The sequence below is a fragment of the Arthrobacter ulcerisalmonis genome, assembly GCF_900609065.1.
Taxonomy (GTDB): domain Bacteria; phylum Actinomycetota; class Actinomycetes; order Actinomycetales; family Micrococcaceae; genus Arthrobacter; species Arthrobacter ulcerisalmonis.
Genome location: NZ_UXAU01000013.1, coordinates 1 through 112,778, shown reverse-complemented (window position 1 = coordinate 112,778; position 112,778 = coordinate 1). Strand labels below are relative to the sequence as shown.

General features: G+C 64.8%; 111 protein-coding genes (1 of these 111 running past the window's edge). 53 read left to right on the top strand and 58 right to left on the bottom strand.

The window, feature by feature from the left end; all coding sequences use genetic code 11:
• The 3 genes from PSET11_RS03925 to PSET11_RS03915 all read left to right on the top strand — a co-directional run.
• Window positions 1-23, top strand: partial view of an aspartate ammonia-lyase gene (locus PSET11_RS03925; protein ID WP_124090808.1) — the end only. Its footprint begins 1,420 nt before the window's first position; 23 of the gene's 1,443 nt are visible here — the last part of the coding sequence; the start codon falls outside the window, past its left edge; its stop codon occupies window positions 21-23.
• 26 nt (window positions 24-49) lie between these two features.
• Complete coding sequence (locus PSET11_RS03920; protein ID WP_124090807.1) at window positions 50-1,567, top strand: amino acid permease; 1,518 nt, start codon at window positions 50-52, stop codon at window positions 1,565-1,567.
• Between the two features lie 109 nt (window positions 1,568-1,676).
• Window positions 1,677-3,041 (top strand): ATP-binding protein, encoded by a 1,365-nt coding sequence (locus PSET11_RS03915; RefSeq protein ID WP_124090806.1) that lies wholly within the window; start codon window positions 1,677-1,679, stop codon window positions 3,039-3,041.
• Here the strand turns inward: PSET11_RS03915 and PSET11_RS03910 are convergent.
• Window positions 3,038-3,772: an HD domain-containing protein gene (locus PSET11_RS03910; RefSeq protein ID WP_124090805.1), complete on the bottom strand. Its 735-nt coding sequence runs from the start codon at window positions 3,770-3,772 to the stop codon at window positions 3,038-3,040. The genes PSET11_RS03915 and PSET11_RS03910 overlap by 4 nt on opposite strands.
• A 15-nt stretch (window positions 3,773-3,787) precedes the next feature.
• Entirely contained in the window at window positions 3,788-4,678 is an 891-nt protein-coding gene (gluQRS, locus tag PSET11_RS03905) for a tRNA glutamyl-Q(34) synthetase GluQRS (RefSeq protein WP_124090804.1), read from the bottom strand.
• Between the two features lie 325 nt (window positions 4,679-5,003).
• Here gluQRS and PSET11_RS03900 point away from each other — a divergent pair, with 325 nt between their 5' ends.
• The 3 genes from PSET11_RS03900 (at window position 5,004) to PSET11_RS03890 (ending at window position 7,717) form a co-directional block, all read left to right on the top strand.
• Entirely contained in the window at window positions 5,004-5,471 is a 468-nt protein-coding gene (locus PSET11_RS03900) for an Lrp/AsnC family transcriptional regulator (protein ID WP_124090803.1), read from the top strand.
• Window positions 5,472-5,558: 87 nt separating this feature from the next.
• Window positions 5,559-7,055 (top strand): WXG100 family type VII secretion target, encoded by a 1,497-nt coding sequence (locus tag PSET11_RS03895; RefSeq protein WP_124090802.1) that lies wholly within the window; start codon window positions 5,559-5,561, stop codon window positions 7,053-7,055.
• A gap of 149 nt (window positions 7,056-7,204) precedes the next feature.
• On the top strand, window positions 7,205-7,717 hold the full coding sequence (locus PSET11_RS03890; RefSeq protein WP_345788808.1) for a hypothetical protein: 513 nt from the start codon (window positions 7,205-7,207) through the stop codon (window positions 7,715-7,717).
• A 36-nt stretch (window positions 7,718-7,753) separates the two neighbouring features.
• On the opposite strand, the gene PSET11_RS03885 is transcribed toward PSET11_RS03890, so the two are convergent.
• Window positions 7,754-8,209, bottom strand: a complete 456-nt coding sequence (locus PSET11_RS03885) for an Lrp/AsnC family transcriptional regulator (protein ID WP_124090801.1) — start codon at window positions 8,207-8,209, stop codon at window positions 7,754-7,756.
• Window positions 8,210-8,314: 105 nt separating this feature from the next.
• Here PSET11_RS03885 and PSET11_RS03880 point away from each other — a divergent pair, with 105 nt between their 5' ends.
• The gene (locus PSET11_RS03880) at window positions 8,315-8,962 is read left to right on the top strand and encodes a LysE family translocator (protein WP_124090800.1); all 648 of its coding nucleotides are present in this window, start codon (window positions 8,315-8,317) and stop codon (window positions 8,960-8,962) included.
• Here the strand turns inward: PSET11_RS03880 and PSET11_RS03875 are convergent.
• The 4 genes from PSET11_RS03875 to PSET11_RS03860 all read right to left on the bottom strand — a co-directional run bounded on the left by PSET11_RS03875 (window position 8,936) and on the right by PSET11_RS03860 (window position 12,682).
• Window positions 8,936-9,925: a hypothetical protein gene (locus PSET11_RS03875; protein ID WP_124090799.1), complete on the bottom strand. Its 990-nt coding sequence runs from the start codon at window positions 9,923-9,925 to the stop codon at window positions 8,936-8,938. The two genes, PSET11_RS03880 and PSET11_RS03875, sit on opposite strands and share 27 nt — an antisense overlap.
• A gap of 51 nt (window positions 9,926-9,976) precedes the next feature.
• Entirely contained in the window at window positions 9,977-10,480 is a 504-nt protein-coding gene (locus tag PSET11_RS03870; RefSeq protein ID WP_124090798.1) for a DUF456 domain-containing protein, read from the bottom strand.
• A gap of 150 nt (window positions 10,481-10,630) precedes the next feature.
• Window positions 10,631-11,239: a TetR/AcrR family transcriptional regulator gene (locus PSET11_RS03865; RefSeq protein ID WP_124090797.1), complete on the bottom strand. Its 609-nt coding sequence runs from the start codon at window positions 11,237-11,239 to the stop codon at window positions 10,631-10,633.
• A 159-nt stretch (window positions 11,240-11,398) separates the two neighbouring features.
• The gene (locus tag PSET11_RS03860) at window positions 11,399-12,682 is read right to left on the bottom strand and encodes an MFS transporter (RefSeq protein ID WP_124090796.1); all 1,284 of its coding nucleotides are present in this window, start codon (window positions 12,680-12,682) and stop codon (window positions 11,399-11,401) included.
• Between the two features lie 131 nt (window positions 12,683-12,813).
• On the opposite strand from PSET11_RS03860, the gene rraA reads away from it, so the two are divergent.
• The 5 genes from rraA (at window position 12,814) to PSET11_RS03835 (ending at window position 19,012) form a co-directional block, all read left to right on the top strand.
• Window positions 12,814-13,308, top strand: coding sequence for a ribonuclease E activity regulator RraA (gene rraA, locus PSET11_RS03855; RefSeq protein WP_124090795.1), 495 nt, complete (start codon window positions 12,814-12,816; stop codon window positions 13,306-13,308).
• A gap of 110 nt (window positions 13,309-13,418) precedes the next feature.
• A complete protein-coding gene (locus tag PSET11_RS03850; protein WP_124090794.1) occupies window positions 13,419-15,068 on the top strand; it encodes an MDR family MFS transporter in 1,650 nt (549 codons plus the stop codon).
• Window positions 15,069-15,241: 173 nt separating this feature from the next.
• The gene (locus tag PSET11_RS03845) at window positions 15,242-16,675 is read left to right on the top strand and encodes a sugar porter family MFS transporter (protein WP_124090846.1); all 1,434 of its coding nucleotides are present in this window, start codon (window positions 15,242-15,244) and stop codon (window positions 16,673-16,675) included.
• 38 nt (window positions 16,676-16,713) lie between these two features.
• Window positions 16,714-17,400: an ABC transporter ATP-binding protein gene (locus PSET11_RS03840; protein ID WP_124090793.1), complete on the top strand. Its 687-nt coding sequence runs from the start codon at window positions 16,714-16,716 to the stop codon at window positions 17,398-17,400.
• Window positions 17,387-19,012: a DUF6297 family protein gene (locus PSET11_RS03835; protein WP_238989011.1), complete on the top strand. Its 1,626-nt coding sequence runs from the start codon at window positions 17,387-17,389 to the stop codon at window positions 19,010-19,012. The genes PSET11_RS03840 and PSET11_RS03835 overlap by 14 nt, the downstream gene beginning before the upstream one ends.
• Before the next feature lie 6 nt (window positions 19,013-19,018).
• Here the strand turns inward: PSET11_RS03835 and PSET11_RS03830 are convergent, their stop codons facing one another.
• Window positions 19,019-20,257: an MFS transporter gene (locus PSET11_RS03830; RefSeq protein WP_203415900.1), complete on the bottom strand. Its 1,239-nt coding sequence runs from the start codon at window positions 20,255-20,257 to the stop codon at window positions 19,019-19,021.
• Window positions 20,258-20,328: 71 nt separating this feature from the next.
• Window positions 20,329-20,772 (bottom strand): MarR family winged helix-turn-helix transcriptional regulator, encoded by a 444-nt coding sequence (locus PSET11_RS03825; protein ID WP_124090792.1) that lies wholly within the window; start codon window positions 20,770-20,772, stop codon window positions 20,329-20,331.
• Window positions 20,773-20,963: 191 nt separating this feature from the next.
• Here PSET11_RS03825 and PSET11_RS03820 point away from each other — a divergent pair, with 191 nt between their 5' ends.
• Window positions 20,964-21,209 carry a hypothetical protein gene (locus tag PSET11_RS03820; protein ID WP_124090791.1) on the top strand — a complete coding sequence of 82 codons (246 nt, stop codon included), beginning with the start codon at window positions 20,964-20,966 and terminating at the stop codon, window positions 21,207-21,209.
• A 45-nt stretch (window positions 21,210-21,254) separates the two neighbouring features.
• Here PSET11_RS03820 and PSET11_RS03815 read toward each other — a convergent pair whose 3' ends face one another.
• The 4 genes from PSET11_RS03815 to PSET11_RS03800 all read right to left on the bottom strand — a co-directional run bounded on the left by PSET11_RS03815 (window position 21,255) and on the right by PSET11_RS03800 (window position 25,936).
• A complete protein-coding gene (locus PSET11_RS03815; RefSeq protein ID WP_238989010.1) occupies window positions 21,255-21,764 on the bottom strand; it encodes a GNAT family N-acetyltransferase in 510 nt (169 codons plus the stop codon).
• Between the two features lie 110 nt (window positions 21,765-21,874).
• Window positions 21,875-23,038 carry a mannitol-1-phosphate 5-dehydrogenase gene (locus tag PSET11_RS03810; protein WP_124090790.1) on the bottom strand — a complete coding sequence of 388 codons (1,164 nt, stop codon included), beginning with the start codon at window positions 23,036-23,038 and terminating at the stop codon, window positions 21,875-21,877.
• On the bottom strand, window positions 23,038-25,119 hold the full coding sequence (locus PSET11_RS03805; protein WP_124090789.1) for a PTS mannitol transporter subunit IICBA: 2,082 nt from the start codon (window positions 25,117-25,119) through the stop codon (window positions 23,038-23,040). The genes PSET11_RS03810 and PSET11_RS03805 overlap by 1 nt, the downstream gene beginning before the upstream one ends.
• 88 nt (window positions 25,120-25,207) lie before the next feature.
• Window positions 25,208-25,936, bottom strand: a complete 729-nt coding sequence (locus PSET11_RS03800; RefSeq protein WP_124090788.1) for a TetR/AcrR family transcriptional regulator — start codon at window positions 25,934-25,936, stop codon at window positions 25,208-25,210.
• Window positions 25,937-26,064: 128 nt separating this feature from the next.
• On the opposite strand from PSET11_RS03800, the gene ptsP reads away from it, so the two are divergent.
• Both ptsP and PSET11_RS03790 read left to right on the top strand, forming a co-directional pair.
• A complete protein-coding gene (ptsP, locus tag PSET11_RS03795; protein WP_124090787.1) occupies window positions 26,065-27,750 on the top strand; it encodes a phosphoenolpyruvate--protein phosphotransferase in 1,686 nt (561 codons plus the stop codon).
• Between the two features lie 66 nt (window positions 27,751-27,816).
• Window positions 27,817-28,182 carry a helix-turn-helix domain-containing protein gene (locus PSET11_RS03790; RefSeq protein ID WP_124090786.1) on the top strand — a complete coding sequence of 122 codons (366 nt, stop codon included), beginning with the start codon at window positions 27,817-27,819 and terminating at the stop codon, window positions 28,180-28,182.
• A 21-nt stretch (window positions 28,183-28,203) separates the two neighbouring features.
• On the opposite strand, the gene PSET11_RS03785 is transcribed toward PSET11_RS03790, so the two are convergent.
• Window positions 28,204-29,421, bottom strand: coding sequence for a PucR family transcriptional regulator (locus PSET11_RS03785; RefSeq protein ID WP_124090785.1), 1,218 nt, complete (start codon window positions 29,419-29,421; stop codon window positions 28,204-28,206).
• 230 nt (window positions 29,422-29,651) lie between these two features.
• Between PSET11_RS03785 and ald the strand changes: the two genes are divergently transcribed.
• Window positions 29,652-30,770, top strand: a complete 1,119-nt coding sequence (gene ald / locus PSET11_RS03780) for an alanine dehydrogenase (RefSeq protein WP_124090842.1) — start codon at window positions 29,652-29,654, stop codon at window positions 30,768-30,770.
• A gap of 118 nt (window positions 30,771-30,888) precedes the next feature.
• On the opposite strand, the gene PSET11_RS03775 is transcribed toward ald, so the two are convergent.
• The 6 genes from PSET11_RS03775 to PSET11_RS03750 all read right to left on the bottom strand — a co-directional run bounded on the left by PSET11_RS03775 (window position 30,889) and on the right by PSET11_RS03750 (window position 39,163).
• Window positions 30,889-32,004 carry a Gfo/Idh/MocA family protein gene (locus PSET11_RS03775; protein WP_124090784.1) on the bottom strand — a complete coding sequence of 372 codons (1,116 nt, stop codon included), beginning with the start codon at window positions 32,002-32,004 and terminating at the stop codon, window positions 30,889-30,891.
• A gap of 230 nt (window positions 32,005-32,234) precedes the next feature.
• Window positions 32,235-33,950, bottom strand: a complete 1,716-nt coding sequence (locus PSET11_RS03770; protein WP_124090783.1) for an ABC transporter family substrate-binding protein — start codon at window positions 33,948-33,950, stop codon at window positions 32,235-32,237.
• A 51-nt stretch (window positions 33,951-34,001) separates the two neighbouring features.
• On the bottom strand, window positions 34,002-36,236 hold the full coding sequence (locus tag PSET11_RS03765; RefSeq protein ID WP_124090782.1) for an ABC transporter ATP-binding protein: 2,235 nt from the start codon (window positions 36,234-36,236) through the stop codon (window positions 34,002-34,004).
• Window positions 36,233-37,213: an ABC transporter permease gene (locus PSET11_RS03760; protein ID WP_124090781.1), complete on the bottom strand. Its 981-nt coding sequence runs from the start codon at window positions 37,211-37,213 to the stop codon at window positions 36,233-36,235. The genes PSET11_RS03765 and PSET11_RS03760 overlap by 4 nt, the downstream gene beginning before the upstream one ends.
• 2 nt (window positions 37,214-37,215) lie before the next feature.
• Entirely contained in the window at window positions 37,216-38,199 is a 984-nt protein-coding gene (locus tag PSET11_RS03755) for an ABC transporter permease (protein WP_124090780.1), read from the bottom strand.
• 355 nt (window positions 38,200-38,554) lie between these two features.
• Entirely contained in the window at window positions 38,555-39,163 is a 609-nt protein-coding gene (locus PSET11_RS03750) for a TetR/AcrR family transcriptional regulator (RefSeq protein WP_124090779.1), read from the bottom strand.
• Between the two features lie 120 nt (window positions 39,164-39,283).
• Between PSET11_RS03750 and PSET11_RS03745 the strand changes: the two genes are divergently transcribed.
• The 4 genes from PSET11_RS03745 (at window position 39,284) to PSET11_RS03730 (ending at window position 42,270) form a co-directional block, all read left to right on the top strand.
• Window positions 39,284-39,853: an NAD(P)H-dependent oxidoreductase gene (locus PSET11_RS03745; protein WP_124090778.1), complete on the top strand. Its 570-nt coding sequence runs from the start codon at window positions 39,284-39,286 to the stop codon at window positions 39,851-39,853.
• A gap of 147 nt (window positions 39,854-40,000) precedes the next feature.
• On the top strand, window positions 40,001-41,293 hold the full coding sequence (locus PSET11_RS03740) for an aminotransferase-like domain-containing protein (RefSeq protein WP_124090777.1): 1,293 nt from the start codon (window positions 40,001-40,003) through the stop codon (window positions 41,291-41,293).
• Between the two features lie 44 nt (window positions 41,294-41,337).
• Window positions 41,338-41,766, top strand: coding sequence for a universal stress protein (locus PSET11_RS03735; RefSeq protein WP_124090776.1), 429 nt, complete (start codon window positions 41,338-41,340; stop codon window positions 41,764-41,766).
• Window positions 41,767-41,922: 156 nt separating this feature from the next.
• Window positions 41,923-42,270: a hypothetical protein gene (locus PSET11_RS03730; RefSeq protein ID WP_124090775.1), complete on the top strand. Its 348-nt coding sequence runs from the start codon at window positions 41,923-41,925 to the stop codon at window positions 42,268-42,270.
• A gap of 26 nt (window positions 42,271-42,296) precedes the next feature.
• On the opposite strand, the gene PSET11_RS03725 is transcribed toward PSET11_RS03730, so the two are convergent.
• The 5 genes from PSET11_RS03725 to PSET11_RS03705 all read right to left on the bottom strand — a co-directional run bounded on the left by PSET11_RS03725 (window position 42,297) and on the right by PSET11_RS03705 (window position 47,973).
• Window positions 42,297-42,929, bottom strand: coding sequence for a phosphatase PAP2 family protein (locus PSET11_RS03725; RefSeq protein WP_238989009.1), 633 nt, complete (start codon window positions 42,927-42,929; stop codon window positions 42,297-42,299).
• Window positions 42,930-42,933: 4 nt separating this feature from the next.
• Entirely contained in the window at window positions 42,934-44,460 is a 1,527-nt protein-coding gene (locus tag PSET11_RS03720) for a dihydrolipoamide acetyltransferase family protein (protein ID WP_124090774.1), read from the bottom strand.
• Window positions 44,461-44,467: 7 nt separating this feature from the next.
• On the bottom strand, window positions 44,468-45,448 hold the full coding sequence (locus tag PSET11_RS03715) for an alpha-ketoacid dehydrogenase subunit beta (RefSeq protein ID WP_124090773.1): 981 nt from the start codon (window positions 45,446-45,448) through the stop codon (window positions 44,468-44,470).
• Entirely contained in the window at window positions 45,448-46,704 is a 1,257-nt protein-coding gene (gene pdhA, locus PSET11_RS03710; protein WP_124090772.1) for a pyruvate dehydrogenase (acetyl-transferring) E1 component subunit alpha, read from the bottom strand. The genes PSET11_RS03715 and pdhA overlap by 1 nt, the downstream gene beginning before the upstream one ends.
• Window positions 46,705-46,854: 150 nt before the next feature.
• Entirely contained in the window at window positions 46,855-47,973 is a 1,119-nt protein-coding gene (locus PSET11_RS03705) for a histidinol-phosphate transaminase (RefSeq protein WP_124090771.1), read from the bottom strand.
• Between the two features lie 84 nt (window positions 47,974-48,057).
• Here PSET11_RS03705 and PSET11_RS03700 point away from each other — a divergent pair, with 84 nt between their 5' ends.
• Complete coding sequence (locus PSET11_RS03700; RefSeq protein ID WP_124090770.1) at window positions 48,058-48,486, top strand: phage holin family protein; 429 nt, start codon at window positions 48,058-48,060, stop codon at window positions 48,484-48,486.
• Here PSET11_RS03700 and PSET11_RS03695 read toward each other — a convergent pair.
• A complete protein-coding gene (locus PSET11_RS03695) occupies window positions 48,483-49,847 on the bottom strand; it encodes an alpha/beta hydrolase family protein (protein WP_124090769.1) in 1,365 nt (454 codons plus the stop codon). The genes PSET11_RS03700 and PSET11_RS03695 overlap by 4 nt on opposite strands.
• Complete coding sequence (locus tag PSET11_RS03690) at window positions 49,847-50,263, bottom strand: hypothetical protein (protein WP_124090768.1); 417 nt, start codon at window positions 50,261-50,263, stop codon at window positions 49,847-49,849. The genes PSET11_RS03695 and PSET11_RS03690 overlap by 1 nt, the downstream gene beginning before the upstream one ends.
• A 135-nt stretch (window positions 50,264-50,398) precedes the next feature.
• On the opposite strand from PSET11_RS03690, the gene purB reads away from it, so the two are divergent.
• The 4 genes from purB to PSET11_RS03670 all read left to right on the top strand — a co-directional run bounded on the left by purB (window position 50,399) and on the right by PSET11_RS03670 (window position 54,004).
• Window positions 50,399-51,838 carry an adenylosuccinate lyase gene (purB, locus tag PSET11_RS03685; RefSeq protein ID WP_124090767.1) on the top strand — a complete coding sequence of 480 codons (1,440 nt, stop codon included), beginning with the start codon at window positions 50,399-50,401 and terminating at the stop codon, window positions 51,836-51,838.
• A 100-nt stretch (window positions 51,839-51,938) separates the two neighbouring features.
• A complete protein-coding gene (locus PSET11_RS03680; RefSeq protein ID WP_124090766.1) occupies window positions 51,939-52,616 on the top strand; it encodes a histidine phosphatase family protein in 678 nt (225 codons plus the stop codon).
• A 377-nt stretch (window positions 52,617-52,993) separates the two neighbouring features.
• Window positions 52,994-53,497: a GNAT family N-acetyltransferase gene (locus PSET11_RS03675; RefSeq protein ID WP_124090765.1), complete on the top strand. Its 504-nt coding sequence runs from the start codon at window positions 52,994-52,996 to the stop codon at window positions 53,495-53,497.
• A gap of 72 nt (window positions 53,498-53,569) precedes the next feature.
• Window positions 53,570-54,004 carry an acyl-CoA thioesterase gene (locus PSET11_RS03670; RefSeq protein WP_124090764.1) on the top strand — a complete coding sequence of 145 codons (435 nt, stop codon included), beginning with the start codon at window positions 53,570-53,572 and terminating at the stop codon, window positions 54,002-54,004.
• Between the two features lie 113 nt (window positions 54,005-54,117).
• Here PSET11_RS03670 and PSET11_RS03665 read toward each other — a convergent pair whose 3' ends face one another.
• From PSET11_RS03665 to PSET11_RS03655, 3 genes are all read right to left on the bottom strand, one after another.
• Window positions 54,118-55,308, bottom strand: a complete 1,191-nt coding sequence (locus PSET11_RS03665) for a 4-hydroxybenzoate 3-monooxygenase (protein ID WP_124090763.1) — start codon at window positions 55,306-55,308, stop codon at window positions 54,118-54,120.
• 97 nt (window positions 55,309-55,405) lie between these two features.
• Entirely contained in the window at window positions 55,406-56,218 is an 813-nt protein-coding gene (locus tag PSET11_RS03660; protein ID WP_124090762.1) for an IclR family transcriptional regulator, read from the bottom strand.
• Between the two features lie 49 nt (window positions 56,219-56,267).
• Window positions 56,268-57,341 (bottom strand): FUSC family protein, encoded by a 1,074-nt coding sequence (locus PSET11_RS03655; protein ID WP_124090761.1) that lies wholly within the window; start codon window positions 57,339-57,341, stop codon window positions 56,268-56,270.
• Window positions 57,342-57,529: 188 nt separating this feature from the next.
• On the opposite strand from PSET11_RS03655, the gene PSET11_RS03650 reads away from it, so the two are divergent.
• The gene (locus tag PSET11_RS03650) at window positions 57,530-58,372 is read left to right on the top strand and encodes an ACT domain-containing protein (protein WP_124090760.1); all 843 of its coding nucleotides are present in this window, start codon (window positions 57,530-57,532) and stop codon (window positions 58,370-58,372) included.
• Between the two features lie 6 nt (window positions 58,373-58,378).
• Here the strand turns inward: PSET11_RS03650 and PSET11_RS03645 are convergent, their stop codons facing one another.
• From PSET11_RS03645 to PSET11_RS03580, 14 genes are all read right to left on the bottom strand, one after another.
• Window positions 58,379-59,290, bottom strand: a complete 912-nt coding sequence (locus PSET11_RS03645; RefSeq protein WP_124090759.1) for a diacylglycerol/lipid kinase family protein — start codon at window positions 59,288-59,290, stop codon at window positions 58,379-58,381.
• Between the two features lie 57 nt (window positions 59,291-59,347).
• Window positions 59,348-59,662: an MmcQ/YjbR family DNA-binding protein gene (locus PSET11_RS03640; protein WP_124090758.1), complete on the bottom strand. Its 315-nt coding sequence runs from the start codon at window positions 59,660-59,662 to the stop codon at window positions 59,348-59,350.
• 96 nt (window positions 59,663-59,758) lie between these two features.
• Entirely contained in the window at window positions 59,759-60,559 is an 801-nt protein-coding gene (locus PSET11_RS03635; RefSeq protein WP_124090757.1) for an IclR family transcriptional regulator domain-containing protein, read from the bottom strand.
• A gap of 140 nt (window positions 60,560-60,699) precedes the next feature.
• Window positions 60,700-61,368: a 3-oxoacid CoA-transferase subunit B gene (locus PSET11_RS03630; protein WP_124090756.1), complete on the bottom strand. Its 669-nt coding sequence runs from the start codon at window positions 61,366-61,368 to the stop codon at window positions 60,700-60,702.
• On the bottom strand, window positions 61,365-62,030 hold the full coding sequence (locus tag PSET11_RS03625) for a 3-oxoacid CoA-transferase subunit A (RefSeq protein WP_124090755.1): 666 nt from the start codon (window positions 62,028-62,030) through the stop codon (window positions 61,365-61,367). Before PSET11_RS03625 ends, PSET11_RS03630 begins: the two co-directional genes overlap by 4 nt.
• A 2-nt stretch (window positions 62,031-62,032) precedes the next feature.
• Complete coding sequence (locus PSET11_RS03620; protein ID WP_124090754.1) at window positions 62,033-63,244, bottom strand: thiolase family protein; 1,212 nt, start codon at window positions 63,242-63,244, stop codon at window positions 62,033-62,035.
• Window positions 63,245-63,327: 83 nt separating this feature from the next.
• Window positions 63,328-63,768 carry a 4-carboxymuconolactone decarboxylase gene (gene pcaC, locus PSET11_RS03615; protein ID WP_124090753.1) on the bottom strand — a complete coding sequence of 147 codons (441 nt, stop codon included), beginning with the start codon at window positions 63,766-63,768 and terminating at the stop codon, window positions 63,328-63,330.
• The gene (locus PSET11_RS03610) at window positions 63,765-64,586 is read right to left on the bottom strand and encodes an alpha/beta fold hydrolase (RefSeq protein ID WP_124090752.1); all 822 of its coding nucleotides are present in this window, start codon (window positions 64,584-64,586) and stop codon (window positions 63,765-63,767) included. Before PSET11_RS03610 ends, pcaC begins: the two co-directional genes overlap by 4 nt.
• A complete protein-coding gene (locus PSET11_RS03605; protein ID WP_124090751.1) occupies window positions 64,579-66,027 on the bottom strand; it encodes a lyase family protein in 1,449 nt (482 codons plus the stop codon). Before PSET11_RS03605 ends, PSET11_RS03610 begins: the two co-directional genes overlap by 8 nt.
• The gene (pcaG, locus tag PSET11_RS03600) at window positions 66,024-66,584 is read right to left on the bottom strand and encodes a protocatechuate 3,4-dioxygenase subunit alpha (RefSeq protein WP_124090750.1); all 561 of its coding nucleotides are present in this window, start codon (window positions 66,582-66,584) and stop codon (window positions 66,024-66,026) included. The genes PSET11_RS03605 and pcaG overlap by 4 nt, the downstream gene beginning before the upstream one ends.
• Window position 66,585: 1 nt before the next feature.
• Window positions 66,586-67,452, bottom strand: coding sequence for a protocatechuate 3,4-dioxygenase subunit beta (gene pcaH / locus PSET11_RS03595; RefSeq protein ID WP_124090749.1), 867 nt, complete (start codon window positions 67,450-67,452; stop codon window positions 66,586-66,588).
• Window positions 67,453-67,471: 19 nt separating this feature from the next.
• Window positions 67,472-69,331, bottom strand: a complete 1,860-nt coding sequence (locus PSET11_RS03590) for a bifunctional sugar phosphate isomerase/epimerase/4-hydroxyphenylpyruvate dioxygenase family protein (RefSeq protein ID WP_124090748.1) — start codon at window positions 69,329-69,331, stop codon at window positions 67,472-67,474.
• Entirely contained in the window at window positions 69,331-70,212 is an 882-nt protein-coding gene (locus PSET11_RS03585; protein WP_124090747.1) for a shikimate dehydrogenase, read from the bottom strand. Before PSET11_RS03585 ends, PSET11_RS03590 begins: the two co-directional genes overlap by 1 nt.
• A 129-nt stretch (window positions 70,213-70,341) precedes the next feature.
• Window positions 70,342-71,166, bottom strand: coding sequence for an IclR family transcriptional regulator (locus tag PSET11_RS03580; RefSeq protein ID WP_124090746.1), 825 nt, complete (start codon window positions 71,164-71,166; stop codon window positions 70,342-70,344).
• A gap of 226 nt (window positions 71,167-71,392) precedes the next feature.
• On the opposite strand from PSET11_RS03580, the gene PSET11_RS03575 reads away from it, so the two are divergent.
• Window positions 71,393-72,712 (top strand): MFS transporter, encoded by a 1,320-nt coding sequence (locus tag PSET11_RS03575; protein WP_124090745.1) that lies wholly within the window; start codon window positions 71,393-71,395, stop codon window positions 72,710-72,712.
• A 75-nt stretch (window positions 72,713-72,787) separates the two neighbouring features.
• On the opposite strand, the gene PSET11_RS03570 is transcribed toward PSET11_RS03575, so the two are convergent.
• Window positions 72,788-73,867 (bottom strand): ATP-dependent DNA ligase, encoded by a 1,080-nt coding sequence (locus PSET11_RS03570; RefSeq protein WP_124090744.1) that lies wholly within the window; start codon window positions 73,865-73,867, stop codon window positions 72,788-72,790.
• Between the two features lie 166 nt (window positions 73,868-74,033).
• Here PSET11_RS03570 and PSET11_RS03565 point away from each other — a divergent pair, with 166 nt between their 5' ends.
• Window positions 74,034-75,260, top strand: a complete 1,227-nt coding sequence (locus tag PSET11_RS03565; protein WP_124090743.1) for a pyridoxal phosphate-dependent aminotransferase — start codon at window positions 74,034-74,036, stop codon at window positions 75,258-75,260.
• 195 nt (window positions 75,261-75,455) lie between these two features.
• The gene (locus tag PSET11_RS03560; protein WP_124090742.1) at window positions 75,456-75,692 is read left to right on the top strand and encodes a hypothetical protein; all 237 of its coding nucleotides are present in this window, start codon (window positions 75,456-75,458) and stop codon (window positions 75,690-75,692) included.
• Between the two features lie 70 nt (window positions 75,693-75,762).
• Here PSET11_RS03560 and PSET11_RS03555 read toward each other — a convergent pair whose 3' ends face one another.
• Together PSET11_RS03555 and PSET11_RS03550 are read right to left on the bottom strand one after the other, a co-directional pair.
• Window positions 75,763-76,083, bottom strand: a complete 321-nt coding sequence (locus PSET11_RS03555; RefSeq protein ID WP_377947083.1) for a MoaD/ThiS family protein — start codon at window positions 76,081-76,083, stop codon at window positions 75,763-75,765.
• A complete protein-coding gene (locus PSET11_RS03550) occupies window positions 76,043-77,149 on the bottom strand; it encodes a WD40/YVTN/BNR-like repeat-containing protein (RefSeq protein WP_124090740.1) in 1,107 nt (368 codons plus the stop codon). Before PSET11_RS03550 ends, PSET11_RS03555 begins: the two co-directional genes overlap by 41 nt.
• A 269-nt stretch (window positions 77,150-77,418) precedes the next feature.
• Between PSET11_RS03550 and PSET11_RS03545 the strand changes: the two genes are divergently transcribed.
• The 3 genes from PSET11_RS03545 to PSET11_RS03535 are packed head-to-tail and all read left to right on the top strand — an operon-like array spanning window position 77,419 to window position 80,378.
• On the top strand, window positions 77,419-77,754 hold the full coding sequence (locus tag PSET11_RS03545) for a metal-sensitive transcriptional regulator (protein WP_124090739.1): 336 nt from the start codon (window positions 77,419-77,421) through the stop codon (window positions 77,752-77,754).
• A 60-nt stretch (window positions 77,755-77,814) separates the two neighbouring features.
• Entirely contained in the window at window positions 77,815-78,054 is a 240-nt protein-coding gene (locus tag PSET11_RS03540; RefSeq protein WP_124090738.1) for a heavy-metal-associated domain-containing protein, read from the top strand.
• Between the two features lie 26 nt (window positions 78,055-78,080).
• The gene (locus PSET11_RS03535) at window positions 78,081-80,378 is read left to right on the top strand and encodes a heavy metal translocating P-type ATPase (RefSeq protein ID WP_124090737.1); all 2,298 of its coding nucleotides are present in this window, start codon (window positions 78,081-78,083) and stop codon (window positions 80,376-80,378) included.
• 41 nt (window positions 80,379-80,419) lie between these two features.
• Here PSET11_RS03535 and PSET11_RS03530 read toward each other — a convergent pair whose 3' ends face one another.
• On the bottom strand, window positions 80,420-80,692 hold the full coding sequence (locus PSET11_RS03530) for a DUF2277 domain-containing protein (RefSeq protein ID WP_124090736.1): 273 nt from the start codon (window positions 80,690-80,692) through the stop codon (window positions 80,420-80,422).
• Window positions 80,693-80,951: 259 nt separating this feature from the next.
• Here PSET11_RS03530 and PSET11_RS03525 point away from each other — a divergent pair, with 259 nt between their 5' ends.
• Complete coding sequence (locus PSET11_RS03525) at window positions 80,952-81,215, top strand: WXG100 family type VII secretion target (protein WP_124090735.1); 264 nt, start codon at window positions 80,952-80,954, stop codon at window positions 81,213-81,215.
• Window positions 81,216-81,321: 106 nt separating this feature from the next.
• Here the strand turns inward: PSET11_RS03525 and PSET11_RS03520 are convergent, their stop codons facing one another.
• The gene (locus tag PSET11_RS03520; RefSeq protein ID WP_124090734.1) at window positions 81,322-82,338 is read right to left on the bottom strand and encodes an EamA family transporter; all 1,017 of its coding nucleotides are present in this window, start codon (window positions 82,336-82,338) and stop codon (window positions 81,322-81,324) included.
• A gap of 71 nt (window positions 82,339-82,409) precedes the next feature.
• On the opposite strand from PSET11_RS03520, the gene PSET11_RS03515 reads away from it, so the two are divergent.
• A complete protein-coding gene (locus PSET11_RS03515; RefSeq protein ID WP_124090733.1) occupies window positions 82,410-82,958 on the top strand; it encodes a CGNR zinc finger domain-containing protein in 549 nt (182 codons plus the stop codon).
• A gap of 44 nt (window positions 82,959-83,002) precedes the next feature.
• Here PSET11_RS03515 and PSET11_RS03510 read toward each other — a convergent pair whose 3' ends face one another.
• The 3 genes from PSET11_RS03510 to PSET11_RS03500 form a co-directional block, all read right to left on the bottom strand.
• Window positions 83,003-83,392, bottom strand: a complete 390-nt coding sequence (locus tag PSET11_RS03510; protein ID WP_124090732.1) for a hypothetical protein — start codon at window positions 83,390-83,392, stop codon at window positions 83,003-83,005.
• A gap of 97 nt (window positions 83,393-83,489) precedes the next feature.
• Window positions 83,490-84,080, bottom strand: a complete 591-nt coding sequence (locus PSET11_RS03505) for a hypothetical protein (protein WP_203415898.1) — start codon at window positions 84,078-84,080, stop codon at window positions 83,490-83,492.
• Window positions 84,081-84,106: 26 nt separating this feature from the next.
• On the bottom strand, window positions 84,107-85,459 hold the full coding sequence (locus PSET11_RS03500; RefSeq protein WP_124090731.1) for an MATE family efflux transporter: 1,353 nt from the start codon (window positions 85,457-85,459) through the stop codon (window positions 84,107-84,109).
• Window positions 85,460-85,634: 175 nt separating this feature from the next.
• On the opposite strand from PSET11_RS03500, the gene PSET11_RS03495 reads away from it, so the two are divergent.
• Entirely contained in the window at window positions 85,635-86,069 is a 435-nt protein-coding gene (locus PSET11_RS03495; protein ID WP_124090730.1) for a DoxX family protein, read from the top strand.
• A 207-nt stretch (window positions 86,070-86,276) separates the two neighbouring features.
• On the top strand, window positions 86,277-87,266 hold the full coding sequence (locus tag PSET11_RS03490; protein ID WP_124090729.1) for an acyl-CoA thioesterase: 990 nt from the start codon (window positions 86,277-86,279) through the stop codon (window positions 87,264-87,266).
• On the opposite strand, the gene dnaB is transcribed toward PSET11_RS03490, so the two are convergent.
• Window positions 87,263-88,645, bottom strand: coding sequence for a replicative DNA helicase (gene dnaB / locus PSET11_RS03485; RefSeq protein WP_124090728.1), 1,383 nt, complete (start codon window positions 88,643-88,645; stop codon window positions 87,263-87,265). The genes PSET11_RS03490 and dnaB overlap by 4 nt on opposite strands.
• A gap of 724 nt (window positions 88,646-89,369) precedes the next feature.
• Here dnaB and PSET11_RS03480 point away from each other — a divergent pair.
• On the top strand, window positions 89,370-89,951 hold the full coding sequence (locus PSET11_RS03480; RefSeq protein ID WP_124090727.1) for a hypothetical protein: 582 nt from the start codon (window positions 89,370-89,372) through the stop codon (window positions 89,949-89,951).
• A 32-nt stretch (window positions 89,952-89,983) separates the two neighbouring features.
• Here the strand turns inward: PSET11_RS03480 and PSET11_RS03475 are convergent, their stop codons facing one another.
• Entirely contained in the window at window positions 89,984-90,610 is a 627-nt protein-coding gene (locus PSET11_RS03475) for an FMN reductase (RefSeq protein WP_124090726.1), read from the bottom strand.
• A 119-nt stretch (window positions 90,611-90,729) separates the two neighbouring features.
• Here PSET11_RS03475 and PSET11_RS03470 point away from each other — a divergent pair, with 119 nt between their 5' ends.
• Window positions 90,730-91,152 carry a DUF1801 domain-containing protein gene (locus PSET11_RS03470; RefSeq protein WP_124090725.1) on the top strand — a complete coding sequence of 141 codons (423 nt, stop codon included), beginning with the start codon at window positions 90,730-90,732 and terminating at the stop codon, window positions 91,150-91,152.
• 74 nt (window positions 91,153-91,226) lie between these two features.
• Here PSET11_RS03470 and rplI read toward each other — a convergent pair whose 3' ends face one another.
• The 4 genes from rplI to rpsF all read right to left on the bottom strand — a co-directional run bounded on the left by rplI (window position 91,227) and on the right by rpsF (window position 93,022).
• Window positions 91,227-91,679: a 50S ribosomal protein L9 gene (gene rplI, locus PSET11_RS03465; protein WP_124090724.1), complete on the bottom strand. Its 453-nt coding sequence runs from the start codon at window positions 91,677-91,679 to the stop codon at window positions 91,227-91,229.
• A gap of 14 nt (window positions 91,680-91,693) precedes the next feature.
• On the bottom strand, window positions 91,694-91,933 hold the full coding sequence (rpsR, locus tag PSET11_RS03460) for a 30S ribosomal protein S18 (RefSeq protein WP_003800144.1): 240 nt from the start codon (window positions 91,931-91,933) through the stop codon (window positions 91,694-91,696).
• A 126-nt stretch (window positions 91,934-92,059) separates the two neighbouring features.
• Window positions 92,060-92,644 carry a single-stranded DNA-binding protein gene (locus PSET11_RS03455; protein ID WP_124090723.1) on the bottom strand — a complete coding sequence of 195 codons (585 nt, stop codon included), beginning with the start codon at window positions 92,642-92,644 and terminating at the stop codon, window positions 92,060-92,062.
• Between the two features lie 72 nt (window positions 92,645-92,716).
• Complete coding sequence (gene rpsF, locus PSET11_RS03450) at window positions 92,717-93,022, bottom strand: 30S ribosomal protein S6 (RefSeq protein WP_124090722.1); 306 nt, start codon at window positions 93,020-93,022, stop codon at window positions 92,717-92,719.
• Window positions 93,023-93,511: 489 nt separating this feature from the next.
• On the opposite strand from rpsF, the gene PSET11_RS03445 reads away from it, so the two are divergent.
• The 15 genes from PSET11_RS03445 (at window position 93,512) to PSET11_RS03375 (ending at window position 112,189) form a co-directional block, all read left to right on the top strand.
• Complete coding sequence (locus PSET11_RS03445; RefSeq protein WP_124090721.1) at window positions 93,512-96,208, top strand: LuxR family transcriptional regulator; 2,697 nt, start codon at window positions 93,512-93,514, stop codon at window positions 96,206-96,208.
• Window positions 96,209-96,518: 310 nt separating this feature from the next.
• Window positions 96,519-98,114: a sugar transferase gene (locus PSET11_RS03440; protein WP_124090720.1), complete on the top strand. Its 1,596-nt coding sequence runs from the start codon at window positions 96,519-96,521 to the stop codon at window positions 98,112-98,114.
• 31 nt (window positions 98,115-98,145) lie between these two features.
• Window positions 98,146-99,270, top strand: a complete 1,125-nt coding sequence (locus PSET11_RS03435) for a Gfo/Idh/MocA family protein (protein ID WP_124090719.1) — start codon at window positions 98,146-98,148, stop codon at window positions 99,268-99,270.
• Window positions 99,267-100,262: an NAD-dependent epimerase/dehydratase family protein gene (locus tag PSET11_RS03430; RefSeq protein ID WP_124090718.1), complete on the top strand. Its 996-nt coding sequence runs from the start codon at window positions 99,267-99,269 to the stop codon at window positions 100,260-100,262. Before PSET11_RS03435 ends, PSET11_RS03430 begins: the two co-directional genes overlap by 4 nt.
• The gene (locus tag PSET11_RS03425; RefSeq protein WP_124090717.1) at window positions 100,259-101,425 is read left to right on the top strand and encodes a DegT/DnrJ/EryC1/StrS family aminotransferase; all 1,167 of its coding nucleotides are present in this window, start codon (window positions 100,259-100,261) and stop codon (window positions 101,423-101,425) included. The genes PSET11_RS03430 and PSET11_RS03425 overlap by 4 nt, the downstream gene beginning before the upstream one ends.
• A complete protein-coding gene (locus PSET11_RS03420) occupies window positions 101,422-102,081 on the top strand; it encodes an acetyltransferase (protein WP_124090716.1) in 660 nt (219 codons plus the stop codon). Before PSET11_RS03425 ends, PSET11_RS03420 begins: the two co-directional genes overlap by 4 nt.
• A complete protein-coding gene (locus PSET11_RS03415) occupies window positions 102,078-103,211 on the top strand; it encodes a DegT/DnrJ/EryC1/StrS family aminotransferase (RefSeq protein WP_124090715.1) in 1,134 nt (377 codons plus the stop codon). The genes PSET11_RS03420 and PSET11_RS03415 overlap by 4 nt, the downstream gene beginning before the upstream one ends.
• Window positions 103,208-104,665, top strand: a complete 1,458-nt coding sequence (locus tag PSET11_RS03410; RefSeq protein WP_124090714.1) for an oligosaccharide flippase family protein — start codon at window positions 103,208-103,210, stop codon at window positions 104,663-104,665. The genes PSET11_RS03415 and PSET11_RS03410 overlap by 4 nt, the downstream gene beginning before the upstream one ends.
• On the top strand, window positions 104,662-105,930 hold the full coding sequence (locus PSET11_RS03405; protein WP_124090713.1) for a glycosyltransferase: 1,269 nt from the start codon (window positions 104,662-104,664) through the stop codon (window positions 105,928-105,930). The genes PSET11_RS03410 and PSET11_RS03405 overlap by 4 nt, the downstream gene beginning before the upstream one ends.
• Entirely contained in the window at window positions 105,927-107,066 is a 1,140-nt protein-coding gene (locus tag PSET11_RS03400) for a glycosyltransferase (RefSeq protein WP_124090712.1), read from the top strand. Before PSET11_RS03405 ends, PSET11_RS03400 begins: the two co-directional genes overlap by 4 nt.
• A complete protein-coding gene (locus tag PSET11_RS03395) occupies window positions 107,047-108,327 on the top strand; it encodes a hypothetical protein (protein WP_124090711.1) in 1,281 nt (426 codons plus the stop codon). The genes PSET11_RS03400 and PSET11_RS03395 overlap by 20 nt, the downstream gene beginning before the upstream one ends.
• Window positions 108,324-109,202, top strand: a complete 879-nt coding sequence (locus PSET11_RS03390) for a glycosyltransferase (protein ID WP_124090710.1) — start codon at window positions 108,324-108,326, stop codon at window positions 109,200-109,202. The genes PSET11_RS03395 and PSET11_RS03390 overlap by 4 nt, the downstream gene beginning before the upstream one ends.
• An 18-nt stretch (window positions 109,203-109,220) precedes the next feature.
• Window positions 109,221-110,129, top strand: coding sequence for a YveK family protein (locus PSET11_RS03385; protein WP_124090709.1), 909 nt, complete (start codon window positions 109,221-109,223; stop codon window positions 110,127-110,129).
• Window positions 110,113-111,489: an O-antigen ligase family protein gene (locus PSET11_RS03380; RefSeq protein WP_124090708.1), complete on the top strand. Its 1,377-nt coding sequence runs from the start codon at window positions 110,113-110,115 to the stop codon at window positions 111,487-111,489. The genes PSET11_RS03385 and PSET11_RS03380 overlap by 17 nt, the downstream gene beginning before the upstream one ends.
• The gene (locus PSET11_RS03375; protein WP_124090707.1) at window positions 111,479-112,189 is read left to right on the top strand and encodes a hypothetical protein; all 711 of its coding nucleotides are present in this window, start codon (window positions 111,479-111,481) and stop codon (window positions 112,187-112,189) included. The genes PSET11_RS03380 and PSET11_RS03375 overlap by 11 nt, the downstream gene beginning before the upstream one ends.
• The last annotated feature ends 589 nt before the right edge of the window (window positions 112,190-112,778 follow it).

The window sequence follows — 112,778 nt, the reverse complement described above, 5'->3', positions numbered from 1 at the left end:
TCAGCAACCAGCAGCTGGCCTGAGCCCGGCACCTCGGAAGGAAACTCCCATGACTAATCCCCCCATTCCTGACCACATCATTGATGGTGGCCATGCGCACGCCAGTGAAAACTCCCTCCACGCCGAGGACCAGGGGTATCACAAAAACCTGAAGCCGCGGCAGATCCAGATGATCGCGATCGGCGGTGCTATTGGTACCGGGTTGTTCCTCGGTGCTGGTGGCCGTTTGGCTGAGGCCGGCCCGTCGCTGGTCATTGCTTACGCGGTGTGTGGTTTCTTCGCGTTCCTGATCCTCCGAGCCCTCGGCGAGCTTGTCTTGCACCGGCCTTCGTCTGGTTCGTTCGTGTCCTATGCCCGCGAGTTCTTCGGCGAGAAGGCCGCGTTCGTCTCCGGTTGGTTCTACTGGATCAACTGGGCCACCACCACCATCGTGGACATTACTGCCGCCGCCATTTACATGAACTTCTTCGGCAACTACGTCCCCTGGATGGCTGCCGTCCCGCAGTGGGCGTGGGCGCTGATCGCCCTAGTCGTAGTCCTCTGTCTGAACCTGGTGTCCGTGAAAGTCTTCGGCGAGATGGAATTCTGGTTCGCCCTGATCAAGGTCGCCGCCCTCGTGGCATTCCTCCTGGTGGGCACCTACTTCGTCATCTTCGGGACCCCCGTGGACGGCCAAGAAGTGGGCCTGACCCTCATCACCGACAACGGCGGGATCTTCCCCAACGGCCTGTTGCCCATGATCATCCTCATGCAAGGTGTCTTGTTCGCCTACGCCTCCATTGAACTGGTGGGCACCGCAGCCGGCGAGACGGAAAACCCACACAAGATCATGCCCAAGGCCATCAACTCGGTAGTTTTCCGGATTGCCGTGTTCTACGTTGGCTCCATCATCCTGCTGGCCCTCCTGCTGCCGTACACGTCCTACCAGGCTGGCGTCAGCCCGTTCGTGACGTTCTTTGGCTCCATCGGGGTTGAAGGCGTGGACGTCATCATGAACCTGGTGGTCCTCACGGCAGCACTGTCCTCGCTGAATGCCGGCCTGTACTCCACCGGGCGTATCCTGCGTTCCATGTCCGTGAACGGCTCGGCCCCCAAGTTCGCCTCCCGGATGAACAAGGCCGGCGTCCCGTACGGCGGCATTGCCATCACCGCCGCAGTGTCCCTCCTCGGCGTCCCACTGAACTACCTAGTCCCCGCCGACGCGTTCGAAATCGTCCTCAACGTCGCCTCCGTGGGCATCATCATGACGTGGGCCACCATCGTCCTGTGCCAACTCCAACTCAAGCGCTGGGCCGACAAGGGCTGGTTGGAGCGGCCCAGCTTCCGACTGTTCGGCGCCCCCTACACCGGATACCTCTCGCTGCTGTTCTTGGTAGGTGTGCTGATCATGGTGTTCATCGATTCACCCCTGACCATGCTCGTCACCGGCATCGCCTCGGCCCTGATGGTGGTGGGCTGGTTTGCCTGCCGGAAACGGATCAGGGAAATCGCCAGCACCCGGCAGGGATTCACCGGCACAGCTCCCGTCATCGCCAATCCACCGGCAGACACATTCAAGAACAAGTAACGCAGCATGTGGCAGGGTTGCTCCAGAGGAGTGACCCTGCCCTTGCCTTACGCGGGCAGACCTCCCACGACCTCGCATGTTCAACGACGAACCTCCCGGGAGGGAAGCCATGACCAACTGGCGCATCAGGGATTTCCATTCGGCTGACCTGGACGGCATCCTGCACCTCTGGGAATCGCTCAAGGCCACCAACGTGGAACCGGTCTACGCCCTGTCCGAGGTCCTTGCGTCCTGCGAGAAGGACCATGCCGTGGTGGCGGTGCAGGGCGATCAGGTGGTGGGTGCCGCAGTAGGTCGCGCCGCCCACGACCAGGGTTGGATCGTTTTCCTGGCCACCCTGCCCGAGTTCCGCGGCCGGGGCATCGGCACGTCCCTGTTGGCCGCTGTGGAACATCGGATGGCACCGCATGGACTCAACAAGCTCTCGGCCCTCATGCCGGAGTCCGAAACCCGGGTGGAAGCCTTCCTTGGTCGCGGTTTTGCGCTGAAAAAGAACCTACGCTATTTCGAACGGACCATTCCTGTCCAGCGCCAGGAGCTCGGCGCGCTCGGTCAGCTGGGCGGCAGGGTCCTGGCCCGTGACCTCTGGGAAAACGTTGCCGGTATGCGCAAGGAAAAGGAGCTCCTGGAACGTCGGCTTGTCCTTCCGCTGGCCGAGGCCGACCTCGCCGACGAATTTGGCGTGGTGCCGCCGCGGGCGGTGGTGCTCTTCGGCCCGCCCGGTACGGGCAAGACCACCTTCGCCAAGGCCATCGCCTCCCGGTTGGAATGGCCATTCGTCGAGGTCTTCCCCAGCCGGCTCGCGGCCGATCCGCAAGGCCTGGCTGGCGCCCTCCGCGAGACTTTTCTGGAGATCGCGGAACTCGAGCATGCCGTGGTGTTCATCGACGAGGTGGAGGAAATTGCCTCCCAACGATCCGGTGAGCCACCGTCTCCCTTGCAAGGCGTCACGAACGAGCTGCTGAAAATCATTCCTACGTTCCGCGAGCAACCCGGCCGGCTGCTTGTCTGCGCCACCAACTTCATCCGCGCGCTAGACACTGCGTTCTTGCGGCACGGCCGCTTCGACTACGTCATTCCGATCGGCCTCCCGGACCGGCAGGCGCGCGGAGCCATGTGGCAGCGCTTCATCCCCGAGGCCGTCGTCGACTCCGTTGACGTGCAACTCCTAGTGGAACGTACTGAGGGGTTCTCGCCCGCTGATATCGAGTACGCAGCCCGCAGCGCTTCCCAGCGCGCGCTGGAAAAAGCGGTGTACGACGACGGCGGTTCCGACTTCGAGGGCACCGACAGGTCCGGGGGTACTGGCACCGCCCACCACACTGGCGCCCGCACCTCTCGAACGGGAGCAACCACCCGGCGCGGCCCCGTCACCCAGGACTACCTAGACGCCATCAGCGAGACCCGAACCACCGTCAGCGCAGAGGTCCACGAGGACTTCCTGGTGGATATCGACGCGCTGGGGCGAGTCTAGGAACCGCTGACAGCGTCGGCGTCACTGTCAGCATCAGCAACGTCGTCGGCAGCGCTGTCGGCTGTGTTGTCATCATCAGCGTGTGAGCTAGTGGCGTCCCTGCCAGTATCGGCCGCGTTGGCGCCGTCGGCAGCGGCGCCGGCGTCCGCGTAGTTATTGTCGTCGTCGCCATCATCGACGGCGGACAACTTGTCGAGCACCGGCAGCAGCCACGGGTTGATGCGTTCCAGAATCATGCGGACGTCCTCTGCAGGCACGGCAGCGTAAAGGACCGGGCGGGCGTCGCGGTATTTTGTGACTGGCGGCTTGCCTGGCCACTTCGCGGCGAGGGCTTTGACGCGTTCGGGCAACGAATTGTGCGCGTTGTCTGCGATCTTGACGAGCGTGGCATCGCGGTCATCGGCGATCTCACGGATGATGGCGGCGTAGTCGTCCGGGTTCTCATGCAGGCGATTGGTGAGCCGTTCAATGGTTTCCACGGCGCGCTCGGAGACGCCCATCTCCAGCAGCGCCTGCCTGGTCATGGGGGTGTCTTCGGCGATGTCGTGCAGGTAGCCCGCGATCTGGATGTCGTCGTCGAAATCCGCCAATGCGTCCCCTACTGCCAGCACGTGCTCACGGTAAGGGCGTTTGAGCTTGTCCTTTTGCCGGTCGTGGGCCACCTCGGCCAACACGCGGGCGGTGGCTACGGTGAATCTGGGCATGGACTCGTCTGGCTGATCTGCTGGCATACTCCAAGCCTAGGCTCATTGGCCGGTCGGTTGCTGCCATATCCACGGTTCACGGGGCAGGCGAGCCGGGTGGAAGTCTGCGAGCGCGCCCGCCAGGGACGGAGCGGCCAGTCCCAGTGAGGCAAGGATCAGCTCCCGGACCGTTTCGGCTGGCATCCCCAAAGCCGCCAGATCGGTCAGCGTCACGGCCCCGTCCCGCTTAGCCAACCGTGCCCCGGCAGCATTGAGCACCAGCGGAACGTGGAAGTATTCCGGTGTTGGAATACCCAGGAGAGAGCCGAGGTACGCCTGCCGGGGAGTGGACGGCAACAGGTCGTCGCCCCGGACCACCTGGTCAATTCCTTGTGCGTCGTCGTCCACCACCACCGCCAAGTTGTAGGCGGTCACACCATCGTTACGCCGGAGCACAAAATCGTCCACCACCCCCCGGTACGTGCCGCGCAGGCCATCCTGGACAGTGACGCTTTGTACTGCTGCGCGGAGCCGGATTGCCGCGGGCCTGCTGGCGCTTTTAACGGCGCGATCGGCGCGGCTGAGCTCCCTGCAGGTGCCCGGGTAGGCGCCCAGCGGCGCGTGCGGGGCCGACGGCGCCTCCTGGATTTCGCGCCGAGTGCAGAAGCATTCGTAGGTGAGTCCGCTGGCTGCCAGCTGTTGGATGGCATTCTCATACAGCCCAGAGCGGTCCGTCTGACGGACGATGCCACCGTCCCAATCAAGGCCAAGAGCGGCCAGATCACGGAGTTGCGTCGCTTCAGAACCTGCCCGCGCCCGGTCCAGGTCCTCTACCCGCATCAGGAAGCGCCGGCCGGTAGACCTGGCGAAGAGCCATGCCAGGACAGCCGTCCGGAGATTGCCTACATGGAGGTCCCCGGAAGGGCTCGGCGCGAATCGGCCAGCAGAAGTCATGGCCCAAGCCTAGGCTGAACAGCGCAAGGGCCCCTCAGCGACCGAGGACTCTGGTGGATGTCCTCGATGGCTCAGGGGCCCTTGGCGTTGGCTGGAACAGGAGCGGAATGACACAGCGTGAACAAGAGTCAATCAGCGGGCAACCTCCTGGCGGGGAGGCGGATACAGCGTCCGGGTGGTGTGCCGGTGGAGCCGGTAGCCGTAGGATCGGGGCGGTAGCCCGTGACCTGTTGCCAATATTTCACCATCACACCAGCAGACCGCGCAACAGGCTAGTGTTTATCTAGTCAGACTGATCAGTGGATCATCCAATACCAGGCAGGAAATGATCAGATTGCCCCAACTCGACAGCACGGACAAGCGAATCCTTGGCGCACTCGACCAGGACCCGCGGATGCCCATCATGGTCCTAGCCCAAAAGTTGGGGCTGGCCCGCGGAACGGTGCAGACCAGGCTGGAACGAATGAGCGAGTCCGGCGCGCTCCGGCCCAACAGCAGCCGGGTCACCCCGGCCGCCCTGGGCCGTGGCGTGGCGGCCGCCGTCAGCGCCGAACTGGACCAGAGCCACCTCAATGAGGCCATCGCTGCCTTGCGGAACATTCCCGAGGTCCTCGAATGCCACGCCCCAGCCGGAGACACTGACCTGCTCATCCGCGTGGTAGCCACCAGCCCCGATGACCTGTACCGGGTCTCCGAGGAGATCCGGCTCTGCCCGGGAATTGTCCGCACCTCCACCAGCATGTTCCTGCGCGAGGTCATTCCGTACCGCACCACCGGCTTACTGACCGGCTAGCCGAAACCAGCCGGCCGGGGAGATCTACCCATCGCGGCACCGCGCCTTCCCGGTTAGGCTGGCGGAGGATCCAACTCGGAGGGACACATGGCGGGGACTTTCTATGGCAGCGATGTTGCCCAACTCCGGCAACTCGCCAAAGAACTTACTGGCGGCGCCACCCGCCTCACTACGCTCAGCCAGCAGTTGGGCGGGACCATCGGTGCAAGCCCTTGGAAGGGGCGCGACGCCGATCGGTTTCGGAGCGATTGGACCGGCAGTCATGTGAAATTCTTGAAGTCCGCTACCGCCGGACTGGAAGCTGCGGCCAAGGCGCTGCTAGCCAACGCCGACGAGCAGGAGAAGGCCAGCAGCAGTTCGGCTGGACAGGGTTCAGGCGGCCCGGGATCTAGCGGACCCGGCCCGGGTGACACCGACGCAGCGGCGCAGGCACTGACGGACAAGCTCACCGCGATGACGCCCGATGAGCGGGCCGCCTACCTGCAGAGCCAGGAGTTCAGCGAGTGGGCGCTGGCTCATCCTGACGCCGCCAAGGCCGCCATGGACGCGGCCGCCGACTCCGGCCTGATCGAGAAGAACTCGCGGGAGTACGCCACCTTCCTCAGTTCCTACTGGAACAACCAGGCCCTGCTGGACATGGGCATCGACCTGGCCGCTTGGGACACCGCGAAGGGAACCGAGGCCAACTGGGACACCATTCGCAGCGTCTACGACTACTACGGCCAGGCGTACCTCGCGAACCCTGACCTCCAGTGGGCAGGCATGGCCAACATGATCGGCCCGTCCTTTGCGGGCGGCTTCCGAGACATGGCAATGCTCAGGGACATCGCCCAGCAGATCGCCAACAATCCGGTCTCAGACGTGCCACTGCCCATCCTGGACCAGATCGAAGACCTCGCCACCATGACGGATGAGGAAATCCGGTTCTACGAAACCAGCATGCTGGACATGAACAAGGAAATCTTCCTCGACCAGGCCCGGCAGCACCAGGCCTACCAAACCGGCGGAATCGAGGAGATCAACCGGCTCCGCGATTCAGGAGCCATCGACGCCGGCACCGCCGATGCGTGGGCCGACATCGCCTCCGGCGACCCGGACCGCGTCCAAGAAGGCAACACCTCACTGTTGTACCGCGAGCAAAACGAGATCATCGCCGATGATTACGACGCGATGCGCAGCCATCCCGGTGGCGAAGCCGTTACGTACCTGGTCACGTTGGCGGGCGAACCGTCCATCCCGGGGGCCAAGAGCTACCCGGAAGTGTTCCCCTATACGTTCAGCGTCGAAAGCCCCGGCCCGCAGAACGTTCCCTTTACCAACTGGGACAACCCCACCCAGTTCCGCACCGACTTCACCACTGGCTTCCCTGACGGCAACATTGCCAATGCGGACCAGCGCTGGGAACTCATCCGCCAGGACACCCTGCCCGCCTACCAAAACCTACTGGCCACCGACCCGGACCGGGCAGCCGCCATCATCGGCTCGAGCTTCGATGACCGGGTGGAGCAGTACCGGCCCACCAACAACATTCCGGGCATCATGGATCGGTTCGTTGACGGCTTCGGCGCGGAGGTGCACCAGTGACCTGGCCGCACCCTCCCGACACTCAATCATCAAAGCGGCGGGCCGCCGTCGTCCGCCTGATCCTTCCGGTCGTTGCAGCCGGGCTGGCCTTGAGTGGCTGCCAATCCGTCCCAGATCCCACCACCAGCCCCACCTCGCAGGAGAGCACCGTGAAAACTTCCGAATTCTCCACCCTGGACGCCGCCGGCGTGGACAGCATCCGCGCGTCCGGCGCAGCGAAACTCGACATGAGCTCGGGCAAATTGGAAAAGTCCGCCGTCCAGGTCACCCCGGACAGCTTTGGCCCGGAGATCAACACCCGCGACGCCGGCAAGATCGCCTTGAGCATCACGGCGCCCGATGGGGAGATCACCGCGCAGACCGACCGGATCCGGTTCAACACCACTGCAAGCCGGTCCGACTTCAGCGAAGTCACGTTCTTCCTGACCGCTGCGTCAGACCAAGAGTATTTCGGCCTGATCCGTGATGCCGTGACACGCTATGGCATCGATGCCGGCTCCGCCGAACGCTGGATTTCCGGCACCGAGGCGGATCCCAGCGGGAAGAGCGACTTTGCCATCACCGCGGGGACCAGCACGGGCCTTGAGGTCACCTACGACCTGCGCTTCAACGGCGAAACAGGCTCACGCGTCATCATGGTCCACGTCCGGCCCCTCGACTAGCGCCGGTCAAGATCCAAGCCCGGCTGTGGCGCCTGCCTAGACTGGCGGACCAGCGTTGGACTTGAGGTTCTTCATCACCAGGGTTGAGGTGAGCCGCTCGACGCCGGGCAGAGACGTCAGCTCGGCGTCGTAGAACCGCTGGTAGGCGGGCAGGTCCGCGGCAATCACCTTCAGCAGGTAGTCCGGCGAGCCGAATAACCGCTGCGCCTCCACCACCTGCGGGCTTTCAGCCACGCGACTTTCGAAAATTTCCATGGTGGCCCTGTCCACCTGCCGGAGGGTCACGAAGACGCTGGCCTCAAACCCGAGTCCGACGGCGGCCGGGTCGATATCTGCCCGATAGCCGCGGATCACCCCCGAACGCTCCAGATCGCGCAGCCTTCGATGGCAGGGCGCCACCGTCAATCCGACCTTGGCCGCAAGCGCCGTGGCCGTCATCCGGCCATCCTCGCGAAGGTGGCGCAAGATATTCCTGTCAATATGGTCAATCACGCAATAATAATATTGCTTCGGCCGCTCAGAGCGCTAAATTTGGACAGCACTTTTGGCCTGAACCTTCCTAAAGTTTTCCTGTAGCCAACCGCCGACAGGAGACCCATGAATCCCGAACTGTTCCTCGCCTTCATGCTGGTTGCCGTGGCGTTGGCCTGCACGCCCGGCGTGGACTGGGCTTACTCCATCACGGCAGGGCTGCGGCAGCGGAGTTTCGTGCCGGCGGTGGCGGGTCTCTGCAGCGGCTACGTCCTGCATACCGTCCTGCTCGTGGCTGGCTTGGCCGCGTTGCTCACCGGAGTGCCGGGGGTCTTGGGCTGGCTCACTCTTGCAGGTGCCGCTTACCTGATGTGGCTTGGCGCCAGCACGCTCCGCTCTTGGCGTGGCGCCAGCTTTGAAGCAGGAGCTGCCAGCGCCGGCGCAACCCAGCTGCGGACTTTTTTCCAGGGGATGGGCACCAGCGGGATCAATCCCAAGGGGCTGCTGTTCTATGTGGCGTTGATTCCGCAGTTCGTCAGCGCCGAGGCCACCTTCCCAGTGCCGGTGCAGTCAGGGTTGTTGGGCTTGACCTTCGTGGCCTTGACCGCCTTGGTCTACACAGCCGTGGCCATGCTGGCCCGGTCCATTCTGCAGAGCCGGCCAGGCGCCGCGCGGGTGGTGACGCTCAGCAGCGGGGTGATCATGCTGGGCCTGGGCGGTGTGCTCCTGGCCGAACAGGTGGTACCCCTATTGGTTCCCTTGGTCCCCGCCTAGCCGCTCCCACTCCTGCTTCCAGATCCTGCGCTGATCGTGGTCGCGCCGGATCCGCTCCACCTCGTCAATGTCCCGGCGCGATTTGGCCGGGTCTTGGCGTCTGGCCCATTCCTTGGGAGACAGGTTCCTTTTGCTGGCATCCAAGAGCAACGCCGCCCGGTCAGAGATGGCATCGTTGCGGAGCAGCAGGGCCGTTCCGCGGCGCCGAAGGATCTCGTTGATGGCCTCTTGCGCTTCCTCGAGCCAGCCCTCCTGGCGAAGGGCGCGGGCCCTCACCAACAGCAGGGCGGCGGAAAGATCGTCCTCGTTGAGCAGGCCCTCGGTCCACGCGATGACGGCCCCACTGCGGCCCAGGCCCAAAGCGAGTGAACTGCGCGCCAACGCGGTGGGTAACGACGGCGGCAGGCCGGCCAACGTGTTCAGCGCATCGTCGGCGCGGCCTATTTCGCGCAGCGCGTGGGAGAGCGCCAACAGCACCGACTCCTCGCTGAACAGCACCGGAACCTCAACTTTTTCGGCGACCTCCACCCGAGTGACCACCCGCGAAAGGTAGGTCTGCGCGTAGTGGTTCGCGTCGTCGTCGTTCCTTACCGAGAGCCCCCGGCGCAACAGTTCCGAAGCCTGCCGGAAACCCTTGTTGCGGTAGGCCTGCAAGCCTGCCAGCAGATGCCCCACGCCCGCCCAGCCCGGGTAGGTGCGGGTCAACGCGAGCAGCTTCTCCGGCTGTCCGGAGGAGTAGACCGCATGGTGGAAGGCCTTGGCCGTCCTCGATTCCCGGCGCTGTAGCCGCGGCACCTCGCCATCGACGGACAGCGGTGTCGATTCCCGGCCGCCCAGCATGCCGGAGAGCAGTCCACCCACGGTGTCCGTGAGGCCCCGGACCGGGGTCCACAACTGGGGCTGGCCAAAGGGGGTGAGGTCGCGGGTGTCCTGATAGATCGGCCCGGAATCCCCAACACTCATGCCTCCATGCTATCCAAGGGCGCGGCCTCCGCCGCCGTCCCCCAGGATGATTCAGGTGTTCGCGGCAGCCACCCACACGCCGATCACCCAGGTGCTGGCAGCCAAAGTGGCCAGGCCGCACTCCACCAGCATGCCCACTCCGGTGGCCTTCAGTGCCGCCCAACTGCCGGTAAGTGCTTTGCGGGGTGCATGCGTCCGGATGAGTTCACTGATCAGGAGACCAAGCGCGAATCCGATGAAGAGGCCCACCACTGGAATCACGAACATGCCCACGAGGCCGAGGGCCAGTCCAACCAGGACACTTCGGCCTGGGATCGCGTGCTGCTTGAGTTTCCGGCCCGTGAGCACCGCGCTGGCCGTCATTCCGGCGACAACAAAGGCCATACCGATCGCGAAGACCACCCAACCGGCGGTGCCGGCGCCACCCCAGATGGCCCAGGCCAAAAGGCTGGCGCCGATCAAAATACTGCCGGGAAGCACCGGAATGATGGTGCCGGCAACGCCCACGGCGATGGCGATGCCACACAGGATGGTCACCACAGTGTCAGAGCTCATCCGCCCAGTCTAGGGGCGGCTGGTGGTCAATCCGCCGTGGCGGCAGCCGCCACGGGTGCACTGGCGGCCGGTGGCAACGACCGCCGCATACTTGTACGCTACCTCCGGCAGGACTTCGCGGTTGCTTATTGCAGGATTGGTTTAGGCCAGCTAGGCAGTCCTGTCCACATCAAGTGCAGTCTGATCTGCCGGCTTCAGTAACGCGCAGGCCTTTTTGAGGTCCTTGTCCGCCTGCTGCTGGGTCAGGCGTCCGTTCCGGACCGACTGGACCAGGCCGCTGACGGCAAGCAGCAGCACGGTGGCCGCACCACCGTCCCCGCAGGTCTCGGCAACTGTTGCGTGTGCCATCGCGTCCAGTTCGCGTCGCAGTTCGGTAATTTCGGTCCCCGGCACGTAGGCGGCGTTCGCCAGACACTCATCCACCGCCGGCTGCATGACCCGCAGATGGAAGATCTCCGTGACCAGGCCAGCCGGCGCCCTGCCCGATAACCTCCCCGCGGAGGCAGTCCGAGCGGCCTGCAGTTCCACGAGCTGGTGCCTGAACAGTGCCAACATCAGGTGCGCGCTCGTGGGGAAGTAACGGTAGACGGTACCGAGGGATACGTCCGCAGCTTCAGCAATATGGCTGAGGTCAACGTCGTCGAGCCCGCCACGGGCAGCCAGGGACGCAGCTTCCAAGACGCGTTGGTAGCGCAGCCGTTGGCGAGGGGCAACGGGCATGGCGGCACTTCGCGGATGATCTGGAGTCGTCTCAGGCATCTACATTTCCGAGGTTGGGAGTCTTGGAGCGGCAGCCAGGGCACCCCCGCCCGGACGGCCTGCAGTCGGCCCTAACTATACCGCAGGGTAACATTCGAGCTCCCGGCGAACTCACAGCCAGCGGAGCTACACGGCGGTCCAACCCAGCCGGGCTGGGCGTCAGGAGACGCCTTTGATCTTCACCACAAACACGGCGCCCAGCAGCCCAATGACAGCAGCAGCCATGAAGAGTGTCACGTAGCCGCCGAAGAATTGAACAGCCAGGAACGCCAGCGCGGGGGCGATCACTTGCGGCAGCGAATTGGCCACGTTGATGACCCCCATGTCCTTGCCGCGGTCCGCAGCGGTGGGCAGCACCTGGGTCAGCAGGGCGAAATCTACCGCCAGGTACGCGCCAAAGCCGACCCCCAGCACCGCCGCCCCAGCCAGCGCCCCTGGCCAGACTGGGAAGAACGCCATAATGGCTCCCGCCATCGCAATGGTGGCGGAGGAACCGATCACGAACGGCTTCCGCCGGCCCACCCTGTCACTCCACGGACCCACCAGGACGGCGGTGATCATCACCATCACCGCGTAGATCCCCGTCAGGATCAGCACACCGGTCGCCGGATCTGGATAGCCAATGACGTCCCGGAGGAAGAACAGCAGATACACAATGGTGGCTTGGTTGCCCACGTTGACCAGCAGCCGCGTGAGCCATGCCCAGCCGAAGTCCGGGTGCTCCCGGGGGCTGATATAGAAACTCTTGGCGAAGCTGCCGAGCCGGAATTTCGACCGGCCGTCCTTGGGCAAGGCGGGATCATTCCTGTGGAAGAGATAGGGCACGACAGAAAGCAGCATGGCGGCGGCGCACAGCCAGTACCCCACCATGTAGTTTCCGGTCACCACCGCACCGAACACCGCACCGGTGAGGATACCGAGGGTCTGCCCCATGGCTGCTAGGCCACCCACTCCCCCGCGCTGCGCGACAGGCACCCGGTCCGGGACCGCGGCCGTGATCGCGGCGTAGGCGGCGTTCGCCCCGAGCTGGACGAAGCACCAGAACAACACCATCAGCGCCACCGACGTTGCACCGGACATCGCCAAAAGAGCGGCCGTGGCCAAGACGGCTCCGGCAAGGATCCAAGGCGCCCGCCGGCCAAGGGGGGAAGTGGTGCGATCGGACAGGGCACCACAGAGCGGATTCGCCACCAAGGACACGGCCGCGCCACAGGCGGTAACCAGCGAGAGGATGGCCTCCTTGCTGGGGGCATCAATATCAATGGCTTGCTGGCCGATGAAAACGTTGATGGGTCCGAAGAACGCTGCGTTGATGCCAACGTTGACCAGGACCAGGCCGGTGACCCAGCGGGCCGTCACCTTGTGAGTAGGCTCGGCGAGCGCTGCCGACGAAGAATGCGCCGGGCCGGGTTCGGAAGGCAGGGAAGGCTGGGGCAGGCTCATTGACGTGCGCTCCTGAAAGGACTGGCGAGGTAGAAATCAGACTATCGTGGGCGGTACCGGACCGCCCCTAGTGGTTGGAACCAAACATCGCATCAGCTGACCCGTCAGCCCCCACTCAAAGGAGAGCCGCTATGAGCGCCGCGTCCCCATCGTCAGTACCCACCGTCAGCACTGCAGATCTTTACGACCAGCGCGGTGACGAGTTACTCTCCTTGGCTCTTCAGTTCCAGTCCCTGGGTGGCCGCTCACACTTCAGCGGCCCCGTCCGCACCATCCGCTGCTTCCAGGACAACGCCCTGGTGAAGTCCACCTTGGCTACCCCGGGCAACGGTGCCGTGCTAGTGGTGGACGGCGCCGGCTCGTTGGGCACGGCGTTAATGGGGGACATGATCGCCGAGAGCGCCGTGCTAAACGGCTGGGCCGGCGTCGTGATCAACGGCGCCATCCGTGACCGGGTTGCGTTGGCCGCGTTGGATTTGGGCGTCAAGGCCTTGGGCAGCAACCCGAAGAAAAGCGCCAAGGCCGGCGCTGGCGAGGTGGACGTGGACGTAGTGCTCGACGGCGTCCGGTTCCGTCCCGGCGCGATGGTCTGGTGCGACCCGGACGGCATCCTGGTGGAGCCCTGAGCTACGGGGTCACAGAGAAGTATTTTTTCCTTCACGGGAAGAAATGCGGGAGTAAGATAGTTACTGAAAGCAACTATTAACGCTTCCGGCCTGTACTTCTTGGAGATCCCATGCCCAAAACACCAACGGCACGCCCCGCTGGCGAGGCGCTGACCCAGCGCCAGATTGTCACCGTGATGGTGGGGTTGATGCTGGGTATGTTCCTGGCCTCGCTCGACCAGACCATCGTGTCAACCTCTATTTACACCATTGCCAACGACCTCGACGGGCTGTCCCTCCAGGCGTGGGCCACCACCGCATACCTCATCACCTCCACGGTCAGCACGCCGCTCTACGGCAAGCTGAGCGACATCTTTGGCCGCCGGCCCCTCTACCTGACGGCGATCGCCATCTTCCTCGTGGGTTCGCTGTACGCCGGATCCGTTCACTCCATGACGGAACTCGCTATTGCCCGTGGCATCCAGGGCCTGGGCGCCGGTGGCCTGCTGGCCCTGGCGTTGACCATCATTGGCGACATTGTCTCGCTTAAGGACCGCGCCAAGTACCAGGGCTACTTCATGTCGGTCTTCGGCATCTCGTCGGTGCTGGGCCCCGTGGTGGGTGGGGCTTTTGCCGGTTCCGCCAACATCTTGGGCTTTGACGGCTGGCGGTGGGTGTTCTTCATCAACATCCCCATCGGCCTAGCCGCGCTGACTGTGGTGTTCCTTTACCTGCACCTGCCAGCCAAGCACATGAAGCAGAAGATCGACTACTGGGGTGCTGCCGCTATCACCCTGGCGATCGTACCCCTCCTCCTCGTCGCCGAACAGGGACGTAGCTGGGGCTGGGCCTCCGTGAACTCGTTCCTTTGCTACGGCCTTGGTGTGGTGGGCATTGTCTGGTTCATCCTGGCGGAGCGGCGGGCCGGCGACTACGCGCTGATCCCGCTCCGGCTCTTCCGCAACACCACCTTCGGCCTGTCCTCGCTGCTGAACTTCATCATTGGCATCGGCATGTTTGGCGCGATCGCCATGCTGCCCATGTACCTGCAGCTGGTGAAGGGGCTCACCCCCACGGAAGCTGGCCTGATGATGATCACCTTCACGGTGGGTATCCTGACCGGTTCCATCACGGCTGGCCGGACCATCTCGGCGTCGGGCACCTACCGGATCTTCCCCATCGTGGGCACGGCTATCCTCACCGCGTCCGCGCTGGTGATGGGCCTGGTCCTGGGTGTGGACACCGGCCTCTGGGTACCGGGCCTCATCGCCGTGTTCTTCGGCATGGGGTTGGGCTTCTGCATGCAACCGTTGACCTTGGCCATGCAGGTCTCCGTACCGGCAAAGGACATGGGCGTGGGAACGTCCTCCGCGGCATTCTTCCGCTCTATGGGCGGCGCGGTGGGCACCGCCGTGTTCATCTCGATGCTTTTCAGCCTCGCAGCCAGCAAGATCGCTGATGGGATGAAGTCGGCCCTGACCAGCGCCGACTACCAAGCCGTCCTCAAAGACCCGGCCGTGGCGGCCGATCCTGCCAATGCCAAGCTGTACGAGTTCTTCCAGAACGGCGCTTCCAACGATTCCCTCAATGACACCAGCTGGCTGCATACCGCCAACAGCACCTTGACGCGGCCCATCACCGAGGGCTTTGCCGGGGCAATCGACACCGTCATGCTGACCGCGGCCATCCTCACGGGTGTGGCGTTCCTCATCAGCTTTGCGCTTCCCAACAAGAAGTTGACAGACCCGAAAGCGGCCCGGGAGCCTGCTGCGGCGCACTGACCGCCCAGTTCTCCGGCAATCCGAAACGGGAGGCACCACCATTGGTGCCTCCCGTTTCGTTTCTCCCCCGGACAAACCCGTGGAACACTGACAGAGGTGCGCCGGACTGGAACGCCGACCCTGAGGCCGACGTTGCGTGCACCGTTCCTAATCGCACCACACCCCCAGGGGGCATCTTGAGCATCGAGCCAGACACTAAAATCCCACGGCGAGTCATCTGGCTGGCGCTTGCAGGCGCTGTTGGGGGCTTCCTCTTTGGCTTCGACTCCTCAGTGGTCAACGGCGCCGTCGACGCCATGCAGGACGAGTTTGCGCTTTCCGAGGCTGTGACTGGCTTCTCGGTGGCCATCGCGCTGCTGGGCTGTGCCGTGGGCGCCTACGTGGCCGGGAAGATCGCGGACCGCTACGGCCGCATCCCCGCGATGAAGCTGGGTGCACTGTTATTTCTGGTGAGCGCGATCGGTACCGGTTTCTGCTTCAGCGTCTGGGACCTGATCTTCTGGCGCTTGGTGGGTGGACTGGGTATCGGCCTTGCCTCGGTCATTGCCCCCGCTTACATCTCTGAAATCTCACCGCGGAAGGTACGCGGTCGGCTGGCCTCACTGCAGCAGCTGGCCATCACCACCGGTATCTTTGCCGCCCTGCTTTCCGATGCGGTGTTCGCCACCACAGCCGGCGGCGCTGATCAGCCGTTCTGGCTGGGCATTGAGGCGTGGCGGTGGATGTTCCTGGCAGCTGCCGTTCCCGCGGTTGTCTACGGCTGGGTGGCCTTCACCTTGCCAGAGTCCCCACGGTTCCTGGTGTTCCAGGGCAAGGAAGACCAGGCCCGGGTGGTCTTCGACTCCATTGCCCCGGCTGATGACACCGACCGGCACATCCGCGAGATCAAGGACGCGATCGCCGAAGACAAATTGGCCGGCCAAAAAGGTTCGTTGCGAGGCAAGACCTTCGGCCTGCAGGCAGTGGTGTGGGTGGGCATCACCTTGTCGGTATTGCAGCAGTTCGTGGGTATCAACGTGATCTTCTACTACTCCACTACCCTGTGGAAGGCTGTGGGTTTCCGCGAAGAGGACTCGCTGACCATCTCGGTGGCAACGGCCGTGACCAACATCTTGGTGACCCTGGTCGCCATTGCCCTGGTGGACCGGATCGGCCGCCGGCCTATCCTGCTGACCGGCTCGGTGGGAATGGCAGTATCCCTGGGCACCATGGCGCTGGCCTTCGCTTCCGCTACTGGATCTGGAGACAACATCACCCTCCCGGGTGCGTGGGGACCAATTGCCTTGGTGGCTGCCAACGTGTTCGTCATCAGCTTTGGCGCCTCGTGGGGACCCCTGGTGTGGGTCCTGCTGGGTGAAATCTTCCCGTCCCGGATCCGCGCTCGCGCCTTGGGTGTTGCAGCAGCTGCCCAATGGGTGGCCAACTTTGCCATTACCCTCAGCTTCCCGGTCATGGCTGCCGGTTCGCTTCCGCTGACGTACCTCATGTACACGGCCTTCGCGGCGGCGTCGTTCTTCTTCGTCCTGTTCAAGGTCCCCGAAACCAACGGAATGTCCCTGGAACAGGCCGAGACACTCTTCGTGCCGAAGGGCTCCAAGAAGGCGTAAGCCCCGTCCAGCCGTTCTCCTGCAGATAGGTTGGGGGAATGACTGATGCACAGGCGGTCCTTGAGGCCGGCAAGCTGGTGGTGGGCTACGGCGGTTCCCCAGTCTGCGGTGAACTGACACTCACCGTCAGGGCCGGCGAGGTCCTGGGCGTCGTGGGAATCAACGGGGCGGGGAAATCCACCGTGGCCCAGACTCTCGCAGGACGGCAGCCGCCGTTGTCCGGTGACGTCCGAATCCACGGCCTGCTGGTGGACCGTGACGCCGTGAACTTCCGCCGGCAGGTGGCGGCTGTCTTTGACGACGACCTCTTCTTCCCGTCCCTCAGCGTCGCCGAACACCTGCTGCTGGTGGCACGCGGCCATTCCTTGGCCGACCCGGAATTGCGCGTAACCGAGGAGTTGGCGTTTTTCGGGTTGGAAGACCGGGCCGCAGCAGTCCCGGACGCGCTGTCATCAGGTCAACGGCGCCGACTGCTCCTGGCGGCCGGGTTCATCAGGCCCTCCTCGCTGCTGATTCTTGACGAACCGGAGCAGCGGTTGGATCCCGTGATGCGGGACGCTCTGGCTGGCCGGATCAAGGGGCATGCTGCGGCCGGCGGCGCGACCCTGCTGGTGACGCACGACCCCGGGCTCCTTGTCCGAACCGCCTCCTCATGCCTGGTGATCAAGGAAGATGTTCTGACCGTTCCCGCGGAAGATGGGGCTGCCTTCATTGCGGGCATCTGATCCGGGGCAGCAGGTGGCTGCTGGGGCGGAGTCCGCCCTGGCGCAGGACGTGGTGGCATTTACCAGGGCACAATCACGCACCTATAACCGTTCCCTGACTTCCCTGGGGGACGCGTTTGCTGACATCTACACCTCCATTTTGGCCCTGGGCTGCGCCGCAGCGATGGCCGTGTCTCTTGTTTTCGCCCTTCGCGGGGAAATCGACGGGCGCGTCCCTGGAGCGGGCGGACTGGTCCCCAGGAGTCCGTTGGAACTGCCGTCAACCGTGCTGTGGTTCCTGATGACGTACGCGGCCCTCCTCGGCATCCTCACGGTGGCGCGCAGGCTCGGACCCATCGCCGTCACCGGCGCGCAAGGATCCTGGTGGCTGCCGTTGCCTGTGGATCGGGGCCCGATGGTGCTTCCCACTTTTCGCCGGCGGACGGTTGGGGTGGGGCTGGGGAGCGCCCTGGGGTACCTCCCCTTCAGCCTGCTCACCGGGCTTGACCTGACAGGCATCGCGCACGCCTTGGCCGCGGGTACCTTCGGGGCTGCCAGCCTGGTGGTTCTGGGGATGGCTGCACTTCTCCAGCACCGGCCGACCCTTGGGGCTCCTGCCGGTCGCCGCTACTTGGACCGACCGGCACTGGCCCAACCAAAACGGGACCCAATGGTTCATGTCCGATTAATCCTGGTTCCGGTGGCCCTGCTGCCCCGGCTTCCGGGATTCGGCTGGGAGCCGGGGGTTGCTGTCCTGGCACTGGCCGCGCTGGCCGCTGCCCTGATTCTGCGGGTTGCACTCCGCCGCGCCGGAACCATCAGCAGCGCAGAACTGATCCGTGGCGGCGCCGTGTCCGGCCATGCCGGAGCGTCGGTGTTTTTCCTCGATGCGAACGAGCTCCTCCGGGCCATGGCCGGCGAACCCCGCCCGCTGGCGGCCAGGCGTGCCGCTGGGTTGTACTGGAGGCCAGCCAGAACCCCGTGGGGAGCCCTGTTGCGGGCTGATGTGGCAGCGTTCCTTCGGCTGCAGCCGGCCGCGACAGTGCCTCTGGTGTGGCTGGCGGCCTGCGTGGCCCTGGCAATTTCCGACGCGGGCCTCCCCGCCCCTCTGCAGCTGGCTTTTGTGCTGGTTGCCGGGTGTGCGGTGGCCAGCGGGATGGGTACGGTGGCCCGCCGAACTGCGCTGCTGCCGGAGCTGGACGCCCTGCTGCCGTTGTCTCCCGCCCGGGTCCGTGCCAGCAGGATGCTGATGCCCGCGGCGGCACTGGCGTTGTGGATGGCAGCGCTGACAAGTGTGCTGGCCCTGCTGGGCGCTGGCGGGCCGCTGCTGCCGGTGCTTGGCGCCCTAGCCGGAGTGGGGATGGGCGCAGGCACTCTGCGGGGCGCCACCCGTCCGGCTGCGGACTGGACCCTGCCGCCGGTGGATACACCGATGGGCCCGGTTCCCCGGACCCAGCTGGCCTCCTTGATGCGCGGTCTCGACGCCACTGTCCTCTCGCTGCTGCCGACCGGCCTGGCCCTGTACCTGGGCCAGGCCTTGCCCGTGTTGCTGCTGGCACAGGCGGTGGTGAGCGGTGCTGCGGTGCTGCTGGTTCTGCTGTCGAACCCCGCAACGACCCCAAGCGGGCGCTAGCCGTACTCAGACCAGGTGCGGCTCGTGGCTGGTGAGGTACTTGCGGCCGCTGAATGCCACGGCGATGGCGACGGCCATGGCCACTGCGGCCGCGAAGAACGGTACCTGCGGACCGAAGTGCTCGCCGAGCTGGGCGGCAAGGAAGGGCGCTAAGGCCCCGCCCATCCAGCGGACGAAGTTGTAGCCTGCCGACGCCACCGGCCGCGGTGAGTCCGAGACGCCCATGGCCAGTTCCGTGTAGACGGTGTTGTTGACGCCCAGGAGCGCACCGGCCACGATGACCAGGACGACGACGGTACTCACCGAGGTGCCAGCCGCCAGGCCGATTCCCACCAGGTCCAGGAGGAGCAGCGTGAGGGTTCCGGTGAGGACCTTGACCGCACCGAACCGGTTTTGCAGGACGGGGGCAACGAAGACGCTGAACACCGCTACTGCAACGCCCCAGCCGAAGAACACGGAACCGATTCCGTAGGCGTCCATGCCCAAGATGAACGGCGTGAACGCGAGGATGGTGAAGAAGCCGTAGTTGTAGAACAGCCCGCTGGCAGCTGTGGTGCGCAGGCCCTTGTGGCCGAGCGCCAGAATCGGATCACGAAGACGCGTCTTCGCTGCCGGTTTGGGCGTCTTGGGTAGCAGCGCCAGGAGGGCGATGAAGGCTACTGCCATCAGCACGCCGGTGCCGAAGAACGGGGCGCGCCACTGCCAGCCACCCAGGAGTGCACCAAGGAGTGGGCCGAGGGAGATGCCGAGGCCCAGGGCAGCCTCGTACAAGATGATGGCAGTTCCGGCCCCGCCGGTAGCAACTCCCACGATGACTGCTAGCGCCGTTGCCACGAACAGGGCGTTACCCAGTCCCCAACCGGCCCGGAAGCCCACGAGTTCGTCAACACTGGTGGCCGTGCCGCTGAGCGAGGCGAAGACCACAATGATGCCTAGTCCGATCAGGAGGGTTTTCTTCCCGCCAATCCGGGATGACACCCAGCCGGTGACCAACATGGCCACCGCCGTGACCAGGAAGTAGCTGGTGAAAAGGAGCGAGACCTCACTGGGGGTGGCGTCCAGGTTCTTGGCGATCGCTGGCAGGATCGGATCCACAAGCCCGATGCCCATAAACGCGAAGACCGCCGCGATGGCGGTGGCCCAGACCGCCTTGGGCTGTTTGAGGAACGAGGCCTTCTCGGCTTGCAGGACGTCTTCTGCCGGCGCTGTTACTGCCGGCGTCGCTCCGTTGAGCGTGCCTTTCATGGGTACATCTCCTAGTACTACTTTTGTTGCTGCACCGGACGGATGGGCGGCGCAGGGTTGTTCAACCGGCTTCAGCCGGCGGCGTTGATCTTGGCCATGACGGGCAACGCCGCGGCGAGCGCGGCCCGTTCTGCCGCACTGAAGGTGCGCAAAATATCAGCGATCGCCTCGTTTCGTGCCTGGCTGGCCATGTCGACGGCGGCCAGACCGGCGGCGGTGATCGCCACCAGGACGGCCCGCGAATCGTGGGGGTCGGGATTTCGGCTGGCCAGCCCGGCTTTCTCCAGCTTGATGATCTGCTCGGTGGCACTGGGGACTTTAACCCCGAGGTTCCGGGCGATTTCACCAACGCGCACACCGCCGTCGGGCAGCATTTTGAGCAGGCTGACCTGGACCGAGCTAAGCTCACCGTCAGCGTCCAACCGGCGCACCATATAGACGCTTTGGCGCAGGTTTTCGCGGAAATCCTGGGCAAGGGCCAGAAGTTGCGGGTCGGTGGGCACGAGGGTGTTCATATTTAGGTAGCCTAATAGTTAGGGTACCTAATGGTCAAATCGAGGGCGAGACGTAAGCAGGCGGTTAGGGAGGTGCGGCTCCAGTCGGACCTATCCTGGGAAGCAAGGCGACGCTGCGCCAGCAGTTCGACTGCCACGCAACTGGACAACGGCGAACCAATATTGAGCCGAGATGAATGGAGTTTTGCAGCATGAGCCAACAGCGCAAGGGGCTGAAAATACTTATTTATGGCTCGATCGCCAGCGGAGCATTGGCGCTACTAACGGCAGTGCTGACTTCGGTTCTGTTCCAGGAAATTGAGAGCAAGGGAGACGTCACCAACGCGCAGGATTTCGGCTGGCGCGCGGTTGCGCTTGCCGTGTTGTCCGTCGTGCTATTTACTGTTTACCTGATTCGTCGCAATACTCTGAGTGAGAGGTTCAGGCAAACCCCGTGATGGGATGCCGGCGTCGCTGTAACCGGGCCCGAGGGGCCAGCGGCCTTACAGCGTCAGCTTCATTCCCTCGTGGCTGGCCGCGAATCCCAGCCGGGCGTAGAACCGGTGAGCAGCCGTGCGGGACTTGTCGGTGGTCAGCTGAACCATGGCAGCACCTCGACGCCGCGATTCGGCAAGAGCCCACTCGATCATCAGGCGCCCCAGCCCGTTCCCGCGCATGGAGCCCGCCACCCGCACCGCTTCGATCTGCGCCCGCCAGGAGCCCCGCCGAGACAATCCCGGCAGCATGCTCAACTGGAAGGTCGCCACGACCTGGGGTGACCCCTCGGGCTGGCAGATCTCCCCCACCACCAACAGGTGGGCTGGGTCGGCGTCGATGGCGGCAAAGGCTGCGAGATAGGGCTCCAGCTGGGCCGTATCTTCCCGGCCTGCAGCCAAAGAATCTTCCGCCAGCAATCCCAAAATAGCCGGGACATCCCGCACTTCGGCAGTGCGCAGCACAAACGTACCGGCAGGCGTTTCGGTGGACATCAAGTTCTGGGCAGTCGCATCCATGGCCTTCACGCTACCCCTGCCGAGGTTGTCCAGAACAAAGGAACGACGTCGGCACCCCACCGGGTGCCGACGTCGTGATTCCTGATATATAGGCCGCGCGCGGGGCGGGGTCAGGCGGGAGCGTCCGCCATTTCCGTCTGTCGCTCAGCTACCAGCGTGGAGATGGCAGCAAACAACGGGTGCTCAGGCGCCAACCCGGTGACCTTGGTGGTGGCTTCCTCCGCCGTAGACGAGGCGAGGATCGACGCCAGTTCCGTGGCTTCGGCGTCAGCCGGATCGCTGAAGCGCAAGGCCGCGGCCATGGCACCCAGCAGCGCTTCGGGCACAATGCCCTGCTCGGCAAGCTGCGCAGCTGGGCCCACGAACCGCTCGTTCCGGCCGAGCTTGCGCAGTGGCGCCCGCCCCACCCGATTCACCGTGTCCGGCAGGTGCGGGTTGGAGAACCGGACCAGGATCTTCTGGACGTACGCCTCCTGCTCATCGGCGGCGAACCCGTGCCGCGACACCAGCAACTGCTTGGTCTCGGCCAGCACCGCGCGGACGTCTTCCGCCACATCCGGATCGGCCATGGCATCGGAAATCTTCTCCACCCCTGCCGCAGCACCAAAGTAGGCTGCAGCGGCGTGGCCCGTGTTGACGGTGAAGAGCTTCCGCTCGATGTACGGCGCCAGGTCCGCCACGAAGGTGGCACCCGGGATGGTCGGCACATTGCCCGCGAAGGCAGTGGTGTCGATAACCCACTCGTAGAACGTCTCCACCGTGACATCGAGCCCCTGGCCGGGAGCCTGATTGGGGACAATCCGGTCCACGGCGGTGTTGGCGAAGACCGCCCGCCCCGCCAGCGCACCGTCCGCGGCCTCGGGCCTGGCCGCAACCTCTGCGGCCAGGATATCCGTGGCGTTGATGGCGTTCTCGCAGGCCATCAACTGCAACGGTGCCAGGTCCGCGGACCGCGCGGCGAGCCCCTTGGCGATGGCAGGTGCCACGAACTTCAGGATGGAAGGCCCGACGGCGGTTGTCACCACGTCCGCGGAGGCAATCTCCGCGATCAGCTCGGCCTCTTGGCTGCCGGAGTTCACGGCGCGGAAGTTGTCCACCGTGTACACGGCCGGATTCTCGCCCACAGCGTGAACCTGGTAGCTGCTTGCCGCCGATAGCTGGTCGATCAAGGCGTCGGCAACGTCAGCAAACACCACCTCATAGCCGGCGTCGTGCAGCAGCAGCCCCACGAACCCGCGGCCGATGTTCCCGGCGCCAAAATGTACTGCCTTCACTATGAATTGACCTTTCCGAAGAGTTCCAGGACTTCCTCCACCGTGCCGGCAGCCTCAAGCTGTGCCACCTGCGCCTTGTCGGTGAAGACCTTGGCGATCGAGGACAGGATGTGCAGGTGTTCGTTGTTCACGCCGGCGACGCCCACCACGAACTTAACCTGCTTGCCGTTCCAGTCGATGCCTTCCGGGTAGCGGATCACCGAGACGGCGGACTTGATGATGTGGTCCTTGGCGGCGTTGGTGCCGTGCGGGATGGCGAGGAGGCTGCCCATGTACGTGGACACCGATTCTTCGCGCTCGTGCATGGCATCGATGTAGCCCTGGTCCACGGCGCCGCGAGCCAGCAAAAGCCTGCCCGCTTCGTCGATCGCTGCGTCCCGGGTGGTGGCCGTTCCGGTCAGGATCACACTCTCGGCAGCCAGGATGGTGCCAGCTCCTGCGGGTGTGGCATCCAGCGGAGCCGCGGCCGCGTGCGCACCGTGGCTGGTGGTCGCCGCCGGTTCGCTGACTGGCGTCGTACTCGCAGAGCCTACACCGGCAGCGCCTGCACCACCGGCGGCGAGGCTGCCGCCGTCGTTGGCATCGCCGTCGGCCGAATTGCTTGACCGGACCAGCTCCACGATCTCGTCGTAGCTGGGGCTGGACATGAAGTTATCCACGGAGAAGTGCCGTGCGCTGGCCGTAGCCGGCATGGCGCGTTCGGTCAGGTCCTGGTGGGTCACCACAATGTCGTAGGTGTCCTTAAGGTTGGCAATGGCCGAATTGGTGACCTTCACGTCCGGGAAGCCGGCCGCCTTGATCTTGTTCCGCAACACAGAGGCGCCCATGGCACTCGAGCCCATTCCGGCGTCGCACGCGAAGACCACGTTCCGGACCGGACCGGCGAGAACTGCCACGCCGCCGCCCGCTGAACCGCCCAAGTGACCGGAAATGGAGCTCTTCTTGCCCTTCATTTCCTCCATCTTGGAGGTGGCGGCGCTGAGGTCGCCGTCAGCCTCGCCCTTGTTCTTGGAGGTGCGCAGGATCAGCGCGGCCACCAGGAAGGAGACCACAGTTGCCAGCAGGACCGAGAGCGTGACGCCCACGTAGCTGTCGCTGGCCGCCTGGGCGTAGACGGCGATGATGGATCCTGGTGCCACCGGAGCCCGGAAGCCTGCGCCTGTCAGGGAGAGGGTGGCAATGCCCGTCATGCCGCCGGCGATCGCGGCGAGGATCAGGGCCGGCTTCATCAGGACGTACGGGAAGTAGATCTCGTGGATGCCACCGAAGAAGTGGATGATGGCTGCGCCGGGAGCCGATGCCTTGGCTGCACCGCGGCCAAACAGCATGAAGGCCAGCAAGATGCCCAGGCCCGGGCCGGGGTTGGCTTCAAGCAGGAAGAGGATGGACTTGCCATCCACCTGGGCCTGCTGGATGCCCAAGGGCGTCAGCACGCCGTGGTTGATGGCGTTGTTGAGGAAGAGAACCTTTGCGGGCTCGATGAAGATGCTGGTCAGGGGCAACAGGCCGTTGTTGACCAGGAACTCCACCACCTTGCCAGCGGCGTCGGTGAACGCTGCCACCAGCGGGGACACGGCGAAGAAGCCGATGAGCGCAAGGATGGCGCCCCAGATGCCAGCTGAGAAGTTATTGACCAACATCTCGAAGCCGGGGCGGATCTTGCCGTCCCACAGCGTGTCCAGCTTCTTCATGGTCCAGCCACCAAGAGGGCCCATGATCATGGCACCGATGAACATGGGGATGCCGGCACCAACAATCACACCCATGGTGCCGATGGCGCCCACCACGCCGCCGCGGACGTCGTGGACCATCTTGCCGCCGGTGTAACCGATCAGCAGCGGCAACAGATAGGTGATCATGGGGCCAACGATGCCCCCGTTGGGATCGCCATCAGCGTTGGTGCCGAAGCCGCCCAGTTCCGGAATAGGGATGTAACCCTTTTCGATGAACAGGGCGGTGATCAGGCCCCACGCGATGAACGCGCCAATGTTGGGCATGATCATGCCTGACAGGAACGTCCCGAACTTCTGGACGTGAACCCGCGCGCTGGTGCGGGGTTTTGCAACTGTCTCTGTTGCCATGTGATTTCCTAACCGTCGATCCTGCGACTTCGCAGGATGGTCCGTTTTTGCGAGGAGTACTGCTGGACGAGTGAACTAAATCCGCTGCTCAGGTGGCCGAACTGGCCGAAATCCGATGAAGCCATTCGAGGAAAAGTTTGAGTTCCGAGCTTGATAGTTGGTCTGAGTGCGAGGCCTGGAGTGCGGCATTCAAGGCGATCGCGGCCACCACTACCGAGGATTTCCCGGACTCCCCCGGTGCCGAATCTCCCGCAGGCTCGGCGGACACCGCAAAGATCATGGCGTCCCGGGTCATGATGGACAGTTCAAGGCTGCGCTCTTCGGCGGGGTCCGAGATCAACATCAACGTCACACCCACATTGGCCGCCAGGATGGACCTGGCCGCTTCCCGGGGCTGGACGTTGAGCTGACCGGCAACCGCCGCCTTATTCAACATCTCCTCCATCAACGCCTCGGCATCAGCAACGATGACGGGACGGTTCTCCGGACGGATGTTGCCAAACATCACCAAATACAGTTCCGGCTGCTGCAAACCGAACTGCACGTGGTTATCCCACATTCTCCGGATGTCCTCGAGAGGCTGCCCGGACGGCGCGAAATCCCTCTCCCGCGCCACATACTCTTCAAACCCTGCGGCCACCACGGCGTCAAAGAGGCCTTCCTTGTCGCCAAAGTGGTGATAAAGCGTAGGCGCCGTCACTCCTGCCAGCTGCGTGATCTGACGGGTAGAGACCGGAGCGCCCGCAGAGCTGGCCAGCAGCTCAGCAGCAGCACGAAGCAGCCGCAATTTGGGGGGAAGCTGGCCATTCAAACTCATAGCCGCTACCCTATCATCTATAGCATTGCTATATGAACTGAATCACATACAATTTTTTCAGGCTTGTTTCCCCGGCATGGCGCCGGACTTTTGACGGCCTGGCCACCGGCAGAAAACGAGGACCTTCAGTGCAGAATTTCCCAGGAGTGGGCGTCAGCCCTGGCCGCATCATCGGCACCATCCGGCAGATGCCCAAGCCAATCAGCGAGCCACCTGCGGGCGACCCCCTGGGAGCCGACACCACTGCCGAGGAAGCCACTGCCTCCCTTAAAGCTGCGGCCACCGCTGTTCACGACGAACTTCGTTCGCGCGCCGCAACGGCCAGCGGTGACGGTAAGGCTGTCCTGGAAGCCACCGCATTGATGGCCAAGGACACCATGCTGCTCAAGGGCGCCAGCAAACTGATTGCCCGCGGCACCTCGGCGCAGCGCGCCATCTGGGAATCCGGCGCCTCCGTCTCGGAGATGCTCCACAACCTGGGCGGCTACATGGCCGAGCGCGCCACCGACGTCCTGGACGTCCGGGCCCGCATCGTGGCCGAACTTCGGGGCGTCCCTGCGCCTGGCATCCCCACGGCCGCTGCTCCGTTCATCCTGGTCGCCGAGGACCTCGCGCCGGCAGATACTGCCACCCTTGATCCTGAAAAGGTGCTGGCCCTGGTCACCTCCGGCGGCGGACCGCAGTCGCACACAGCCATCATCGCCCGTTCGCTGGGCCTGCCCGCCGTCGTGGCTGCCGCAAAGGTTGACGAGCTGGCGGACGGCACCGAAGTCTATGTGGACGGCGCCGCCGGCACCATCAGCGTGGAACCGGACGCCGAACAGCGCGCCGCAGCGGAGGCCTGGGCCTCCAACGCCTCGCTCCTGGCGGTCTTCGACGGGACGGGCACGACGGCGGACGGGCACCTGGTCCCGCTGCTCGCCAACGTGGGTGGCGGCAAGGACGCCGTGGCAGCTGCCAAGCTCAACGCCCAGGGCGTTGGCCTCTTCCGGACCGAATTCTGCTTCCTGGAACGCGATACCGAGCCCACGGTGGACGAACAGGCTGCCGCCTACAAGAGCGTCTTCGACGCGTTCCCAGGCAAGAAAGTGGTGCTGCGGACCCTCGACGCCGGCGCCGACAAGCCGCTGCCCTTCCTCACCGACGCCACCGAACCCAACCCGGCCCTCGGCGTGCGCGGCTACCGCACAGACTTCACCACGCCCGGCGTGCTGGAGCGGCAGCTGCAGGCCATTGCCCGGGCCGAGCAGGAATCCGAGGCAGACGTCTGGGTCATGGCGCCCATGATCTCCACCGCCGAGGAAGCCGCGCACTTTGCTGGCATGTGCACGGCCGCAGGCATCAAGACTCCCGGCGTCATGGTCGAGGTCCCCTCGGCCGCGCTGACCGCCGAGGCCATCCTGCGCGAAGTTGGCTTCGCCAGCCTTGGCACCAACGACCTCACCCAGTACGCCATGGCCGCTGACCGCCAACTCGGTCCGCTGGCCAACCTCAATACCCCGTGGCAGCCCGCGGTCCTGCGGCTCGTGGGGCTGACTGTTGAAGGGTCCGCCGCGGAGGGCAACGCGAAGCCCGTGGGCGTCTGTGGTGAGGCAGCCGCGGACCCAGCCCTCGCCGTCGTCCTCACCGGCCTGGGCGTCACCACCCTGTCCATGACGGCCCGCTCTCTTGCGGCCGTTGCCGCCGTACTGAAGACCGTCACCTTGGCCGAAGCGCAGGAGCTGGCCAAGCTGGCCTTGTCCGCGCCGAACGCCACCGATGCCCGCGCGTGGGTCCGGGCCAAGCTGCCCATCCTGGAAGAGCTGGGCCTCTAGGCTTCCGTTCCTGCGGCCCCGGCGCCCGTACTGTTACGGGCAGGCCGGGGCCACTAGGCTTGCTCCATGGCCCTGATAGCTCCCCGCGTGACACCCGGATTGCCCGCCGACGACGCCCGCACCCTCTCGCGCGCCCTGCAGGACAGTGATGACATCACCGTCTTCGTGGATGGCACAGTGCACCGGTTGCCGGCCGAGGCGAGGGACGCCGTCGTCGACCTCCTGGCTCGATTGGGACGCAGCGAAACGGTGACCGTCAGCAGCGTGGAGGAGATGCTGACCACGTCCCGGGCCGCCGAACTGGCCGGCATCTCGCACACCTACCTGCGCAACATGACGGACCGGGGCGAAATCCCGGTGGAGTACCGCGGCACGCACCGACGGATCCGGCTGGCGGACGTCATGGCCTGGCTGGCGACGCAGGAAAAGTAACTTCCTGCTGGCTGATGACAGCTAGATTCTGGGCCGGCCGGCCCAGCGCCGCATTTTGAGCGCTGCCGAGAGCTCCAACCGGGGCATGCCCTTGAGCGGGTCAACGCCCAGGAGCTGCCGGATCCGGGCCAACCGGTTGTAGATGCTGCTGCGGTGCAGGTGGAGAGTGTCGGCGACGTCCTGGACTGCGCCGTCGTTGTCGTAGAGCAGCTCCAACACGGGAATCAGCTCATTGTTGCGGTCGTGGTCCGCGAGGATCTGGAAGTACACGGAGCCGGAGTCCAGCCATGCACCTGCGCCGCCACCCGCCGTCGCGAGCAGTTGGTAGACCCCTGTGGACCGGCAATCCACCAGCTCACCCAACCGCGGATCAACTGCTGCTGCCTGTGCTGCCATGCGGGATTGGCGGTAAGCCTCCGGCAGGCCGCGCGCCCGATCAAACCCTTCACTGATGCCCAGGATGATCCGGTCCACCGAACGGCCCGAACGTTTGGCCAACTCCAGTTGGTAGTGCACCAGGACCTGCGCGTGGCTGGCCCTGCCCGTGGACTCGCGAAACAGGACCACGGAGTGCGTTTCGGTCCCGGCACTGAACAGGGCGGCGTCCACGCCCACCGTCGATTGAAGCGCCGTGGACCTGTGGATCAACGTCGACGCCAGCGAATCCGGTCCACCAGCCCAGCCGTCGGCGTCGAGGACTGTGACCAGCTGCCACGGCCCCCGCCCCTGGACTTCTTTCCACCCAGAAACGGCACCGATGGCACCCGCTTCGCCCGCGCAGGCGGCAAGGAATTCGCGCTCCCTGCCGCGGCGGAACTCGGACTCGGCCGTGTTGGATTCCAGGAGCAGCCCGGACAACGTCTCCAGCTCATGGTTGACGCTGGGCAGCTGGGTGAGAACCGCCGTCGGGCTTTCCTCAGCCGAGTCATGCTGCACCCACAAGTAGCCCACGCGAAACCCGCGGACCAGCAGCGGCACGCAGACCCGGCCCAGCATCCCCAGCCCGGGGTTTGCGGGAATCACCACGGGACGGACGGCGGTGGCAATGCCGTGCGAGAGCTGCCAAGCGCTGACGTCCGCCGGCACCTTCTTGCTCAAGAGGAAATTCACCCGCACCCGGTCAGCGTGGGACTGATTGGAGCTGTAGGCCAAAAGCAGGCCATCAAGGTCTTCGAGGGACAGCCCTCGACCGAGCTTCTGGGCCACCTGCTCTACCAGTTGTTCAACACCTTGCTGCATGGACAAACAGTACTGCGAGCGCTCCCGGACGAACGAACATCAGGCGACACTTGCCGCCCCGCATCTCGACAAATGTCGATTACACGGCGCACAATTCCCCGACTTTGCAGGGATTTCCCCCGCACCTTCGATGGCACACATGTTGCCTTGCTCACAACCGGATTTATCGTTGAATGACAGCAATCGTCCCAACTTTTCCGGCGTATCCCGTCGAGAACCTGGAGCTTCCCGTGATCATCGGTGTCCCGAAAGAAATCAAGAACAACGAATTCCGCGTAGCCATCACTGCTGCTGGCGTGCACGAGTTCCAGAGCCACGGCCACACGGTCCTGGTGGAACGCGGCGCTGGCTTGGGTTCCGGCATTACCGACGAGGAATACGCCATTGCGGGTGCCGAGATCGTGGCCGACGCGGATGACGTGTGGGGCCGCGCGGACATGGTCATGAAGGTCAAGGAACCGATCGCCGCCGAATACCACCGTTTCCGCAAGGGTTTGATCCTCTTCACCTACCTGCACCTGGCCGCCGAGCCGGAACTCACCCGTGAGCTCATCAACTCCGGCGTCACGGCCATCGCCTACGAGACCGTCCAGGACGGCCGCGCGCTGCCGCTGCTGGCGCCGATGTCCGAGGTTGCTGGCCGACTGTCGGTCCAGGTGGGTGCCGCATCACTGATGGCTCCGGCCGGCGGCAAGGGCGTCTTGCTGGGCGGCGTTCCGGGCGTCCGCCCCGCCAAGGTTGTTGTGTTGGGCGCTGGCGTGGCCGGTACCAACGCTGCTGCGATGGCTTTGGGCTTGGGCGCAGACGTCACCATCTTGGACATCAACATCAACCGGCTCCGTGAACTCGATGCCCTGTACCAGGGCCGGCTCAAGACGGTCGCGTCCAACAAGTACGAGATCGAGAAGTCAGTGGTGGACGCCGACCTGGTCATCGGTTCCGTGCTGATCCCCGGCGCCAAGGCTCCCAAGCTGGTCACCAACGCCTTGGTGGCGAAGATGAAGCCGGGCTCGGTTCTGGTGGACATCGCCGTGGACCAGGGCGGCTGCTTCGAGGACACCCACCCCACCACGCACCAGGAACCCACCTACCGGGTCCACAACAGCATCTTCTACTGCGTGGCCAACATGCCCGGTGCCGTTCCCAACACCTCCACCTACGCCCTGACCAACGTCACGCTGCGGTACGCGGTGTCCCTGGCCAACCTGGGCGTCAAGGCTGCCTTCGACCGCGACCCGTCCCTCGCCGCCGGCCTGAACATCGCCGCAGGTCACGTGACGCACCACTCGGTCTCGGAAGCGCACAACCTGCCGCTGACCTCTGACTGGCACGAGCTCGTTTCCGCCTAGGTTCCCTTAAGATCGTCCTGCTGCGCCGGACGACAGGCATCCTCTGCGTGCTGCTCCTTCGTCGCTTTGACGCACGCTGCCAAATGTCTGTCGTTCGGCGTTCGGATTCTTCGGGCACCTACGAGGCGAGCGTCCGCGCCCTTTCTATTATCTTGAGGACCGCCACTGCGTCCTCTGGGTCTACCGGGAGGGGCCGGGGCGATGCCGTGCCGCCGTCGAGGATCTTCGCGGCGAGGAGCCGGTAAAACTCCGGATAGTTTCCCCGCTGGGTGGGCAGGGGCTGCAGCTGGCCATCACGGCCCAGCAGCCCTGCCCACTCGCTCGCCTCAACGCCGTAGTCGGCGTCCAAGGGGCTGCCACCAGCGCGGACGTAGGGCTCCTGCGGATCGATGCCATGTTTGGTGAAGCCACCAGCGCTGCCCAGGATCCTGAAGCGTGGGCCCTGCTGGGCGCAGAGCGCGTTCATGGACAGGTGGCTGCGGACGCCGGACTCATGCCGAAGGACCAGGAACACATCATCGTCCGCTTTCTCGTCCGCACGGTGGATCCGAAGTTCGGCGTGGTCCACCTGCGCCGGCCCAAACAGCTGGATCGCCTGGTCAATGAGGTGCGAGCCCAGATCAAACAGCAGGCCGCCACCCTCCGCAGCCGTTGCACTGGCTTTCCAGGCCTTGGCGATGTCCGGGGACCACCGCTCAAAGCTGGACTCGAATCGGTACACCTCCCCCACGGCCTTGCTCGCCAGCAACTGTTGAACGGTCAGGAAGTCCCCATCCCAGCGCCGGTTGTGGAACACCGTCAGCACCCGGCCCAGCTCTGCAGCCAAGGCAATCAGCTCTTCACCCTCGGCACTGCTGACGGCAAACGGCTTATCCACGACGACGTCCAGGCCAGCTTCCAGCGCGGCCTTCGCCAGCGGAAAGTGGGTGGCCGGTGGGGTCCCGATCACCACGAGGTCCAACCGTTCGGCGAGTGCCAGCACTTCTGCACCGTCACTAACGATCGTGGCACCCGGGTGGCTGGCTGAAGCGGCGGCCCGTCTGCCGGCGTCGGACGTGGCAATCACGTCCAGCGAGTATGCGGTGTCCGCGGCGATCAGTGGCGCGTGGAACGACCTGCCGGAGAGGCCGAACCCGATGATGGCCGTACGGATGTGCCGCGAAGGTTCTGCGGCGGTCGGGGCAGGTTCTGCGGCGGCAGCTGCGGCGGTCGGGGCAGGTTGGCTGGGCGTCATTGGAATGACGGTACCGGGCGCTGTGGATCGGCACCACCGGCGAAACCCTCCCGGAGCTATGACGGCGAAACTAACAGCCTTCCCGGAGCTCTCGGCCTTAAACACCGAACCCTCCCGGACCTTTAGCCGGGAACGCCGAATCGCTCCCCCACCTTGGTGAGAGAGCGATTCAGTGTGTTGCGATGAACTCCGGGAGGGTTACCGTCCCAGCCGTAAGAACTCCGGGAGGGTTACTTCTTTTCCCAGCCGATGGTGGTCCAGTCCGGCACCTGCGAGGTGCTGGAGAACAGCGACGGACCGTAGTTGGCCAGGCCGGTGCGGACAAACGAGATCTGCGGGCCGTTGAACAGGACACCCATGGAGTAGTACTTGGCCATGTGCTCCTTCTCGACGTCCATGGCGGCCTTGTTGCGTGCCGCGTTGTCCTCAATCGCTGCAAGGTCGGCGATCTTCTTGTCCAGGTCAGCGTCGCCCAGCTTGTTTTCGTTGGTCTTGGAGTCGTAGTACTGCTTCACGGCATCGGTGGCGTCGGGGCCAACAGTGTAACCGGAGATGCTCAGGTCAAACTCGCGGCTGCCAAGTACCTTGCCGAAGTCGGCGGAAGCGCGCTGGTCGATGCCAACATCCATGCCTGCGGCCTGAAGCTGCTTCTGCAGGGTCTGGGTGACCGCGAGGGTGGTGGGATCATCACCGAAGTTGCTGATCTTGAAGGCGACGGTCTTGCCGTCCTTTTCCATCACACCGCTGGCGTTGGGAGCGTAGCCCGCGTCGGTGAGAACCTTCTTGGCAGCGTCAGTACCGGTCTCCTTGACCGGGTAGTTGTCCTGGTAGTACTCGGAGAACGGCAGCAGCATCATGGAACCCGAGCTGGGCTCTTCCCAGTTCAGGCCGTTGAAGCGCACGTTCCGCAGTGCCGGACGGTCCACGGCGGCGAAGACTGCCTTGCGCACGTCCACATCGGTGATGCGCTGGGCGTTCATGTTCAACCCACCCGCAAAGAGGCGCTGGCCGCGGCGGATGTCAGCGTCCTTGGTGCCTTCAACCTGCTTGTACAAGGAGATGGTGTTGGTGGAAACCGCATCGATTTCGCCGTTCTTGAAGGCGGCAACCTGAGCGCTGGTTTCCAGCTGGCGGAAGGTGACGTTGGCGAGCACCGGCTTGGCGCCCCACCACTTGTCATTGGGTACCAGGGTTACCGTCTTGGCGGCGGTGTCGTACTGGTCGAGCTTGAACGGACCGGCCATCCACTCGGGGTGCATGTCGCCGTTGAAGCCCTCGTTGAACAGCTCAGGAGTGTTCACGGCCGGGTGGATCAGGCCGAAGAAGAGCGAATCAACCGGGAAGACCGGCTGGGAGGTCTTGACGATGACTTCTTTGTCGTTGCTGCCAGCCTCGACGGACTCCACGAAGCCGTAGGCACCGGAGCTGACAATGTCGTAGCCGGCGTCCGGGCTCTTGAGGATGTTCCAGGTGTTCTTGAAGGCCTTGACGTCAATGGGCGTGCCGTCGTTGTAGGTGGCCTTGTCGTTGACCTTGATGGTGATGGTCTGTTTGCCGTCGGTGACCTTGCTGTCCACCGATTCGCAGAAGTCGGTGTTCGGCGTGACCTTGCCAATGAAGTCGACCTTCCAGCAGCCGCCAATGCCGCCGCTGTTCATGGCCACCGGGTTCATGGGGATCTGCAGGGCAGAGTTGTCTGCGCTGTTGCCGTTGTTGGAGAAACCGTTGAAGTCCGGGCCAATGTTGCCCAGCGGCAGGGTAACTTTGCCGCCCTGTTCAAGATCCGCCGCCGGCTTTTCATTGACGCTGATGAGCTTGGACAGGTCACTGCCCGCATCTTGCCCTTTGCCCGCGTCAGGGCCTGTGGAGCCGCCACCGCCACACGCGGTCAGGGCCAGCGCAGCAGCAATAGCTGCGGCGCCACCGATCTTGTTCAGGTTCCTCATGATTTTCCCTTCATTGGTGCACTGGTGGTGCTGGTGATGGAGCGAGTAACTCTAGGGGGCATGGTGGTCCGCCTCGTCGTGGACCACCAGCATGTCTTCGTCCAGTTCCCCGTCGGGGTAGAAGCAGGCGAACTGCTGGTCCAAGGGGTCTGGATTGGCTTCGAGGGCCTGATTGGCCGACGACGGCGCTGCTGCTTCCAGCGGCGGCTCGAGGGTGAGGCAGTTTTCCTGCTTCGCCGCTGGCAGCGCTGCGAACACCGGACAGCGGGTGGCAAAGTTGCAGCCCTTGGGTGCTTCCAGCGGCGAAGGGAGGTCGCCTTTGAGGATGATCCGTTCGCGGGTGCGTTCCACCTGCGGATCGGGGACCGGGATGGCCGAGAGCAGTGCGCGGGTGTAGGGGTGCCGCGGGTTGTCGAAGACCCTGTCAACGTCGCCGATCTCAACGATCTTCCCGAGGTACATCACTGCGACGCGGTTGGAGATGTGCCGGACCACGGAGAGGTCGTGGGCCACCATCAGGTAGCTGAGGCCCAGTTCGGCGCGAAGCTGGTCCAAAAGGTTGATGACACCGGCCTGCACTGAGACGTCCAGGGCGGAGACGGGTTCGTCCAGGACCACCAGTTTGGGGTTGACGGCGAGCGCCCGGGCAATGCCAATGCGTTGCCGCTGTCCACCGGAGAACTGGTTGGGGAAGCGGTTCACATGGTCTGGCTGCAAGCCCACCAGGCGCATGAGTTCCATGATCCGCTTCCGGATGGCGGCTTTCTCCAGGCCGGCGTTCTGCAGCGGTTCCGCGAGGACCTCGTAGACGGTGAAGCGCGGATCCAGGGCCCCGGTGGGGTCCTGGAAGACCATCTGCAGTTCGCGGCGCATGGCGCTTTTGGTCTTGGCATCAACGGCCTTCTTGTTGCTGATGCCACCGATGATCACCTCGCCATCCTGGTCCTTGTGGAACTCCATGATTTCGAGGAGGGTGGTGGTTTTGCCGGAGCCGGATTCGCCCACGATCGAGAAGCATTCGCCCTCACGGATGTCGAAGCTGAGGCCGTCCACGGCCTTCACCGTCCCGATCCGCTTCTTGATCAGCGCGCCCCTGGTCAGCGGGAAATGCTTACGGACATCCTTGAGTTCCAGCACCGCAGGGCGTTCGTCGCGTGGAATCGCATCGAAGCGTGACACGGGTACTGGCGGCGCCGAGAAGATCTGGTGGCCGTCAGCATCGGCACCGAGGGCGCTGGATTTGATGCACGCAGCACTGTGCGGGCCACTGCCGGACACGGGCAGCAGCGCGGGCTCGCCATCGAGGCAAGCCTCGGTGGCCAGCGGGCAGCGAGGCGCGAAGGAGCAGCCAGTCGGGGCTTGCGTGAGGTTCGGCGGAATGCCCTCAATGGGGATCAGGGAGGACTTTTCCGTGATGTCCACCCGCGGCACGGCGCCAAGGAGTCCCAGGGTGTAGGGCATCCGCGGGTTGTAGTAGATCTCTTCGACGGCACCGGTTTCCACGGGACGCCCGGCGTACATGACCATGATGTCGTCGGCCATGCCGGCCACCACACCCAGGTCGTGGGTAATCATCACCACTGCCGCGCCAGTCTCCTCCTGCGCCTTGTGCAGGACTTCCAGGACCTGGGCCTGGATGGTGACGTCCAGGGCAGTGGTGGGCTCGTCCGCAATAAGGACGCGCGGATTGTTGGCGATAGCGATCGCAATCATGACGCGCTGCCGCATGCCGCCGGAGAACTCGTGCGGGAAGGCCCGCAGCCGCTCCTTGGGGCTGGGGATTCCCACCATGGCCAGAAGCTCGACGGCGCGTGCTTCCTTGGCTGCCTTGCTCATGGTGGGGTTGTGGATGGTCAGCGCCTCAATGATCTGCGCTCCCACGGTATACACGGGGGTCAGCGATGAGAGCGGGTCTTGGAACACCATGGCCAACTCGTTGCCGCGGTACTCACACATGGCCTTGTCACTGAGGCCCAAGAGTTCCTTGCCATTCAGCCGGACGGAACCGGCTACTTCCGCGGTGTCCGGCAGCAGCCCCATGATGGCCAACGAGGTGACCGACTTGCCGGAGCCGGACTCGCCCACAATGCCCAGCGTCCTGCCCGGCATCAGGTCAAAATCCACCCCGCGGACGGCGTGCATCACACCATTTTCAGAGCTGAACCTGACGTTGAGGTCGCGGACGGACAAGATGGCGTCCGTAGGGGCGTGCAGGCCTGCAACATGCAGCCGCTCCACAGCAGACTGCGTGGGCTCGACGGCGCCAGTGGTCGTTTCGCTGCTCATCGCTTCACCATTCCCGCACGGTTCTTTCGTTTCGCTTTGCCCCCGGAACCCGAGCTCGGGTCAAAAGCATCCCGCAGGCCATCGTTCATCATGGCCAGCGATCCGGTGAGGAGGAACATCACCGTCAGGGGCACCCAGAACATCCACGGAAAGGTCTGGACCTGGGACGTGGCCTGGCCGATGAGAACACCGAGGCTGACGTCCGGAATCTTGATGCCAATGCCGATGAAGGAAAAGGCGACCTCAGCCAGGATGGCCCCCGTGACGCCTCGAGTGATATCGAGGACCAGCAGTGAACCAATATTGGGGACCAGGTGCCGCCAGACGATGCGCCGTGGCGGTACGCCCATGTACTGGGCTGCCTTCACGAAGTCCCGTTGCATCAGGGACATCGACATTGAGCGGATCAGGCGGGCGGTTCCCATCCAGCTAAAGACGAGCAACACGACGATCAGCAGGAGCCAGGACGGCAGGTTCTGCTTGATGGTGGAGCCACCACCGCTGCTGGTAGCTACCGCCACCACCAAGAGAGCCGGCATCATGATCAGGGCCTCGAGGATGAAGAGCATTGTCTTATCCACCTTGCCGCCGAAATACGCCATGGTGCAGCCGTAGACCGCCGCGATGAGGACGGACACCAGCCCCACGATCAAGCCGATCAGGATCGAAATCCGGGTACCTTCGACGGTCATGGCGTACAGGTCGATGCCAGCCTGGGAAGTGCCCAGGTAGTGGTCGGCTGAGGGTGGCATGCCGATGTTGAAGGGGTCGATGGTCTCTTTGTCCCACGTGGTGAACCAGCCACCCACAAAGGAGAAGATCGTCAAGGCGAGGAAGATGACCAGCCCGGCAACGGCCGTCTTGTTGCGCATGAAACGGCGGAAAATGATGGTCGACTTGCCAATGACGACGTCGGCGCCCTCAAGGTGCGCTTCCTGGGCAACCGCCGCTGGGTCTACTGCGTTGAGGTTGGTCATGGCTACTGCACCCGCACTCTCGGGTCGACAAGCGTGGTGGCGAAGTCCGCCAAGATTGCCCCCAAAGCAAAGATCACTGAACCGTAGGCCAGGGTTGCGGTGGCCGCGTTGACGTCCTGCAGCGAGATAGCGTCGATGCTCCACGAGCCCACACCCGGCCAGGCGAAGATCTTCTCTGCGAAGAAACCGCCGGCAAAGATGGCCGGGATGGTGAAGGCGATGCTTTGTGCCACGGGGATGAACGACACCCGCAGCGCGTGGCGGCTGATGGCCTGGTTTCGGGTCAACCCCTTGGCGCGCGCCGTTCTGACAAAGTCGGCGTTGACGTTGTCCAGCAGGTACTGCCGCTGGGCGATCTGGTACGAACCCCACCCCACCAGCGTGATCGCAATGGTGGGCACGGCATAGTGCGCCAGCATGTCGACGAATTGATCCCACCCCGGGGACATTCCCGGCGTCGAAATTCCCGTGACGAAGAAAATCCGTTGGCCCACTGTCTCGTTGATGTTGATGGCACCAAGTTGGACCAGGAAGTAGGCAATAGGGGCCGGGACAATGTACGCGAGGTAGCTGTAGGAGGTGACCACGCGATCCTGGAACTTGTACTGGCGGGCGGCGGAATAGACGCCCAGGGCCACACCGATGATGAGGGTGAGGATGATGGAGGCCAGGAAGAGTCGGGTGGAGATCCAGACCCGGTCAGCGAATTCGGCGTTAATGAAGGCCCCGTTGGGGCTCCGGCCCCAGTCCCAGCGGGTGACGATGCCGGTGAGCCAGCCCACGTACCGTTCCCACGCGTTCAGGTCGGGGTCCAGGCCCTTCAGCCGCATGGAGTTGGCGACCTGCTCGGGGGTGGGGCGGGGGATGCGTTCTTGTTCCAGCAGCGCTGGTTTGAGGGAACTGACGGCGAGGAAGTATCCGGCGGATGTGGTCAGGAAGATCATGACCACGTAAGTGATGCCGCGTTTGGCGAGGTACCTGAGCATTGAACGTTACTTCTGCTTCGCCGCCGGACGTTGGGGACCCGTGTGCTGCGGCTCGTCCAGCCCTGCGGCTGTTAGTTGAGGCAAACCGTTGTTCATGCGCTGGATCCTTCCGTCGGCCCCGCTGCAGCGGGGGTTGTACCGCCAGACGGGTCGTGTACCAGCGGATAGCTGGTCTCCCGCTGGCTTTGGGCCCGTCCTGGTGGACTATGTTGCGGGTCACATTCCAGAGGAAACTATCACAAGGTGCCCCCTTGCATGCGCGCAAACCCCCGAAAGCTAAGCCCGCGTATCATATTGTTATGAACGGCTCTGTAATGTTCATGTGACTGGACGAATCCGCAGTTGTCTGCGGATTTTAGACCCTTGACACGAGTCGCGTGACAAGATCACGCCACGATTCCACTAGCCGCTCCGGCGCCACGGAATGCACCCTGACCAGGTTCAGGAGCCGCTCCGGATCCAAGGTGGCGCACAGCGCACCCGCCATCAACCCGACGTCGGACCTCAGGCCTTCCTCGCGGAGCAGGACTTCGACGTGACGGACCCACAAAGCTGCGGCCGGGGCCTCGAATCGGCCGTCGCTGGGGCCCTCCGCCCCCACCACCAGGTCACCAAATTCCATCACGTAGGCAATCCGCTCAGCACCGAAGGCAATCAGCCGCTGCAGGGCTGGTGCGCCGGGGCCCAGCGGGGGCGGACCGAACATGAAGCGGGCCTGGAATGCTGCCTCTGACTCGTCGAGCAGGGTGGACATCAGGCCGGCTCTACTCCCGAACCGCCGAAAGATGGTGCCCTTGCCCACCCCGGCCCGTTCGGCGACGCGCTCCATGGTCAGCCCGGCAGCACCGCACTCCTCAATGAGTTCCCCTGCGGCAGCCAGCACCCGTGCGCGATTGCGGGCGGCGTCACTGCGTTCGGCAGCGGTGACGGGCGCGCCCTCCGGCCGCAAAGGGATCAGTCTCACAGTCCTCATTCTAGGTCCGGGAATATAAACGGACCACGGTCCGTTTAGACTCTTGAAGGCGCTGACCGCGCCTCCTACTTTGCCCAGCCGGTTCCCCACCGGCCCACTCAAGGAGTCGTTATGACCAAGAGCACCGTTTTGACACTTGTCGGCAGCCTGCGCGCCGAATCCACCAACCAGATGCTGGCCGAGGCCATTGCCCTGAATGCACCGGACCAGGTGGACGTTGTCATCCACGAGAGCCTGGGCAACATCCCCTTCTACAACGAGGACATCGACGTAGAGGGCCAGGTTCCCGCCGCAGCAGCAGCACTGCGGGCGGCAGCAGGCTCGGCGAACGCCGTCCTCCTGGTGACCCCCGAGTACAACGGCACCATCCCGGCGCCCCTGAAGAACGCGATCGACTGGCTGTCCCGCCCCTTCGGCGCCGGCGCGCTGACCGGCAAGCCCACCGCCGTCGTCGGAACTGCCTTTGGCCAGTTTGGTGGCGTCTGGGCCCAGGACGAGGCCCGCAAGGCAGCAGGCATTGCCGGCGCCCAGATCGTCGAAGATGCCAAGCTCGCCGTTCCCGGCTCGATGGTTCGGTTCGCCGAACTGCACCCGAAGGACGACGCCGAAGTTGTCGAGCAGATCCAGGGCGTCTTCACCGCCCTCGCCACGGCCCAGGCTGCAAACCAGCCCGCCGCCTGACCAGTAGCTCCTGGCCGCAGCACGCGTGCCAAGCCTGTGCCCCGGATGGTCCAACCCGCCCGGGGCACGGCTGTTTCTATCGACATTTGTAAATCAGGGTTCAACAAATGTTGCTTTTAGGGCAACCCCCGGTTGTATCCTGAGGACGTGACCCACGAAACACTCAACGCCGCAGCAGCGACGCTGCCAGCCGAAGCAATCGACGCGATCGAACGGGCAGCAACGTCTGCCCACCGCCACGAGGAGCTCTTCTCCGACCGGGCCGCCCATATCCGTCAATCAGCCGTCCGGGATGTCTTTGACATCTCGCTCCGACCCGGCCTGGTATCCCTTGCCGGCGGCAGTCCCTACCTGCAGTCCTTGCCCTTGGATCGGCTGGCTGCCACTGCTGCCGAGATCATCGCAACCGATGGCCTGACCGCGCTGCAATACGGTGCTGGCCAAGGGACCGAAGAGCTGAGGGCACAGATCTGCGAGGTCATGGCCGCCGAGGGCATCCACGATGCGCGGCCCGAGAACGTCGTGATCACTGCAGGCTCGCAGTCAGCCCAGGACGTCGCCACCAAGGTTTTCTGCAATCCGGGCGACGTGGTCCTGGTTGAAGATCCCACCTACGTCGGGGCTCTGAACACGTTCGAGGCCTACCAGGTCCAGGTGGAGACGGTGCCCATGGATGCAGATGGACTGATCCCGGAATTGTTGGAAGCCCGCATCGCAGCGCTCCAACTGGCCGGCAAGTCCATCAAATTCCTTTACACGATCCCCAGTTTTAACAACCCTTCCGGAATCACCCTGGCAGCAGAGCGGCGCCAGGAAATCGTGGACATCTGCCGGAACGCCAATATCTTGATCCTGGAAGACAACCCGTATGGCTTGCTTCGCTTCGACGGCGAGCCGTTGGTGCCCCTGCGGGCGGCAAACCCGGACGATGTCATCTACATGGGATCGTTCTCCAAGATCTTCGCCCCCGGGCTGCGCGTTGGCTGGGCCCTGGTCCCCGCCCACCTGCAACGCCGCTACTACCTGGCAGCTGAGTCGGTCACCCTCTGCCCGCCCGCGCTGAACCAGATGCTCGTCTCTGCGTACCTCCGGGATTACGACTGGAAGACCCAGATTCAGACTTACCGGGGGCTCTATGCAGAGCGCTGCCAGGCGATGCTGTCCGCCCTGGCGGAACACTTCCCGGAAGGAGCAACCTGGACCACCCCAGACGGCGGCTTCTTCGTCTGGGTGACCCTGCCCGAGGGGGTCGACGCCTACCCGCTGCTGACCAAGGCGATCGACGCTGGAGTGGTGTTCATCCCGGGCGCCGCCTTCACGCCGTCGGACGAGCCGTCCAACAAGTTACGCCTCGCCTTCAGTGCGGTGCCACCGGCAGCAATCGTCGAAGGCGTGCGTCGATTGGCACCGGTGCTTCAGGAAGCGATCGCCGCGGGGTAGCGTTGGCCACACACAGCGGCAAACCCAGTAAAAGGAGCACATAGATGAGCGGAATCATCGTTGTAGGCGTTGACGGCAGCGACACAGCCAAGAAGGCAGCGGAGTCGGCACACGCGCTGGCGGTTGCGTTGGGAGCATCGCTGCACGTTGTGTCTGCGTTCGACAGCGACCGGACGGAAGTCTTCGGCAGCGGCAGCGACCGCTGGATCGTTTCCGACGCCGACGGCGCAGAGCACGTGGCGCGCACGGTGGCCGACTCCCTGGCCAAGGACGTTGCCGTCACCTACTCGGCGGCCCGAGGTCGGCCCGCTGATGCGCTGATCAAGGAAGCCGTCCGGATGGAAGCCCGGATCATTGTGGTGGGTAACCGTCGCATGCAAGGGATCGGACGGGTGTTGGGCAGCGTTGCCAACAGCGTCGCCCACAACGCTCCGTGCGACGTGTACATCGCCAACACGTACGACGCCGACTAACACGACCGGAATGGACATCATGCCGCCCACGAGGTGGTATGGTGTCCATTCTCACGCCCAGATCCGGGGGTTCTCAGGGCTTGCCGCGGTAGAATTGGCATAGACCTCAATGGTGCGGACACACACAATCCAACGCTACCGAAGGGGATAAATTCCTTGATTACTCTTACCCGCAACCAGAGCGTAGGCCACGACATCCTGATGGCCCGCCACGGTAACCACATCACCTCAATGCGCGTCGACAGTGCCAACGGCACCGTCATTGCCCTTCTCGACGACGGCAGCGTAGACACCGCCCCCAACAGCGTCAGCGTCGCTGGCCTTGGCACCGCCGAAACCGTTGGCAGCACCCAGGAGGGCAGCTGGAAGCTTCCCGCAGCTTGGCTGGGCATGACCGCCGTCATGCTGGGCCTCATGGTCGCCGCAGCAGTTGGCATCTCCACTTCTCTGGACCCGGACTCCCTGGAAATGCTCAACAGCTACTCCGCCTACGGCGCCTACTAAGAATCAGACCCGCCGGTTCAGCTGCTCTAATTGACCAGCCAGCCGACCAGGAACCACCAGATCCCCGCCATCACCACGCCGCCAAACAGCGAGCCAGCAATAACCTGAGCTGTGGTGTGAGCGCCGAGTACCACTCGGGACCAGCCCACGGCGGGGATCAGCACCAACAACGCCAGCCACCCCGGCCCCAGCATCGCAGCAGTAACCACTGTTGCCGAGGAAATGGCCGCAGCGTGGCCGCTGATCTTCCAGAACGGGCTCACCGCCGCCAGCACCACCACGCCGGCCACCACAGCCAGGACCATCGCCGTGACCTCTGCCGGCGCCCCCATGGCGCCGAGGACCACCAAGCCGGCAATAATCGAAGTCAGCGCCATCAGCAGGACGGGCGCGCGCTGCTTGCGGTTTGAGACGTGGTGGTCACTGACCAGCCCACGCCGGACCAACACCAGCAGCACCACCAGCGGCAGGATGCAGACGAATCCCGCCGCGATGGCACCATAGCCCAGATTCCCCGGAAAGCCCGCTGAATTCACCGGGCTGAGCAGCAACTGGACACTCACCACCACTGGTGGCTGGAACAGCTCCGAGATCCACCAAGCCGCCCTGTTGGACTGCTTGGCTTTCACTACTGTGGGCTCTGCCGCCTCAGCTTCCACGCGTTCAGTCAAGGAGCAGCGCGGGCTCTTCGAGAATGGCGGCAACATCCGCCATGAAGCGAGCTGAGAGGTCCCCGTCCACTACGCGGTGGTCAAAGGATCCCCCCAAGGTGGTGATCCAGCGTGGGATCACTTCCCCATCCAGGACCCAGGGTTTCTGCTTGATGGTTCCGAAGGCCACGATGGCCACCTCACCCGGGTTGATGATGGGTGTGCCGGTATCAATCCCCAGGGCGCCAATATTGGTGACGGTCAGGGTGCCGCCCTGCATCTGCGCGGGCTGGGTCTTCCCGGCACGAGCAGTGGTGGCCAGATCGTTCAACGCCAACGCCAATTCCTTCAGGGACAGGTCCTGGGCGTCCTTGATATTTGGCACCATCAGGCCGCGCGGAGTCGCCGCCGCGATCCCAAGGTTCATGTAGTGCTTGACGTGGATCTCGGCGGAATCCTTTTCCGGGCGGTCAACCCAGGTGGCGTTGACACTAGGGTTCCTTGCCGCCGCCCAGATCACTGCCTTGGCCAGGATCAACAGTGGCGAAACACGGATGCCATCGAAGTCACGCGAGGCCTTCAGCCGCTTGACGAACTCCATGGTCCGGCTGGCATCGACGTCAACAAAAATACTCACGTGCGGAGCAGCAAACGCCGACTCCACCATGGCCTTGGCGGTCGCCTTTCGAACACCCTTGACGGGGATGGTCTCCACCCGCTGGTCCTGCGGCTTGCCGGCCTTACCCCAGAATCCGTCTGCCTTGTCCAGCTCCGCGTCGCGCTGGGACTGGTAGCTCACCAGGTCTTCGCGCGTCACCTCGCCGCGCAGCCCGGTGGCCACGACGTCGGCCAGGTCGATCCCCAAGTCTCTGGCGATTTTCCGGACAGGAGGCTTCGCCAGCACCCGGTTCACGAGGCCGGTGATGGTTCCGCCCAGGGTTGGCCGAGTGTCCTCGGCTGCCGTGGGGCTGGCTGGCACGCTGGCAACTGACCCTTGTGCAGCGGATGCCTGTGCAGCGTTCGACGACGGTGCAGCCGCTTGTGCGGTGACCGGCGGTGCCAGCGAGGGCTGGGTCTGCGTCGGCTGGGCCTGGACCGCGGGGGCCTTGCGCGGCCGGCGCTTGACCGCGTCAGCCTTGGGACCTGAGCCCACCAACGGCCCTGCAGTGGGCTGCCCTCCGGAAGCACCGGCGTCGGGCGCGGCGGCGTCGGACGACTCGGCGGCCGACAGTTTGCCGTAGAGCGGCTGGACGGGCGCTGTTGTCGCTGGGGCGTCGGCCGGCGTCGGGTCTCCCGCGACGGCGTCGCTGACGCTGATGATGGCTGTGCCCACGTCTATGGTCACGCCCTCGGGGACCAACAATTCGCTGACCGTGCCGGCGAAGGGCGAAGGCAGTTCCACGATGGATTTGGCGGTTTCAATTTCACAGATGACGTCATTGACGGCCACCGTGTCGCCGGGCTTGACCTTCCAGGAGACGATTTCCGCCTCGGTGAGTCCCTCGCCGACGTCGGGCAGGTTGAACGTGTTCAGAGTCATGGTGTCCTCAGTACGCCAGGGCGCGATCCAGCGCCTCCAGGATGCGGTCAATGTCCGGAAGGTAGTCCTCTTCAACCTTGGCAACGGGGTAGGGCATGTGGAAGCCGCCCACGCGGATGACCGGCGCCTCCAGTGAATGGAAGGCACGTTCGCTGATCCGGGCCGCGATTTCACCGCCGATGCCGCCGAAAGTGGGAGCCTCGTGGGCCACAATCAGGCGCCCCGTCTTCTGTACCGACGTGGTCACGGTGTCGAAGTCGATCGGCGAGATGGAGCGGAGGTCGATCACCTCGATGCTGTGGCCATCCTCGGCGGCGGCGTTGGCCGCAGCCAAGGCCACCGGCACCAGAGGCCCGTAAACCACCACGGTGGCGTCAGTGCCTTCCCGCAGCACGTGTGCGGCGAACGGATCCGCTGCCGTTCCCGGGTTCTCGGTATCAACCTCACCCTTGAGCCAATACCTGCGCTTGGGCTCAAAAACGATGACGGGGTCCAGGCACTCAACGGCTTGCTGGATCATCCAGTACGCATCGTGCGGGTTTGAGGGCGTGATGATGCGCAACCCTGCGGTGTGGGCAAACAAGGCCTCGGGGGACTCGGAGTGATGCTCAATCGAGCCGATGCCGCCGCCATACGGAATCCGAATGACGACGGGGACCGTCAACAGGCCGCTGCTCCGGGCGTGCAGCTTGGCCAGCTGGGTGGTGATCTGGTTGAAGCCGGGGAACACGAACCCGTCGAACTGGATCTCACACACGGGCCGGTAGCCGCTCAAGGCCAGCCCGATGGCGGTGCCAATGATGCCAGACTCAGCCAGTGGCGTGTCCACCACCCGGTCCGCACCGAACTCGTGGATCAGGCCGTCCGTGACCCGGTAAACACCGCCCAACGGGCCGATGTCCTCGCCCATCAGCAGCGCTTTGGGGTTGGCCGTCAGCGTGGCACGAAGTCCTTCGTTGAGGGCTTTCGCGATGGTCATGGTGGTCATCAGTGCCCTGCCTTTGCTGCGGCGACGGATCCGTGGTTGTTGTCGGCTTCACCCGTTTCGCTGGGTTCGCCCGCAAAACCAGCACTGTATTCCTCGAACCACGCCAACTCCTCCGCTACCAGCGGGTGCGCTTCGGCATAGGTATTGGCGAAGGCTGAGCGGATGTCCGGGTCCTTGAGGTCATACGCGGTGCGCCGGACGTAGGCGGCGAGTTCGTCACCGTCGGCCTTGACCTGGGCAAAGAAGGCATCGTCGGCCTCACCGGCCGCGCGCAGGTAGGTCTCAAGCCGCGCCAACGGGTCCTTGGCACGCCAGGCATCCTCCTCCGCGGAAGGCCGGTACCTGGTGGGGTCATCCGCCGTGGTGTGAGCGCCCACCCGGTAAGTGAAGGCTTCAATCAGGACCGGACCGTTGCCCTGGCGGGCATGCTCCAGGGCCCATTCCGTTACGGCGTGGACGGCAATGACATCGTTGCCGTCCACCCGGATGCCAGGGAAGCCGTAACCCTTGGCGCGGTCCGCCAGCGGGACTTTGGTCTGGACTGCCGTGGGCACAGAGATCGCCCAATGGTTGTTCTGGCAGAAGAACACCACGGGAGCGTTGAAGGAGGACGCGAAGACCATTGATTCGTGGACGTCGCCTTCGGAGCTGGCACCGTCACCGAAGTAGGCCAGCACGGCGGCCATCGGCTTGTCGGTCTCCCCGGCTGCGGCGGCAAGCTTCTGGTCACGCTGCAGGCCCATGGCGTAGCCCACTGCATGCGGGGTCTGCGCCGCCAAGACCATGGTGTAGAGGTGGAAGTTGGTTTCCTTGGGGTCCCATCCGCCGTTGGACACTCCCCGGAACTGCTTCAGCAACTCCGCGAGGTCCACGTTCCGGGTCAAGGCCACACCGTGCTCACGGTAGGTGGGAAAGATGTAGTCCTGCGGTTCGGTGGCTCGACCGGAACCGATCTGGGCACCTTCCTGGCCGGTGAGGGGCACCCAGAGCGCCAACTGACCTTGTCGTTGCAAGGCAGTGGCCTCCACATCGAACCGGCGGATCTTGGCCATGTCCGCGTAAAACCCCCGCAGGTGTTCTGGCGTTAACCGGTCAGCGTATTGGCTGAAGATGGGGTCAGTCCCCAACACACCGTCGGGATTCAAGAGTTGGACCATGGGGGCTGCGGGCACGCCGAGGAGCGCCTCCGCGTCAGCTTCGCGCTGGTCGTCGAGCTCAGCTCCGTCGAACTCGGTGGCAGGCAGATGAGTGCCCATACCGTCTCCTTGCTTGCCGCACTACCTGGGTAAGTGCAATGTCGCTGGGATATATGCCTCTACGGGAATGCATTCCCTTTCGGGCATATACATGGTTTGTTGAACCTTACTTTATCGTCAGTGGCGGGCGGCCAGGCCATTCGTTAAGCGCTAGGAACCCGTTGGAGCCTTTGTATAATCTGCACAGAGCTGCAGGAAACGGGTGTTGGCAACCGGTTCCCCGATGGAGACCCGCACCCCTTCGCCGGCGAAGGCGCGCACTGAGAGCGCCCGCTCCGCAGCAGCAGCCGCAAATCGGGCCGCTTCGGCCCCGAGATCCAGCCAGACAAAGTTCCCTTGTGGGTCTGGGATTTTCCAGCCAAGGGCGCGCAGGCCCGCTGCCACGCGATCCCGCTCGTCCACCAGAGTTTGTACCCTTTCCACAACCTGCGGGAAATTCTGGAGCGAGGTGAGCGCTGCTACTTCTGCGATCTGCGAGACGGCGAACGGTGTGGCGACTACCCGGAGGTATTGGGTGAGGGCTGGCTGGCTGACGCTGTAGCCCACCCGGAGGCCGGCCAGGCCGTGAGCTTTGGAGAATGTCCGCAGGACCACCACATTGGGGTATTTGCGGTATAGCTCGATCCCGTTCACGGCACCGTCGTCACGGACGAATTCCTGGTACGCCTCATCTATGACCACCACAATGTTGGCTGGCACGGAATTGAGGAACGCTTCGACTTCTTGAGCGCCGAGTGCGGGACCCGTGGGGTTGTTGGGCGTGCACAGCAAGATGACCTTGGTCCGGGCGGAGACAGCGCGGGCCATTTCGTCCAAGTCGTGGCGCCCGTCAGCGGTCACGGGTATGCGAACACTCTCGGCGCCCGCCAGGCCCACACTGATGGGGTACGCCTCAAACGAACGCCAGGCATAGATGACTTCATCGGCCTTACCGTCATCGTTCTGACCGGCGAAGGTGGCCAGAATCTGGTTCAGCGCGCCTAGGCTGCCCGCGCCGGTGACAATGTCCTCTGCCGGGACGGCGAGGAAGTCGGCCAGCTCAGCCCGGAGTTTACTGCTGAGGGGATCGGGGTAGCGGTTGAAATCGGAAAATCCGGCGATTGCTTCCCGGACTGCGGCGATGGGCGGAAGTGGGGACTCGTTGGATGAGAGCTTGTAGCTCTGCAGTCCTTCTACTGCTGCTGGCGGTTTTCCGGCGGCGTAGCGAGGCAACCCTGCCACCACCGGACGCGGCGGGATGTCGCCGCCCAGTGTCTCTGCTGAGGTCATGAGCACCAGCCTACTTCTCCTTCTCGCAGTGGCCGGGAATTTCGTCCCTGCCACTGCTCAGGCTGATATGGAACCATGGGGTCTATGGGTTCCTTTCTCCTTCGAGTCATCATCAACGCTGCAGCTCTCTGGGTTGCCGGCTGGGTCCTGCCGGGTCTCGAGATAACAAGCACCGCCACCACGGAGGCCGTCGCGAACAGTGGGGTCACGGAGGGGTCGGACACCATCGGCATTGTCCTGGCGTTCCTCTTCATCGGAGCGATCTTTGGTGTGGTCAACGCGTTCGTGCGGCCCCTCGCCAGCCTCCTTTCGCTGCCGTTGACCATCCTGACGCTTGGCCTCTTTACCGTGGTGATCAACGCGGCCATGCTGTACCTCACCGCATGGATCAGCAGTTACACGCCGGTGCACCTGCGCATCGATTCGTTCTTCTGGACGGCAATTTTTGCCGCCATCATCATTTCCCTCGTGTCCATGGTGGCTGGCGGACTGACCGGTTCGCGTCGGCGCTAACGGGCGCCCAACCCCCTTTCGCGCCCCCGCGGGTCCTGCCTGATTGGCGCACGGGCAGGATCCTTGGCTCGGGTCAACGAATACCTGGTGGCAGTCGCCACACCAGCAGTCCCCACCAGGCCCGCCAAAGCCGCGGTGGAATGCACCAGTGACGGATTGGTACTCGCAGCCGCCAGTCGGGCCCCCTCCTGGTAACCCGTCAAGCTGTGGCCTGCTCCCAGGCCGCCTTCGCCCGGGCCCACAACCGCCGGCGCATCAAGCGTGACGGTCACCCGTCCCCGCGTGTCCGGGTTGAGGCCGCCATCCGCTCCTGGCACCCAGTCGGCGCGGTGTTCAAGATGCAGCGACTCCACAGTTTCGGGAGGTGTAATGCCGGCCACTGGCGATCCTGCCGTGAGGACGAAAGGCACCTGGTACTTCTCCTGAATCATGGGATTGGCGGCGATGTTCATGGCGTGGATCCCACCCTGGCTGTAGCCCACCAGCACCACCTTGTCGCCATCCTTGGCCCCTGAATCTGCGAGCACCTCCGCCACAGCCCTGCTGACCTCGGCAGAATCGTAAAACATCGCCTCGGCAATGCCTGCCTCATCGAAGGGGTTATTGCCACCAGCGCGCGTGCCGGCGGCTTGGGTACCCGGCACAACCACCACGTACGCCCGCTCCGTCCCGTTGTCCACCGCAACAACCTCGATCATCCCCGGCCCGCGGGCGTCGATACTCCGGATTCGTTCCAGCAATCCCGCTGGCGAGCTGTCCAGGTCGACGTAGACCGTCTCGACCTGCCGCACGTCCAAGGGGCGGGGTTTGAAGCCGCCCATCAGCACGTCGCGGATCTGCGGGTATCGGGTCAGCTCACGACGCATGGCAGCAGCGTTCACCCCCAGCGCTGAGAGGAGGTTGTCCATGGTGGCGCCGTCCGGCACTCCAGTTCCCGCCATGATGGACAAGGAAGCAGGAATGCTCGCCACTCCGGCCATCCCAGTGAAACGGGCTGCGTCCGCCTCCCACTCGGCAACCTGATAGTCCCGCTGGCAAGCCCTGATGTGCTCGCTCAGATCCTGCATCCGCCGCCGCACCGCATCGATGTGCCGTTGCCCGTCCGCTACAGCCGCTATCCGCCGATCCGCCGTCCACTGCACCTGACCGGTGGCTCGGCAGAGCGCATCACCCAGACGGCCCACCTCAGTGTCCACTGCCATCAGCTCTGCAGCGAGTACGTCCAGTTTTTCCGCGCCAGCGCCCAATTCCTCAAGTTGCACACTGATGCCGCCCACCCCGCCGCGGACCCCCAGGAGCCCATCCCGGGGTTCGCGTGACAGCCCCACACCCTGGCCAGTCCAGTCGTCAACGTCAGCCATCAGCCGGTCCACCAGAGTGCGGCGGTCCCTGCGGCATTCATTGGGCTGCCGAGGAGGTCCGCGGGAAACGGCAACGGTGCTGGTGAGCCGGCCCCCGGTGGCCAAGGCGCTGGCCAGGACTCCGGCGGAGACTGGGCCAGGTCCGCCGCAGACTCCGCCAGTTGCCGGGACGCAGTCTGCAACGCGGCAGCCAACATTGCCACAGCACTCCGGTACGCCTGCCCGGCTGGCGACTGCCACTGAATCAACTGGATGTCCCGGCAGCCCACCAGCACCTGCTCAAGCAGGTCAACGCACGCGGCCAGGCGTCCGGCAAGCAGCCGAATCTCGGCTGTCCGCTGCTGCTGCAGGCCGTCGAGATCCGGGCCCGCGAAACCTGGCGGGCTACCTGGCCGGCCTTCCAAGGACAGGACCATCACAACGTCTCCTTCCGGCGTCGGGCCTTCTTTGACCCACCTTAGGGATGCGCGCCGGCACGGTGGAGGCACTTTCGCCGTATGTGGATAAGTAACCAACTCATGCGGCGCTGCAGTTCGTGAAAGAATTGGGCCATGCCTGAAAACGCCACTGCTGATACCCGTACGCCCTCCGGACGCCTGGCCCTTGCCGCTTCCCCGGAGCAGATTGCCCTGGGCCCACTGGACGGCCGCTACCAGTCCGCCGTGGCGCCACTTGTCGATTACCTCTCCGAGGCCGCCCTGAACCGTGACCGCGTAGCCGTGGAAGTTGAATGGCTGATCCACCTGACCAGCAACAACGTCCTTCCCGGCAGTGGGACCCTCACCGCGGACCAGCAGTCAGCACTGCGCAGGATCGTCACCGAATTCGACTCCGCATCAGTGGTTGAGCTTGCCGAGATCGAGGCCGTGACCGTGCATGACGTCAAGGCGGTGGAATACTACATTGGCCGCCGGCTCGCTGGGATCGGCATCGAGGGCCTGACGGCCATGGTGCACTTTGGCTGCACCTCGGAGGACATCAACAACCTTTCGTACGCCCTGGGCGTCAAGGGTGCCGTGGAGGACGTGTGGCTGCCCGCCGCCCGCAAACTCGTGGCCCAGATCAGCGCCATGGCCGAAGAGAACCGCGCCGTGCCCATGCTCTCGCGCACGCACGGCCAGCCTGCCACTCCCACCACCTTGGGTAAGGAACTTGCAGTCATCGCGCACCGGCTGACCCGACAGCTGGACCGCATCGCCAAGACCGAATACCTCGGCAAGATCAACGGCGCCACCGGCACCTACGCCGCCCACGTGGCGTCCGTCCCCGGCGCCGACTGGCAGCACGTGTCCAAGTCTTTCGTCGAAGCCTTGGGTCTGACCTGGAACCCGCTGACCACCCAGATCGAAAGCCACGACTGGCAGGCAGAGCTGTATGCCGACGTCGCGCGGTTCAACCGTATCCTGCATAACGTCTGCACCGACATCTGGAGCTACATCTCCATTGGCTACTTCGCGCAGATCCCGGTTGCCGGCGCCACCGGTTCTTCCACGATGCCCCACAAGGTGAACCCCATCCGGTTCGAAAATGCCGAGGCGAACCTTGAGATTTCCTCCGGGCTGCTGGATGTCCTCGGCTCCACCCTGGTGACCTCACGCTGGCAGCGGGACCTCACCGACTCCTCCAGCCAGCGCAACATCGGCGTGGCGTTCGGGCACTCCCTGCTGGCCATCTCCAACGTGGTCAAGGGCCTGGAGCGGCTCGACGTTGCAGAAGATGTCCTGGCCGCCGACCTGGACACCAACTGGGAGGTCCTCGGCGAGGCAATCCAGATGGTGATGCGGGCCGAGGCGATTGCCGGCGTCGAAGGCATGGAAAACCCGTACGAGCGGCTCAAGGACCTCACGCGTGGCCAGCGCGTGGACGGCGCCCGGATGCAGGAGTTCGTGCAGAGCCTCGGCCTGTCCGCCGACGCCGAGGCTCGACTCTTAGCGCTCACGCCCGGGTCCTACACCGGTATTGCCGACCAGCTGGTAGATCACCTCAAGTAGGTTCTGCACGGGCGACGACGGTGCCGGGCCCTTGGAGGTCCGGCACCGTTTCGCGTGGGTGCCATAGCCCGTGTTCCCTGAGGTGGGTCAGACTAGACCTATGAAGCTGCTGTTGATCCGCCATGGCCAGACTCCAGGAAACGTGCTCGGCCAACTCGATACTGCACATCCCGGACCTGGGCTCACCGAGCTCGGCCAGCGGCAGGCCCAGGCGATGGCCCGGTCGCTGGCTAACGAACCTCTGCAGGCGCTGTACGCCTCAACCTTGGTGCGCACCCAGATCACTGCCGCGCCCCTGGGCAGGTTGCACGGCTTGGACGTCACCGTCTTGGACGGGCTGCACGAAATTGAAGCCGGCGCACTGGAGAAGCTCACTGATCACGAGTCGCACAAGCGGTACATCGGCACTGTTGTGTCGTGGATTGCCGGCGACCTTGAGGTCAGCATGCCGGCCGGACCCAGCGGCCACGACTTCTTCGCCCGGTTCGATGCCGCCGTGGCAAACGTTGCGGCCCAGGCGGATGCGCTGGGTCACGACGCCGTGGCGATTGTGAGTCATGGCGCCGCCATCCGAACGTGGACCGGCCGCCGCGCGCACGGCCTCGAGCCCGACTTCGCCACCACCCACGTCCTGGAAAACACCGGCATCGTGGCCCTTGAGGGCACTCCCGCTACCGGCTGGGAACTGATCCACTGGGATGGCAGTCCCGTAGGCGGACTGGCCCTCAGTGACCCCACGGCGGAAGACCCCACGGGACAGCGCCCCGACGCCCCCTGACCCAACCCTCCCGGAGCTCTTACGGCTGGATCGACAACCGTCCCGGAGCTCTTACGGCCAACCAGCCAACTCTCCCGGAGATGCGGACGACGACGGCGGCAGCGGGCTGCCTGTCGATCGCCTTGGGTGCCGTGCCCCGGACTGCCGCGCCGCCGTCGTCGTCGGGCACGTCACCCGGGCGTGATCCGCGGCGGAACCTGCAAGATCTCCGGGAGCCCTTCGGATTCAGCCGCAAGAAATCCGGGAGGGTGGCCAAAACGGCCGTAAAAACTCCGGGAGGGTTCAGCGTTAGCCTGCCCCTTACCCAGCCGAAACACCTGCGTAACCGCAGCCTCCTACCGTTGGATGGCATACCCCTTCGGCGAATCGAGGCCCTCATGCAGACCAACCCACGGCTCAACATCAGGTCAGTGGACTGGTCGAATCCTGTGGGCGCAGACCTCCGACGCGCCCAGCAGGCCGAACTTGATGCCCGCTTCGGCACGCCGAACCACGAACCGGGAACACCGCCGTCGGGGGCAGATTGCGCAGTGTTCCTGGTGGCCTACGACAAGGGTTCCGGCCAGCCAGTGGGATGCGGCGGGCTGCGGCTGCTGGACGCGGACACTGCCGAGATCAAGCGGCTGTATGTGCTGCCGTACACCAGGGGTTCGGGCGTGGCGAGCTCTATTCTTGCGGCGCTGGAGGCCGAGGCTTTCAGGCAGGGCATCGCACGCATCAAGGCTGAGGCGGGGTCCGCCCAACCAGACGGACGGACGTTCTATGAGAACAGTGGCTTCGAGGAAATCCCCAACTTTGGCGCCTACGTGGGGCTCGCACACTCGTATTGCTATGCCAAGCGGATCAATGCCGGGAGCGCCGCGCACACCGCCATGGCCTAGCAACGGCCCACCGGATCCGTCACAGTGACGCACTGGCAAAAGACAATGCCAGGACTGGGCTAACCTCGGCTCATGGAGTCAAAAGACATTACGTTCCGGACCCGCAAATGGGTCCGCCCCGAAGACCTGAACGCCAACGGCACGCTGTTTGGAGGCAGCCTGCTGAAATGGATCGACGAAGAGGCCGCGATCTACGCCATCCTGCAACTGGGCAACGGCCGCGCGGTCACCAAGTACATCTCGGAAATCAACTTTGTCAGCTCCGCCCGCCAGGGTGACCTGGTGGAAATGGGCTTGACCGCCACCCGCTTCGGCCGGACGTCCCTAACCATGCGCGCTGAGGTCCGCAATATGATCACCCGGGACAGCATCCTCACCATTGAAGAGATCGTCTTCGTCAACCTCAGCGCCGACGGCACGCCTGAACCCCACGGGTACACGGAAATCACCTACGATCGCGACCGGATCCCCAACCATCACCTCACGGAAACGCTCAACGAGGACTGACGCCGCCGCGTATCAGCGGCCAGAACGGACGACGGCGGCCCTACCGCCTTCGTCCGGCCCGCCTGCCGACCGGCCCTACCGCCGTCGTGGTTCCGGGACGCAGCAGCCCAGGCCTATGACGCGTGTCCTGGCCATCCGGTGTAGGCCTCGGCCAGGTACGCCATGCCGTGCCGGGACGAGACCACGGAGTTGAGTTCGCCGAGCTGCCGGGCGCGGGAGAAACTGTCCGAGTCGGCGGAGGTGTGCAGCATGGTGGTCATCCAGTAGGAGAACTGCTGCGCCTTCCAGACCCGCTCCAGCGCACGGTCGCTGTAGGAATCCAGCAGGTCCGTCGATCCGGTGCGGTAGTACGAATCGAGTCCTTCGAACAGGACCGAGACGTCATGGATGGCCAAGTTCAGGCCCTTGGCTCCGGTGGGCGGCACCGTGTGCGCGGCGTCGCCGGCGAGGAAAAGCTTGCCGTGGCGCATGGGCGTCTGGACGAACCTGCGGAACGGCAGCACCATCTTGTCGATGACCGCGCCCTCCTTGAGTTCAAAACCGTTGCCGTTGACGCGTTTGCGGAGTTCGGCCCAGATGCGTTCGTCTTCCCAATCTGCTGCGTTCTCCTTCGGATCGCACTGGAAGTACATCCGCTGAACTGTCTCGGTCCGCTGGCTGATGAGGGCGAACCCGTGCTCGGAGTTGGCGTAGATCAGTTCGTCGGAGCTTCGGGGGGTTTCGGCGAGGATGCCGAACCAGGCAAAGGGGTACTCGTGGAAGTGCCGGGTCCGGGCGGCTTCCGGGATCAGGGCACGGCACTGGCTGCGCGAGCCATCAGCGCCCACCACTAAGTCGGCGCGCACCTCGAAGTCGACCCCGTCGGCGTCGGTGAAGTGGACCGAAGGGGTCCCTTCAGGGTCGGACACGCTGGTATCGGTGACGCTGTAGCGGACATCGCCGTCGTCGGCTTCGCGACGGGCGGCGAGGTCCATGAAAACGTCCGTCTGCGGGTACAGCCACACCGACTCCCCCACCAGTTCCTTGAAGTCGATCCGGTGGCTCTCGCCATTGAATCGAAGCTCGATGCCGTCATGCCGGTCGCCTTCGCGCAGCACCCGATCTGAAACGCCGGAATCGACCAGAAGGTTGACGGTGCCGTGCTCGAGGATTCCGGCACGAACTGTTTCCTGGATTTCCTGGCGACTGCGGATCTCCAGCACCACCGAGTCGATGCCCTGCTTGGCCAGCAGGTGGGACAGCATCAGCCCGGCGGGCCCGCCGCCCATGATGGCAACCTGGGTGGTGATGGTGGTGCGTGCCACGGCAATCCTCGCTTCGTTGCGGTGTCCGGCCCGCAGCCGGTGGTGTCTTGGCACCAGTGTGCCGCCGCACCGCGCGTGAATTAAAGCTCTAAACCGTTCAATGGTTTCCGGGTGCGTATCCCAGACTCCGTGCGATGCCGCGGGCTGCGGTTTGCAGGGCAGGCATCAGGGCCTGCAAACGCATCTCCTGCAGGGGAACCACGACGCCGAGGGATGCTACTGCGCGCCGCTTCCGGTCCAGGACGGGAACGGCGATCCCCCACGTCTCCGGATCCACTACGCCGGCAAGTTGGGCGAATCCCTGCTGCGCCGCTTCGGCCAGCAGCAGGCGGACGTGATCCGCGGACGCCGGGATGTCAGCCAGATGCGGGTGGCCGGACTCGACGGGCGTGCGCACCTGATCGACCGACCCGGACATCGCAGCGAGGTGGCCCAGGTAGTGGGCCTGCAGGTCCTTGGGCTGGAAGGCCATCAGCGCCAGCCCGGCCGAAGAGACGTGAACCGGCATCCGCCCCGCCACCTGCGCCCGGTTGGGCACGGACCCCCGGCGCGAAAGTCGCTCCACAAACAAGGCTTCCCAGCCGTCCAGCACGGCGAGGTTCACATTCTGGTGGAGGACAGCGTGGACGTCGTCCATGAACGGCATGGCCGCCTGCCGAAGGGCCAGAGTAGGTGCGGTCCGATTGGCCAACTCCCACAGCCTGATCCCGGGCCGGACAGTTCCACCGGGGATGGCCTCCAGCAGGCCGTGGCTGGCGAGTTGGCGGACCAGCCGTTGGGCCGTAGTCAGCGGCAGCTGGGCGCGTTCGGCCAGGTCAGCGACGGGCACGGCCCTGTCATCAGCGGGAATGGCGGTCAGCAGCCGGACAACCCGGTCCACTACTGAGTCCCCTGAACTGGAGTTGGCCATCCCGGGCCGCCTTTCGCCATAGTGAAGGTGCGGAGGCCCGCTGCGGCGGTCAGGCCGGCGTCGTGCCATCCTGGGAGCCACGGATTCGGCGCCACAGCAACGGCGCCAATACGACGGCGACACCCACCGAAGCCCCGATGACGGTCTCCACGATACGGTCTCGGAGCAGGATTCCTGGCGACGTGGGAACCACCAAGAGGGTGGAGATCAAGGCCAGCGGGGTGACAAACACCTGGGCCAGCACGTATTGCCGGGCGATGAAGAGTTCGGCCCCGAACTGGCAGAGGGCGATGACCAGCACGGTCTGCCAGGGCGCCAGGCCCAGCAGCAGGATCAACGCCAGCACACCAAGCCCCAGCATGGTGCCGATGATTCTCTGCAGGCCCCGCCGGACCCGATGGGTGGTGGTGTGGCCGACCAGGGGCACGACGGCGGCCACCATGGCCCAGTAGGCATGGCCAAATCCCAGCGCCTGCCCTGCCAGCGTGGCCAGGCTGCCGGCAATCCCGGCAGCCACGAGGTATCCCAGGCCTTCCAGCCACGCTGCGCGCCGTTCCTCTGCCGTGCGGCGCAGCGGCTGCGGCCGAACCCACGGTGTTCGGTGGCTACGGAGGACCCGGGCGGAGAACCCGATCAGGAGGGACAACAGGGTGGTCAGGGCGGACACCAGCATGCCCTGCCACAGCGGCGGCTGGTTGGGAATCGACGCGATGGCCGCAAAGGCAAAGATGTGGAAGAGCGATCCGGATGGTCGCAACCGTTGCCAGGAGACAGCAACAGAACAGGCGCCGGCAATCACGGTGGTGGCCAGGACCAGAAGCCACGACGTGGTGACCGCGTCCAGGTTCAGGAGGGGACCCAGCCGGGCCGCAATGGCAGCCAAGAAAATGATCAGCAACATCAACAGGCCAGCGCGGAGCTGGAGAATGAACCTCGCCCCATGCGGCTCGCCCCGGCCGTAGATGCCCGTGAACGCGCCAAAAGTCGCGAAGATCGCCAAGTCCAGCCGGCCGAGCAGCACCAGGGTGAACAATGGCACGAACACGCCCACGGCACACCTGATCGCAGGGTGGTGGTCCTTGTTACCGGGTGCCAGAGTGAACAATTCGGCAAACAATTTCACGAACCAACAACGCCTTTCTGCGCGGATCGGGACAGCTGATCTGGACTAACAGAGGGGCAGCGTTGACCCCCTGCAATCGTACGCCCGGCCGGCCTGCCGTCTGCCGTGCGGGCGCTGAACACGCAAGTGGTACAGTGGCGCAACGCCGAGGCAACGCCGTCGAAACAGGCGCAGCGCATCCTTGAAGCATGAAGTCGAGCCGAAGGCCAGCAGCCACCGCAGAACTGCAATGTGACGCCTGCGGCCAATTGCCCGAGCCCACCAAGGCACGGCTGACCCTTGCCAATGTTGCGGTCATGCTGCCCATCGAACTGTTGGTGCATGCGCTGGTGGTGGGCACGCACCTGCCCTATCTGGCCAAGGTCCTGCTGCTGACCGTGACGGCCACCGTGCTGGTGATCTGGGTTGCGGAGCCTTCGGCCGCGAAAGTGCTGCGGGGTTGGCTGCACGCCCCAGCCCTCCGACACCGCCGTAGGTTGTCCGCCGCGCCTTCTTTGTGGCGGGCACGGACCCAGCTGACCGACCGGCCCGGTTCCCTGCAGCGGGTCACCGCGGCCCTCGCCAAAGTGGACGCCAACATCCTCAGCATCCACGTCCATCCGGTGCCGGGTGGCGTCCTCGACGAATTCGTGGTCGCAACGCCAGGGAACGTCGGCGAGCGCGCGCTGCTCGCAGCGCTGCAGCAGGGCGGCGGCACCGATCCCCATGTCTGGCCCACCACGTCCCTGGCCATGGCGGACGGGCAGACTCGGGCGCTGAGCCTTGCCGCACGGATCGCCGACGCACCTAAGGAGCTTCCGCTCGCGGTGGCCGAGCTGCTGCGGGCCCGAATCCTCACGCCGGCGGAGGTGCACCAGGACAAGTACGACGCCGGTACCCGGCTTAAGATCCCCACCGCCTGGCACGGGCCCATCACGTTCTCCCGGGACGACGAACCGTTCACGCCCGCAGAATCGGCGCGGGCGCATCGGCTTGCCGAACTGGCAGAGATCCTGGCGCATCGTGACGCCCCGACGCCACCCTCGCGCTGAGCGTCCCTACATCTGGATGGTCAGGGCTCCGGGGGAAACGCTCATCTGGACCTTCTTCGTCTGACCTGAGTGATCGCCGTCGAGCTGGTAATCCTGCTCATCCTCCAGCAGGATTTCCACCGAGGCACCCTGGAAGTACTCCACCGCGGTGTCCTTGGTGCGTCCCTTACCGATGATTCCGGCCAGGACCGAAATCCAGCCCAGCTTGCCGTGGTGGGGGGCCAGCACGGCAATGTCCAGGAGGCCGTCGTCGAGCTTGGCGTCCGGGAAGATTTCCACGTTGCCCTGGACCTTCCCGCAGTTGCCCACCATGACGCTGCGGACGCCGCGGTGGACCACCGTTTTGCCATCGATCTTGACGGTTGCCTTGACCGGTTTGCCGGGAAGATTGCGGATGCCCGCATCCACGTAGGCGAGCCAGCCCACCTTCTCCTTCAGGTCGGAATTGGTGTCCGCCATGATCGTGGCGTCGTAGCCAACACCGGCCATCACCAGGAAAACCTGCTCGTCATCGCCCTGCCGGGCACGGACAACGTCGATGGTGCGGGTGGTACCGCCCAGCGCCCCGGCCATGGCGCCGTCGTAGTCCGTCACGTCCATGCCCAGGTTCCGGGCCAGGAGATTGCCCGTGCCCAAGGGCAGCAGGGCCATGGGCGTGTCGGTTCCGGCGAGGACCTGCGCCACGCAACGGACAGTGCCGTCGCCGCCGGCAGCGATGACCAAGCTGGCGCCCTGATCCAGCGCCTGCTGCGCCTGGCCTACTCCCGGATCTTCCTTCGTGGTCTCCAGCCAGATGGGCTCACCCCAGCCGTTGGCTTCGGAGTGCTTCGTCAGCAACTCCCGCACATCGAAGTCCACGGACTTGGACGGATTGATGATGATGGCCGCGCGCTTGGGGGCGGTGCTGTGCTCAGTCATGATGTCCTCTGCTGGCGACGGAAGGTGTACCTGAAAGAACAGTAGCCTGACTGCGGGTCAGTGATGTTTCCCGCGCCCGCCCGCCAGGTCATAGGCATCAAGCAAAAGCTCCACCAGCAGTTCCTGGTCGATCAAGGGCAGCCTGACGAGCACCAACTCCGGCGCCCGCTCGTGATGCGGCGTCCAGAAGAAGATGTCCGGGTCCGTTCCGCCCAGGGCATTCCGCTCTGCGGTCTTCACGGTCAGGATCTCCGGTTCCCACATGCGGGCCATCAGGGTCTTGGCAAACCATGCGGGCTTACCCCAGCTGGGCCACTCAACCACGCCCTGCAGGGACACGGCAGCCCGCCGCACGTCCTCTTCGGTGACCATGGCATGAGTCTGCCCCGCTACGGCGGGGAGCGCAATCGCGCGGGGGCCGCAATCCCCGGCGCCCGCTGCAGGACGCACAGGGCCGCCGTCGACCGTTTATCCCCTGGCCGTCAGATCCGCGGAAACCAGCCGGGCCGTGGCCACAATGCCGTCGCGCACCATGTCCAGGTACGCCGCCGGATCTGGCTGGTCAGCGACCGATTGGGCCTGCAACGAGACGTTGACGGCGGCCACCACCTTGTCGCCGTCGAAAACGGGAGCAGCCACTGACACCAAACCCTGCTCCAATTCCTGGTCCAGCAAGCACCAACCCTTGGTCCGAACGTCGGCGAGAACCGGCAGTAGCTCCTGCACCGAGCCCAAGGCCCGCGGGGTCAGCGGCGTGATCTCAGCCTCGGCGAGGTACGCTTTCAGGTCCGGCGCGGGCAAATGCGCCAACAACACCCGGCCCATGGACGTGGCGTAGGCCGGAAAACGCGTCCCCACAGTGATGCCGATCGTCATGATCCGCCGCGTGGTGACCCGCGCAACGTAGGCAATATCGGTCCCGTCCAGCACCGCAGCGGAGGTGGACTCCCCCAGCGCCAAGGAGAGCTCCTCCAGGTGCGGCTGCGCCAGTTGCGGCAGCGAGAGTCCAGAAAGGTAGGCAAACCCCAGCTGCAAAACCTTGGCCGTGAGCGCGAACGTCTTCCCGTCAGACCGCACGTAGCCCAGCTCAACCAAGGTCAGCAGGAAGCGCCGAGCGGTGGCCCGAGTCAAGTCCGTTCGCGCCGCCACCTCGGTGAGGGTCATCACCGGATGGTCGGGGCCAAACGCACGAATCACGGCCAGCCCACGCGCCAGGGACTGGACATACTGGTCGCCGGCTTGAGGTGCGCGGGAGGGGGCGTCAGTCATGGTTTCCAATCCTAGGGGCACCGCGGGGTGTGCTGCTGGCCCGGGGTACGACGGCGGCCAGCAGGGTCGGGCGCGGGAGGCCGGGTCTGCGCCGGCGCAGCCAAGTCAGGCGGCGCCGGGTACGGCAATGGCCGGGCCAGTCAGGCCGCAGCCGTGAGCGGCACCGGCACCAGGTCCTGCAGCTCGGCCAGGGTGTAGCCGAACGTTTCACGGACGGTGACGCCACCCGGCCCAGTCAGGAAAACAGCCTTGTCCGTGTACACCCGGGTCACGCAGCCCACCCCGGTCAGCGGGTAGGTGCATGCTTCGACGATCTTTGAGGCGCCCTCACGGGTCAGGAGCGTCATCATCACGAAGACGTCCTTGGCGCCGGTGGCCAGGTCCATGGCGCCACCCACGGCCGGAATGGCATCGGGTGCGCCGGTGTGCCAGTTGGCGAGGTCACCGCTGGCGGAGACCTGGAACGCGCCGAGCACGCAAATGTCCAGGTGACCGCCGCGCATGATCGCGAACGAATCGGCGTGGTGGAAGTAGGACGCCCCCGGCAGTTCGGTGACGGGGATTTTGCCGGCGTTGATGAGGTCGCCGTCGATCTGGTCGCTTTCCGCGGCAGGACCCATCCCCAACATTCCGTTTTCGGTGTGCAGCGTGACGTTCTGCTCCGTGGTGAGGTAATTGGATACCAGCGTGGGCTGGCCAATTCCCAGGTTCACGAAGGAACCGGGCACGATGTCCCGGGCCACCAGGCGGGCAAGATCGTCCCGGCCCAGGGGTGTGGGAGAGGTCTGGAGACTGGTTTCGCTGCTCATGCAGAGGCCACCTTTACGATGCTGTTGACATAGATACCTGGAGTGACCACATTTTCCGGGTCGAGGCCGCCCGTGGGCACGATGTCGGTGACTTGGGCGATGGTGTGCTTGGCGGCGGCTGCCATGATGGGGCCAAAGTTGCGGGCCGTTTTGCGGTACACCAGGTTTCCCCGACCATCTGCCGTGAGGGCTTTGATCAGGGCAACATCGGCGTGGATGGGGGTCTCGAAAACCTGTCCGCGGCCGTCAATGATGCGCGTTTCCTTGCCTTCGGCCAAGGTGGTGCCGTAGCCGGTGGGCGTGAAGAAGCCGCCAATGCCAGCTCCGGCGGCCCGGATCCGTTCCGCCAGGTTGCCCTGCGGGACCAATTCGAGCTCGATCTCACCGGCGTGAAACTTGGCGTCGAAGTGCCAGGAATCGGATTGGCGGGGGAAAGAGCAGATCATCTTCCGTACCCGGCCTTCCTTGATGAGCAGGGCCAGGCCCTGATCGCCTTGGCCAGCGTTGTTGTTCACCACTGTCAGGTCTTTGGCACCGCAATCCATCAACGCGTCAATGAGCTCGAATGGCTGGCCAGCGTTGCCAAACCCGCCGATCATCACGGTGGACCCGTCCTGGATACCGGCAACCGCCTCGGTGACGGTGTCTACGAAATTCAGCATGCTCAGGCCTTTCGGGCGGTGGTGTTGGGTGCCGTGACGTTTTCGAGGACAACGGCGAGGCCCTGCCCCACGCCAATGCAGATCGCAGCCACGCCCCAGCGTTGCCCGGAGGCCTGCAGGGAGCGGGCCAGCGTGCCCAGGATGCGGGTGCCGGACGCGCCGAGGGGATGGCCCATGGCGATCGCGCCGCCGTGTTGGTTCACGATGGCGGGGTCGATGCCCCAGGCGTTGACGCAGGCCAGGGACTGCGCAGCAAATGCTTCGTTAAGTTCGACGGCGCCGACCTGATCCCAGCCGATGCCCGCCTTCGCGAGGGCCTTGTTCGCCGCTTCGACGGGGGCGTAGCCAAAGTACTGGGGATCGTTGGCGTGCGCGCCTCGTCCGGCGATGCGAGCTATCGGGTCCAGGCCCAGCACCCCGGCGGCAGCTTCGCTGCCCACCCAGGCGGCGGAGGCGCCGTCGGACAGTGGCGAAGCGTTGCCAGCCGTGACGGTGCCGTTCTCGGCGCGGAAGACCGTTTTGAGGCCGCCGAGTTTCTCTGCCGTGGAGCCGGCGCGGATGCCTTCGTCGCGGGTGAGGTCGGTCCCGGGGACGGGGGTGACCAGGTTGTCGTAGAACCCTGCGTCCCAGGCGGCCGCGGCGAGGTTGTGCGAGTTCGCAGCGAATTCGTCCTGCTGCTCCCGGGTCACGCCGTATTTCTCGCGGAGCCGTTCGGTGGCTTCACCCAGCGAAATGGTCCACTCGGAAGGCATGGCCTTGTTCACCAGGCGCCAGCCCAAGGTGGTGGAGGCGAGGTTCAGGTCCCCTGCCGGGTAGGGCTTCTCGGTCTTGGGCAGCACCCAGGGAGCACGCGACATGGACTCGGCCCCGCCAATAAGGATCACATCCGCATCGCCGGTGTTGATCTGGCGCGACGCGATCATGGCCGCGTCGAGGGAAGACCCGCACAGCCGGTTGACGGTGGTGCCGGGAATGCTGACCGGAAGCCCGGCGAGCAGCGTCCCCATCCGGGCAATGTTGCGGTTTTCCTCGCCGGCGCCGTTGGCGTTGCCGAATACCACTTCGTCGATCCGCTCAGGGTCAAGGCCGGGGGCGCGGCGCACCGATTCCTTGATGACGTGCGCTGCCAAGTCGTCCGGGCGAACCCCCGCGAGACCTGACCCAAACTTGCCGAACGGGGTCCGAACGGCGTCGTACACAAAAGCCTGCTCCATGATGCTCCTCTAAACGTCGTGCGCCACCCAACTAGGTAGCGCTATCTGCAGTTATGAACCCTCAAAACGACACTTAGCGCTACCTAGTTGGGAGAGGGGGACGCAGCGGTGTCCAGCTCCGCAAACACCTGCTGCGCCGTCTTGAATGCGGTGTTGGCCGACGGCACACCGCAGTAGATTGCTGTCTGGAGCAGGATCTCCTTGATCTCATCCCTGCTCAGGCCGTTGGTGATGGCCGCGCGGATATGCATGGCCAGCTCCTCCCAATGACCGTGCGCCACCATTGCGGTAATGGTCACCGCGGAGCGCATCTGCCGGGAAATCCCGGGCCTGGTCCAGATCCCACCCCACGCGATCCGCGTGATCATGTCCTGGAAATCTTCGGTGAAATCGTCCTTCCGGGCGTTGGCCCGGTCCACGTGCGCCGCGCCGAGCACCTCACGCCGCACGGCCATCCCGCCGTCGTAAATCTCCTGGCTGGTCGCCTCCGGCTGCACCGCGCCGTGGCGAGCGTCCGCGCTCATTTGCCGACCTCCAGCGTTTCCGCCCAGCCAATGAGGCTGCGCAACAGTTCCGCCACGTGGGCAGGTGCCTCGGCGGGGGCCAAATGCGCCACGCCTTCCAAGGTCACCGCGTTTGCCGTGCCACCGCCCGCGGTGATGCCGGCAGCGATTTCTTCGGCGAACGACGGCGGCACCACAGTATCTGCGGCACCGGCAACGGCCTGGGTGGGAACCTTGATACCGGCTAAGTGGGTGCGGACGTCATAGGCAGCGAGCGCCTCGCAGCAGAACGCGTAGCTCGTGGGGTCAGCGTCCCGCAGCGAGTGCAGCAAGTGGCTGCTAAGTTCGGGCGCACGGTCCATGAAGCCGGGGGCAAACCATCGTTCGGCGGAGCCTTGGATGAGGACCGGCGTGCCTTGCGCACGGACTAGCTCGGCGCGGTCAAGCCAGGCTTCCGGCGTCCCGATCTTGGCCCCTGAGCACTGGATGGACAGGCTTTTGACCCTGTCCCCGTGCGCCACCCCGAGTTGCAGCCCGGTGGCGCCGCCCAGGGAGACGCCGGCGTAGTGGAAGTTGGTGCCGGGCGCGATCGAGTCCACCAGCGTTACTACAGCCGAGGCGAGATCCGCCACGGCAAACGGTTCGCTGGCCTTGGGTGAGACGCCGTGACCGGGCAGGTCCCAAGCCACCACATCGAAGTCATTGGCCAGGAGTCCCGCCGTGGCGCCCCACAATACGGTGGCAGCGGTACCCAGGGAGGGGCCCACCACCAGCAGCGGCCGGTCACCGAGGTCTCGTTCCGGGGACAGCAGGACTGCCTTCAGTGTTGGTTCAGCCATGGGTGGCTCCGTTCTGGCGGGGGTCTGCGGACCCGTGGCGTGCATGGGTAAATTCTGGGTAGGCGGCCAGGATCCGGCGGGCGATTTCCGCGGCCTGGCCCACATAGTTGGCAGGATCAAGAAGATCGGCAAGCCGGTCGTCCGAGAGAAGTTCCTGCGGAACCGCTGTGCGGAGGAGCCGCTGATAGGTGACGCCCTGGTCCTCCGCGGGCACGGCCAACGTCTGGTCCACCACGTCCTGGAGCTGGTCCTTGCCGCTCCGGCCAGCACGCTCGGACAGCAACGGCGCGACGGCGGCGCTGACACCTTCGGCAAGCAGCAGCGGTCCGGCGAGGCCAAGGTTGCGGGTCAGCGCGGCAGGAAAGACCTGCAGGCCTTCGGCAAGCTCGCGCAGGTGCCCTGCTGCGGCCAGGCCCAACCGGAGCAGACCCCGGAGGGCAGGCCACTCGAGGTGCCAGGCGGCGTCCGGGCGTTCATCGTTGAAGGTCGCGGCGGCCAGGTGCAGTTGGGCCACGAGCTGCGGCCCCTGCAATGCGGCACTGCGGACGAGGACCGAGAGGACCGGATTTTGCTTCTGTGGCATCGCGGAGGAAACACCACGCCCAGCAGCCCGTGGTTCGGCCACTTCCGTCACCTCGGGCCGGCTCATGAACAATACGTCAGTGGCGATCTTTCCAGCGGCGTCCAGGGTTGCGGCGAGCGCGTTTCCGAGCGCCGTGACGGCCAGCCGGTTCGTGTGCCACGGGGCCGGGGTTGGTGCCAGGCCAAGCTGGCTGGCCAGATCATCGGCAAGGCTGAAGGGAGTGTGGGACGTGCCCTGGGTCAGGACGGTCCCTGCGGCCAAGGTCCCGGCCGCCCCACCAAACTGCACGGGAAAATCCAGCTCCGCCAGCTGCCGGCCGGCCGCAGCGAGGCCTTGGAACCATTGCGCCGACCGCAGCCCAAAGGTGTAGGGCAGCGAATGCTGGGTCAGGCTCCGGCCCACGGCCAACGTAGCCGCATGGTGTTCGGCAAGCGCAGCAAGCGCGTTCGTTGCCCCGCGAAGATCGGTGAGCAGCGCGGCAACTGCCTTCCTGGCCACCAGCATCAGCGCCGTGTCCAGGACGTCCTGGCTGGTCAGTGACGTGTGAACGGCTTTGCCAGCGCCAAGTCCGGCGGTGTCGAGCGCAGCCACGTGCCGCCGTAGATCGTTAAGCAGCGGGATGACGGGGTTGCCGCCGCCTTGGGCCCGGTGCGCGATGTCGGCGACGTCGTACCGGTCCGGGTCCGCAGCTGAGGCCACGACGGCGGCGGTTCCCTCAGGCGCCAGGCCGGCAGCCACCAGCACGGCAGCCCAGCCAGCCTCGACGTCGAGGATGGCGGCCAGCACGGCGCGGTCACCGGTCACCGCAGCGACCGACGGCGACGCCGAGACCGGACTCAACAACCCCTCGTCCGTCACTGGAAGTCCAGGAAGACTGTCTCGCCTTCGCCCTGCAGGCGGATGTCCCACGTCAAACCGCCGTCCGGGTCACGGCGGGCAATCAGGGTGGACCGGCGGTCAGCGGGAAGCGAGCTCAGCAGCGGGTCATTGGCCAGGGCTTCGGTGTCTTCTGGCAGGTAGACCCTGGTGAACAGCCTGTTCATGAGGCCGCGGGCAAAGACCACCACGGAGATGAAGGGCGCCGATCCGGGGGCGGTGGATCCCGGGTTAACGGTGGTGAAGGTGTACCGGCCGGAATTGCCGACGGCGGCGCGCCCCCACCCCGTGAACGTGTAGCCGTCGCGGACCAGCGAACCGGTCTGCTGCACCACGTTGCCGGCGGCGTCGGCCTGCCAGATCTCCAGGATGGCGTCGGGAATGGCCGTACCTGCGCCGTCGTACACGGTGCCCTGCAGCCGAATGCTGCCAGCGGAACCCGGCGCAAGGAGTTCGTTGTCCTTGGCGAACGGCAGGGCGTAGCCGTAGAAGGGGCCCACGGTCTGGGCGGGGGTGGCAATGAGCTTGGGGGACGTCATCTTATTCCTCATCTCCGGCAGCGCCATGCGCCTCATTTTCGGTCCAGGTCCGCTGTGACCCGGTCAGGACGATGTCCCAGTTGTACCCCAGCGCCCATTCGGGCTGGGTCAGATCGTGGTCATAGCTGGCCACCAGGCGGTCGCGGGCGTCCTGGTCAACGATTGACTGGTAGATGGGATCCAGCGGGAACAACTGGTCGCCGGGGAAGTACATCTGGGTGATGATGCGCTGGGTGAATTCCTGGCCGAAGAGCGAGAAGTGGATGTGCGCCGGCCGCCAGGCATTCAGGTGGTTCTTCCACGGGTAGGCGCCGGGCTTGATAGTGGTGAACCGGTAGGAGCCGTCCGGTCCCGTGATGCAGCGGCCCACGCCGGTGAAGTGCGGGTCAAGCGGTGCCGGGTGCTGGTCGCGCTTGTGGATGTAGCGGCCGGAAGAGTTGGCCTGCCAGATTTCCACCAACTGGCCGGCCACCGGGCGTCCGTCACCGTCAAGGACCTTGCCGGCCACGATGATCCGCTCACCCTGCGGCTCGCCGCTGTGCTGGATGGTCAGGTCAGACTCCAACGCATGCACGTCCTGGTGGCCGAACGCGGGTGAGTACAACTCGATGGTTTCCGGATCGGCGTGGTGCAGGTTCTTGGTGGGGTGGCGCAGAATGCTGCTGCGGTAGGGGGCGAAGTCCAACCGGGGCTGGGTCTCTGCCGCAGCGCCGTCCTGCCGGGCCTTGGCGTAGGCCGCGCTCAGCCCGGCAATCTCTGCGCTGAGATCTTGCTGCGTCTCCGCGGCCGAATCCAGGGGCGCGTGTCCGGCCTGGGGCTCGGCAGCCGGGACAAGTTCGTCCGCGTCGGTGCTGGTCTGGTTCGTCATGGTGGGCTCCTTTCTGGAGCTACGTGGTCCGGTTCAGGTGGTCGTATTGGACGGCGTGGCGGACTGGCGCGTTGGGGGCGCCGTACCCGTCGTAGCTGCCGCGACGTTCCACCATCTCGAAAAATACGCTGCCGATGGTGGCGGTGTAGAAGTGCAGGAACTCGCCGTCCGCATCCCGGTCGTAGAGCAGATTCAGCTCTTGGAGCGTGGCCAGGAAGTCCGGCTCCAGGCCGAACCGCGCGGCGAGGTCCTCGTAGTAGTTGGCTGGGATCTGCAGGAACTCCAGCCCCCTGTCCCGGGCTGCGCGGGCCGTTGCCACCAGGTCAGTGACGGCGAAGGCAATGTGTTCCTGGTAGTTGCCCTGCGCGCCGTCCTGCTGGATCAGCGGGGCCAAATTCAGCACCAGCCGGACTGACCGGTCGGCGCTCAGCATCACCTGCGAGCGCACCAGGCCGGTGGGGCTGGGGACTTCGGCGAAGGGCTGTGGAGCCAATGCCAGCGCCGAGGTGTAGAACAGGACAGCTTCGTCGAAATGCTGCCACGGCTGGGCCAGGTTGATGTGGTCAATGACGGTCCCCGTGCCGGCTGCCTCTACGGGCGCTCCGGCACCGAATTCCGACGTCCACGCAGCGGTTCCGTCGGCGTTGCCCTGGCAGAGGAAGACCTCGGTGGAATCAGGTGCCGCGAAGCCTTGGAACACTTCCTCGTTGGCCTGGCTCTTCCGGGGGACCGCGGGGGCCTTGAGTTGCTGGGCCCGGGCGGCGGACATGACGGGCGAATCGACGTCGAACCCCAACGCCGAAATGGCCGGTGCGGCGCCGGCAGCCGGGGCCTCGTTGATGACCACGCGCGCGGCCCCCATGGTCCACAGCTGCACGTCCTTGGTGCGGTGCCTGCCGTTGAAAGCGAAGCCCAACTGGCCAAGGACAGCCTCCAGGCCGGCGGTTTCCGTGGCGCGAACCTCGGCGAAATTCCAGCCCGCAGGCTCGGTCACCTGCGGCAGCGTGGCCAGTTCCATCGAATAACGACGCCGGGACCCACCGCCGGGCGCGGCCTCGGCGTCGAGCCACTTAGCAGTCTGTTCTTCCAACCAGATGAGCGACCGCATGCCGTCCACGGCGGTCCGCTCCACGTCTGACTGGCGGAAAACGTCGTTGAAGATCTCGAGCGAGACGGGTCCGGAGTAGCCGCACCGCACCACGTGCGCCATGAACTTGGCCAGCGCGAACTGGCCCTCGCCGGGGAAGACCCGGTAGTGCCGGCTCCAGGACAGGACGTCCATGGCGAGCTTGGGCGCGTCGGCTACCTGGACGAAGAAGATCTTGGCAGGATCCAGCGCTTCAATGGGCGCAGTGTCCCAGTTACGGGACAGGATGTGGAAGGAGTCAAGGCAGGTGCCCAGGTTCGGGTGGTCCACTGCAGCTACCAGGCGATGCGCGTGTTCGTAGTCGTTGACGTACTTACCCCAGGCCAGCGCCTCATAGGCCACTTTCACACCGTGCTCACCGGCCAAGTGGGCCAGCTGCGCCAGTTGATCCTGCCGGAGCTCGTCGCTGTCGATGCTGGCCGTGGCCACATTGCTGCAGACCAGGATGGTGTCCATGCCGAGCCGGGACATCAGCCGGAATTTTGCATCGGCGCGGTGCAGGTTGGCGGCCAGCAGGTCCTCGGTGACGCTGTCGAAGTCGCGGAACGGCTGGTACAGGTCAAGGGTGAGGCCCAGATCGGCCGCCATTTTGCGGAGGTCTTCGGGCGGCAGCGGGGACGTGACGAGGTCTTGTTCGAAGATCTCGATTCCGTCAAAGCCAGCAATCGCGCAGGCCTGCATCTTTTCCTTGAGCGTGCCTGACAGGCAGACAGTGGCGATTCCGGTGCGCATCAGGCGGCCACGGCCTCTGCGGCCACGAGGTCCAGGAAGTGCGCGCGCATCCGTTCGGCGTCGGGTTCCAGGCCGGTGAAGATGCGGAAGGAATCTGCCGCCTGCGCAACAGCCATGCGGCCGCCGTCGAGCACTGCGCAGCCCTTGGCGCGAGCGGCGCGGATGAGTTCGGTGTCGATGGGGCGGTAGACAATGTCTGCCACCCAGTGCCGGGGCTCCAGCAGCGCCAGGTCCAGGGGGACGCCTGGATGGGCTGCCATGCCAATGGGGGTGCAATGCACCAGGCCGTCCGCGGCTGGCATCAACGCCGGCAGCTCTTCGGGGGCATGGGCCGTGACCGTGGCGCTGGGGAAGAATCCCGCGAGTTCGGCGGTGCGGGCGGCCGCCCGTGCTGGATCGACGTCCACCAGATCAAGAATCTGGACGCCGGCGCTCAGGAGCGCGTATGCCACCGCCGAGCCGGCGCCACCAGCGCCCAACTGCACTACGCGGTCCAGGGCAGCATCGGGGAGCCCGCCAGCCAGAGCCGCGCCAAACCCCGAACAGTCGGTGTTGTGTCCCACGAACCTGCCGTCCCGGATCAGCACGGTGTTCACTGCTCCCAGCCGCCGCGCGTCCGGGGTGACCTCGTCGAGGTATTCGAGGACCAGCTGCTTGCACGGGTGGGTGACGTTGAGTCCGTTGAAGCCCAGTGTCCGGGCCTGCTGGAGAAGATTCCCGACGGCGGTCCCTGGCAGTTGCAGGTCCAGCAGGTCGATGGGGCGGTAGAGGTAGCGGACGCCGAGGACGTCGCCTTCGTGCTCGTGCATGGGCGGCGTGAGTGATGGCAAAACGCCATCGCCAACCAGTCCTACCAGGTAGGACTCAGTTAGAAGACTCATCCGTTCAGCTCCTTCGGTAACGGCACCGGGTGGCAGCGCCCGGTAAACGGGACGAGGGCCTTTCGGTGGTAATAATGACAGTACAGTATTTGTTCACTAGTCGCACGCATGTTCGTCATGCGAACAGAATTAGCGCTGCGGCAGCCGTGCGGCAAGCTCCGCAGCCGCTTCCTGGAGGAGCGCAACGTGCGCAACGAGCGCCTCCTCACTGATCCGAAAAACGGGCGCGGCCGTAGCGAGGGATGCGAAGGCCACCCCCTGATTGGTGAGCAGCGGGACGGCCACGGCTCGCATCCCCATCTCGTTTTCTTCGTCCATGACGGCATAACCGCGCTGGCGGACCTGCTCGATTTCCGCCCGGAAGGCTTGCCGGTCGGTGATGGACCTGTCCGTCAAGGCATCCAAGGGCAGCTCAGCCAGGAGTTGCTCGCGCTCACTCTCGTCGGCAAACGCCACCAACGCCTTCCCCACCGCCGTCGTGGACAGTGAGCCCAGATGGCCCGGATCGCTGGTCACGCGGAAGATCTGCGGACCGTCCACCTTGTTGACCGTCAGGTGATGATGACCGTCCCGCACGCTGAGGATGGTGGCTTCGCCCGTCTGCTCGGTCACCCGCCGGAGTACAGGCATGGCCGTGCCGGCAAATCCATGATGGTTCGACACGCGCTGGCCCAGCTGGAAGATCCGCAGGCCCAGGTGATAGCGGCGGCCGTCCGGCTCATAGTCCACGAAGCCGTCCCGCGTCAGGGATCCAAGCAGGCGATAGGTGGTGCTGAAGGGCAGGCCCGCCCGGCGGGAGATATCGGCAGCACTGGCACCCCTAGGCTCGTCCCCCAGCAGGACCAGCAACCCCAAGGCCTTGCCCACCATATCGGTACTGCGGGACGCTTTTTCCGGTTCCTGCTCGATGGCCGGGTCCGGCAGGGATGCGGCTGTGGTTTGGTTCACACTCATGAGTTGATGTTGCCACAATATGAGAGCTATTTCTAGATAGTGATTATTTTTCTTGACAGGTGACGGGGCTCACAGGCATCATTGCTGTATCGCAAAAGAAGCTTCCACCATGTGGCTACTAACCCCCCCGACTAGTTCAGATCGGGCCCCTCCGCGAACGTCTCACCAGGACAACGGCGGATCCACGCATAAACTCCCGACACCGTCGTCACACCAAAGGAACCTCATGAGCCAGACACTCCCGTCCGCCGGAGAGGGAACTGCCAGCCAGCAGGGGACGCCAAAGAAGGCGGCCCTAGCCAGCTTCCTGGGCAGCGCCGTCGAGTACTACGACTTCTTCATCTTTGGATCGGCAGCAGCGCTGATCTTCCCCACCGTCTTCTTCCCCAGCGCCGATGCCAACGCCGCCATCATGTCGTTTGCAACGTTTGGGTTTGCCTACATTGCCCGACCAGTTGGTGCCGTCATCCTTGGACACTTCGGCGACCGGGTCGGCAGGCAGAAAGTCCTGATGTTTACCCTGGTGCTGATGGGAGCCTCAACGTTCCTGATCGGCTGCCTGCCTGACTTCAACACTGTGGGTTGGTGGGCGCCGGCGTTGCTGGTGCTGGCACGTCTGGCCCAAGGACTGTCTGCCGCCGGTGAGCAGGCCGGCGCATCGTCAATGACGCTGGAACACGCTCCAGACAACCGCCGCGCCTTCTTCACTTCATGGACCCTGACCGGCACGCAGGGCGGCCAGATCCTTGCTGCACTGGTGTTCATCCCCGTCCTGGCCCTCCCTGACGACATCAAGTACGGCATCGGCTGGCGCATCCCGTTCTGGTTGAGCGCCGTCGTTGTCCTGGTTGCCTTCTTCATCCGTCGCACCCTGCACGAGCCGCCGGCGTTTGCCGAGGCTCAGAAGACCGCGCAGATTTCCAAGCTTCCCGTGGCCGACCTCATGAAGGGCCACTGGCGCGACGTGCTCCGCGTGGTGTGCTGCGCGTTCATCGCTGCAGTCTCCACCGTGTTCGGAACCCTTGCCATCAGCTACGCCAAAACCGTGGCTGGCGTGGACGGCACCACCACGCTCTGGCTGGTGGTGGGCGCCAACTTCGTCGCCCTGGGCACCCAGCCACTTTTCGGCAGGCTCGCGGATAAGATCGGCCGCAAGCCCGTCTTCATCTACGGTGCTGTGGCCAGCGCCATCCTCACCCCGGTGTTCCTCCTCAGCCTTGAATCCGGCAGCATTCCGTTGATGTTCCTGGCCGCCATCGGCTTCTTCTCCTTCGGCTACGCAGCCTCGAACGCCGTCTGGCCGTCTTTCTACGCCGAGATGTTCAGCACCAAGGTGCGCTTCTCGGGTCTGGCCATTGGCACGCAGCTGGGCTTCCTGATGGCCGGCTTCGCACCAGCGATTGTCGCTGCCATGGGCGGCATCCGGCCCGGCGGCTGGGTCCAGATCAGCATCTTTACTGCCGTGATCTGTGTGGTGGCAGCCGTCTCTGCGCTGACCGCCAAGGAAACCTTCCGAACGCCAACCGCCCAGCTTGGCGGGAAGTAACACTCCAGCCCAGTTTTGAGCCCCGAAAGCCCGCCATCCCCTGGAGATGGCGGGCTTTTCCGGGTCAAAACTGGGCTAGTTTGGCAGCCCGGCCGCCAACACGGTGGCCAGGTCGAAGCTGACGGGCTCCTCAAGTTGGGCGTACGTGCAGGATTCTGGGTCACGGTCTGGGCGCCACCGGGAAAACTGCGCCGTGTGCCGGAAGCGGTCACCTTCCATGTGGTCATACCGCACCTCCACCACCAGCTCTGGCCGGAGCGGGACGAAGGAAAGGTCCTTCCCGCCGCTCCACCGGCTCCCTTCGGCCTTTCGAGGCGTCCGTTCACCGGCCTCCTGCTTGGCCCACGCCCACGGGTGCTCCTCAAAGTCGGTCACCAGTGGCTGCAGTTCCTGGAACAGTTCCTGCCGGCGTGCCATCGAGAATGCTCCGATGACCCCGACACTCGCCAGGCCACCGTCGTCGTTATAGAGCCCCAAGAGCAGCGATCCGATGGTGTCCGGGCCCGACTTGTGCACCCGGTAGCCTGCCACCACGCAGTCGGCGGTGCGTTCGTGCTTGACCTTGAACATGCTTCGTTTGTCCGGCTGGTACGTGCCGGTGCGCGGCCTGGCGATAATTCCGTCCAGCCCCGCACCCTCGAACTGCTGGAACCACTGCCCGGCCGTCTCCGGGCTGGCGGTGGCAGCCGTGACGTGGATCGGTGCGTTGGCCTCGGCGAGCGCACCCTCAAGGGCGAGCCGTCGCTCGGCGAACGGCTTGCCGGTGAAGTCCTCGTCGCCGAGCGCCAGCAGGTCGAAGGCCACGAAAGACGCCGGCGTCTCACCGGCCAGCAGCTTCACCCTGCTTGCGGCGGGGTGAATGCGCTGCTGCAGGGCGTCGAAGTCCAGCCGATCGCCGCTGGCGCCAATGAGGATGATCTCGCCGTCCACCACACAGCGCGGCGGGAGGTTCACCTTCAACGCCGCCACGAGTTCGGGAAAGTACCGGGTGAGCGGCTTTTCGTTCCTGCTGCCGATCTCAACGTCATCCCCGTCGCGGAAAATGATGGACCGGAAGCCGTCCCATTTCGGTTCGTAGCTAAGGTCACCGGCAGGTATGCCACTGACGGCTTTGGCCAGCATCGGTTTGACGGGCGGCATCACGGGAAGGTCCATGGTCCCCATTCTGTCGCCCGCGCAGGCCGGACGGTACCCCGGCGTTCCTTTTGGGCGGATGACGGCGGGACCCCCTTCAGGTGGGCAGGCAGCCGGATGCGCTGGTAGCCGTGGTCCCTGGATCGTCACGCACGCACCAACCCCGGCGGCTGTGAAAAGATCAACCATGCGCGCCATGCAACATTCAAGCAAACTCCAGAACGTCCGCTACGAACTGCGCGGTCCCATCCTCCAAGCCGCGAAAAGCATGGAGGCGGAGGGGCATCGGATCCTCAAGATGAACCTGGGCGACACCGCACCGTTTGGCATGGAGGCGCCGGAGTCGGTGGTGGTGGACATGATCCATCATCTTCGTGGCGCACAGGGTTACAGCGATTCCAAGGGTATTTTCTCCGCACGGACAGCCATTTCGCAGTATTACCAGACCCGTGGGCTCATGCAGATCGGCGTCGAGGACATCTTCATTGGCAACGGCGTCAGTGAGCTGATTTCCATGTGCCTGCAGGCGTTCATGGAGAACGGCGACGAAATCCTCGTTCCCGCCCCGGATTACCCGCTATGGACTGCCGCGGTCACGCTGACGGGCGGAAAACCCGTGCACTACCTCTGCGACGAGGCCGAGAACTGGTGGCCGGACCTGGCGGACGTCGAAGCAAAGATCACTCACCGGACCAAGGGGATTGTGATCATCAACCCCAACAACCCCACTGGCGCCGTCTACCCGCGGCATGTGCTGGAGCAGTTCGCCGACCTGGCCCGGAAGCACAACCTGGTGCTGTTCTCCGACGAGATTTACGAAAAAGTGCTGTACGAAAAAGCGCAGCACCTCCATATGGCAGCTATCGCCGAGGATGTGTGTTGCCTGACCTTCAGCGGGTTGTCGAAGGCCTACCGGATGCCTGGCTACCGCGCCGGCTGGGTGGCTATTACGGGTCCGCTGGCCGCGACCGCGAGCTACCGGGAGGGACTGGAATTGCTGGCGTCCCTCCGGCTATGTCCGAACGTGCCGGCACAGCACGCGATCCAGACATGCCTGGGCGGGTATCAGAGTATCGAAGCGTTGGTGCAACCCGGTGGCAGGCTTCGGGAGCAACGGGACCTGGCCCACAAGCTGCTGACTGCCATCCCGGGCGTCACCTGCGTGCCGGCGGCTGGCGCCATGTATCTCTTCCCCCGCCTCGACCCGGAACTGTACCCGATTGACAGCGACGAGCAGTTCGTCCTTGACCTGCTCCGGGACCAGAAGCTCCTGGTCTCCCACGGGACAGCGTTTAACTGGCCGGCTCCTGATCATTTTCGGTTCGTCATCTTGCCGTCTGTGCTCGATATTGAGGAAGCGGTGGGCCGGATCTCGTCCTTCCTGGCGGGCTACCGGAGTCGCGGCGCAGCCTGATCCCAAGTAGGTAGCGCTAACTGCACTTTTGAGGGGTCAAAACTGCACTTAGCGCTACCCAGTTGGGAGGGCAGGGGCGAAACCGGGCCGGCGCGCAGAGCTAACCACCTTCTTACCGGCGCGAAACCGGGACGCAACATTGCCACCGCACACTGGATTCACGGGCAAGAGCCCGCACCAGCGCCAGGAGGCCCCATGTTGACGAAAGAGAAGACGAAAGTAACCCGAGTCCATGCCCTGGACCAACTCCACCGCGGCGACGAAATCGAAGCCCGGATGTCCGTCGGCCCCTCCTACGACGACGTGGTCATCCGCCGCGGCCGGGTCCAGGAAACAGCCCCCGGAATCGGCGTCCTCTGGATTCTTGATCGATTCACGGGGGCAAGGCGCATCGTCAACACCGACGAATGTACGGTCTGGCGGATCGCCTAAGCGTTCAAGAGTTCGCCGCCATGCGGGCGCAGTCAGTAAGGACTGCCCGCACGGCACCGGCCAAGAGCGGCTACCCACCCGCCACGGACTGGATCACCAGGATCTCCTGGCCAGGCCGGACTTGGGTGGCCAGTCCGTTCAGCTGGCGCACCTCGTCGCCATCCACGTACACGTTGACAAAACGGCGCAACGCACCCGTTTCATCGCGAATTCGCCGACCCAGAATGGCGAAGTCGGCCGTTATCGCATCAAGGAGCTCGGCCACCGTCATGGCCCCCACTGTGGGCGCAGTCAGCACCGACTGCCCGCCGGCCAGGGGCTGCAGGACGCTCGGCAGCACCACCGAAATCTCAGCCACCCGCCACCACTGCAGCCCTGACACACAAGACATCGGGAAGATGCGCCGCCACCTCGGTAAACGTCTCCCCCTCGTCGGCACTGGCGTAGACCGCCCCGCCGCGCGTGCCAAAATACACGCCGGCGGGCTCTGCGGCGTCCACACTGGCGGCGTCGCGCAGGATGCTGTTGAACTCACCGTCCGGCAATCCGGTGCGTAACTTCTGCCAGGTGCCGCCAGCATCGTCCGTCCTGTGCACGGCGAGTTCAGCGTCCGGCGGGATGCGTTCGCCGTCGGCCTTCAACGGGATCACCCAGGCTGTGCCGCCGCGTTGCTGGTGCGTGAGCATGACGAAGCCAAAGTCCGCGGGCAGGCCATCGGCAATGGAGATCCAGTTCTCGCCGTTGTCGTCCGTACGGTACACGCCGTGGTGGTTTTGCGCGTAGAGGCGGCCGTCGACGGCGGCGTCCCCGGCTATTTTGTGCACGCACTGGCCAAATTCGGGGTTCGGATCCGGCATGAAGTACGCGGAAATGCCTGAGTTTCGCGGTTCCCAAGAGGTCCCGCCGTCGGGCGAGCGATAGACGCCGCCCGTACTCATGGCGATGTGCACGGTGTCATCGTGGCGTTGGGCCACAATCGAATGCGCTGCGCCACCGCCGTAACCCTCGCCCCACTCGCTGCGGTGCGGATGGTCCCAGAGGCCACGGTTCAGCTCGAAATGCTCGCCGCCGTCCGTCGATTTCCAGACCGAGATGGGTTCGGCACCCGCCCACACCACCCCCGGCCGGTGCTCTGCGTCCGGGTAGATCTGCCAGATTCGTTCAAGCGCGACGCCGGTGTCCCCCGGGAAGGTGATGGCACCCGCCTCGGGTTCGGACCAGGTCCGCCCCAGGTCATCCGAGTGCGCCACGGTGGCACCCCAATGCTCGCTCCGGATGCCCACCAGGATCCTGGTCCGGCCGGCGCGGGTATCGATTCCGATGCTGGGAATCTCCGTCATGAAGAAGTGCGGGCCGGTCCAGGTCCACTCGTTGCGGTCGGCGCTGGTAGCCAGCCACAGGCCTTTTTTGGTGCCTACTGCCAATAGATAACTCTCTGGAGTCGCCATACCTCCCATGCAACCACCGCCTCCGGGCCACCGCAATGGCCAGTTTTCCGAGCCCTAGAAAATAAAGCGAAAGTAGTAATTCGAGATGCTGGTGATGCGCTGTGTCACCACGTAGGCTGAATATCGCAAGGTCAACCGGCTGTAGACCTTTCCAAAAGCTGCTCCAGAGTGCGTATCCCCCAATAACGCACTCTGGAGCTTTTTTGTGTCCACTTTCCACCCAAAGATACCCCCAGGGGGTACTTGACGGATACCCCAAGGGGGTATAGCTTGGGAGCATGGAGCAGATCGACGCAACCCCACTGGAGCAGGCCGAGGCAAAACATGGCTACTCCGATAACAAAGACGCCTACCTGAAGCGCCTCAAGCGCATCGAGGGCCAGGTTCGGGGCATTGCCCGCATGGTGGATGAAGACAAGTACTGCATCGACATCCTCACCCAGGTAGCCGCAGTCACCAAGGCCCTGCACGCCGTCAGCCTGGGCCTGGTGGAGGAACACATCGGCCACTGCGTCGTGGGTGCCGCCGCAGAACCAGACCCCACCCTCCGCTCGGCGGCCATTGACAGCAAGGTCAAGGAAGCCACGGACGCCATCGGCCGGCTCCTGCGCTGACGCCACCCCATCCCCCGCATCCACCAACCGGCCCCCGGCCTGACGAAAAGGAACCCGATCATGAGCACCACCAACCCCGTCATCACCACCGTCAGCGTGTCCGGCATGACCTGCAACCACTGCGTCTCCGCCGTCAGCGAGGAACTTGAGTCCCTGGCAGGAGTTGAAGGCGTCGCCGTGAACCTCAATGCCGATGGCGCCTCCACCGTCACCATCACCTCCGCCGGGCCGCTCTCGCCCGCTGACATTGGTGAAGCTGTCGCCGAGGCCGGCTATATGGTCGTCGCCAACAACGCGTAAGAGTACCAACCACCCAGGAGGGTGAGATGAATCCGAATGAGCTGATGCCGCGCGCCCAAAATCGCGAGGTAAACCTGAATATCCAAGGCATGACCTGCGCCTCCTGCGTCATGCGGGTCGAGAAGAAATTGGGCAGGCTGGCCGGCGTGAGTGCAGCCGTCAACCTTCCCCTGGAGTCCGCCCAGGTGAGCGTGCCACCGGACATCACGGACCAGCAGTTGTTGGCATCAGTCGCCTCGGCGGGCTATACCGCCACGGTGCGGACCGACGTCGGGCACCACCCAGAACCCGACCACGACGACGCGCACGATCACCTCTCCCACGGTGGAACTGCGGCGACGCTCCGGCCCCGCCTGCTCCTGGCGACCGCCCTCACCCTCCCCGTCTTCCTCATCTCCATGCTTCCGGCCTTGCAGTTCCCGAACTGGGGCTGGGTTGCGGCGGTCCTGGCGCTGCCGGTGGTCACGTGGGCGGCATGGCCCTTCCACCGCGCGGCCGCCGTCAATGCCAGGCACCTGGCCTCCACCATGGACACCCTGGTTTCCATCGGCGTGACCGCGGCGTACCTTTTTTCCGCCTGGCAACTCGTGGCCAATCCAGCCCTTACGGCGCATCCGGGCATGGAGTCCATGACCGACATGGCAGCGGGCGGACTGTACTTTGAGGTGGCCGCCGTGGTCACCACCTTCCTCCTACTGGGCCGGTACCTCGAGGCGAACGCCAAGCAGAAGGCCGGCGACGCCCTCCAAGCCCTGCTGAACCTCGGCGCCAAGGACGCCACCGTGCTTCGCGCCGGCGCCGAAGTGGGTATCCCCGCAGATCAGCTGCAGGCAGGGGATGTGCTGGTGGTCCGCCCCGGCGAGAAAATTGCCACCGACGGCGAGGTGGTTGACGGTGCGTCAGCCGTGGATACCTCGCTGGTGACCGGCGAATCCGTGCCGGTTGAGGTCGGCCCGGGCAGCACCGTCACGGGCGCCACCATCAACACCGCGGGCCGACTCCTGGTCCGGGCCACCCGCGTTGGCGCCGAGACCACGCTGGCGCACATGGCGCGCCTCGTATCGCAGGCACAGACCGGCAAGGCCCCCATCGCTCGGCTCGCGGACCGCGTCAGCGCCGTGTTCGTCCCCGTGGTGCTGGTCATCGCCGTGGCCACCTTTGGACTGTGGCTCCTCGCTGCGGCGCCCGAGATTGCACCGGCGGACCTGCGCGCGGCGTTCACGGCCGCCGTCGCCGTCCTGGTCATCGCCTGCCCCTGCGCATTGGGCCTGGCCACCCCCGTTGGCCTCCTCACCGGAACAGGCCGCGGGGCGCAACTGGGAATCCTGATCAAAGGCCCGCAGGTCCTGGAAGACACCCGCACGGTGGACACCATCCTGCTCGACAAAACCGGAACCGTCACCACCGGGAGCCTTGCCGTGGACGCCACCCGCGCTTTCGACGGCTTCACCGAAGCGGAGGTGCTGCGGCTGGCAGCGGCCGTTGAGGTCGCCTCCGAACACCCTGTGGCCCGGGCCATCGCCGCGGCCGGAATCGCGCAAGGTGCCGCGGACGACGACGGCGCCCTCCCCTACGTCGTCGACTTCCGTTCCGAGCCCGGCGGCGGCGTCACGGGAACCGTTGCCGGCCGGCGCGTGGCTGCCGGCCGGACCGGCTGGCTGGTGCAAGCGGGCGTGCCGCTGTCCGCAGCGCAGAAGGACGAGCTGGCGGCAGCGGAAGCCGGCGGTGCCACGGCGATCTGGGTCGCGGTGGACGGTGCCGCTGCAGGCATTATCAGCCTGCGCGACTCCGTCAAGGACGGCTCGGCGTCCGCCATTGCCGCGCTGCGGGAACTGGGCCTGCGGCCCATGCTATTGACCGGCGACAACGCCGCCGTCGCCGCCCGGGTGGCTGCCGCCGTCGGGATCGCCCCGGAGGACGTGTTCGCTGGCGTGACCCCCGAGGGCAAAGTGGCCGCCGTCAAGGAACTGCAGGCTGGCGGGGCAACAGTTGCCATGGCCGGCGACGGCGTCAATGACGCTGCGGCGCTGGCCCAGGCCGACCTGGGGATTGCGATGGGATCCGGGACTGATGTGGCCATCGAAGCCGCGGACCTGACCGTGATGGGCAGCGACCTCGCCCAGGTGGTGCAGGCCATCCAGCTCTCCCGCAAGACCCTCGGCACCATCAAAACCAACCTATTTTGGGCCTTCTTCTACAACGCGGTGGGCATCCCTGTGGCGGCACTGGGCCTGCTGAACCCGATGCTTGCCGGCGCAGCCATGGCCGCCAGTTCCGTGCTGGTGGTGGCGAATTCGCTCAGGCTGCGCCGCTTCGGAAAGTAGGCGGGGACGGGTCAGGCGGGCTGGGCTCAGGCAGAGCGGGTTCAGGCGGCGCCGAAGCGGACCGCTGACCGGGCCTTGGCTTTGGCCGCCTCCACCTCACGGTCCTTGGGCGGCGCGGTACTCACCAGCGCCGCCACCAGGTGCTCCGTAATGTGGGCGATCTCGTGGACTGCCTCGTCAAAGGCTTGCTGGTTGGCCTTGGAGGGTTTGGTGGTGCCACTGATCTTGCGAACGTATTGCAGGGCGGCCGCCTGCACCTCCTCGCTGGTGGCATGCGGTTCAAAGTTTGAGAGCGTACGAATGTTCCGGCACATAGCCCCATGCTAGGCTCTGGATCGCTCCGAATCGAGCCTTTCCCGGCGATCGTCCTACGGTTCACTGGGGCCACGAACGGCGCCGACGCGGGGGTGGCTTGGGGGTGCGGCGGATGGGGAGAACGGCATGGGCAGGAGTGCCCATCGACACTGTTTTGCCAGCCGGGGTAGGTTTTAGGCAATGGATCTTCCGGATGAGCCGGGGGCCGCTGGGGATACCGGAACAATCCGGGTCCACCGATGACACAAGGAGAAACTGATGGCTATTTGGGGTGCAGACGTTCAGCAGCTTCGTCAGCTGGGCAGCAAGCTTCAGGCAGGTGCGTCCGAGATCGAGACGCAGAAGAACACGCTCACCAAGATCCTGAGCAGCACGAACTGGGAAGGCCCCGACGCGCAGAAGTTCCGCAACGAGTGGTCAGGTACCCACACCGCCATGCTCAGCAAGGTTGCTGAGGCGTTGAAGGAAGCTGGCGGCAAGGCCACCCGCAACGCAGAAGAGCAGGATCAGGCTTCCCGCTAGCCCCACGCTGGCAGGACCCGCAGGGCCCGGACACTTGGTGTCCGGGCCCTGTCGTTTAATCCCGGCAACAGCGGCTCGGCCCCGCAGTGCGGGGAGGGGGCGCGGCTCAGGGGACGGGTTCGACGTCGTTTGCGTGCCTGAGTGCCGCCCCCGCCGCAACGGTGCTGGCGTCAGCCGCGGCAGGTGCCCGCAGTTCGTCCAGGCGCACCAGGATGACGCCTCCGACGATCAGGGCGCCGCCCAGGAGTTGGATGACGCCGGGGAGTTCACCCAGCAGCAGCCAGGCCCACAGCACGGCGAACAGGACCTCGGTGAGGGAGACGAAGGACGCCACTTTGGACCCCAGCGCGCGGGCGGCCATGATGCCCGAAACGTAGGCCAGGACCGTTGCCAGGATGACCAGGCCGGCCACGGAGACCCACCACGGCGTCTGCCACGGTCCCAACGTGGTGTCGGCGGTGTTGAACGTCATGGGGAGCAGTCCGGTGGCCGCCGCCAGCCACATCACCACGGCACCGACCGTCAGGCCACCGGCGGCCAGGACCAGTGGCGGCAGCGTGTCGTTCTCCTTGGCGGTAATGAAAAAATACATGGCCAGGCAGACCGCCGCGGCTACGCCCCACAGGACGCCAACGACGTCGATCTTGACTGCCCCGGTCAGGTCCAGGACCAGCACGAGGCCGGCGAGCGACAGCAGGGTTCCGCCCAAGGTCAGGACCCGTGGGCGGCGCCGGCTGGCAATCCAGAGCCAGAGGACGATCATGACCGGCGCCAGGTACTCGAGCAGGAGGGCAACGCCCACCGAGAGCCGGGCCACGGCGTTGAAGTAGAACAATTGGCAGGCGGCCACACCGATGACGCCAAACAGGGCGATGGTCAGCCAGTTGTCCCGGAGTTGGTGCCACCGGCCCCGCAACGCCGGGATCGCTGGAATCGCAAGGATCAGGGCTGCGCCCGTCAGCCTGGCGGTGACAGCGGCTCCCGGACTCCAGCCGGTTTCCAGCAGTGATTTGGCGAATGAGCCGGAGATGCCGAAAACAGCAGAGGAGAACAACGCAATGCCCAGGCCTGAGGCAAGGAAGTTGGTGCGAAGGGGCCGGCGCCCACTGGTTACGGCAGGCACGACGGCCTCCTGTCAGGAGTAAAGTAGGGTTATGGTCATGACATTACGCCCGCTTGCCGTAAGGAGTCAAGATGCTGTTTGCCCCTGACACAGAGGTCGCCCTCCGCACCGTCGTGAATCTCATCAACTCCGGCGCCAATGGCCGCGAGGCCCTCGACACCTCTGCCGCCCTTGACGCTTTCCTGGCGGCCGAGGGCTTCACCGGCTCCCGTACCCGCGATGAACCCGAGCTGGCCAGCGTGCGGGCCCTTCGCAGCGACCTCTCCCAGCTGTGGACGGCGGGCGAGGACAGCGCAGTAGAGACCATCAATCGACTCCTCCGCGACGCCCACGCACTGCCGCAGTTGACCAAGCACGACGGCTGGGATTGGCACCTGCACGCCACATTGCCAGCCGCCCCACTAGCGGATCGCATGAGCACTGAAGCGGCCATGGCCTTGGCTGATGTGATCCGCGGCAAGGAGATGGACCGGCTGCGCACCTGCGAGGCCGAAGACTGCGATGCTGCCGTACTGGATCTCAGCCGGAACAGGTCAAAGCGTTATTGCGATACCGGAAACTGCGCCAACCGCAAGCACGTCGCCGCCTATCGGGCGCGCCAGGCAGCCACGACGGACTGACGCGAGCTGTCGCGGCGTCGGGTCTGGGCTGACCCTTCGCGCGGCTAAGCCTGCGTGGAGTCGCTTGGCCGCTCGTCCGTCGTCGGGGTGTCCCCTGCACTGCCGGGAGCCTTGCCCGGCGCCGCGGAGCCAGGGCCGCCGAAGCCGTGGCTGGAGCCCCGGGCCGAGCTGAGGTTGACGCCGGATCCTTTACCGAGGTGCTCGGCGTTGTCCTTGTAGCTCATGGAGAGCATGGCAGCGATGACCAGCGTCACGATGAAGGCGATGCCGGCACCGGTGAAAGCGAGGTCGAATCGAGGGGCTCGGGCGCTGCCGCCTGAGGCGAAAATCAGTACTGCCACGAAGGCCACCACCGCCCAGAAAGCGGAAAACATGAGCGGGCCCTTCACCGAGGTCCGCAGATTGCGCGGTTTGCCTTGATGCTGGTCTGCCACGATGATTCCTCCCTGCAGGCGCCACAATGGCAGTCCTGGGTTTGATGCGGTGGGTACACGATATTTTCTACAGGAAGTAGAACCGTGCGTCTCCAGTTTACGGGGTAGTTGCTCCACTGCGGGCATCGTGTTTGAGCGTCAGGCCCGCCAGGGCCCACAACACTCCCGAAATGATGGCGCCACCGCCGGCCACGCCGAGCAGGGCGTGCGCGCCGAGGCTGGTGAAGAACGGCAGCAGCACGGCGGTACCCAGGCCGATCACGCCGGAGGCGATCCAGTCTTTTGCCATGACATGCTGGCCGCGGAGCCGGAGTCCTGCCAGAAGTTCAAGGGCCCCTGCGGCGCCGAGGCCCAGGGCGCCAATCACGGCGAAAAGCAGGTCGCTATGCAGGAAAACCACCGCAAAGCCCGCACCGGCGAGGGCAGCACCTGCCGCCGAAAGCAGCTTGCCCACCACGGATTCCCTGACCAGGCCCGTGGCGCCGATTCCACGGAGGAGCACCACACCGGTGGCCGCGAGGTACAGCCCGCCGGCCCAGCCCATCACCTCAATGGAGGGGGCAGGCCAAAAAATAGTGACGGCGCCAAAGGCCAACGCTACGGCCGACCGAAGCAGCACGGGTTTCCAGAGTTCGGGCAGCGCTGCGGCGTGGGAGGTGGTTCCGGCAGGGGTCAAGGGTTGGCTCACCGGACCAGTTTAGTGTGGTGCACTGGCTAGGCCGAACCCAGCACCATCCACCGATCGGAGCGGGCGCGCAGGCCTAGGGTCACTGCGCGCGCACTCATGTAACCCAGCGCAAACGCAGCCCACAACCAACCCAGTGCGGCCGGGTCCGATGATCCCTGCACTGCCGCCCCGGCGAGCAGTGGAGCATAGACCGCCACGTTGGCCAGTCCGGCCAGGGCGAGGTACCGGGCATCGCCGGCACCGATCAGAACTCCATCGAGGACGAAGACGTATCCTGCGAGCGGCTGGCCTGCCGCAAGAACCCAAAGCGCCAAGGCCAGGACGGCCTGCACCTGCGGGTCGGAGGTGAACAGTGCACCCACCCACGGCGCCGCAATGGCCAACAACACGCCCGTGACCAGCCCAAACCCCAGCCCCCACCGCGTCATGACGCGGGTCAGTTGGCGAGCTTCCCGGGCGTTGCCGGCGCCAAGTTCCTTCCCAATGAGGGCCTGCGCGGCAATGGCCAGGGCGTCCAGGGCAAAAGCCAGAAACGAGAAGATGGTCATGGCCAGTTGATGGGCCGCAAGGTTGACGGTGCCTTGCGCTGTGGCCACCAGGACCGTCGCCAGGATTGCCGCCCGGAGGCTCAGCGTCCGCAGCATCAGCCACGATCCTACCCGGCCCAAAGCCCGGATTCCGCGCCAGCTGGGCAGTAAGCCAATGCCGTGCCGCCGGGCATTACGCCCCACCATCACGAGATACACCGCCGCCATGGCCCATTGCGCCACGCTCGTTCCGGCGGCCGAGCCTGCCACGGACCAGCCCAACCCGTACACCAGCCAGAGGTTGAGGACAATGTTGAGACCGAACCCTGCTGTGGCCACCACCAGTGGGGTCTTCGTGTCCTGCAGGCCCCGCAACACCCCGGTGCCCGCAAAAACCAGCAGCATGGCCACCAAGCCCGGCATTGACCAGCGCAGGTAATCTTCCGCATACGTATGGACCTCGCCACGGGCGCCCATCAGGCCAACCAGCGGACCAGCCGCGACAAACCCGGCCACCGCTAGAAGAACGCCCAGCAGCAGAGCCAGCCAGACGCCGTCGCGCCCGGCGGCCAGCGCCTTCCCCAGTTGCCCCTGCCCCATCGCGCGGGCCACGGCGGGAGTGGTGGAGTAGGCGAGGAAGACCATCAGGCCCACCGCGGTGTGCAGCACCGCACTGGCCAGGCCCACGCCAGCCAGTTGGGCTACGCCCAGATGCCCCACAATGGCCGCGTCGGCGAGCAGGAAGAGTGGTTCGGCCACCAGGGCACCAAACGCCGGGACGGCAAGGCGGAGGATTTCCTTGGCGCGGCTGGGTTCGGGCCGCCCTGAGGCGGGGGTCGCAGGCTGGTGCACGAGTGCCAGCCTAACCAACCGGAGGCCGGGATGAGCCCGTGAGTTACCCCACGTAGCGTGCCATTTTATTGACTCTTCAACTATTAACCGCGAGGATGGATGTTCAAGCTTCAACGCTGAGCCGGCCTCGCTAGCTACTGTCCAGCCCCGCCCGACATCAGAAACGGTGAAACTCATGACTCAAGTACGTCTCAACACCCTTGCCATCACTGCCCTGCGCATCATCCTCGGCTTCCTCTTCGCAGCCCACGGGTGGCAGAAGTTCAACGAATGGACCATTGCAGGCACGCAGTCCGCCTTCACCCAGATGGGTGTCCCCGCAGCCGACTTCGCTGCCCCCGCCGTCGCCATCCTGGAGCTCGTCGGCGGCATCGCCCTGATCCTTGGCGTACTCACCAGGATCGTGGCCGCACTGCTGGTGGTCAACATGCTCGGCGCCCTCTTCCTTGTCCATGTCTCCGCTGGCGTCTTCGTTGCCAACGGTGGCTACGAGCTGGTCCTCCTGCTGGCCGCTGCTGCATTTGCACTGGCCCTGACCGGACCCGGCCGCCTCTCGGTGGACCGCGCCCTCTTCGGTGGCAAGAAGGGCAAGCTGGCGATCCTCGCCTGACCTTCCCGACTTTTTTACGGTCATTCCCCCAACGCTCCCGGACACCTGACGGCCTTTTCGGCATCCCTCCCGGCTTTCCTTTGGAAAGCTCCGGGAGGGATGCCGAAAAGGACGCGAAAGGTCCGGGAGCGTTGGGGTTTAAGCGGTAGGAAGTCCGGGGGCGTCACAAGTGGGGACGCAGCCGGGGGGAGCCCTAAAGTGGGCAGCATGAATGAGCCTGCCGCCAATTCAGTCACCCTCCGCTTCCTTGCCGCCCCCATGGACGTGGGCCACAGCGGATCAGTGGACGCCGGTACCGTCCTGGAATGGGTGGATAAGGCCGCCTACGCTGCCGCCGTGGGCTGGTCCAAGTCCTACTGCGTCACCGCCTACGTGGGAAACATCCACTTCGCCGATCCCGTCAACAGCGGCGACATGGTGGAGGTAGAGGCCACCATCGTGTACACCGGACGGTCGTCAATGCACATCCGCACGGTGGTTTCCTCAGGCGACCCCAAGGGCGGGCCTGCCACCATGCGGAGCCAGTGCATGGTGATCTTCGTTGCGGTGGGCGAGGACGGCAGGCCCATTCCGGTGCCACAGTTCCAGCCTGTCACGCCAGCGCAGATCGAGCAGCGGGACCACGCCCTGGCGAGAGTCACCGTCCGGGAGCAGATCGTCGAAGCCATGAACCAGCAGGAATATACCGACGCTGGCACCGCCGAGCGGGTCACGCTGCGCTTCATGGCATCCCCTACCGACGTGAACTGGGGCGGTAAAGTCCACGGCGGCATCGTCATGAAGTGGATCGATGAAGCCGCCTACGTCTGCGCCACCCGCTACGCAGGCAAAAACGCCGTAGCGGTCTTCTCAGGCGGCGTGCGGTTCTACCGTCCGCTCCGGATCGGGCACCTCGTGGAGGTCGAAGCCCGCCTGGTGTACACGGGCACCAAGGGCATGCACGTGGCCGTCCACGTCCGCTCCGGCGACCCCAAGGTGGGCGAGCTTGACCTCACCACGTACTGCCTCACGGTCATGGTGGCGCGCGACGACGAAGGCACCTCCGTGCCCATCCCGGCATGGGTGCCGCGCAGCGACGAAGACCTCAGGCTGCACGCGCATGCCCGCCACCTGTTGGAAATCCGCGGGACGGCTCCCGGCAATCGCCTGCCCAACCACCTGCTGACCGCAGCACGCGAATCAGGCGTCGAGGACTAGAAGCCGCCGCCTCCGGCGTCGGCCGCCATGTTGGCAAACCGCGAGTAGTGACCCTGGAACGCCACCACGATGTCCTTGGTGGGGCCGTTACGGTGCTTGGCGATCAGGATGTCCGCCTCGCCCGCCCGGGGAGATTCCTTGTCGTAAACATCCTCGCGGTGCAGCAGGATGACCATGTCCGCATCCTGCTCGATGGAGCCGGATTCACGCAGGTCAGAGACCATGGGGCGCTTGTCCTGGCGCTGCTCCGAGCCACGGTTGAGCTGCGAAAGGGCAATGACAGGAACCTGGAGTTCCTTGGCGAGGAGCTTGAGGGCACGGGAGAATTCGGAGACTTCCTGCTGCCTGGATTCGACTTTTTTGCCTGAGCTCATCAGCTGCAGGTAGTCGAGGATGACGAGCTTGAGGTCATGCTGCTGCTTCAACCGGCGGCATTTGGCGCGGATTTCCATCAGGGACATGTTGGGGCTGTCGTCGATGAAGAGCGGTGCGTCATTCATGCGGCCCATGGTCGTGGCAATTTTGGACCACTGCTCATCCTTGATGGTGCCCTTGCGGAGGTCCTGCAGTCCGATGGTTGCCTCGGCCGAGAGCAGGCGCATGGCGATTTCGTTCCGGCCCATTTCCAAGGAAAACATCACGGTGGCCAAGTTGTTCTTGATCGCCGCGGAGCGGGCAAAATCGAGGGCGAAGGTGGACTTACCCACTGCGGGCCGGGCCGCAATCACGATCATCTGGCCGGGGTGCAGGCCGTGGGTCAATTCATCGAGCTCGTAGAAACCGGTGGGCACCCCTGTCATGCCCTCACCACGATGGCCTGACGCTTCGATCTCATCCACCGTGGATTCCATGACGTCCTTCAACACCACGTAGTCCTCAGCGGTCCGACGCTCGGCCACGGCGTAGACCTCGGCCTGGGCCTGGTTGACCAGGTCCTCCACCTCGCCGTCAGACCCGTAGCCCAGCTGGACGATCTTGGTGCCAGCGGTCACAAGCCGGCGCAGGACAGCCCGTTCGGCAACGATTTCCGCGTAATATCCGGCGTTGGCTGCGGTGGGTACCGTCTGGATGAGCTCGTGCAGGTATGCCGGCCCGCCAATGCGGTTGATCTCAGCGCGTTTGGTGAGCTCGTCAGAGACGGTCACAGCATCGGCAGGTTCACCACGACCATAAAGGTCAATGATGGCCTCAAAGATGGTTTCGTGGGCCGGCCGGTAAAAATCCTGGCCGCGGAGGATCTCTACGACGTCGGCAATGGCGTCCTTGGAGAGCATCATGCCGCCCAGCACTGATTGCTCAGCAGGAATGTCCTGAGGAGGCTTCCGTGCTGCGTCCGAGTTGCGGGCAACCTCCACCGTGTCCAAGTGCGCGATTGACAAAGTTGCCGCCCTTCATAGGTGCCGGAGCGAGGGACCGCCCGGCAGGAAAATCGTCCTGTTCTTAAGGTGCGCCAAGCCCCGCACCCCTCTGCAACAGGTCTACAGGAGGGCTCTGACAATGTGCGCCGGAAGGCTCCCGCGCGGGTAAACACCTGGTTATCCCCAGAATCCACAGGTTTTCCACAGGCATGACCATGACGTGGGCGCAGGAACAGTTGGTCTCTTCGCCGGATGGAGCACAGGCGTGAAGGAGAGCCGCAAGAATAGGTACTCCGCTACGCTAGCCGCCCGCTCTCCAGCCGCCAAGCCCACTCCCGCTCGACCCTGTGGATAACCTGTGCACTACCCCGCCCAGCTTGTGCACAGCCTGTGGGCAACGTTGTGGAAAGAAAAAATCTTTACTCGCCCAAAGTCATCTGACCTGCGTAAACAATCAAACCAGCATGTGGAGTAAATATTTCTTGAAAGGAATTTCATCCACAGTGGTTTGGGCACTGCTGCCGCTGGACCGGGCACTGCACCGGATCTGAATGGCTGTGTTGTCGATCTCAACCTGCATGTATGCCGCAGCGCGCCTACGTTATCCACGAATAATGCCGATGCATACCAGGTGACGAATATTGCTGTGGATAACGTGCCCTTGGCATAAGATTCAAGGAATGGAAGCGGCCAATCACCGTTGGCGCCCATTACTCTCTCAACGCACAACGAATGGCATTAGACGATGGAATCGCTCGTGGCCCCTGTTCTCATCCTTTTGGCGGTCCTCGCGGCAGTCCTCCTCACGGTTCGCGCCTTGGGGAAACGGAAACCGGCCGGCTCATCGGCGTCCGTCGCGGCTGATAAACCCAGCGCTGCGGGAGTCGACTTGGCTCGCTCGGCTGCAGCCAACCTCTCCGAAGAGCAGCACCGCCGCATTTACGCCTTGATCGCCCAGGGCCAGGCAGTCGCTGCCATCAAGGTGTACTTCGACGCCACCGGCGGCGGCCTCCGTGCCTCGCGTGACGCCGTCGCAGCCCTAGCAGCCCACCCCCAGCCTTACCGTCATCCCCAGCCCTCGACGCCCGCCCCGGCAGTCGAGGACGCCGCTGGCCCCGAACGCTTTACGTACCGGTACCGTGCCATTGCCAGCAAGGGCGAGCTGACCCGGGAGGTCAGCTCCAACATGCTCAACGATGAAATCTACGGCCAGATCCGGACCCTCGCCCAGAGCGGCGAGACTGAGGCGGCTGCCACGGCATTGAAGCGCCACTCCGACGTCTCACTGGATCAGGCACGCGAGTTCATCGCCCTTCTGGCTGACTAGCCCCGCTGAACGCACCCGTGCCGGGCCGCTGGCTAGCGGCCTGCAGACATGCCCGCCAAGAGTTCTTCGAAGGGCAGCGATTCCAGGGCCGCTGGCTTGGTCTGCGGCTGCGCGCCCTTCAGGAGATCTGTGAGCTCACCGGCGGCACGGTCCACCCGGTCTGACAGCGGCGAGGCGCCCTGTTCCGTGGACCCCCAGTCCTGGGGTCCGGCAAACACGGCCGTGGCCGTGGTCCGGGTCCTGAGGTAGCTGAACAGCGGTCGCATCGCGTAGTCCAGGACCATCTGGTGCCGATCCGTTCCACCGGTGGCACCCAGAAGCACGGCCTTGCCGGTCAGTGACTTCGGGTCCAGGACATCAATGAATGACTTGAAGAGCCCACTGTAGGACGCGCTGAAGACGGGCGAGACCGCGATGATGCCATCAGCAGCTTCAACTGTCGCAACTACGTCTGCGAGCTTGGGTGCGGCATAGCCCGTGACGAAGTTGTTGGCGATGTCCACGGCCAAATCCCTCAGTTCGACGACGTCAATCACCACGTCGTAGCCCGCTGCGCCGAGTTGGCGCTGCGCCGACGCCGCCAGCTGGTCAGCCAGCAGTCGGCTCGACGACGGGACGCCGAGACCGGCAGACAAAACAACGATGCGGCGAGTTTCCATGGCAATTCTCCTCAGGCTGGCTATATTCAGCATACATGCATATGCATCTATATGCGTAACGGCAGGAAACTCTGGACTATTCCCGGACCAGGATGGCGACCCCATGCCAGACTGGGCCCGTGAAGGAAAACAAGACCAAGCCCACGGGCATCTCCGTACCCGAGTTCCTCACCGCCGTCGAGCATCCCGTGCGCCGTGCCGATGGGCAGGAACTGGCCGCCCTGATGGCCAGCATCACCGGTCACGAGGCCACCATGTGGGGACCCACCATTGTGGGCTTCGGTTCGTACCACTATCGCTACGAAAGTGGCCGGCAGGGTGACGCCGCGGCGGTGGGGTTTTCGCCGCGCAAGACAGGGCTGGTCCTCTACGGTCTTACCTACGGGCCCGATGCAGCCCAACAACTCCCCCGGCTGGGCAAACACACCACCGGGGCGGCCTGCCTCTACGTCACCAAGTTGGCCGATATCGACAGGGACGTCCTCGCCGAGATGGTCAGGACGGGGTACCAGCACGTCATGGCGGAACTGCACCACCCCTGAACCAAACGCAAAAGACCCCCGCCGCCGGAATCCGGCAACGGGGGTCTTGAAGCAGTACGAACTACTGCTGCTGGCTACTTACCAGCAACAACGTTCAGTTCGATAACAGCGGAAACGTCAGCGTGGAGGCGGACGTTGGCCTGGTAGGAACCAACCGACTTGATGTGAGCCGGCAGTTCAACCTTGCGCTTGTCGATGGTGCCAAGGCCAGCGGCCTCAACAGCGTCGGCAACGTCGGCCTGCTTGACGGTACCGAAGAGGCGTCCGGACTCGCCGGCCTTGACGGTCAGCTTGACCGGCTTGGCGGAGAGGGCAGCAGCCTGCTTCTGAGCATCTTCCAGGGAAGCGTGCTCGCGAGCAGCGCGGGCAGCCTTGATGGACTCAACCTGCTTCTCGCCACCCTTGGACCAGGTCAGGGCGAAGTTGCGGGGCAGCAGGTAGTTACGTGCGTAACCGTTCTTTACCTCGACAACATCACCAGCAGCACCGAGACCGGTGACTTCGTGGGTCAAAATGAGCTTTGCCATGTTAGTTCCCTTCCTTAACCGCGGCCAGCGCCGGAGTAAGGCAGCAGTGCAACTTCGCGGGCGTTCTTGATTGCCTGTGCGATCTTGCGCTGTTCCTGCACCGTGACGCCAGTGACGCGACGGGCGCGGATCTTTCCGCGATCGGAGATGAACTTGCGCAGCAATGCTACGTCCTTGTAGTCGATGACAGTGATGTCAGCGGCCTTCAAGGGGTTGGACTTTGGTTTGGGCTTACGGAGTTCAGCCTTAGCCATCGTGGAGCTCCTATTCTATGGAGCCCGTGGATATTGATCCACGGGATGGTGGTGGTCCGACGGCGACCCTCGCCAGCGTGCCTTGCGGCACGCTGGTGCGGTCCCGACGCCGGGCCGAATGAGTTTTTAGAAGGGCGGTTCGGAGTCGGGGCCGTTGCCCCAGCCACCTGCATTGGAGACCCCGGGCGTTGCCCAAGGATCATCCTGGGCAGCCTGCTGGTTGCCGCCGCCACCGTTCCAGGTGCCGCCGGAGTTGCCGCCCTGATTTCCACCAGAGTTGCCGCCGCCGAAGTTGCCACCGCCGCTGTTGCCGCCACCAAAGCCACCCTGGCCACCCCCGCCGGAGCGTTGGGTGCGGTTGACCTTGGCGTTGGCGTAGCGCAGGCTGGGGCCGATTTCGTCGACCTCAAGCTCGATGACGGTGCGCTTTTCGCCTTCTTTTGTTTCGTAGGAACGGCTCTTCAAGCGGCCGGAAACGATCACGCGCATGCCCTTGGTTAGGGACTCCGCTACGTTTTCGGCTGCTTCACGCCAGACCGCGGCGCGGAGGAACAGGGTTTCCCCGTCCTTCCACTCGTTGGACTGGCGATCAAAGGTACGCGGGGTGGAAGCGATGGTGAAGTTCGCTACTGCCGAACCTGACGGTGTGAACCGCAATTCCGGGTCATTGGTGAGATTACCGATGACCGTAATGGTGGTCTCGCCTGCCATCTACTGCCTCCTTGTTCGATCCTGGGTGAAGATTCGAGTCCTGCGGATGAAGAATGAAGAAAGGTACCGAAATTACTCGGCAACAACCTTCTGCTCTTCGGGGCGGGTGATCTTGGTGCGCATGATCGTCTCGTTGAGAGAGAGCTGGCGGTCAAGTTCCTTGGCGGTATCCGGCTTTGCGGTGAAGTTCACCACTGCGTAGATACCTTCAGACTTCTTCTTGATGTCGTAAGCCAGTCGACGACGGCCCCAGATGTCAACCTTTTCGATGGTTCCACCATCGGTTGTGATGACGTTCAGGAACTTCTGAAGCGACGGCTCAACGGTACGCTCTTCGACGTCGGGGTCGATGATTACCATCAATTCGTAAGGACGCATATGTGAACCCACCTCCTTTGGGCTAAGCGGTTACGGCATTTCCGTAACAGGAGGTTCATTTGCGATGAAGTGCCGAGCCCGCATCCGGAACGGAGGCAGGCGCAGCACAGACTTCCCAATACTAGTGCATTTGCTGCCTATAGGCGATTCGTCCTTCGCCGAGCCTACGTCCCCAGCAAACCCCGAGGACTGGCTGTCGCGGCTATGTGGAAAACCCCGGAGACTCATCGCATCAAAAGTTTCCTGACAGGCAACTTCTTGTCTTGATTAAATGCGTGGCCAATCTTGATGCAATACGGCGAGGAATCGGTGGAAACGTTGGGAGAGCCCGCACTATATTCGGTTCTACGGCTGGGAATCCGAGCTGCTGGCAACCGCTGGCAGCATGTTGCACAAGGGTCAGGAAACTGATCGGCGGGCAGCGCACGTCATTTGATCGTCAGAAGACAAGAAGAAGCTGGTCTCATTCTTTCCAAGGGTGGGGACCGCATGTCACTGATAGGCCGCAGCAAAGAGTCGGACCGGATTCTCTCTGTCATCCGTGGTCCCAAGGATTCCGCGCTTGCCATCATCGGCCGCCGAGGCTCGGGCAAGTCAGCACTCCTCGCGCAGATCCCCACGCTCTCCGAATACCGCACCGTCTTCTTGCAGGCCAGCGCCTCGGAATCGGATTGGCCCCTCTCCGGCCTGACAGCACTCCTGAACGGCATCGACGATCCGGTTCTGAGTCGCATCGCCGATGAACTGCTCCGCGACACTGTGGGCGCCATGAATGTCCCCACCGTGTCCAACATGCTCCTCAACGGTCTGCAGCAACGCTCCTCGGCACGCACCGTCATTGTGATCGACGACGCCGACCTCCTTGACTCAAGCAGCCAGGCCGTCATCGGTTTCCTTTCCCGCCGGCTGGCCGGCACCGACATCGCCTTGTTCGTCAGCGTCCGCGAAGAAATCCCGGACGGCCCCTTCAGCGGGCTCACCGTCCTGCAGTTGGGCCCGCTCAGCTACAGCGATACCGTCCGCATGCTGGAGGCAATTCCCGCAAAGCAGACCACGACGGCGGCCGCCCACCTGGTTGCCGCCGCCACCCAAGGAAACCCGCTCGCCGCCGTCGACCTCTACCGCCGCCTGCTGGAACGCCAGGCAGAAGGCAAGAACGCCTTCCCCGTCCCGCTCCCCTGCAAAGACAGCTTCCAGGCCGAATATGCGGCAGTGGTGGGCGCACTCAGCCGCGAGGCCCGCAGCGTCCTGGACCTGCTGTCGTTGTCCTACCGCAGCGACATCACTGCCCTCGAGAAGATCAACGCAGATGTGTGGGTAGGCGCCGACGAACTCATTGCCGCCGGCGTCATCAACCGCACCGGACACCACCTGCGTATCCGCGATCAGCTGCTGCGCGGGTTCGTTTTCGCTGGCATGACCCCCGCTGTCCGCACGGCCAGCCACCGAACCCTTGCCGAGGCCTCGGAAGCCGCCGACCCCTACGCTCGACGCTGGCACCTGAGCTTCACTGCGCTGGAACGCCAGACCCCCTTTGGTCTGCTCCGGCACGCCGTGGACCTGATCCGCAGCGGTGAGGTGGCGTTCGCCGTCGAGTACATCGAACGCGCCTTGACCATCAACCCCTGGGAAGCCGAGACCGCCTCCCGCTTGGCCACGGTGGCTGAACTCCTGTTCAACCGCGGCGAATTCGTCTACGCCCGGCGCTACCTTGACTGGGCCCAGCGGGTTACCCGCAACCCGGCCCTGATCCTGCGTCTGACCGGCCTGTCCTTCCAGATCCAGTTCATGCAGGGCGCCGCAGTCCGGTCCAGCATGGTGCTGCGCCTGGTCAAGGAGTTCGGCCGCCACGATCCCGGCTACTCAGCCAGCCTGCTGGCCGTTGGTGCGTTGTACTACGCCGAGCGCTGGGAGCTGAAAGACGCCACCGACCTGCTGCACCAAGGCATTGAATTCCAGGCTTCGGCCTCGGCTGGCGTCACCGCCATCATTGATCGCGCCACCTTGCTCACCGAGGCCATCAAGGGCAACACCGCAGCCATTGGCCGCAAGCACGAACCGGCCGGGAGTGCGCGGACCGCGAGCCTGCTTATCCAAGGCCGGGCCCTCAGCTACGCCGAACGCTACGACCACGCGCAGGAAGCCTTCGCCATGGTCCGCAGCTCAGCGGACGCCGGCAGCGTGAACTGGCGGGAAACCGCAGCGTTCCTGGCTATCGACAACGAAATCCGGGCCGGCAACATCCGGTCGGCTGCACGCCTCATCGAGGACCTGGAGCGGCACGAACCGGAGGTCAAGTACCACCGCGGCTTGCGGCACATGTACCGCGAATGGCGGGCACACGCCTTGGGCGACGAAGCTCAGGCCCAGGTCCACGCCGTCGAGGCCCAGCGCTACTCGGGCGCCGAAAGCCACGCGGCCACCACCGCCCAACTCGCTGCCTACCGCGGCCATTTCGCATTGCTCCGAGGTGACCTCGCCGAGGCACTTGCCCAGCTCACCCGCGCTACCGAAATCGGCCAAGGGTTCACCAACCCCACGCTGCTGCGCTCCGAAGCTGACCTTGTTGAGGTCCTGATCCGGATGGGCAGGCACCGCGAGGCCACCACGGCGCTGGCGAACCTGGAAGCCCGCTCGATCGGGCTGCGCTCCCCGTGGCTGGTCATGGTGGTTGCCCGCAGCCGTGCCATGCTAGCCGACGGCGAGCAGTCGCTCCAGCTGTTCACCCAGGCACTTGATGGCCGCGCCGCCCTCGAGTCGGTGCTCGAATGCGCCCGCACCCTGATGTGCTACGCCGAACGGCTCAGCGCATTTGGCCGGCTTCGGGATGCCCGCGACGCCCTGCTCCGCGCCAAAGTGATGTTTGACGAAGCTGGCGCCGATGCCTGGACCCAACACGTTGACGTCCTGCTGTTGGACGAACGGGTGGAACCGGCAGCCAAGCCGCAGGGCAACCCGGCAATGCGCCTTCTGGTCGACCACGAACGGGCCCTGGCCAAGATGGTGTCCCGCGGCATGCGCAACAAAGAGATCGCAGCAACCCTGTACGTCTCGGTCCGCACGGTGGAAGTTCGCCTCACCGCCATCTACCGGAAGCTCGGCGTGGAATCCCGCGCGCAGCTCACCGCACTGGCCGCCGGCAAGGAAAATCTGGCTCCGCAGCCGTACGTTTTGCCGATGCTCTAGGCACCACGCGCCAAGCACCTTCCGAAGGGCCGTTCCAGCGCTGCTGGGGCGGCCCTTTTCGCGCCCGTATCGGGTCCTGCGTCGCAGCAAAAATTCCTTGTGACACAAGGAATTTTTGGACTGAAACAGCCCCGTTCGCCACCTCATCCATGAGCCCGAAATGACAGCAATTGCAGGTACCCGCAGTATCCGCAGTGTTGGCTCCCCAGACCCACAATGGACCCCCTAAACAGCGGCGTCCGGACCCCCGAAGTGGCTAATTTTGCATCAAGGCCAACAACACAGGCGGAAGACGCCGGAAAGGGCAACTATGGTCGAGATCCCAGTAGCCAGAAGCCGGCGCTCAGTCCGTGAGTGGCCTGTTGCGTCAGTTGCTGCACAACGGACGACAACTCCGCAGTTGACGGCGGCGGAACCCGCAGGAACCCGGGTTCTGCGGCCGTCAACTGCCGGTTCAACAATTACCCCGGTCAAGTCCGAGGGCAGGCTCGCAGCCGAAGCCTGGAGCTCCGCGCACCGCAACCTGATCCGCGGCGCCGACACACTCTTCGTAGCCGGGGCGGTCGCCCTGGGTTACATCACCACCACCGCAGGCGCCACCAGCGGCCGCGCCGGTGTTGCCGCCGTCGTCACGGGACTCGTCGTGACGCTGAGCTGGCTCGCCTCCCTGGAGATTTACCACACCCGTGACGCTAAAGTCCTCGGCATCGGCGCCGACGAATACAAGGGGGTGGCCTCGGCCACCCTTCGGGTCTTCGGCTTGATGGCGATCTTCGCCGTGATTTTCTCCGTCGACGGCGCGGACGCATTCGTCACGGTGTCCCTGCCCGTGGGCCTGGCGGCCCTCACCCTGAACCGCTGGGCCTTCCGGCGGCGCCTCACCGCCGAAAAGGCGAAGGGGCGGCACCTGTCCCGCACCATCGTCGTCGGCGATCCCGAGGACGTCCGCTACGTGGTGCAGCAGGTCCGCAAGAAGTCCGGCGCCGTGTACGACATCCTGGGCGTCTGCCTGCCGGGTGCCCGCCGCGGCGGCAACTTCCGGGTGGAAGGCATGCCGGTGTCCGTGTTGTCCTCTACCGACGACATCGCCAGGGCAGTCAAGGTTGCCGACGCCGATTCCGTGATCGTGGCCGGCCCGCTGCCAGGTGGCAACAGGTTCATCCGCGAACTGGGGTGGAAGCTTGAGGAATCCTCAGCCGAACTGATCCTGGCAGCTACCCTCACCAACGTTGCGGGTCCCCGCATCCACTGGCGCCCTGTGGAGGGCCTGCCGCTGATGCACGTCGATATTCCGCAGTACTCCGGCGCCAAGCACGCCCTTAAGCGCGCCCTGGACGCCACCCTTGCCCTGGGCGCACTCCTGGTCCTCTCACCGGTCCTGCTGGCCCTGGCGATCATCGTCAGGCTGGACAGCCCGGGCCCCGTCCTCTTCCGCCAGGACCGGATCGGCAAGGACGGCCAGGTCTTCGGGATGTTCAAGTTCCGTTCCATGGTGGTTGATGCCGAGGCACAGCTGGCTGGCCTACAGCACCAAAACCAGGGCAACGGCGCCCTGTTCAAGCTCCGTAACGATCCCCGGGTCACCCGCTGCGGAACCTGGATGCGCAAGTACTCCCTCGACGAACTCCCCCAGCTGTGGAACGTGGTCATTGGCGACATGAGCATGGTGGGCCCCCGCCCGCCGCTCGGCAGCGAAGTGGTCGGCTACGAGCAGCACACCCGCCGCCGGCTGCTCATCAAGCCCGGCATCACGGGGCTGTGGCAGATCAACGGCCGCTCGGACCTGCCCTGGGACGAAGCTGTCCGGCTGGATCTCTACTACGTCGAAAACTGGTCAATCGCCGGTGACCTCATCATTCTTTGGCGCACGTTCCGGACAGTCATTCGACCGTCCGGCGCCTACTAAACATCAACCATCTTCGGGAAAAGAAAGAACCATGAACGCATCAGTTACCGCACCTCATGCTGAATCCTCACAGCACTCCGATCGGAAACTCCGGATCGCCGTCGTCGGCGCCGGCTACTGGGGACCAAACCTGGCCCGCAACCTGCAGGCCAGCCCCGATTGGCAGCTCGTCGCCATTTGCGACCTGGACCTGGCCCGGGCCCAGAAGCTCGCCTCCAGCCTCGGAGACATCCCGGTGGTCGAGAGCCTCGACGAACTCCTGGACACCTTCGACCTGGACGCCGTGGCCATCGCGACGCCGGCCCGCACCCACTACGGGACCGTCATGACCGCGCTGCGCGCCGGCAAGCACGTCCTCGTGGAGAAGCCGCTGGCCGACAACCGGGCGCACGGCCTGGAAATGGTCCAGACCGCTGAAGCCAATGGCCTGGTACTGATGGCAGACCACACGTACTGCTACACCCCCGCGGTCCTGAAGATGCAGGAACTCGTGCAGAGCGGCTCCCTGGGCGACATCCTGTACGTCGACTCCACCCGCATCAACCTTGGCCTGGTCCAGCCCGACGTCGACGTCTTCTGGGACCTGGCACCGCACGACCTGTCCATCCTGGACTTCATCCTGCCGGGTGGCCTGAACCCTGTGGAGGTCTCAGCGTTTGGCTCCGACCCGCTGGGCACCGGCCGCGACTGCGTGGGCCACCTGAACTTCCGGCTGGCCAACGACGTCACCGCCCACGTGCACGTGAACTGGCTCAGCCCCACCAAGATCCGCCAGATGGTGATCGGTGGCTCCAAGCGCACCCTGGTCTGGGATGACCTGAACCCGCAGCAGCGCCTCAGCGTCTACGACCGTGGCGTGAGCCTTGACCGGCAGCCGAAGTCCTTCGGCGAGAAGGCCTCCACGGCCGTCTCCTACCGGCTTGGCGACACCTGGTCCCCCGCCCTGGTTGAGCGCGAAGCCCTGGCCCAGGTGGTCGAGGAGCTCGCCTCCTGCATCCGCGGCGGCCGCCAGGCCCGCACCGGCGGCGAATCCGGCCTCCGGGTCCTCTCCGTCCTCGAAGCTGTTACCCGCAGCCTGAGCCAGTCCGGCCAGGCTTCCCCCGTTGAAGGTTCTGAACTAGCTGGCGCAGGCGCCGGAATGGAGCGCGCACTGTGAGCACCCTTAAAGGCGCAAACGTCCTTGTTACCGGCGGCGCCGGTACTATCGGATCCACCCTTGTTGACCAGTTGCTGGCCGCCGGCGTGAACCACATCGACGTCCTGGACAACATGGTCCGCGGCCGCCGCGACAACCTGTTCGGCGCGTTGCAGACCGGCAAGGTGGAACTGGTGGATGGCAACATCCAGAACCGTGACCTCATCCACGACCTCACCAAGGGCAAGGACCTGGTCTTCCACCAGGCAGCCATCCGCATCACCCAGTGCGCTGAAGAACCGCGCCTGGCGCTGGAGGTCCTGGTTGACGGCTCCTTCAACGTCATGGAAGCAGCAGCGGAGCACAAGGTGGACAAGCTCATCTCCGCCTCCAGCGCCTCCGTGTACGGCATGGCCGAAGAATTCCCCACCGGCGAGAAGCACCACCACGGCAACAACGACACGTTCTACGGTGCCGCCAAGTCCTTCAACGAGGGCATGGCCCGCAGCTTCCAGGCCATGAGCGGCCTGAACTACGTGATGCTGCGCTACTTCAACGTCTACGGCCCCCGCATGGACGTCCACGGCCTCTACACCGAGGTCCTGGTGCGCTGGATGGAACGGATCATGGACGGTCAGTCGCCGCTGATCTTCGGTGACGGCCTGCAGACCATGGACTTCGTCTACACCGCTGACGTGGCCCGCGCCAACGTGCTGGCCGCCGCCAGCGACATCACCTCCGGCGTCTACAACGTGGCCAGCGGCACCGAATCGAGCCTGCTCGAACTGGCCCAGGCCTTGCTTCGGGCCATGGATTCGGACCTCGCCGTAGAACACGGCCCGGACCGTGCCGTGAACGGCGTAGTCCGCCGCCTCGCTGACACCAGCGCAGCCGCCCGCGACCTTGGCTTCCACACGGAAGTTGGGCTCGAGGAAGGCCTCCGCGAGCTGGTCACCTGGTGGACCCCGCTGCGCGCCGAGATTGCTGCAACCCGAAAGGTCGCCACCAAATGAGCGCCGAGACCGTACTTTCCCGCATCAGTGTGATGAAGCCCCTCCTCGGCCAGGAGGAAGCCGACGCCCTCGCCGAGGTCATCGCCTCCGGCTGGGTGGCCCAGGGCCCCAAGGTCAAGGAATTCGAAGCCCAGTTCGCCACCACCATGGGTGTGCGGCACGCTGTGGCCACCTCAAGCTGCACCACGGCCCTGCACCTGGCCCTGGTGGTCGCTGGTATCGGCCCGGGCGACGATGTCCTGGTCCCGTCCCTGTCCTTCATCGCCACGGCCAACGCCGTCACCTACGTGGGGGCCCGGCCAGTGTTCTGCGACGTTGATCCGGCCACCGGCAACGTCACCGCCGAAACCTTGCATGCAGCCCTGACCATGGATACCCGTGCGGTCATCGTGGTGGACCAGGGCGGCGTGCCGCTGGACATGGATCCCATCCGGGAACTCTGCGACCGGCATGAAATCTCCATCATTGAGGACGCTGCCTGCGGCGTGGGTTCCACCTACAAGGGCCGCCCGGTGGGTATTGGCGCCGACGTTTCCGTGTGGTCCTTCCACCCGCGCAAGATCCTCACCACGGGTGAGGGTGGCATGCTGACCACCAACCGCGCCGACTGGGCCGCCCGCGCCCGGACGCTCCGCGAGCACTCCATGAGTGTTTCGGCCACGGACCGGCACGGCTCCGTGCTGGCCCCGCCGGAAATGTATCTCGAAGTAGGATTCAACTACCGGATGACTGACCTGCAGGCCGCCGTGGGCCTGGTCCAGCTCCGCCGGCTGCCCGGCATCCTTGAGCAGCGCCGCGACATCGCTGCCCGTTACGTGGCTGGACTTTCCGGCATCCGCGGCCTGCGCCTGGTCTCGGATCCGCCCTACGGCACCACCAACTACCAGTCGTTCTGGGTCGAAGTACTGCCGGCATTCCCCATCAGCCGTGAGGCCTTGATGGAGAAGCTCGCCGACGCTGGTATCTCTGCCCGTCGCGGCATCATGGCGGCCCACCGCCAGCCGGCGTACCGCTGGCGCGACGGCGGCAACGCCAGCCTGCAGCACACCGAACGCCTCAACGACCGCACCCTCATCCTGCCCGTCTACCACGAGCTCGACGACGAAAGCCTCAACCGCATCATCAGCACCATCCGAGACGCGGCCACCGAGGCTTCTACATGAGTGAGCTCATTCTGATTGCTGCCAGCGGCCTGGCCAGGGAAGTCCTGGCCATGGTGCGCAGCAGCGGCCAGTACGACGTCGTCGGAATTCTCGATGACAACAAGGAATTGGCGGGGGTGACCGTCGATGACGCCCCCATCCTGGGGACGATCGACGATGCCGTCAAGTACACCCATGCTTTCGTACTGGTATGCATTGGCTCCGGCCGGGCCCGGGAAACGGTGGTGGATCGGCTCACCTCGATGGGTATCAACGAGGCCCGGTACGCCACCGCGATTGACCCGTCCGTGCAGTTCCCCGAGGGTTGCAGGATCGGCAGGGGCTCCATCCTGCTGCGCAACGTGACCCTCACCGCCGCGGTCACCCTGGGCTCCCACGTGGTGGCGATGCCCTCGGTGACGTTCACGCACGACGACGACGTAGCGGACTTCGCCACGTTCGCTGCGGGCGTGTCGCTGGGCGGCGGAGTCCGGGTTGGCCGAGCCGCCTACCTGGGCATGAATTCCAGCGTCCGTGAACGCACGACCGTCGGCGCCTACGCGACTGTCGGGATGGGGGCAGCAGTCTTGACCAACGTGCCCGAGGGCCAGACCTGGGTGGGCGTTCCGGCCCACGAAATCGGCAAAGACAACTTTATTTTTGGGGGAAACTCATGAGTGTTGAAGTAGCAGTGCACGCTGTTGTTCCGCTGGTAGACCTGGCCGCACAGCAGGCCGAAGTCCATGACGAGGTCATGGCCGAACTAGCTGTCGTCTTCGAAGCTGCGGCCTTCATTGGCGGCGCGGCAGTCACCGAATTCGAGACCGCCTACGCCGAATTTTCCGGAGCCCAGCATTGCGTTGGCGTGGCCAACGGCACCGACGCCCTGGAGCTTGCCCTCCGTGCCGGCGGTGTCCGCGCCGGTGGCGAGGTCATCCTGCCGGCCAACACCTTCATCGCCACGGCAGAGGCTGTCAGCCGGATCGGCGCCATCCCCATCCCGGTGGATGTCGATCCCCAGTACCTCCTGATGGACCCGGCAGCAGTCGCGGCAGCAGTCACCGAGCGGACCCAGGCGATAGTGCCTGTCCACCTCTTCGGCCAGAGCGCCTTCGTTGAGCAGCTCCTCCCCATCGCCGAGGCCTGCGGCGCCGTCATCATCGAAGACGCTGCACAGTCCCAGGGCGCCACGCGACTGGGCCGGCCCGCAGGCACCTGGGGTGTGGCAGCCGGCACCAGCTTCTACCCTGGCAAGAACCTCGGCGCCGCAGGCGATGCCGGCGGCGTGCTGACCAACGACCCCGACGTGGCAGCACAGGTCCGCATGCTAGGCGCCCACGGTAGTTCCGTGAAGTACCGGCACGACGCCGTGGGCATCAACTCACGCCTCGATACCGTCCAGGCTGTGGTGCTCAAGGCAAAGCTGGCCCGCCTACAGCACTGGAACCAGCTGCGTCGGGACGCCGCAGCCCGGTACGGCGAGCTGCTTGCCGGTGTGGCCGGCGTCGAACTTCCCGTCCAGGCTCCCGGCAACGAAGACGTGTGGCACCTATACGTGGTGCGCGTTGACGATCGCGACGCCGTCCTGGCGGAACTGCAGGCCGAAGGCATCCACGCCGGAATCCACTACCCCATTCCGGTGCACCTCAGCGGCGCGTACGAGGGCGACGGCTGGGCCGCAGGTTCCTTCCCCGTCACCGAGCACGCCGCTGGCCGGATCCTGTCGCTGCCGATCTTCCCGCACATCACCGTTGCCCAGCAGGAACGCGTAGCAGAGGTCCTCATTAAGGCGATGAATCGGCGATGAAACACCGCGAGGTGCGGCAGGGAGCCTCCGGCGCGTTCGGCTGGAGCGTCCTCAATACGGTGCTATCCCGAGTGGGCACCCTGGGTATCGGCATCGCCTTGGCGCGTGTGCTGGGGCCTGAGTCCTTCGGTACATTCGCCGTGGCCCTTGTTGCCCTCATGGCTGTCCTGAGCTTCAACGAACTGGGTGTCTCGCTGGCCATCGTCAGGTGGCCAGCGGACCCCGCCAAGATTGTTCCCACCGTCAACACCATTTCGGTGGCGGGCAGTGCCTTGTTCTGTGGGCTGGCGCTGCTGGCCGCCCCGATCTTCACGGCGGCCGTCAACGATCCCGATGCCACCGACGTGATCCGAGTACTGATCATCAGCGTCTTCATCAACGGTGTAGTGGCGTCCCCGGCGGCCCTGCTGCAACGCAACTTCCTTGAGAAGAAGCGGATGATCATCGACCAGACCAACGTCTGGGTAGGTGCGGGCATCTCGCTGCTGCTGGCCCTGACCGGAATGGGCGCCATGGCGCTGGCTGTTGGCCGAGTGGCCGCCAGCCTCCTCACCGCCGTCATGTTCCTCCGCGCCTCGCCGATGCCTTACCGGTTCGGTCTGGACCGCGACTACCTCCTGCCGCTGCTGCGCTTCGGCCTGCCCCTTGCAGGCACCAGCATCATCTTCTTCGTGATCGGCTATGCCGACCAGTTCACCGCCGGTGTGGTGCTCGGTACCACCGGACTGGGCCTGTACGTCTTGGCCTTCAACCTCTCCAGCTGGCCCGTGAGCATCTTGTCCCAGCCGCTGCGACGCGTAGCGCCGGCGGCCTTCTCGGCCATGCAGAACGACCGTGGGCAGATGAACGCAACGCTTTCAGCGATTGTCTCAGTGGTCCTCTGTGCCGCACTGCCGGTGCTGCTTTTCTTGGCCGCCAGCTCCACCCCGGTCATCGACGTGATTTACGGCTCAGCCTGGCTGCCGGCAGCGGTGGTCCTGTCCTGGCTGGTTGTCGCCGCATTCGCCAAGATCCTCTGCGACCTGGCCTACGACTTCCTGGTGGTCCTGGGCCGCTCCGGAACCGTCTTCATGATCCAGGCAGGCAGCCTGGTGGTTCTGATTCCAGCCCTGATCTGCGGCGCCCAGTTCTTTGGCCTCGGCGGGCTCGCCGCCGCGCAGGCGCTGGTCATGTTCCTGGTGGTGCTGCCTTGCTACCTGTACCAACTGCACAAGGCGGGCGTGAACCTCCGGTCCATGACCCAGGGCATCTGGCTGCCCATCCTGGTGGGCCTGGCCACCGGTGCCATTGCCTGGTGGATTGCCTCGGTCCAGACCAACTCCTTCCTCGCCGTCATGATGGCCGGCCTGGTGGCTGGAGCCGCAACACTTGGCCTCCTCTACCTCCGCCGCGATTCCCTGCGCCTGCTGCGCACCATCGGATCGGCCCCCGAACCCGCCAAGGTCCCTTCATGAAAATTCTGGTATTCCCCCACGATCTTGAAATCGGTGGCAGCCAACTCAACGCCATCGAAATCGCCGCCGCTGTCCAGGACCGCGGACATGACGTTCTCATGTTTGGCGTCCCAGGCGAGCTGAACGGCCGGATCGAGGAGTTGGGGCTTGAGTTCATCGCGGCCCCACGGCCGTCGCTTCGGCCCACGCCCTCGATTGTCCGCGCGCTCCAACAGCTCACGGCAGAGCGCGGCCTGGACGTGCTGCACGGCTACGAATGGCCGCCCACCCTCGAATGCCTCCTCGCCGCGCGCAGCACCGAAGCCGTGGCAGTTTCCACCGTGATGTCCATGTCTGTGGCACCCTTTATCCCCCGGCATGTGCCCCTGATGGTGGGAACACAGGACATCCTGAACACGGAACGCCATTTTGGCCGCACCCACACCGAACTCTTGGAACCCCCTGTTGACCTGAGGGAAAACAACCCTGTCATCGACGTCGGCGCGGACTCGTTCCGACGCCAATGGGGCTTGCAGCCGGAATCCTTTGTGGTGTCGATCGTGTCCCGCCTGGCAGCCGAACTGAAGCTTGAGGGAATTCTCGCCGCCATTGAGGCGGTGGGTATGGTGGGACACCACATTCCTGTGCAGCTGGTCATCGCCGGCGACGGCGCAGGCAGGGAAACCGTCGAAACGGCCGCTCGCGCCGTCAATGAGAGCCTCGCCAGGACGGCCGTGGTGGTGACGGGCCAGCTCAGCGACCCCCGCCCCGCCTACGCAGCCGCAGACCTGGTCCTGGGGATGGGCGGCTCCGCCTTGCGGGCCATGTCCTTCGCCAAACCCTTGATCGTCCAGGGCGAGCATGGGTTCTGGGAGCTGCTGACCCCGCAAACCCTGCCGTTGTTCCTGCGCCAGGGCTGGTTTGGCATCGGCACTGATGCACGCCAGGGGCCGGCGAAGATTGCGGACCTGCTCCGCGACACGTACAGCACGCCAATCCGCCGCAGCGATCTTGCTGCGTTCAGCCTTAAAACCGTTACCGAAAACTTTTCCCTGACCCGCGCCGCTGAGCTGCAGGAAGACCTTTACCGTCGAAGCCTGGCGGCGCCGAAAACCAACCGGCTCCCCGAGAACCTGGCGGCCACCGGCCGGTTCCTCAAGCACCAGGCGGGGCAACGGATCCAGGAGTTCCGCGGCACCAAGGCCGTGGACGACTTCAACTCCCGGTTGGCCGGCAAGGAACCAGCCCAGCAGGGCAACGCGCCCGCAGCGGGGAGCCTGCGATGACCAAAGCGATAGTTTTCATGCCAGGGAGTCGCTGGCAGGACGTTGGCGGTACTGACCACCAACTGGCCACCGCCTTGGCAGCCACGCTGCCCGTCCTTTGGGTAGATCCGCCGCTGCCCGTGCACCACGGAGTGCGGAGCGCGCACCGGCTCACGCGAGCCTCGGAGCTCTCGCCGGTGGCACCGAACATCACCCGGCTGCGGTCCCTGTCGCTGCCTGGGTTCACCCGCAAGAACCTGGCCCCGCTGGCGAGCCGGCTGCTGGCCACTGCCGTCCGTGCCGCCGTCGGCAAGCTGCAGCTCGAACCGGTGGCAACGTTTGTTTCCTCACCGATCGCACGCTTCCCTGCTGGCCTTGGTGGCCTGAACGTTCTCTACGTGACGGACGACTGGGCTGCCGGTGCGCCGCTCATGGGCCTGGATCCCGCACTGGTTGACGCGACCCTGCAGGCCAACGTGCATGCTGCGGATGTCACCGCTGCCGTCTCCCCTGACCTGGCCGCGCTGATCGATCAGCGGCTGAAGCCGGGGCAAGCCGCCACGGAAGTGGTGGCAAACGGCTGCGAGGTGCAAGCACCCTCCGCCGCCCCGCGGGAAGCGACCGCCGCACTGGTTGGCCAGCTGAACGAGCGCCTGGACATGGACATCCTGGCCGCCCTCAACCGGGCAGGGGTTCCCCTGCTGGTGATTGGGCCCCGCACGGATCGAGATCCGCAGACGGGACGCGACCTCGATGAATTCCTTGCCGCCCCGAACGTCACCTGGCTGGGCCGGCTGCCGTTCGCACCAACGCAAGATCACCTGGCCACGGTCCGCGTCGGACTCACCCCGTACGGCGACACCGCCTTCAACCGTGCGTCCTTCCCGCTGAAAACCCTTGACTACTTGGCCGCGGGGCTTCACGTGGTAGCTACCGACCTGCCCGCCGTGCGCTGGCTGGACACCGACCTGGTCGCAGTTGGCCGGGGAACCGAGGACTACGTGCAGCGCGTCCAGGCCGCCCTGGCGAGCGAAACCAGCCGCGCAGCCGAGGACGCCCGCAGGACCTTTGCGGGCCACCATTCCTGGCAGGCCCGGGCCAGGCAGTTCCTGGATGTCATAGAAGGACGTGTCGACCATGTGGAAGTCCGCTCGTAGCCCACTGTTTGCCTTGCTGGCCGTTGTTGGCCTGTGCGTTACCTCCTGCACGGCCGACACCCAACCTGTAGTGGAGGCGGCCCCCGAGCAGGTGCTGGACCTGCCACGCATCCCGTGGGAGGGCGGCCCTGATTACTGGAAATCGTTCGCCAAGGCGGACGCCGCAGGCTGGTCCGATCCCAGCTTCTTCCCGATTGCCATCTGGTACAACGGGATCAGCAGCGATGCCGAGGTGAAGTTCGACAAGGACCATGGCGTCAACACGTACATGGGAATGGACAGCAGCACGCCCTACTCACTCTTTGAGCAAAACGATGTCTTCTGGATCGGTGGACCGCTGAACTCGTCCTTCACCACGGCGAGCCGGAACTGGGTAGGAGCTTTCCTCGATGACGAGGTGGACGGCCGGTTCACACCCGTGGACGGCGCCAAGCACCTCCAGGACCTGGCCGATACGGCACCGGACGGCTTCTTCAAGTACGCCAACTTCACCCAGATGGTGATCAGCCACTACATGGATCCCAGCGCAGCCCAGCGTTTCGTCAACGGATTCACTGACGTGGTCTCTGTGGATATGTACTGGTACACCATTCCGTACTGCAGTCTGGAGCCTTATAACAATGCGCATCTGGCCCCGGTGGCGCAGGCCAGTTGCCGGACCGCATCGAGCTACGGCAAAACCATGGAAGCCCTCCGCCAACAGGACGCCGCCGACGGCAAGCTGCAGCCCCTCTGGCAATTCGTCGAAGACCTCAACGGTGGACCAGGCGAAGGACCCTTCACGGCCAACATCACAGCAAGCCAACTCAAGGGCGCGGTGATGAGCTCCCTGATCAATGAGGCCCGCGGCATTGTCTACTTCAACCAGAGCCTCACCGGCCCGTGCGGTGGCGGCAGCGTGCTCCGGCTGGCCCAGGTCACCCCTGATTACTGTGGCGCCGAACAGGTGGCTGCGATGCAGAAGATCAACACCCAGATCCACACCCTCGCACCAGTCCTCAACAGCCAGTCCTACCAGTACAGCTTCGGCGACGGGCTGCAGACCATGCTGAAAACCCATGACGGGTACGCCTACATCTTCGCGATGGGAAGCGCCGGATCCGCTTCGGGAAACCGCACGTTCACCCTCCCGGCCACCATAAAAGCCACATCCGTGGACGTTCTTGACGAAAACCGGAGCATTTCAGTACAGACTGGCGGTGAATTCGTGGACTCCCTAGCCAGTGAGTCTGACTACCACATCTACAAGGTGAAGCTATGAGCCGGAACATTGACCACGTCCTCCTGACCCGTTTCAATATCCCCTCGCCCGGCGTCGAAAGCCTTGTCCGAGCCAAGGAAGGGTGGCTGCGGAACAGGCTGGCCCTCTTTGAGGAATACTGCCTGCCAGCGGTGCGGGCGCAGACCAACACCAACTTCCGCTGGATCATCTACCTGGATCCGGAAAGCCCCGAATGGCTGACGTCCCGGCTCAATGAACTCAACGTCCCCGAAGTATTCGTCCCGATCTACCGGACAGCCATTTCCGATGCGGACCGGATCAGCGATATCAGGACAGTTACCGGCGCCACCGGTGACATCCTCATCACCACCAATCTGGACAACGACGACGGTCTGGCGTCGGATTTCGTCGACCGCCTGCAGACCCTGCCGTCAGGGGCAGCCCGGGAGGCCGTGTACCTGGTCAACGGTCTCATCCGGCACGGTGAAAGCCTTTACGCCCGCCGGGACCCCAGCAACGCCTTCTGCAGCGTCCGGGAAACCTGGGACAACCCGGTGACGTGCTGGGCGGACTGGCACAACCGGCTCGGCAGGTCCATGCCGGTGCGTGAAGTGGAGGGCGGGCCGGGATGGCTGCAGCTGATCCACGACACCAACGTCAGCAACCGCATCCGCGGCCGCCGGATCGCCCGCGGCCCCCATGCACAGACTTTCGGACCGCTGCTTGCGGGTGTCAAAGACCCCGACGCCGCGGAACGACTCTTCGAATCAACTCTAAGCCGGCCCTACCGAGTATCGCGGGACGCCGCACGGAACCTTGCCAAGGAAGCCGTCCTGCGAACTATTGGAAAATCCGGTCTCAACCAGCTCAAGTCGTTTGTGCAAGCCCGGGTCAGCCCGCTGGCCAAACGCTGAGCGCTAAGGAGCAGTGTTATGTTCTTGCAAGATTTGTTCGCAAGCCTCAAACGCAGGTGGTACTTCATTGTGGTGGGTATCCTCATCACGGCGGCCGTTGCGTACTTTGCGTACGGTGAAACCCCCGTCAAATACCAGGCAACCGGAAGCGTTGCCCTGGTGCCGCCGCCCACCGCAGTCATCTCAGGTGACAACCCGTTCCTCTACATGGGCGGCCTGGAGCAGGCCTTGGGCGTCCTGACGGTGAAGCTCAATTCGCCGGAAGTGAAGCGCCCCATCCTGGAGCAATTCCCGGACATTGAATACACCACCACCCGTGACCCCTCCACCAACGGCCCGATCGTCCTGGTATCCGTGACGGGCTCAACCTCAGCCGAGACGCTGGGCGCGCTGGAAGAGGTCCTCGCGGCTGTACCGGCGAACCTCGGCGTTCTCCAGGACACCCTGAAGCTGAGCCAGGAATCCAAAATGACCTCCATGCCGCTGTCCAGCGACGAAAAAGCCACCGTCAACAACAGCGCACGCACCAGGACCCTCCTGTTCGTTGCGGCTGCCGGCGCTGCCGCCACCCTGCTGCTCACCGGGCAGCTGGACAAGATCCTCCTGCGCCGCCGCTCAGCGAAGGCAAGCCGCCGCGGAGGTGCCCGCAGTGCCGACGCCGGCGATTCCGAAACGCCCGACGAGGGCCCCAAGGAACGCCGATCACGGAACCGCAAGCAGCAAGACACGACGCCGGACGCCCCGGCCGCTCCTACCGCCCCCGAAACCCCTGATGAGCCAGTTGCCGGCCCCATCGCGCCTTCTACAACTCCCGCCCCCACTCCAGCACCCACTCGGGTTCCGTCCGCCGGAACTCCGGCGCGTCGCGGTTCTGCGCCCGTGAAGCAGGGCGTCCTGCGAGAGCGCGTCCATGCGCAGCAGCGTTAGGGCCCGCCGCACGCCCACTGCCAAGGCGAGTCCCGCCGTCGTCCTTACCATGCCCAACCTAGGCGAGGAGCGGAAGGGCTGGGACGCCGTCGACGTCCTCCTGATCTATTTCATGATCCTGCTGGTGCTGCCCTCCAACCGGACCATTGAGGCGTTGGGCGGTGCCGGCGCGCCCGCGGCACTGTTTGCGCTGGTGTTCCTGCCCTGGTGGGGTTGGTATCACGTGCAGAAGGCGAGCCGGTCGCCACTCTCACCCACCCAGCCGGTCCGGGTGGCCATGTTCGTCTTCCTTGGCTGCGCCCTGGCGAGTTACGCGGCGGGCTCGCTGCGGCCGCTCACCGAGACCGAGGTGAATGCCTTAAATCTGGGGCTGGTCCGGATGGCAGCCTTCGCCAGTGTGCTGGTGCTGGCCAACGACGGCATCCCCTCCAAGGAACGGCTCATCCAGTTCCTGCGCTGGTGCTGCCTGCTGGGCGGGCTCTACGCTTCGCTGGGCATTGCGCAGTTCTTCACCGGCCAGTCCTTCGTGGCCAATCTGACCATTCCAGGCCTGTCCGTCAGCGACTTTGGCGCCCTGCAGGAACGGGGTGGCTTCAGCCGTCCCAGCTCCACCGCACGGAACCCGCTGGAATACGCCTACGTACTCTCCATGCTGTTCCCAATCGCCATCAGCCTTGCCCTGCATGACCGGGACCGCAGCACCTTCAGCCGCTGGTTCCCGGTGGCGGCCATGGCGGTGGCCACCATGTTGTCCGTCTCGCGCTCCGCCATTGTGGGATTGATTGTGGCACTGGTTGTCCTGTTCCCGTTCTGGAGCCCTGAAGTCCGCAAGAAAGCCGGGCTGGCAGCCCTCGCCATGCTGGCGCTGGTCTGGGCGCTGGTCCCCGGCATGATGGGGACCCTCCTGGGCCTCTTCGGCGGCGAGGATGACAGCCTCAAATCCCGGACGGACAGCTACGACATCGTGTGGTCCTTCTGGGAGATGAATCCGTTCTTCGGCCGCGGAATGGGCACCTTCCTGCCCGAGTACCGGATCCTGGACAACCAATACCTGGTCACCCTGGTGGACATGGGCACGGTGGGCTTTGCCGCGTTCGCGGGCGTTGCCGTCACCGCTTTCGTCGTCGCTCTACGGGCCCGCAAGCGCTATACCGAGGAGCGCCTCATCCACCTGGGCCCCGGGCTGGCAGCCAGCGTCGCGGCCGGCACCTCGCTCACCGGATTCTTTGACGCCCTCTCCTTCCCCCAGGCCGCAGGCTGCCTCTTCCTCCTTGCTGGGGTATGTGGCGCCTACTGGCGGCTGCAGGACCGATCCCCCGGACTTTCATCGGGACTTTCAGGACAGACAAATGCACGGTAATCGCCAACTCACCACCACCGGCTGGGTCATTGTCCGGCGCTGGCCCATCGTGCTTCTGGTGCTGCTCCTGATGATGCCCGTCGTCTGGACGGCCCGGAAGACTGAAGGTGTCTACTGGACCCAGCAAAACGTCGTCTTCCTGCCACCTCCCGGTGCTGCTGCAGGCAACCCGTTGCGCTCGGACTCCCAGGACATCGTCCAGTTTGCCGCTGTCATCCAACGCCGGGCGATTGCCAGGACGAGTGACCCGCCGTTGGAGACCAACGGCGCCAGCCTCTTCGCCACCGGCATCCGGGAGGGATACTCCGTGTACCTCCCCAACGCCGGTACGCAGTGGCAGCCGTCGTACGACAGGGCCGTCATCACCATCGAAGTGGTCGCCGAAACCCCTGAGGCAGTATTGTCCAGCGTCAAATCGCTCTCCGATCGGCTGGCCGCAGTCGCGGCAGAGGAACAGCAAAAGCTTGGTGTGATCCAGAAAGCCCACATCACCACCGAACTCTCCCCGTCCGCGCCGTCAGTGAGCTACCACGGGACCCGAAACAATGCCGCCGCTGGCGCGTTGATCCTGCTGGCCCTGGGCCTCAGCGTGGGCGCCGCTACCATCGCCGACAAGCTCCTCCTGCGCCGCAAGCGCACTCCGCGGAAGCCCAACGCCATCCGTCGTGCCAAGCCCAAGAAAGTCCCCGTCCCGGCCTAACGAGCCACCCCCCGCCGAGATGGCATTTAATGACGATAATCCGCGCCCGGATTGCCATTAAGTGCCATCTCGCGCGGGGTTTTTTGCGTGCCCGGGCAGGTTCGGCCGACCGGTTCACTCGTCCGCGGTGAATGGCCGACGGCGGTCCCCGGACAGGGCGACGGCGGCTCGCACCCATGCTTCCCCGGCGCCGCCGCTTCAGCCGCGTCTCCACGGCGGACCGGAGCCCCCGCTCCCTCGCCGAGATGGCACATAACGACGATCCCGACGTCGAACATTGTCATTAAGTGCCATCTCGCGCGGTGGGTTTGGGGCACTGGGTCGCAGCGGCGGGATCGCGCGAGGTTAGGGCGCTGGGTGACTGGGGCGTGGGGCGGCTAGGGAGTGGGATTCCGAGGTGGGGACGCCACGTGCTCAGACAACAAAGCGGCCCCCGGGGCGGCAGCGGATTCGCTGCCGCCCCAGGGACCGATTCAGTTGGTGCACCAGCCCTAGCTGTACTCAGCCAGCAGGTTGGTTACATCTGCTGATGGGTGGTCGTCCTCCGAGGGCTGCGTGGTTTCGGCGGTGGTTGTAGAAGTCTAGCCAG

Coding starts and splice junctions, on each gene's coding strand:
- PSET11_RS03640 (WP_124090758.1), bottom strand. CDS start 59,662: ATGGTCACCGAAGAGGACGTGCGGCGGGCTGCCGTGTCCCTGCAGGGC.
- PSET11_RS03410 (WP_124090714.1), top strand. CDS start 103,208: ATGAAACACCGCGAGGTGCGGCAGGGAGCCTCCGGCGCGTTCGGCTGG.
- PSET11_RS03415 (WP_124090715.1), top strand. CDS start 102,078: ATGAGTGTTGAAGTAGCAGTGCACGCTGTTGTTCCGCTGGTAGACCTG.
- PSET11_RS03455 (WP_124090723.1), bottom strand. CDS start 92,644: ATGGCAGGCGAGACCACCATTACGGTCATCGGTAATCTCACCAATGAC.
- PSET11_RS03745 (WP_124090778.1), top strand. CDS start 39,284: ATGACCAAGAGCACCGTTTTGACACTTGTCGGCAGCCTGCGCGCCGAA.
- PSET11_RS03920 (WP_124090807.1), top strand. CDS start 50: ATGACTAATCCCCCCATTCCTGACCACATCATTGATGGTGGCCATGCG.
- PSET11_RS03800 (WP_124090788.1), bottom strand. CDS start 25,936: ATGAGTTTGAATGGCCAGCTTCCCCCCAAATTGCGGCTGCTTCGTGCT.
- PSET11_RS03705 (WP_124090771.1), bottom strand. CDS start 47,973: ATGACCTCAGCAGAGACACTGGGCGGCGACATCCCGCCGCGTCCGGTG.
- PSET11_RS03700 (WP_124090770.1), top strand. CDS start 48,058: ATGGGTTCCTTTCTCCTTCGAGTCATCATCAACGCTGCAGCTCTCTGG.
- pdhA (WP_124090772.1), bottom strand. CDS start 46,704: ATGGGCACTCATCTGCCTGCCACCGAGTTCGACGGAGCTGAGCTCGAC.
- PSET11_RS03825 (WP_124090792.1), bottom strand. CDS start 20,772: ATGAACACCCTCGTGCCCACCGACCCGCAACTTCTGGCCCTTGCCCAG.
- PSET11_RS03775 (WP_124090784.1), bottom strand. CDS start 32,004: ATGACGCCCAGCCAACCTGCCCCGACCGCCGCAGCTGCCGCCGCAGAA.
- PSET11_RS03375 (WP_124090707.1), top strand. CDS start 111,479: ATGCACGGTAATCGCCAACTCACCACCACCGGCTGGGTCATTGTCCGG.
- PSET11_RS03790 (WP_124090786.1), top strand. CDS start 27,817: ATGGCCCTGATAGCTCCCCGCGTGACACCCGGATTGCCCGCCGACGAC.
- PSET11_RS03670 (WP_124090764.1), top strand. CDS start 53,570: ATGGAGTCAAAAGACATTACGTTCCGGACCCGCAAATGGGTCCGCCCC.
- PSET11_RS03565 (WP_124090743.1), top strand. CDS start 74,034: ATGCGCGCCATGCAACATTCAAGCAAACTCCAGAACGTCCGCTACGAA.
- PSET11_RS03875 (WP_124090799.1), bottom strand. CDS start 9,925: ATGAGTGTTGGGGATTCCGGGCCGATCTATCAGGACACCCGCGACCTC.
- PSET11_RS03860 (WP_124090796.1), bottom strand. CDS start 12,682: ATGAGCCTGCCCCAGCCTTCCCTGCCTTCCGAACCCGGCCCGGCGCAT.
- PSET11_RS03840 (WP_124090793.1), top strand. CDS start 16,714: ATGACTGATGCACAGGCGGTCCTTGAGGCCGGCAAGCTGGTGGTGGGC.
- PSET11_RS03770 (WP_124090783.1), bottom strand. CDS start 33,950: ATGAGGAACCTGAACAAGATCGGTGGCGCCGCAGCTATTGCTGCTGCG.
- PSET11_RS03735 (WP_124090776.1), top strand. CDS start 41,338: ATGAGCGGAATCATCGTTGTAGGCGTTGACGGCAGCGACACAGCCAAG.
- PSET11_RS03870 (WP_124090798.1), bottom strand. CDS start 10,480: ATGAGCTCTGACACTGTGGTGACCATCCTGTGTGGCATCGCCATCGCC.
- PSET11_RS03395 (WP_124090711.1), top strand. CDS start 107,047: ATGTGGAAGTCCGCTCGTAGCCCACTGTTTGCCTTGCTGGCCGTTGTT.
- PSET11_RS03495 (WP_124090730.1), top strand. CDS start 85,635: ATGACTCAAGTACGTCTCAACACCCTTGCCATCACTGCCCTGCGCATC.
- PSET11_RS03645 (WP_124090759.1), bottom strand. CDS start 59,290: ATGACTGAGCACAGCACCGCCCCCAAGCGCGCGGCCATCATCATCAAT.
- PSET11_RS03475 (WP_124090726.1), bottom strand. CDS start 90,610: ATGGAAACTCGCCGCATCGTTGTTTTGTCTGCCGGTCTCGGCGTCCCG.
- PSET11_RS03675 (WP_124090765.1), top strand. CDS start 52,994: ATGCAGACCAACCCACGGCTCAACATCAGGTCAGTGGACTGGTCGAAT.
- PSET11_RS03830 (WP_203415900.1), bottom strand. CDS start 20,257: ATGAAAGGCACGCTCAACGGAGCGACGCCGGCAGTAACAGCGCCGGCA.
- PSET11_RS03590 (WP_124090748.1), bottom strand. CDS start 69,331: ATGCGCACCGGAATCGCCACTGTCTGCCTGTCAGGCACGCTCAAGGAA.
- PSET11_RS03445 (WP_124090721.1), top strand. CDS start 93,512: ATGTCACTGATAGGCCGCAGCAAAGAGTCGGACCGGATTCTCTCTGTC.
- PSET11_RS03755 (WP_124090780.1), bottom strand. CDS start 38,199: ATGCTCAGGTACCTCGCCAAACGCGGCATCACTTACGTGGTCATGATC.
- PSET11_RS03635 (WP_124090757.1), bottom strand. CDS start 60,559: ATGACTGACGCCCCCTCCCGCGCACCTCAAGCCGGCGACCAGTATGTC.
- PSET11_RS03555 (WP_377947083.1), bottom strand. CDS start 76,083: ATGTCTTGTGTGTCAGGGCTGCAGTGGTGGCGGGTGGCTGAGATTTCG.
- PSET11_RS03610 (WP_124090752.1), bottom strand. CDS start 64,586: ATGGCTGAACCAACACTGAAGGCAGTCCTGCTGTCCCCGGAACGAGAC.
- PSET11_RS03570 (WP_124090744.1), bottom strand. CDS start 73,867: ATGGACCTTCCCGTGATGCCGCCCGTCAAACCGATGCTGGCCAAAGCC.
- PSET11_RS03900 (WP_124090803.1), top strand. CDS start 5,004: ATGATCAGATTGCCCCAACTCGACAGCACGGACAAGCGAATCCTTGGC.
- PSET11_RS03560 (WP_124090742.1), top strand. CDS start 75,456: ATGTTGACGAAAGAGAAGACGAAAGTAACCCGAGTCCATGCCCTGGAC.
- pcaH (WP_124090749.1), bottom strand. CDS start 67,452: ATGACGAACCAGACCAGCACCGACGCGGACGAACTTGTCCCGGCTGCC.
- PSET11_RS03630 (WP_124090756.1), bottom strand. CDS start 61,368: ATGAGCAGCGAAACCAGTCTCCAGACCTCTCCCACACCCCTGGGCCGG.
- PSET11_RS03895 (WP_124090802.1), top strand. CDS start 5,559: ATGGCGGGGACTTTCTATGGCAGCGATGTTGCCCAACTCCGGCAACTC.
- PSET11_RS03540 (WP_124090738.1), top strand. CDS start 77,815: ATGAGCACCACCAACCCCGTCATCACCACCGTCAGCGTGTCCGGCATG.
- PSET11_RS03490 (WP_124090729.1), top strand. CDS start 86,277: ATGAATGAGCCTGCCGCCAATTCAGTCACCCTCCGCTTCCTTGCCGCC.
- pcaG (WP_124090750.1), bottom strand. CDS start 66,584: ATGACGTCCCCCAAGCTCATTGCCACCCCCGCCCAGACCGTGGGCCCC.
- rraA (WP_124090795.1), top strand. CDS start 12,814: ATGAGCGCCGCGTCCCCATCGTCAGTACCCACCGTCAGCACTGCAGAT.
- PSET11_RS03715 (WP_124090773.1), bottom strand. CDS start 45,448: ATGACCACCATGACCATCGCGAAAGCCCTCAACGAAGGACTTCGTGCC.
- PSET11_RS03400 (WP_124090712.1), top strand. CDS start 105,927: ATGACCAAAGCGATAGTTTTCATGCCAGGGAGTCGCTGGCAGGACGTT.
- PSET11_RS03575 (WP_124090745.1), top strand. CDS start 71,393: ATGAGCCAGACACTCCCGTCCGCCGGAGAGGGAACTGCCAGCCAGCAG.
- rplI (WP_124090724.1), bottom strand. CDS start 91,679: ATGGCAAAGCTCATTTTGACCCACGAAGTCACCGGTCTCGGTGCTGCT.
- PSET11_RS03515 (WP_124090733.1), top strand. CDS start 82,410: ATGCTGTTTGCCCCTGACACAGAGGTCGCCCTCCGCACCGTCGTGAAT.
- PSET11_RS03850 (WP_124090794.1), top strand. CDS start 13,419: ATGCCCAAAACACCAACGGCACGCCCCGCTGGCGAGGCGCTGACCCAG.
- PSET11_RS03435 (WP_124090719.1), top strand. CDS start 98,146: ATGAACGCATCAGTTACCGCACCTCATGCTGAATCCTCACAGCACTCC.
- PSET11_RS03585 (WP_124090747.1), bottom strand. CDS start 70,212: ATGAGTCTTCTAACTGAGTCCTACCTGGTAGGACTGGTTGGCGATGGC.
- PSET11_RS03820 (WP_124090791.1), top strand. CDS start 20,964: ATGAGCCAACAGCGCAAGGGGCTGAAAATACTTATTTATGGCTCGATC.
- PSET11_RS03525 (WP_124090735.1), top strand. CDS start 80,952: ATGGCTATTTGGGGTGCAGACGTTCAGCAGCTTCGTCAGCTGGGCAGC.
- PSET11_RS03865 (WP_124090797.1), bottom strand. CDS start 11,239: ATGCCTGAGACGACTCCAGATCATCCGCGAAGTGCCGCCATGCCCGTT.
- PSET11_RS03680 (WP_124090766.1), top strand. CDS start 51,939: ATGAAGCTGCTGTTGATCCGCCATGGCCAGACTCCAGGAAACGTGCTC.
- PSET11_RS03425 (WP_124090717.1), top strand. CDS start 100,259: ATGAGCGCCGAGACCGTACTTTCCCGCATCAGTGTGATGAAGCCCCTC.
- PSET11_RS03530 (WP_124090736.1), bottom strand. CDS start 80,692: ATGTGCCGGAACATTCGTACGCTCTCAAACTTTGAACCGCATGCCACC.
- PSET11_RS03660 (WP_124090762.1), bottom strand. CDS start 56,218: ATGGCCAACTCCAGTTCAGGGGACTCAGTAGTGGACCGGGTTGTCCGG.
- PSET11_RS03385 (WP_124090709.1), top strand. CDS start 109,221: ATGTTCTTGCAAGATTTGTTCGCAAGCCTCAAACGCAGGTGGTACTTC.
- gluQRS (WP_124090804.1), bottom strand. CDS start 4,678: ATGACTTCTGCTGGCCGATTCGCGCCGAGCCCTTCCGGGGACCTCCAT.
- PSET11_RS03765 (WP_124090782.1), bottom strand. CDS start 36,236: ATGAGCAGCGAAACGACCACTGGCGCCGTCGAGCCCACGCAGTCTGCT.
- PSET11_RS03720 (WP_124090774.1), bottom strand. CDS start 44,460: ATGACTCTGAACACGTTCAACCTGCCCGACGTCGGCGAGGGACTCACC.
- PSET11_RS03580 (WP_124090746.1), bottom strand. CDS start 71,166: ATGAGTGTGAACCAAACCACAGCCGCATCCCTGCCGGACCCGGCCATC.
- PSET11_RS03380 (WP_124090708.1), top strand. CDS start 110,113: ATGCGCAGCAGCGTTAGGGCCCGCCGCACGCCCACTGCCAAGGCGAGT.
- PSET11_RS03760 (WP_124090781.1), bottom strand. CDS start 37,213: ATGACCAACCTCAACGCAGTAGACCCAGCGGCGGTTGCCCAGGAAGCG.
- PSET11_RS03815 (WP_238989010.1), bottom strand. CDS start 21,764: ATGGATGCGACTGCCCAGAACTTGATGTCCACCGAAACGCCTGCCGGT.
- PSET11_RS03390 (WP_124090710.1), top strand. CDS start 108,324: ATGAGCCGGAACATTGACCACGTCCTCCTGACCCGTTTCAATATCCCC.
- PSET11_RS03620 (WP_124090754.1), bottom strand. CDS start 63,244: ATGGAGCAGGCTTTTGTGTACGACGCCGTTCGGACCCCGTTCGGCAAG.
- PSET11_RS03550 (WP_124090740.1), bottom strand. CDS start 77,149: ATGGGAGGTATGGCGACTCCAGAGAGTTATCTATTGGCAGTAGGCACC.
- PSET11_RS03695 (WP_124090769.1), bottom strand. CDS start 49,847: ATGGCTGACGTTGACGACTGGACTGGCCAGGGTGTGGGGCTGTCACGC.
- PSET11_RS03440 (WP_124090720.1), top strand. CDS start 96,519: ATGGTCGAGATCCCAGTAGCCAGAAGCCGGCGCTCAGTCCGTGAGTGG.
- rpsF (WP_124090722.1), bottom strand. CDS start 93,022: ATGCGTCCTTACGAATTGATGGTAATCATCGACCCCGACGTCGAAGAG.
- PSET11_RS03915 (WP_124090806.1), top strand. CDS start 1,677: ATGACCAACTGGCGCATCAGGGATTTCCATTCGGCTGACCTGGACGGC.
- PSET11_RS03480 (WP_124090727.1), top strand. CDS start 89,370: ATGGAATCGCTCGTGGCCCCTGTTCTCATCCTTTTGGCGGTCCTCGCG.
- pcaC (WP_124090753.1), bottom strand. CDS start 63,768: ATGAGCGCGGACGCTCGCCACGGCGCGGTGCAGCCGGAGGCGACCAGC.
- PSET11_RS03880 (WP_124090800.1), top strand. CDS start 8,315: ATGAATCCCGAACTGTTCCTCGCCTTCATGCTGGTTGCCGTGGCGTTG.
- PSET11_RS03650 (WP_124090760.1), top strand. CDS start 57,530: ATGAAGTCGAGCCGAAGGCCAGCAGCCACCGCAGAACTGCAATGTGAC.
- PSET11_RS03785 (WP_124090785.1), bottom strand. CDS start 29,421: ATGCAGCAAGGTGTTGAACAACTGGTAGAGCAGGTGGCCCAGAAGCTC.
- PSET11_RS03805 (WP_124090789.1), bottom strand. CDS start 25,119: ATGGCAACAGAGACAGTTGCAAAACCCCGCACCAGCGCGCGGGTTCAC.
- PSET11_RS03420 (WP_124090716.1), top strand. CDS start 101,422: ATGAGTGAGCTCATTCTGATTGCTGCCAGCGGCCTGGCCAGGGAAGTC.
- purB (WP_124090767.1), top strand. CDS start 50,399: ATGCCTGAAAACGCCACTGCTGATACCCGTACGCCCTCCGGACGCCTG.
- PSET11_RS03625 (WP_124090755.1), bottom strand. CDS start 62,030: ATGCTGAATTTCGTAGACACCGTCACCGAGGCGGTTGCCGGTATCCAG.
- PSET11_RS03545 (WP_124090739.1), top strand. CDS start 77,419: ATGGAGCAGATCGACGCAACCCCACTGGAGCAGGCCGAGGCAAAACAT.
- PSET11_RS03690 (WP_124090768.1), bottom strand. CDS start 50,263: ATGGTCCTGTCCTTGGAAGGCCGGCCAGGTAGCCCGCCAGGTTTCGCG.
- PSET11_RS03535 (WP_124090737.1), top strand. CDS start 78,081: ATGAATCCGAATGAGCTGATGCCGCGCGCCCAAAATCGCGAGGTAAAC.
- PSET11_RS03910 (WP_124090805.1), bottom strand. CDS start 3,772: ATGCCAGCAGATCAGCCAGACGAGTCCATGCCCAGATTCACCGTAGCC.
- PSET11_RS03405 (WP_124090713.1), top strand. CDS start 104,662: ATGAAAATTCTGGTATTCCCCCACGATCTTGAAATCGGTGGCAGCCAA.
- rpsR (WP_003800144.1), bottom strand. CDS start 91,933: ATGGCTAAGGCTGAACTCCGTAAGCCCAAACCAAAGTCCAACCCCTTG.